This is a genomic window from Nostoc sp., assembly GCF_036917135.1.
Classification (GTDB): domain Bacteria; phylum Cyanobacteriota; class Cyanobacteriia; order Cyanobacteriales; family Nostocaceae; genus Nostoc.
In genome coordinates, this window is sequence record NZ_JBALEA010000045.1 from 1 (window position 1) to 81,967 (window position 81,967).

General features: G+C 42.3%; 60 protein-coding genes and 1 pseudogene. 23 read left to right on the forward strand and 38 right to left on the reverse strand.

Translation table 11 applies throughout. The annotated features are described in order from the left end of the window. Nucleotides 1-180 precede the first annotated feature (180 nt). From V7K50_RS13610 to V7K50_RS13625, 4 genes are all read right to left on the reverse strand, one after another. Nucleotides 181-447, reverse strand: coding sequence for a hypothetical protein (locus V7K50_RS13610; protein WP_334960754.1), 267 nt, complete (start codon nucleotides 445-447; stop codon nucleotides 181-183). Next, a complete protein-coding gene (locus tag V7K50_RS13615) occupies nucleotides 444-1,430 on the reverse strand; it encodes a protein rep (RefSeq protein WP_334960756.1) in 987 nt (328 codons plus the stop codon). Before V7K50_RS13615 ends, V7K50_RS13610 begins: the two co-directional genes overlap by 4 nt. Before the next feature lie 227 nt (nucleotides 1,431-1,657). Beyond that, complete coding sequence (locus tag V7K50_RS13620) at nucleotides 1,658-2,377, reverse strand: response regulator transcription factor (RefSeq protein WP_334960866.1); 720 nt, start codon at nucleotides 2,375-2,377, stop codon at nucleotides 1,658-1,660. 609 nt (nucleotides 2,378-2,986) lie between these two features. Next, nucleotides 2,987-3,163, reverse strand: a complete 177-nt coding sequence (locus V7K50_RS13625; RefSeq protein ID WP_334960758.1) for a hypothetical protein — start codon at nucleotides 3,161-3,163, stop codon at nucleotides 2,987-2,989. A 298-nt stretch (nucleotides 3,164-3,461) separates the two neighbouring features. On the opposite strand from V7K50_RS13625, the pseudogene V7K50_RS13630 reads away from it, so the two are divergent. Beyond that, nucleotides 3,462-3,908: pseudogene (locus V7K50_RS13630) on the forward strand (rhodanese-like domain-containing protein); the annotation flags it as partial. Nucleotides 3,909-4,281: 373 nt separating this feature from the next. On the opposite strand, the gene V7K50_RS13635 reads toward V7K50_RS13630, so the two are convergent. The 4 genes from V7K50_RS13635 to trpB all read right to left on the reverse strand — a co-directional run bounded on the left by V7K50_RS13635 (nucleotide 4,282) and on the right by trpB (nucleotide 8,573). Continuing rightward, a complete protein-coding gene (locus V7K50_RS13635) occupies nucleotides 4,282-4,911 on the reverse strand; it encodes a ribonuclease D (protein ID WP_334960760.1) in 630 nt (209 codons plus the stop codon). Between the two features lie 89 nt (nucleotides 4,912-5,000). Then, nucleotides 5,001-5,549: a CAP domain-containing protein gene (locus tag V7K50_RS13640; RefSeq protein ID WP_334960762.1), complete on the reverse strand. Its 549-nt coding sequence runs from the start codon at nucleotides 5,547-5,549 to the stop codon at nucleotides 5,001-5,003. A gap of 431 nt (nucleotides 5,550-5,980) precedes the next feature. Beyond that, nucleotides 5,981-6,511 (reverse strand): CAP domain-containing protein, encoded by a 531-nt coding sequence (locus V7K50_RS13645; RefSeq protein WP_334960764.1) that lies wholly within the window; start codon nucleotides 6,509-6,511, stop codon nucleotides 5,981-5,983. Between the two features lie 826 nt (nucleotides 6,512-7,337). Continuing rightward, the gene (gene trpB / locus V7K50_RS13650) at nucleotides 7,338-8,573 is read right to left on the reverse strand and encodes a tryptophan synthase subunit beta (protein ID WP_334960766.1); all 1,236 of its coding nucleotides are present in this window, start codon (nucleotides 8,571-8,573) and stop codon (nucleotides 7,338-7,340) included. Nucleotides 8,574-8,867: 294 nt separating this feature from the next. Here trpB and V7K50_RS13655 point away from each other — a divergent pair, with 294 nt between their 5' ends. Together V7K50_RS13655 and V7K50_RS13660 are read left to right on the forward strand one after the other, a co-directional pair. Further along, on the forward strand, nucleotides 8,868-9,215 hold the full coding sequence (locus V7K50_RS13655; protein WP_334960768.1) for a translation initiation factor: 348 nt from the start codon (nucleotides 8,868-8,870) through the stop codon (nucleotides 9,213-9,215). Between the two features lie 141 nt (nucleotides 9,216-9,356). Then, the gene (locus tag V7K50_RS13660) at nucleotides 9,357-9,515 is read left to right on the forward strand and encodes a YqaE/Pmp3 family membrane protein (RefSeq protein WP_334960770.1); all 159 of its coding nucleotides are present in this window, start codon (nucleotides 9,357-9,359) and stop codon (nucleotides 9,513-9,515) included. A 313-nt stretch (nucleotides 9,516-9,828) separates the two neighbouring features. Here the strand turns inward: V7K50_RS13660 and V7K50_RS13665 are convergent, their stop codons facing one another. The 4 genes from V7K50_RS13665 to lpdA form a co-directional block, all read right to left on the reverse strand. Further along, nucleotides 9,829-10,497: a carbonic anhydrase gene (locus V7K50_RS13665; protein ID WP_334960772.1), complete on the reverse strand. Its 669-nt coding sequence runs from the start codon at nucleotides 10,495-10,497 to the stop codon at nucleotides 9,829-9,831. A 641-nt stretch (nucleotides 10,498-11,138) separates the two neighbouring features. Continuing rightward, nucleotides 11,139-11,390, reverse strand: coding sequence for a DUF5340 domain-containing protein (locus V7K50_RS13670; protein WP_334802081.1), 252 nt, complete (start codon nucleotides 11,388-11,390; stop codon nucleotides 11,139-11,141). 243 nt (nucleotides 11,391-11,633) lie between these two features. After that, a complete protein-coding gene (gene trpC / locus V7K50_RS13675) occupies nucleotides 11,634-12,524 on the reverse strand; it encodes an indole-3-glycerol phosphate synthase TrpC (protein WP_334960774.1) in 891 nt (296 codons plus the stop codon). 113 nt (nucleotides 12,525-12,637) lie between these two features. Then, nucleotides 12,638-14,068 carry a dihydrolipoyl dehydrogenase gene (gene lpdA, locus V7K50_RS13680; RefSeq protein ID WP_334960776.1) on the reverse strand — a complete coding sequence of 477 codons (1,431 nt, stop codon included), beginning with the start codon at nucleotides 14,066-14,068 and terminating at the stop codon, nucleotides 12,638-12,640. A 581-nt stretch (nucleotides 14,069-14,649) separates the two neighbouring features. On the opposite strand from lpdA, the gene V7K50_RS13685 reads away from it, so the two are divergent. Then, nucleotides 14,650-16,425, forward strand: a complete 1,776-nt coding sequence (locus V7K50_RS13685; protein ID WP_334960868.1) for an SWIM zinc finger family protein — start codon at nucleotides 14,650-14,652, stop codon at nucleotides 16,423-16,425. Between the two features lie 928 nt (nucleotides 16,426-17,353). Here V7K50_RS13685 and V7K50_RS13690 read toward each other — a convergent pair. Continuing rightward, a complete protein-coding gene (locus tag V7K50_RS13690; protein ID WP_334960778.1) occupies nucleotides 17,354-17,695 on the reverse strand; it encodes a hypothetical protein in 342 nt (113 codons plus the stop codon). Nucleotides 17,696-17,946: 251 nt separating this feature from the next. Then, nucleotides 17,947-18,720, reverse strand: a complete 774-nt coding sequence (locus tag V7K50_RS13695) for a hypothetical protein (protein WP_334960780.1) — start codon at nucleotides 18,718-18,720, stop codon at nucleotides 17,947-17,949. A 611-nt stretch (nucleotides 18,721-19,331) separates the two neighbouring features. Here V7K50_RS13695 and V7K50_RS13700 point away from each other — a divergent pair. After that, a complete protein-coding gene (locus tag V7K50_RS13700) occupies nucleotides 19,332-19,547 on the forward strand; it encodes a hypothetical protein (RefSeq protein ID WP_334960782.1) in 216 nt (71 codons plus the stop codon). Nucleotides 19,548-19,557: 10 nt separating this feature from the next. Here V7K50_RS13700 and V7K50_RS13705 read toward each other — a convergent pair whose 3' ends face one another. Further along, nucleotides 19,558-19,707 carry a hypothetical protein gene (locus V7K50_RS13705; RefSeq protein ID WP_334960784.1) on the reverse strand — a complete coding sequence of 50 codons (150 nt, stop codon included), beginning with the start codon at nucleotides 19,705-19,707 and terminating at the stop codon, nucleotides 19,558-19,560. A gap of 7 nt (nucleotides 19,708-19,714) precedes the next feature. After that, nucleotides 19,715-20,122, reverse strand: coding sequence for a hypothetical protein (locus tag V7K50_RS13710; protein ID WP_334960786.1), 408 nt, complete (start codon nucleotides 20,120-20,122; stop codon nucleotides 19,715-19,717). A 67-nt stretch (nucleotides 20,123-20,189) separates the two neighbouring features. Between V7K50_RS13710 and V7K50_RS13715 the strand changes: the two genes are divergently transcribed. Then, complete coding sequence (locus tag V7K50_RS13715; RefSeq protein WP_334960788.1) at nucleotides 20,190-20,855, forward strand: class I SAM-dependent methyltransferase; 666 nt, start codon at nucleotides 20,190-20,192, stop codon at nucleotides 20,853-20,855. Nucleotides 20,856-21,109: 254 nt separating this feature from the next. Here V7K50_RS13715 and V7K50_RS13720 read toward each other — a convergent pair whose 3' ends face one another. The 5 genes from V7K50_RS13720 to V7K50_RS13740 form a co-directional block, all read right to left on the reverse strand. Then, a complete protein-coding gene (locus tag V7K50_RS13720; protein WP_334960790.1) occupies nucleotides 21,110-22,783 on the reverse strand; it encodes a fasciclin domain-containing protein in 1,674 nt (557 codons plus the stop codon). Between the two features lie 836 nt (nucleotides 22,784-23,619). Continuing rightward, nucleotides 23,620-23,823: a GNAT family N-acetyltransferase gene (locus tag V7K50_RS13725; RefSeq protein WP_334960792.1), complete on the reverse strand. Its 204-nt coding sequence runs from the start codon at nucleotides 23,821-23,823 to the stop codon at nucleotides 23,620-23,622. Nucleotides 23,824-24,100: 277 nt separating this feature from the next. After that, nucleotides 24,101-25,786, reverse strand: a complete 1,686-nt coding sequence (locus tag V7K50_RS13730; RefSeq protein WP_334960794.1) for a M14 family metallopeptidase — start codon at nucleotides 25,784-25,786, stop codon at nucleotides 24,101-24,103. 539 nt (nucleotides 25,787-26,325) lie between these two features. Then, a complete protein-coding gene (locus tag V7K50_RS13735) occupies nucleotides 26,326-30,195 on the reverse strand; it encodes a CHAT domain-containing protein (protein ID WP_334960796.1) in 3,870 nt (1,289 codons plus the stop codon). Nucleotides 30,196-30,392: 197 nt separating this feature from the next. Continuing rightward, nucleotides 30,393-31,097, reverse strand: coding sequence for a hypothetical protein (locus V7K50_RS13740; protein WP_334960799.1), 705 nt, complete (start codon nucleotides 31,095-31,097; stop codon nucleotides 30,393-30,395). A gap of 537 nt (nucleotides 31,098-31,634) precedes the next feature. Here V7K50_RS13740 and V7K50_RS13745 point away from each other — a divergent pair. Beyond that, complete coding sequence (locus V7K50_RS13745) at nucleotides 31,635-33,716, forward strand: DNA polymerase III subunit gamma/tau (protein WP_334960801.1); 2,082 nt, start codon at nucleotides 31,635-31,637, stop codon at nucleotides 33,714-33,716. 288 nt (nucleotides 33,717-34,004) lie between these two features. Here the strand turns inward: V7K50_RS13745 and V7K50_RS13750 are convergent, their stop codons facing one another. The 3 genes from V7K50_RS13750 to V7K50_RS13760 all read right to left on the reverse strand — a co-directional run bounded on the left by V7K50_RS13750 (nucleotide 34,005) and on the right by V7K50_RS13760 (nucleotide 36,514). Beyond that, nucleotides 34,005-34,364 (reverse strand): hypothetical protein, encoded by a 360-nt coding sequence (locus V7K50_RS13750; RefSeq protein ID WP_334960803.1) that lies wholly within the window; start codon nucleotides 34,362-34,364, stop codon nucleotides 34,005-34,007. A 235-nt stretch (nucleotides 34,365-34,599) separates the two neighbouring features. Further along, nucleotides 34,600-36,006, reverse strand: a complete 1,407-nt coding sequence (locus V7K50_RS13755) for a glycosyltransferase (protein WP_334960805.1) — start codon at nucleotides 36,004-36,006, stop codon at nucleotides 34,600-34,602. Between the two features lie 202 nt (nucleotides 36,007-36,208). Continuing rightward, nucleotides 36,209-36,514 carry a hypothetical protein gene (locus V7K50_RS13760; RefSeq protein ID WP_334960807.1) on the reverse strand — a complete coding sequence of 102 codons (306 nt, stop codon included), beginning with the start codon at nucleotides 36,512-36,514 and terminating at the stop codon, nucleotides 36,209-36,211. A 376-nt stretch (nucleotides 36,515-36,890) separates the two neighbouring features. Between V7K50_RS13760 and ebsA the strand changes: the two genes are divergently transcribed. After that, nucleotides 36,891-37,265, forward strand: coding sequence for a type IV pilus biogenesis protein EbsA (gene ebsA / locus V7K50_RS13765; RefSeq protein WP_334960809.1), 375 nt, complete (start codon nucleotides 36,891-36,893; stop codon nucleotides 37,263-37,265). A gap of 96 nt (nucleotides 37,266-37,361) precedes the next feature. On the opposite strand, the gene V7K50_RS13770 is transcribed toward ebsA, so the two are convergent. Next, the gene (locus V7K50_RS13770; RefSeq protein ID WP_334960811.1) at nucleotides 37,362-39,077 is read right to left on the reverse strand and encodes an alpha/beta hydrolase; all 1,716 of its coding nucleotides are present in this window, start codon (nucleotides 39,075-39,077) and stop codon (nucleotides 37,362-37,364) included. Between the two features lie 506 nt (nucleotides 39,078-39,583). Beyond that, nucleotides 39,584-40,507 (reverse strand): DMT family transporter, encoded by a 924-nt coding sequence (locus V7K50_RS13775; RefSeq protein WP_334960813.1) that lies wholly within the window; start codon nucleotides 40,505-40,507, stop codon nucleotides 39,584-39,586. Between the two features lie 402 nt (nucleotides 40,508-40,909). On the opposite strand from V7K50_RS13775, the gene V7K50_RS13780 reads away from it, so the two are divergent. After that, nucleotides 40,910-43,039, forward strand: coding sequence for a cytochrome-c peroxidase (locus V7K50_RS13780; protein WP_334960815.1), 2,130 nt, complete (start codon nucleotides 40,910-40,912; stop codon nucleotides 43,037-43,039). 214 nt (nucleotides 43,040-43,253) lie between these two features. Here the strand turns inward: V7K50_RS13780 and V7K50_RS13785 are convergent, their stop codons facing one another. Then, nucleotides 43,254-44,576, reverse strand: a complete 1,323-nt coding sequence (locus V7K50_RS13785) for a serine hydrolase (RefSeq protein ID WP_334960817.1) — start codon at nucleotides 44,574-44,576, stop codon at nucleotides 43,254-43,256. Between the two features lie 622 nt (nucleotides 44,577-45,198). Further along, a complete protein-coding gene (locus V7K50_RS13790) occupies nucleotides 45,199-46,377 on the reverse strand; it encodes a GNAT family N-acetyltransferase (protein ID WP_334960820.1) in 1,179 nt (392 codons plus the stop codon). A 210-nt stretch (nucleotides 46,378-46,587) separates the two neighbouring features. Between V7K50_RS13790 and V7K50_RS13795 the strand changes: the two genes are divergently transcribed. Beyond that, the gene (locus tag V7K50_RS13795) at nucleotides 46,588-46,908 is read left to right on the forward strand and encodes a DMT family transporter (protein WP_334960822.1); all 321 of its coding nucleotides are present in this window, start codon (nucleotides 46,588-46,590) and stop codon (nucleotides 46,906-46,908) included. Between the two features lie 151 nt (nucleotides 46,909-47,059). Here V7K50_RS13795 and V7K50_RS13800 read toward each other — a convergent pair whose 3' ends face one another. Next, on the reverse strand, nucleotides 47,060-48,073 hold the full coding sequence (locus tag V7K50_RS13800; protein WP_334960824.1) for a FecCD family ABC transporter permease: 1,014 nt from the start codon (nucleotides 48,071-48,073) through the stop codon (nucleotides 47,060-47,062). Nucleotides 48,074-48,690: 617 nt separating this feature from the next. On the opposite strand from V7K50_RS13800, the gene V7K50_RS13805 reads away from it, so the two are divergent. Next, a complete protein-coding gene (locus tag V7K50_RS13805) occupies nucleotides 48,691-52,914 on the forward strand; it encodes a chemotaxis protein CheB (RefSeq protein ID WP_334960826.1) in 4,224 nt (1,407 codons plus the stop codon). Between the two features lie 100 nt (nucleotides 52,915-53,014). Continuing rightward, complete coding sequence (locus V7K50_RS13810; RefSeq protein ID WP_334960828.1) at nucleotides 53,015-53,386, forward strand: four helix bundle protein; 372 nt, start codon at nucleotides 53,015-53,017, stop codon at nucleotides 53,384-53,386. A 508-nt stretch (nucleotides 53,387-53,894) separates the two neighbouring features. Here the strand turns inward: V7K50_RS13810 and V7K50_RS13815 are convergent. The 4 genes from V7K50_RS13815 to V7K50_RS13830 form a co-directional block, all read right to left on the reverse strand. Then, nucleotides 53,895-55,895, reverse strand: a complete 2,001-nt coding sequence (locus tag V7K50_RS13815; protein ID WP_334960830.1) for an NACHT domain-containing protein — start codon at nucleotides 55,893-55,895, stop codon at nucleotides 53,895-53,897. A 358-nt stretch (nucleotides 55,896-56,253) separates the two neighbouring features. Further along, nucleotides 56,254-59,958, reverse strand: coding sequence for a magnesium chelatase subunit H (gene bchH / locus V7K50_RS13820; protein ID WP_334960832.1), 3,705 nt, complete (start codon nucleotides 59,956-59,958; stop codon nucleotides 56,254-56,256). Nucleotides 59,959-60,120: 162 nt separating this feature from the next. Beyond that, nucleotides 60,121-62,049, reverse strand: coding sequence for an alpha-amylase family glycosyl hydrolase (locus V7K50_RS13825; RefSeq protein ID WP_334960834.1), 1,929 nt, complete (start codon nucleotides 62,047-62,049; stop codon nucleotides 60,121-60,123). A gap of 215 nt (nucleotides 62,050-62,264) precedes the next feature. Further along, entirely contained in the window at nucleotides 62,265-63,095 is an 831-nt protein-coding gene (locus tag V7K50_RS13830) for a DODA-type extradiol aromatic ring-opening family dioxygenase (protein ID WP_334960836.1), read from the reverse strand. Between the two features lie 383 nt (nucleotides 63,096-63,478). Here V7K50_RS13830 and V7K50_RS13835 point away from each other — a divergent pair, with 383 nt between their 5' ends. From V7K50_RS13835 to V7K50_RS13855, 5 genes are all read left to right on the forward strand, one after another. Further along, nucleotides 63,479-64,534: a hypothetical protein gene (locus V7K50_RS13835; RefSeq protein ID WP_334960838.1), complete on the forward strand. Its 1,056-nt coding sequence runs from the start codon at nucleotides 63,479-63,481 to the stop codon at nucleotides 64,532-64,534. Nucleotides 64,535-65,393: 859 nt separating this feature from the next. Beyond that, complete coding sequence (locus V7K50_RS13840; protein ID WP_334960840.1) at nucleotides 65,394-66,878, forward strand: galactose oxidase-like domain-containing protein; 1,485 nt, start codon at nucleotides 65,394-65,396, stop codon at nucleotides 66,876-66,878. Nucleotides 66,879-66,942: 64 nt separating this feature from the next. After that, on the forward strand, nucleotides 66,943-67,875 hold the full coding sequence (locus V7K50_RS13845) for a hypothetical protein (RefSeq protein ID WP_334960842.1): 933 nt from the start codon (nucleotides 66,943-66,945) through the stop codon (nucleotides 67,873-67,875). A gap of 201 nt (nucleotides 67,876-68,076) precedes the next feature. Continuing rightward, nucleotides 68,077-69,915, forward strand: coding sequence for a protein kinase domain-containing protein (locus V7K50_RS13850; protein WP_334960844.1), 1,839 nt, complete (start codon nucleotides 68,077-68,079; stop codon nucleotides 69,913-69,915). Nucleotides 69,916-70,301: 386 nt separating this feature from the next. Continuing rightward, entirely contained in the window at nucleotides 70,302-70,517 is a 216-nt protein-coding gene (locus V7K50_RS13855; protein ID WP_334960846.1) for a hypothetical protein, read from the forward strand. A gap of 34 nt (nucleotides 70,518-70,551) precedes the next feature. On the opposite strand, the gene ribD is transcribed toward V7K50_RS13855, so the two are convergent. The 4 genes from ribD to V7K50_RS13875 all read right to left on the reverse strand — a co-directional run bounded on the left by ribD (nucleotide 70,552) and on the right by V7K50_RS13875 (nucleotide 75,669). Then, nucleotides 70,552-71,724, reverse strand: coding sequence for a bifunctional diaminohydroxyphosphoribosylaminopyrimidine deaminase/5-amino-6-(5-phosphoribosylamino)uracil reductase RibD (gene ribD, locus V7K50_RS13860; protein ID WP_334960848.1), 1,173 nt, complete (start codon nucleotides 71,722-71,724; stop codon nucleotides 70,552-70,554). Between the two features lie 161 nt (nucleotides 71,725-71,885). After that, entirely contained in the window at nucleotides 71,886-72,341 is a 456-nt protein-coding gene (locus V7K50_RS13865) for a response regulator (RefSeq protein ID WP_334960850.1), read from the reverse strand. A gap of 602 nt (nucleotides 72,342-72,943) precedes the next feature. Continuing rightward, nucleotides 72,944-73,177, reverse strand: coding sequence for a DUF7219 family protein (locus V7K50_RS13870; RefSeq protein ID WP_334960852.1), 234 nt, complete (start codon nucleotides 73,175-73,177; stop codon nucleotides 72,944-72,946). Nucleotides 73,178-73,359: 182 nt separating this feature from the next. Further along, a complete protein-coding gene (locus tag V7K50_RS13875) occupies nucleotides 73,360-75,669 on the reverse strand; it encodes an NACHT domain-containing protein (protein ID WP_334960870.1) in 2,310 nt (769 codons plus the stop codon). 392 nt (nucleotides 75,670-76,061) lie between these two features. Here V7K50_RS13875 and V7K50_RS13880 point away from each other — a divergent pair, with 392 nt between their 5' ends. After that, complete coding sequence (locus V7K50_RS13880; protein ID WP_334960854.1) at nucleotides 76,062-76,457, forward strand: DUF3775 domain-containing protein; 396 nt, start codon at nucleotides 76,062-76,064, stop codon at nucleotides 76,455-76,457. Here V7K50_RS13880 and V7K50_RS13885 read toward each other — a convergent pair. Next, the gene (locus V7K50_RS13885; RefSeq protein ID WP_334960856.1) at nucleotides 76,421-76,669 is read right to left on the reverse strand and encodes a DUF1816 domain-containing protein; all 249 of its coding nucleotides are present in this window, start codon (nucleotides 76,667-76,669) and stop codon (nucleotides 76,421-76,423) included. The genes V7K50_RS13880 and V7K50_RS13885 overlap by 37 nt on opposite strands. A 1,059-nt stretch (nucleotides 76,670-77,728) precedes the next feature. On the opposite strand from V7K50_RS13885, the gene V7K50_RS13890 reads away from it, so the two are divergent. The 5 genes from V7K50_RS13890 to V7K50_RS13910 all read left to right on the forward strand — a co-directional run bounded on the left by V7K50_RS13890 (nucleotide 77,729) and on the right by V7K50_RS13910 (nucleotide 81,775). Continuing rightward, a complete protein-coding gene (locus V7K50_RS13890; RefSeq protein ID WP_334798801.1) occupies nucleotides 77,729-78,460 on the forward strand; it encodes an ABC transporter ATP-binding protein in 732 nt (243 codons plus the stop codon). 33 nt (nucleotides 78,461-78,493) lie between these two features. Further along, nucleotides 78,494-79,057, forward strand: a complete 564-nt coding sequence (locus V7K50_RS13895; RefSeq protein ID WP_334960858.1) for a Uma2 family endonuclease — start codon at nucleotides 78,494-78,496, stop codon at nucleotides 79,055-79,057. Between the two features lie 313 nt (nucleotides 79,058-79,370). Continuing rightward, entirely contained in the window at nucleotides 79,371-80,018 is a 648-nt protein-coding gene (locus tag V7K50_RS13900) for a histidine phosphatase family protein (protein WP_334960860.1), read from the forward strand. A gap of 83 nt (nucleotides 80,019-80,101) precedes the next feature. Further along, nucleotides 80,102-81,127 (forward strand): glucokinase, encoded by a 1,026-nt coding sequence (locus tag V7K50_RS13905; protein WP_334960862.1) that lies wholly within the window; start codon nucleotides 80,102-80,104, stop codon nucleotides 81,125-81,127. 45 nt (nucleotides 81,128-81,172) lie between these two features. Next, entirely contained in the window at nucleotides 81,173-81,775 is a 603-nt protein-coding gene (locus V7K50_RS13910) for a hypothetical protein (protein WP_334960864.1), read from the forward strand. The last annotated feature ends 192 nt before the right edge of the window (nucleotides 81,776-81,967 follow it).

Consider the following 81,967-nt stretch of genomic DNA (forward strand, 5'->3'; position numbering starts at 1 on the left):
CTAGCTATAGATAACAGAAAACTATCTCTATTCATGCTTGAATAACTGGTCAACCCTTGAAATTGCTTTTTTATGACTTTTTCAGCAACCCCTAGCTAGTTAAAATTTAATTATTCGTTTCAATAACTCTAAAATCTATTTCAAAAAGTAGCTGTTCTTCATCACCAAAGCTGCCTTGAATCATATTGTGCCAGCTATTCCTGTTTCATTAATCCGAAATATAAACACCGGAGTATTCGGGTGATGCTGGCGAGACTTATTTATAGCAGCTAATTCATCTGTATCAATGAAATAATCTCCACTTTCAGGCTCAACAGCCATATACCAGTTGTAGTGAGTTTTGATTAACTCTGGTTTAACTCGGTCAAAAATAACTTTACAGCGTTGGTAAAATGCCTCTTGTTCAGCTTTCCATTGAGCTTTTTTTTCTTCTATCGCTGATGTCACTCTATATTAAATCTTTGTAACTTGCGCTCCCATCGGAAATACAAACTTTCCCCATCCACCTCATCTGTCTCTTCACTTTCATCAATGAGGTCTTGGTTTTTCTCCTCTAATTCGCGCATATACTGCCTGAGTATACCCCCAACAGCGATCGCTCTACTTTTATGTAGCTGACGGGTTAACTCTAAAAACCATTCTCTATCACCCACTAAATCTGACTCTTTTACCTGATACTTGAGAATTTCAGGGATAAGTAGTGACGGGTTATGATGTTTAGCGATCGCGCTAGTATGAACAACAGGCTTGTAATCAATCCGTAAGCACTGCTGCCATAACGCTACCCATTTGGCATGAGAAAGATAGCCATGACTGAAATACGAAGGCGGCACCATTGCCAAAATATGTAAATGCGGGTGTGCTGAGACTCCATTTTTACCTTTAGTTACTTCTGTGGATTTTACCCAACCTTTCGCAGGCCATGTTTTCAATTCAGTAAATCGCTTAAAAGCTTTATTTATCGAATCCAAGTTTTCCCTGAGTTCCTTAATCTGGCAATTCCTGAGAGTCAAAGTAACAAATAGCCAACGGTGCTTGGGGTAATCAGTGACAACCTGTGGGAGAATTTTGTAAGCTCTTGCTTTCCACATTAGCGATCGCCGCCACTGACAAACCGGACAATGACGAACTCTACAGAATCGGGCATCTGATAGCTTTAACTTGAGAATACCTTCCGATTCCTCTGGTACTAATTGAAATTTCAGCAACTCGGAACATATTTTCATCCGCCAAGCATACTGCTGCAAATAATCTTCGTCTGCTTTGGCGTAATAATGTAAGACTTTATCAGTATTAGCTCTGTGTTTATCCCAAATTTTACCAATAGGTGAAACTTCGGTTAAGCTTTGTACATTTTGATTTTGTTGGAACTTATCTTGAGACGATAGATTAAAAGCAATAAAGTTACTGTCTGAGGCTTGAGCAGACACGAAATTACCAAATCAGTTTGTATCAACGTCCCAAATTAACGCAAGTTATACGGTCAAGCCTCAGTAAAAGTATTTAAGTAAATCAGATGTGATGACAATTTATAATTATTACTCCATGCATAAATGCGCTTTTTTGTCTCCATTAATAAACAATGGTGCAAGTACTCATTAATTACGAACTTGTGCCGAGCGACTTGTACTGAGCGTAGTCGAAGTAAGTCGAGGTATTACGAATTAGTATTCTCATCGGGCGCTTCAAACTTATAACCATAGCCCCGCACAGTTTTAATAAACTCCGGTAAGCTGGCATCAACTTCCATCTTCTTACGCAACTGACCAATATGCACATCAACCACCCGTCCATCTCCTGCGTAGTCGCAACCCCAAATTTTTTGGATTAGCTGTGGGCGACTCCAAGCCTGATTAGGATGACTTGCCAAAAAATGTAAGATATTAAATTCCAGCGCTGTTAAGGCGAGAGGTTTATCGTTAAGTGTTACCTCTCGACTCTCTGGGTTAATTGCTAGGTGCTTGAAAACGATACGTTGGGTTGGGGAGGCGTTGATGTAGCGTATCCGCCTTAAAAGAGCTTCTACTCTAACTTCAACTTCTGCAAGACTAAATGGTTTACTCATGAAATCATCAGCACCTGCGCTTAGGATTTTAATTTTATCAGCTTCGTCAGTCCTACTAGTCAGTATCAGCACTAAAACATTAGTACGACTCTGCATTTGTTGGCAGAGGCTATAACCAGTCACATCCGGCAAATTCCAATCCAGAATTACTAAAGCCGGGTTGAATTGTTCAAACAACGATAAGGCAGTCTTACCATCTGCTGCCGACTCTATTTGATATTTCCGACTTAAAAAACGATAGACGAGATTTCGCACACCGAAATCGTCATCGACGATCAGAATTTTGGGAGTAGTAGGGGGAATCATAACCATAATGCTGCCTATTGTTGATTGGGCGATTCGCTGTTGCGCCAGTTTTGCCTTACGTGTTTCTGTTGAGAGTGTATTCACGCGCGTCTCTGGTGAGTGCGATCGCTACTGTAGTACTTGTACACAACTAATTTGCCATGAAGTTTATGAAAACTTCAGCCATCGGAATGCTTGTAAAATGTATAATTATCTTATGTTTTTTGTATGATTTTGAATTTGCATTGGATATTTTTAACTTTCATACTTAAAAAAAGTGTAATTTAAGACCATTTTCATAATCGCAAATAGTCCACATAAACACCAAACGCCACGAAAATTGCTACAACTTTGGAAGATCAACGCACTGCCTGATTGATTAGATATCTACAAATGCTCACAAACCAAGCTATAAGCCAATCTAGATTTTAAACTCCTACTTACCCAACTGGTATGTCTTCTTCAAGAGAATCTACGAAAATTTACTCTGATGCATTTACACGTAGCTAGACTCTTAAGCATATACTATACTACAAGTTTCATGACAAGCCAAGATTGAGGACGATAGATTACAGAATTTTCTAAGCTGGCTGAATCAAAAATCTAGTTCAGTCTCTACGCACTACAAAGCAGCAGCTATTCGTGGCTTTTACCTCCTTTGCGTTGAGCGAAGTTCTGACAATATGCGTCACGCCTTTGTCTATACTTCTGGTTATGACCTTGAGTATGTCCTTGTTGGTAACATAGCTTTTGACCCTGACCTTGCTCTTGATGAGTTTCTGTAGCGATCGCTGATATTGCAAAGGTACGCAATTCTTATATTAATAACTGAATATTTTTCATTTTCAACTAATGTTTTTTATCAACTCATTGTTTTGACGTAGCAGTGCTACCTCTCTACAAGGGTTCTGGGTAACGCATATTTAATTTCACCAGATGTCTATTAGGCAGCTTAGATCCCCGACTTCTTGAAGAAGTCGGGGATCTAACTAACTCCTACACAGATTGCTATATCTGAGGAGAGAGTTAGAGGAGATTCATACCAGCGAAAGAGCAATTAAATACATTCAGTTCGCTAAATTGCTATTAATATCGTCAGCAAGGAATAATTATGGCTAATAATTTAGTAGGCGGCATCATTCCCCCACAGCCACCAATAGAAGCACAATCTGATGTTCAGGTCTTGAAGACTCGTCTGGAATGGGGCGAACCAGCTTTTACAATCTTGGATGTGCGCGATCGCACTACCTTCAATCAAGGGCACATTATGGGAGCAATGCCAATGCCAGTAGATGAATTGGTAGAGCGTGCAGTACCTTCCTTGAATAAGAGCCGTGATATTTACGTTTACGGTGCCAATGAAGAAGAAACGGCTCAAGCTGCACAACAACTGCGTTCTAATGGATTTGAGCGTGTCTCTCAACTCAAAGGTGGTCTTGCTGCATGGAAGGAGATCGGTGGACCAACAGAAGGCATTATTGAATCAAAAACTCCCCCTGGTGCAGATGACTACAACGTTGTAGATCGGCTAAAAAATCACCAAGAAAATCTGCAAAAGGGAGGAAGTAGCGCCACAGAAGCCGTTAAGAAGGGAGTTAGTAATCTCAAGGAAGGCATTCAAGAAGGAGCAAGCAACCTGAAGGAAGGCATTCAAGAAGGAGCAAGCAACTTGAAGGAAGGCATTCAAGAAGGAGTTAGTAATATCAAGGAAGGTGTTAGTGAATCTAAAAACCCTAGAAACACTGATGATTCCAATGTTTGATATTAGGCGAAAATAACTTAGTTTTGAGGGTTTTTAGTAAGGACTTAAGTGCTTAGGAAACAAAGACCAAAGTCCTTACTACGAACTAGTTATCTATCAATTTCAACTTGAAAGATTACTAAATTGGGTTGTTGAGAAATGAAAGTTTTTTGTCCCCATTCCCCTTTGATCAATGTTCAAACAAATCTTTAAATTGCAACAAATCTAATGAAACTATTGTTGGCAGAAATTCAAAACATTCTTGAGCAATTTGCCAACGTTCTTCCCGTTTGAGCATTTCTATTAGCTTCTGCTGCACACTAAGTAAGTAGCGCACATCATTGGCAGCATAACTTAGTTGAGTTTCAGATAAGCTACCGGCGTTACCCCAATCAGAACTTTGAGAACTTTTATCCAGTTCCACTTGTTCTAACTCTTGCACCACATCTTTGAGTCCGTGGCGATTTGTGTAAGTGCGGGCTAATTTACTGGCAATTTTGGTGCAAAAAACAGGCTTAACCTGAATCCCCAGATTGGCTCGCAAAGTGGCAAGGTCAAATCGAGCAAAGTGAAACACTTTCACAATATTGACTGCTTCCAAGAGTTTTTTTAAGTTGGGGGCATCAACTTGTCCTTTAGCGATGCGAATTGCAGTCACTTTCCCTTCTGGGTTGCACAGTTGCACCAGACACAAGCGATCGCGCAGGGGCAATAATCCCATCGTTTCGGTATCAACTGCGATCGCGGTAGATTCTAAATACTGGCTAAGGGCTGCGTCACTAAGATCGCGATCGCTCACCTGAAAATCTTGTAATGTCATGAAATGTTCAAAAATAATAGCAGTGTCCAGCAAACAAAAGTCTTGTCAGACACTACATTATTATTGGGCAAAAAAACCAGAAATTAAATCTATCTAGTGCGAAAAAACATTTGTGTCAGGTAGACTTCGCCTTGATTATTAGTAGCAACCCCAATTCCAGTCAGGTTGTAATTTCCTTTAAGATTCTTTAGATGTCCAGGACTGTTGATCCAACCAGTAACAGCTTCCTCCACGGGGTTGCTATATCCCCGATTGAAAGCAACATTTTCCGCCGCACTGTTGTAACGAATAGGGATAGCTTTGACTCGCGCTTCAAACCCGTGATGGCTAAAAGGGGTTTTGCCTTTAGCCATATTTTGACTATGAATTCTAGCCTGTCGAGTCATACTTACATTTAAGGTCAACTTTGGCAGTCCTTTAGAAGCTCGATATCGATTAATTTCGTCAAATACTGATTTTTCTAACTCAGTAGTTTTAAAAGTAGGAGTCGATATTGCAACCTGACTAGAAAAAAGCGACAACAGCTTATTACGGGTGGATGTATTCGTAGAAGTATGATTTGGTATCGGAACAGTCGTTAATCCACTAGCAAGGACAAGCGCACTTAAAGCGATGCCAAAAGCAGTTTGTCGGAACATGGAGAATTGCGTAATGTGTAGAGATATAAGACTTATACTCTAGCTCATTGTTCCGAAGATATATACCACGAAACTATTAAGTGTTGATGAATTTTGGCAGTTTGGCTACATCCTTTACAAGGGACATAAATAATCATTTCCAATGGTCAATCTTTTAATAGGTCAGCTTCATGGAAATCACGGTTAACTTTGCTGAGAATTTAAGATTTTCATGAACTAATATAGTATTCAATAGACAAATGTCATTGAAACTACATTATAGACATCTGGTGAAATTAAATGTGCGTTATCCAGAATCCTTGTAGAGACGTAGCATTGCTACATATCTACACTGATTTTTAACAAAATGTCTAATAGGGAATTGGGAGAATTCAAAGCCTCTCTTCTGGAAAGAAGGAGATCAGAATATTAAGTTGCACATCGCGTCAAACCTATGAGCGAATGAACATTTGTGTGAAGTAAATTTCGCCTTGACTATTCTTGGCGACACCAATCCCCGTCTTATTATAATTACCTCTGATATTAGCAAGATGCCCTGGACTTTTGAGCCAGCCCTGAACAGCTACTGTGGCAGGATCGCTATATCCCTGATTGAAAGCAACATTTTCACCAGCTGCTTTGTAAGAAATACCGGTTGCTATAACACGCTGTGCAAATCCATTATGTCCGAAGGGAACTGTACGATTAGCCATGTTCTGACTGTGAATCCTAACTTGATTATCTATGGCAGAATTACGAGTCAGCGCTGGTAGCCCTTGGGAAGCTCTATAGTTATTAATTTGGTTGAAAATCGACTGTTCTAGAGTAGCAGTGTCGATGTTGGATGCCGCAATTTTAACAGTACTATTTGATACAGGTAAAGAAGTCGGCGTAAAAGTTGGATTTGTTATGGGAGTAGCGATCGCACCACTACTGAGAACAAGAGTTCCTAAAAATACACTGTAAAATATTGTCTTGATCATTTACTCGAAGTAAAGTTTTAGACAATCTAACCAACTAATATCAATGTGACAAATTGCTTATAGGTCTGTATAGCTCTATTTATGCCGTTTTAGGTTCAAAAACTACCAACAAACGTTTAGATTCACAATCTTACGAAAAAATAGTGCTGTTTAATAAGTAATTGTCTTCTACCATTAGTATGATTGTTTTTATCCCAGATTCGACACCGAGGTTATCACATAGTGTAATTACTAGATTTCTTTTGCTTTTTTAGTTCTAGCTTATGATTATTTATCTCTAACATTAAGTTATTTTACTGATATTAAGTATACTTAATAGCCTTTAATGCGTCTAAGCGTCAGTAAAAACCGATTGTCAGAGTTTAAGATGCGGAATATATAATATAAATTGCATGGATTTATTCAGCAAAATTTCTGCGTGATTTCAACTAGCTTTGTTTGAGAGCTATTTTTACTCCACTGCTGGAGAAGTTTCGGCAGATGTAATTAAGATATATATCGAAGACCCTCATCATAATTAACGCTCTTCTATAACTCTGGAGAGAGAATAATCCAGAGGATTGGAAATCGCGTTGCATAATCAAGGCGCTCATGTTGCCCACCCCACAGGATGTTGAGAAAATTTTAATATGCAAATTAGATGTGTTTTAACTTAAAAGAGCCTTAATATTGAATGCGAATAAATTCGCCGTTGGTACTTCCTCCACTGCCTTAAGTCAAGTGGAGGAAGTGCCGTTCGGGGTTCTTCATGTAAGTACGTTACGGTAGCATCACGTGTTGGAATTATTGATCCAATATGGCTTTTTCCCCAATATTTTACGTAGGTTTACGCTGGATCTAATAACTTTACTACCGTCTGTACATCCTTATCACCGCGTCCAGAGCAGTTAATTACAATTCGAGGACTGTCGGTTAGCTGGGGACAGAGGGTTTCGAGGTAGGCGATCGCATGGGCTGTTTCCAATGCTGGGATAATTCCCTCCAATTTGGATAATCGCTGGAATGCTGCCAAAGCCTCTGCATCTGTCACACTATAGTATTCGGCACGACCAATATCCTTCAAATAGCTATGTTCTGGTCCCACACCGGGATAATCTAACCCGGCACTAATTGAGTGTGCCTCAATGATTTGCCCATCTTCATCTTGCAGCAGGTAGCTCATGGCTCCGTGCAATACACCAACTCGTCCTTTTGTCAAGGTTGCTGCGTGTTTTTCCGTATTGACACCTTCTCCAGCTGCCTCAACTCCAATGAACCGTATAGAAGACTCATTCATAAACTCATAAAATAGTCCCATCGCATTGGAACCACCACCCACACAAGCCAAGAGAATATCAGGCAATACACCCCACTTTTCCATTGCTTGAGCGCGGGTTTCTTGGCCGATTACTGCATGGAAATCACGTACCATCATCGGGTAAGGATGAGGACCGGCTACCGAACCCAAGATGTAGTGAGTCGTTTCTACATTTGTCACCCAATCCCGGATTGCTTCAGAAGTAGCATCCTTCAAAGTTCCCGTTCCCGCTTCCACCGGACGCACTTCTGCCCCCATCAGCCGCATTCTGAACACATTCAACGCTTGGCGTTCCATATCATGAACGCCCATATAAATGACGCATTCCAACCCAAAACGAGCGCAAACTGTGGCTGTAGCAACTCCATGTTGTCCAGCCCCCGTTTCGGCAATAATTCGTTGCTTACCCATACGTTTCGCCAACAATACCTGACCAAGGGCATTATTGATTTTGTGAGCGCCAGTATGATTTAAATCTTCACGTTTTAAGTAAATTTGCGGTCCCGTGCGATCGGGTCGAGCATAATGAGCAGTTAGGCGTTCAGCGAAATATAATGGTGTCGCACGTCCCACATAGTCTCGTAACAGTTGCTGTAGTTCTGCTTGAAAACCAGGGTCATTGCGGTATTGCTGATAAGCTGTTTCTAATTCAGCAAGGGCAGGCATGAGCGTTTCAGGTACATACTTACCGCCAAAGCGTCCAAAGCGGCCTAGCGTATCTGGAACCTGAGCAGTTGAACTTGGAGATAGGGGAGTGGTAGTCACAGGCTGTTTTCGATGACGGGAATGACTTAATTATTATAGAAAGTCTGGGGCATATATGGGGACTGGGGACTGGGGACTGGGGACTGGGAACTGGGAACTGGGAACTAAATTGTTCGTTGATATTCAATGCCTAATGCCCAATACTTCGGCTACGCTCAGTACAAGTGCCCAGTGCCCAATTACTTTAAATCCCTTGCAATGGATTTGTGATGTTAGTCTAGAAATTGATATGCCAGCAGAATGGTTGCGTAGAAGTTTCCACTGCCTTTGAAATTTTTCTTAAACATTCATTTTATGTCTTCTTCAAATCCCAAATCTTCCGATAAAGGCTTTGTCTACCGCGAATTTGGCAACGACAATTCTGCCGCCACAGAAAGACCAGTGCCAGAACTGCCCCCACAACAACAAAATCTCAAAGTACAAGCTTCCCGTAAAGGACGCAAAGGGAAAACCGTCACAGTGATTAGCGGTTTTCAAGCCAAACCGGAAACCTTGGCAGATTTGGTGAAGCAGTTGAAAAACCAGTGTGGGACAGGTGGGACAATTAAAGATGATGAGATTGAAATTCAGGGTGAACACAAGCAAAAAATTGTCGAGATTTTGATCAAGTTAGGTTATAAGGCCAAAATTAGCGGTGGCTAATCTTGAGTGCGGTTTACCGCATCTTAACCGTGACCTACATTGAGAGAGGAAATGTTATCTTTGAAAGGTACAAATATGCTTGAGCAGTGGTGAATCAGTTCGCCAACAAGCTATTTTTTCTGAGATTAATAGGAGGTTTAAATGGATTTAGTTCGGATTTTGTGTGCCATTTTCCTGCCACCTTTGGGAGTTTTTTTACAAGTAGGTTTTGGTATAGACTTTTGGATTAATATAGTTTTGACGCTTTTAGGTTACATTCCTGGGATTATTCATGCAGTGTGGATAATTGCTAAGAAATAATTCTTTTTGGGGTAGATTGGAGGCTCTGCATCCAGTGACAAATTGAGTCGGAGCCTCAATTAATGCATTTGCATACAGAGCATGGAAATGAAGAAAAAAGCCAATATTTCCAGGGCTTTGTTGGGTTGCGATTTGCTGAACCTAACCTACAATTTTAATTTTTCACAAAGCCAAGGGTATTGGTTTATAACTTTGACTTAGCTATGAAAATATTGTAGGAAAAATAACTATCTATTCTACTTTAAATAAAAATTTTAAAGACCAGATTTATTAAGTCTATAGTGTGGGCTTTTGTGTGACTAGTAATACCGAATTAGCTCTCATTTTTTAACATCGCATAGAGTCTAAACTCCAAAAGTAAGGGGCAGATGTGCAATTGCCATTGCACAGTTGAGACGTTCAAATCTTTGATTAACCCAGTGCGTATATCTAGTACCCAGCCATGAACTATAGGCGCTTTTCGCTGATGGAGTACCTGACGCATGATGGAAGTTTGATAAAGATTTTTCACTTGCGCTACAACATTGATTTCTGCCAAACGATTTAGACGTTCTTCTCTTGTTGGTAAGGTATCAATTTCTGCTTGTTTCTCTAAATACAGTTCCCGAATCGGATTTACCCAGTTATCAAGAATTCCGATGGTTCTACCTTCTAAAGCTGCCTTAATTCCTCCGCAATCGTAGTGACCACAAACAATAATGTGTTCCACTTTCAGATGTAAAATTGCGTATTCTAAAACAGCTAAAAAGTTTATATCCGTTAGAGAAACCTGATTGGCAATATTACGATGTACAAATAACTCTCCTGGTTCTGTACGGGTAAAACTTGTTAATGCCAGACGACTATCAGAACACCCAATGTATAGAAAAGGTGGTGTTTGTCCGCTAGATAATTCTTCAAAGTAAGTTGGGTCTATAGCTAGCTTTTCGGCAACCCAAGCCTGATTATTTCTGAAGAGTTCATCAATGTTGTTATATTTCATTTTTCGTCAAATTTGAGACAGAATATCGCGGTTATCGTACCCTGCGGGAAGCTGCTACGCGTCTATGGATGCAATGCACTCTGAACTCACTTCCATTCCTCTCTCCTAAAAGGAAAGAGGCTTGGAATCTTACTCCCGAACGCTAGTAGGCAAGGGGTTGGAGGTTAGGTCTGTATTGAACTCAGTTGAGAACTGCTATATGATCAATATTTTAGCTGATCTAAAGTTTGCTCTAAATCAAGATGAACTTTTTCAGAGCTATAATTTTATAAAGATGACAATTTTTCCTACAAGATTAATATAACTTTTGTATAAATTGTAAAAATCTAAGTTAGTAATTAGAGATAGAATAACTATGTATAACTTGAGTAAACTAGCTAAATAAACTAAAATCTGAGCGTTGTGACTGCGAATTTTAAATCTTTATCTAGTTTAGATGTTTTTGCAAAGCAGAGAAAGTTTTGTAACCATAATCTATGTAAATCTTTTGAAATCACACCCCAAACTGTGCATTTGAGTCAAGCAATTGTGGCGGAAGTTTTGAGTACTGTCCCTTTCAATAGACAAATACCCTTTCTGATGATGGGAAGCTAACTTAACAAAGATGCCAAATTTGAGGTTGAGATATTAATTGATCAGCTTCAATCGGGGGCGACAACTTTGCTCTCGTGATGATGGTTGATTGACCAACGGTGATCAATACTGACAGAGGAAAATTCGCAAATTTCTTCTAGTCGCTTTTGCTGGACAGCAGCTTTACGGAGAGTAATAATTAGCTGATTCACCTGATACCGTAAATCGGGATTATCATTTACTGCTAACATGGTTTGTCTTTCTAAGAGTTGAAGTATAAGTTCGTAGTGAATAGGTGAAGGTAGAGGAATTTGCTCCATAAAGTTAAATTTTGATTTCATATTTGGGATTTTGTATTAGTCACACTTTCTCTCTTGTAAATAAATTGTTACATAATAAAGAACTAGTTACTTATGGCTTTGATTTGATAGCAATGAAGATTTGGCAAAGATATTGATGATATTTGACAGCAAAGTGCTGCGTGTCTACGCATAGTATGCCCGATTACCCAATTATTGGGTGCAGTTGTCCTGCGCCCGTTAGGGCATGAGAGGTATAACTTTTCAGAAATTCCCTGGTAATATACGTGCGATCGCAGCGCCGGGATCTGGTTGTTTTACCAAAGATTCTCCAATGAGTACAGCAGATGCACCTGCTGTCATCACCAAATTCAAATCCTCTGGATTGTGTAGTCCTGACTCGCTGACAACAAGGATGTTTTTCTCCTGCAATTGGCTACCCCTTGCAGCTAAAAGTTTGCAAGTAGTTTGCAGATCAACAGAGAAATCTTCTAAATTGCGATTATTGATTCCAACCAACGAGACGCCATCCAAGGCTAACACACGGTCAAGTTCTGCCAAGCTATGGACTTCAATCAAGGCTGCCATTTTCAGGTTGTTAGCGATTTTCAGGAAGTATTTCAAATCTTGATCGCCCAGGATAGCTGCAATCAAGAGAATTGCATCTGCACCTTGAACCCGCGCCAAGTATATCTGGTAAGCATAAATGATAAACTCTTTGCATAGTAGGGGCAAATCTACGGCAGCCCGAACCTTGGCTAAGTTGTCAAAACTACCTTGAAAGAACTTGACATCAGTCAGCACAGAAAGACAACTTGCTTTGCCTTGCTGATAAGATAGGGCGATCGCTACTGGGTCAAAATCTTCTCTTAAAACGCCTTTGCTTGGTGAAGCTTTTTTGACTTCGGCAATCAATGCTGGCTTAGTCTTACCTTGGCGCAAGGCGGCGACAAAATCACGGGTTGGCGGCGCAGTCAGTACCTGTTTCACCAATTGTTGCAAAGGAACTTTTTCCCGCATTTGGTCATATTCTACTTCTTTTTGCCAGACAATTTCCTCCAAAATGTTGTTTGGCGCTGCATCAGGCACGACAGCCTGATAACGCAATATCGATACATCAATAGCTGGGTTAGGTGAACGGCGACGGATTTGCATGATTGGGGACTGGGGATTGGGGACTGGGGATTGGGGACTGGGGATTGGGGACTTGTACTTCGGCTTACCTCGGCTCCGCTCGGCACAAGTCGCTCAGTACAAGTCGCCAATCCCTAAATAGCGATCGCTCGTTTATAAGCTTCGTCCAAGACTTCCGAGAGTGTCGGGTGGGCGTGAACTAGATGTGCGAGGCTTTGAACTGATTGACGGTTGGCGATCGCGGCTGACGCTTCATGAATTAAGTCTGAGGCGTGCAGTCCAAAAATGTGAACGCCTAAGACTTCTCCGGTGTCTTTGCGATATATCACTTTGGCAATACCGTCAGCTTCGTTTTCTGCTAACGCTTTGGAATTCCCTTTGAAGTAACTCCGACTTGTGGCGATTTCAAACCCTTCGGTTTGTCCCAATTCCTTTGCTGCGGTTTCTGTTAAGCCTACATAGCTGACTTCGGGGTGGGTAAATGCTGCTGCGGGGATGCTGCGATAGTCTACTATTCTTTCCCTCCCAACTATGTTTTCTACCGCAATGACACCTTGAGCAGAAGCCGCATGTGCTAACATCATCTTTCCATTAGCATCACCAATTGCCCACAAATGCGGCACGACTTCACCTGCTGATAGTACTGCCATGCGATCGTCAACTGGGATAAAATTCCGCCGATCGACTTCCACACCCACAGACTCTAAACCGAGATTTTTGGTCACTGGGATGCGTCCCGTAGCCACCAAGCAAGCATCTACTTCGATGACATCTACATCCTCTTTGGTTTTGAAATCTGCTAATTCAATCACCACAGGTGAGCCTGGGGTGACTTTTTTGGCGTATATCCCCACTTTCGTTTCAATATCGCGCGGAGTAATTAGCACCCGTTCGGCAAGTTTGGCAATATCGCGGTCAAATCCTGGCATTAACTGATCTAGGGCTTCAATCATGGTGATTTCGCAACCCAAAGCGGAGTAAATATCCGAAAATTCCAAGCCGATATAACCACTGCCAATAATCGCCACCCAGTCTGGTAACGACTCTAATTTGACACCTTGATCGCTGGTAAAGACAGTTTTGCCGTCTACTTCAATCCCTGGAGGTATAAAAGGAATTGAACCAGGTGAAAGGATGATGTCTTTGGCTGTAATGGTTTTTTCACCGCCGTCTCCAGCGATCGAGACTTTTTGCGCCCCAGCGATTTTTCCCCAACCCCTGATGATATCGACTCCTAGACGTTTCAGGCTGTTGGTTAAGTCGCCTTGAATTTTCGAGACGAGATTAGCAGCATGATTAGCGATCGCTTGGCGATCGAATTCCACGCTACCAACTTGAATTCCCAGTGACTTGAGGTGGTGGGCATTGCGTAACTCCCGCACACGTCCAGATGCTGCCAGCAGCGCTTTAGAAGGAATACAGCCCCGATTAACACAGGTTCCTCCCATATCAGCAGCTTCAATAATCGCTGTTTTCAAACCACAACTTACGGCGTGTAAGGCTGCGCCATGTCCGCCTACACCAGCGCCGATAATTACTAAATCGTAATCATATCCTTGAGTCACGTTAGTTTCCCCGTCTGCTTCGCCTATTTATTCTCAACTTGACCGACAATCAGCGCAACCCTTTTAACAGTTATCAGTTATCAGTTTTATCGCTGAACTCTAAATCCCTCACCTTACACTACCCTGACTGTTTACTGTTGACTGTTCACTGATTTCAGGTTCGGGTGTTGTTAACTCAAATTATGATTCGCTCACTTCTGGCGAAAATATGGATGTTTTCATTATATGGGTTGGTTTTCCTAGAAAAGCGACAATAAATTAGGTGAGTATTTGCAGGGTAATCTACCTGATTCCTAGTTTTGAGCTAGTTAATCAATAAAAATTGCAGTCTCATCCAGACTCCCAATGCCCAATACAACTCTTGGAAAGGCTGCGCCAACGGTTTCTCTACGAGACGCTACGCTCAGTACAAGTCCCCAATCCCTAATCCCCAATACTTCGGCTTACCTCGGCTCCGCTCGGCACAAGTCGCTCAGTACAAGTCCCCAATGCCCATAAATTTGAATTTCTTTACAGTGCGTTAGCCTAACACTAAGCTGGATTTAGGATTGATCCAGAGGATTTACACAGGCGATCGCTCGATGTCTATTCCCCAAATTAGTGAATTTACTATCCGCCGTCATGCCAACGCCAAATCTTTCCAGCGAGGCGAGGCATACTATGAAGTTGGTGCTGTCAATGCTATTACCTTACGTGGTCATCTGCTTCAGGCAGATGTTGCAGGCAGTCAAGCTAGACCTTATCATGTCAATTTGAGTTTCGATAGCAGTGGGTTAACTTCAGTCAACTGCACGTGTGCCTACGACCTTGATGGGTGGTGCAAACACATTGTAGCGACCATGCTCGTCTGTGCGCGTAACTCAGAATGTATTGAGCAGCGCCCGACTTTAGAAGAATTACTCGATCGCCTAGATTATATCCAAACCCAAAGACTGCTGCAAGAGTTGGTAGCAGAATACCCACCATTGATTGAGGCGATTGATCGCCATGTTAGTTGGATGACGAATCCTGCTGACAAGCAAATAACGATAAAATCTCTGCGCCGCAGTACTCTTGATCCGGCTCCCTTTCGGCGGCAAGTCCGGCAGATTCTCAAGGATACTGTGCGCTACTTTGAGGAGGGGTATGAAGAAGACCCGATTGCCGAAGACTTGCTGAGTGTGGTGCAAACGGCGGTAGATTTTAGCGAACGGGGAGAAGGTGAAAATGCGATCGCTATTTTGTCAGCGATTACTTCTACCTGTGCGGAAAATTGGGATGATGTTGCCGAATACGGTGCTGAAAACGATGAAATTGTCGGGGAATTGAATAATGCTTGGTGTGAAGCAATTCTCAGTGTGGAACTCACCCCAGAGGAAAAAGTTGATATCCAAATAAATTTAGAAGCTTGGCAAGATCAGTGGAATGCTGATTTTGGCCTAGTTATGGAAGCTTTACGCCAAGGTTGGGATTATCCACCATTGTTACAAGTTCTTCAAGGTAATATCACTGAAAGAGGAGCTTGGGAAGAAGACGTGCCAGATTATGCAGATGATTTGGCATTAATTCGCCTGAAAATTCTCGAAGGTCAGGAACGTTATCAAGAATACCTATACTTAGCACAAGCAGAAGGGCAAACCCAGCAATATCTCACAATGTTGGGGCGTTTAGGTAGGGTAGAAGAAGCGATTGATGCTGCTCAAACCCAGATGAACTCAATGGAAGAAGCCTTTGCCCTAGGGAAAACACTCAGTAAACAAGGGGCATTAGAGCAAGCACTAGATATAGCCCAGAGTGGATTAAATTTACCGGGTAATTGTCAGTACGAGTTGGGAATTTGGACAAGTGATTTGGCTGTGGAGTTGGGTAATCGTGAAGCTGCTTTATTAGCAATCAAGGCGGCTTTTCAAATCAAGCCTTCCTTGGTTGACTACCAAAAGATGGCAGAATTGGCTGGTGAAAACTGGGAAAGTGTCAAAACAGACCTGCTGACAATTGTCCGTACTTATAGTGGTTGGGGAATAGAATCAGCCAAGGTGAATATATTTTTGCATGAAGGGCTAATTGATGATGCAATTGCGATCGCTAATGAACTCAGTTCTAATTATTCAGAGTTGATTCACCAAGTCATGAATGCTGCCATCTCTCACAATCCTAGTTGGGTGATTGCTAATGCTTGTCGCCGTGCTGAAAAAATTATGGATGCAGGTAAAGCCGAATACTACTGCTACGCGGTTGAATGGTTAAAAAAAGCGCGTAATGCCTACTTGGAATCTGGGAAGAAAGCTGACTGGTTAAGCTATCGAGAAAACTTGATGCAAACCCACGCTCGTAAACGTAAATTAATGGGAATGTTTAAGCAAAGGGCTATGGAATAAGGATTATTGTGATTAAAAAATGAATTAGAGGCTGAAGAAACTCGATCATGTTCCCCCAGGCGCAGATAATTTCAACAGATATCCTTGCTGATGCAGCTCGAACACTATCGATACTTGGACTTACGCAAGTGTCACAAAAAAATCGGATTTGTAGTTTGTAGTAAGCGGCTCTAGCCCTTATTTTGAGGACTTTAGTCCTCACTACAAACTGAAAATAATATGCCAGTTGCGTAAGTCCTGGATACTTTGAAGTCTGCATTGACCGAAAAATCAAACGATACAGAGCAACTAAATTTTGTCTCGTTGTCTCGTTCCTAAATTTTCACGTTACAGCACTTTGCAAGTAAATGAAGTACACATCTTAATCTGATCAATCTTGTGGGGTGGGCATCCTGCCCGCCCTTGTGTATTTCATTCAGATCAAATGTGCTGTATGTAGAAAAGCCACAAAAAACCTAACCCACTCTCAATACGGTTCGGTTAAGCTTTAAGGCGTATTACAGCGATTTTCAGGTAAATGAACCACAAATAGACCTCATATCATGTCCCCTTGAATACTTACTAAACCCGAAGAACCCCACCCCGCCAAAGCTGTGCTTTGTCTCCCCTCCCGAAGAACTCTTAGGGGCTGGGGGTGTGGTGCAATGACTGTGGGAATCATCACTAATTATCTGGACTTGATATCACTTCCATTCCTCTCTCCTACGTTCGCGTAGAGGCACTTCTCTACGAGACGCTACGCGAACGTCTGAAATGTCTTTAATTTTGAATTTTGAATTTTGAATTGTTAACTGGTTTTTGGTTTAACCGAACTGTATTGGGAGAGTACATGATAATTGTTGTTTTGAGCGATGAATCGCTCACTACGAATTAGGATTTTATTTGGAAATCTCTTATATCTATGCAATTCGTGACGAGGAATTATGAATTATTCGGTTAAATAATATGAAATACTAAATACAAATATTGCTAAGAGAACAGGAATCATTTTACTAAAGTCTATTCGCTTTTTTTGAACCATTTCTAAACAAGACATCACAATCATCAGAGGCCAGAAGATAGTTGTTATGAAAAACATCACAACCGATAAAAATCTATCTTCTGGAGTGGAAGTAGGATGATGTCGGGAAAATATTAACCAATCACTTAAAAAATAGCATGACATTAATAAATAACCAATAGTTAAAGTCATCTGTATCTGATTCACCGTGAGTACTCCTGAAATTATGTGAGGTTGACCAAATATCATCCGTACCAAGTTATAACACATTTGGTTTTATACCTTGCCCTGATAATTTCTAATGTCTTTATAGCGGTTCTCAATTGCAATAGCTAAAAGGGCGGTTGGAAACCGCGTCTACACAGGCAAAACCCGCCTGCGCGGGTTAAAAGACCTTAATTTTCTCTTGGCGTGCTGGAGGCATCATTCTATTCGTCGAGGCTTAAGTTGGCACCAATGAGCATTGCTGTGCCTAGATGTTGTCATCCAAAGGAGAACTACTATATACTTCTGCAATATAATTAAGCGGTCTTAAAAAATCGAATAATTTCGCGGACATGATCGAGAAATTGCCCGTCGGTGGAAAGTTGCGCGATCGCATTTCTGGCTTCTCTGGCCAAACGCTCATGTTCTGTTTGATTTGTCGCCCGTAATTCTTCCAAGTTAGCCGCAATCCGGGCTAAATCTCTACGAGTCTCTTCAGCAAAGCGTTGTTGTGTTGCGGTTAATGAATAGGGTTGTTCTGGGTTGAGTTGATCTTCTAATGACTGGATTTTTTGTTCCAATATAGAGAAGCGATCGCGCAGTTCAAAAATATCTTCGCGGGGATACTTCCATTCTTGGCGAATCATCGCTAACCGTGCATATAAATACTCATAAGCGCGAATCGCTGGACGCAGTATTGTTAATAACAAAGCTGCACCAGAACTTATATACCCAACCGTACTAATCCCAGTGGCAGCAAGGGTATAAAGACCAACGGCTGAGAATAAGTGTAAAGCAATTGCAACCCAGAGCGATCGCTTGGCCAAAACTGTGACATACTTCACTTGTTTCTGATCGACTGCAATTCCTTTCTCAGTTGATTGTGCTGCTTCTGCTAAGACTTCTTTGGCTTGAAAATGCACATTCCACGGTACGGTAACAATTACCAACAGCCACCAAAAACTTGCACCACCAATCACCCAGTCAAGAAAGTTACCAGCAGGGATGTGCAACCATTGCAGTAAGCCAAAAGCCGCCAGCACCACAATCACAATTCCAGCAATGGAACTGATAAAAAAGTTAATATACATCTTGCCCCTGTCTTTGTTGAAATTATCACTTCGATCATGAATGTGCGATCGCAGTTATACGTAAATCCTTGTGATGGTTTTTCTAGTTGCACACACCACATTTTCGATATGGCAAAAATATTGCTGTAAAAATATTTTTGAAATTTGCATAAGTTTCTGTTCCAACTCAGATATGTATCTAGAGTAAGTGGTTTGGTGTAGAAAAATATGGTTCTTCAGTAGGTGTTATGCTGAAATTTTAATTAAATCCCAAAATTTCCCTTTAAAATCAAGGCTTACAGGCGATTATAAACTCGATTTCAGCACTAAGACTCAAATGGTAATCATAATGCCTGTTATTATTGCCCAATAAGGGTTTAAAACTTATTTACAGACATTTTTAGCATAACAGGTACGGAAGAGCCTTAATATTTTCAAATCTCAGATTGATTTAGATAAGTCTGGAATTTGCTTTTTCAAACCTAAAAATAATTCATTAGCAATTAGATATTTATCGAAAAATAGTTAATTATCAATCCTATTACGTCGAGAGAATATATAAGTATGAGGTTCAAAAAAACTGAACCTGATGTTCAACAAAACTCAATTTCTCAAAATTTAGGAGAACTGTCATGAATACTACAAAGATTCAAAATTTTCAAGGAACCTCAAAAGAAGGGGATTTTCAATCTGCCCTTTTGTCAGCTACCAATAAAGCGTTAGAGGCTTTAAGCAAAGGCATTTCAGATCAACGCATTGAATGGAAAATCATTGAAACATCAGGTAGCAAAGGTGGATTGTTAGGAGAGGAAACGATTACCGTGACTATAGAAGCCCAACCACATTAGTGCGATCACTCTATCTTGTAGGGACTGTGTAAAAAGTCAAGCGATCGCTCATGAAGGAAGGTCGATTTAGTGCGATCGCGCCATTATTTGCTGTCCCTTCTGCCCTCTGCCCTCTGCCCTCTGCCTTTCTTGTTAAATGATATGGTTTTTCTATTTGCACATATCAACTATTGGATGAGATAGCTACGCCAAATTGATTGAGTATTTTTACTACCTTTTTCTGGAATTAGCGATCGCCAAGTTTTACCTTCTTGCTGAATTTGCAAGTAAACGTCAAAGGGTTTTTGTGGTTGTGTCAAGCGCCGTTTTGGTAACTTAATAATCAAGTCGTAGGTTCCCCGAACGCGGAAAGCTGGTAAATTTTCAATAGTTAGGGGTTGTTCTTGGGTAATTGATAGCCCCTTGATTTCAAATCCTTGAAAATCTAGATCCAACTGTTGGCTCAGTTTTTGTTGAGTTTGTTCTAGCCCAAGTGCGATCGCTTTTTGCACTAACTCGCTAGTGGGTAGCAGCCCAATACTGCCACAAGCTGTCACTAACACTAGCAATATTGCTGTCAAAACTAACCGCACCATGTTATTCCTGAGATTCCACTTATGAGCGATAGTATAACTGTAGATTCTCTTAATTCTCTTATCTACCATGCCAAAACAGTCTATAGGTCTTGATAACCAACTCTACAATTATCTTTTATCCGTTTCGCTACGAGAGCCAGAGATTCTTAGGAAGTTGCGCCAAGAAACCGCCAGTCATCCCCGGGGTGGAATGCAGATTTCACCAGAACAAGGGCAGTTTATGAGCCTTCTGGTACAGTTAATTGGAGCGAAGAAAACCCTAGAAGTTGGAGTGTTTACGGGTTATAGCTCCCTTTCTGTAGCTTTGGCACTACCGGCTGATGGGAAAATTATCGCTTGTGATGTGAGTGAAGAATTTACTGCGATCGCCCGGCGATATTGGCAAGAAGCCGGGGTTGCTGAGAAAATCGATCTCCGATTGGCACCAGCTTTAGAAACTTTAGATCAGCTATTGGCAGATGGGCAAGGCGAGGCCTTTGATTTTGCCTTTATTGATGCTGATAAAGAAAATTATGATGGATATTACGAGCGATCGCTGCAATTAGTGCGTCCAGGTGGATTGATTGCGATCGATAATGTTTTATGGTCAGGACAAGTTGCCCAGGAGCAAATTCAAGATGAAAGCACCCAAGCAATCCGGGCGCTCAACAAAAAGTTACATCATGACGAACGTGTAACACTCTCCCTTGTCCCCATCGCCGATGGACTGACTCTAGCCATCAAGCGACCTTAGTATAGTTTTAACTCAATTTACTCACAAATTATCTAAATAACGCGATGTGCAACTTATTCTTGAAACCCCACTTCCATTCCTCTCCCCGAAGCGGAGAGAGGCTTTAAGTCTTGCTCCCCTTCCCTTGTAGGGAAGGGGCTGGGGGTTAGGTTTGAGAGCAAGTTGCACACCGCGTTAAATAAGAGCCGAAACTCTAATTTATACGTAGGGGCAATTCATGAATTGCCTCTACTCCGTGTTTTACTTCTGTTGACTTAGAAGTTGTAGCCAACTCCGAATTGTAGTCCGACATCAGTATCATTCAAAAAAGCAGCATTTACACCACCCGTCAGTGTAAATTTAGAACCAAGAGGAACATCTACACCACCAGTTAGCAGTAATCCAAAATCAGTATCGTTATTAGCTGCAATGGCTACACCAGCACCCACATAAGGAGATATAGAGAACGTTTCATTATCCACCGAACCTCCTCTGCGGGGAGACCAATCTAAAGTCAAGGGAACTAGAAACAGTGTATTATCCCCAAATATTACCGATGGTCGTACTGATATATTGCGTGTCAGACCAACTTTGCTGATGACTGCAAAGTTGCCGTCGCTCAGAGCTCTATCATTGCCGAGCAAACCAATGTTACCAGCAACTCCGATATAGCTTCTGCCACCACGAGTAGCTCTACCTACTGTTACATCAGGTGTTGTACCTGTACTTCCTGTTGGTGGCTGATTTAACTTACTGATATTAACATCAGGCGGAATCAAGACTTGGTTAATTGCATGGATAATACCATTGCTAGCTTTAACGTCCGCCTGGATAACTCTGGCATTATTCACCGAGACTTGATTGTTAGCGCGATCGATTTGAATATTTACAGGTTTATCTTCAACGGTTTTCAGTTCCCCAGAAGAGAGTTGACTAGCAGTTACCGCACCAGGAAGCACATGATATCTCAAAATCTTAATCAATGCTTCTCTGTTTTCTGGTTGCTGCAACTCTTGTAAGGTAGCAGCAGGTAAAGCAGCAAATGCTTGATCGGTGGGAGCGAAGACTGTATAAGGGCCAGCTTGTTGAAGAACATCAGCTAAACCTGATGTCTTTAATAAAGAAGTCAGAGTTGTAAAAGAACTACTGGATGCAGCAAGAGCAACAATATCACTACTGGTTGGAGTTCCAGCGACAACATACTGACTAGCCGGAAGGTTGCTAGCAATGGGTTGTACCCGTCCCTGCTTAACTAAAGCTTGATATAATAGTGCCGCAGCTTCAGCACGAGTTAAAGACTGTTGCGGATTGAGTTGTTTTACATCCGGGTAATTCACAACAAGATTACCTACTGTGGCAGCAGCGACACTATTAACAGCATAGTTAGGGATAGCTGAAGCGTCGTTGTAGAAACTACTGAGAGTATTCGCATCGCCACCAGACAAACCCAAGCCATTACTTAAAGAAACAATCCCCTGCACTCTAGGAATTTCTTGATTTGGTTTAAATACGTTCCCAGGATAGCCTGCCAAGAATCCAGTTTCGTAGGCGTTTTGAATTGCAGAAGCCGCCCAATAGTTAGCAGGAACATCACTAAATCCACCAGAACTTAATTGCCGAACTCGGCTTTGGCTACTGAAGGCTTTTTGAATCAAGGCGGCAAATTCAGCACGAGTCACAGGTTGATTCGGTCTGAAAGTACCATCAGGAAAGCCAGCAATTACGTTATTGTCGGCTAGGGCTTGAATGAAGGGACGCGCCCAATAATCTGAGGAAACATCAGACAGGTTAGCTGTTGAAGTTGGTGATGGTGTAGCCGATGGTGTAGATGGAACAGTATTTTGAGATAAAGCTGGTGCAGAAATTACAATGGGAGCGATTGTGGCAGTTGTCATTCCCAGAACTAGGAAAGCAATCTTTGTTGATGACCAACGAGACAAACTAGACATGGAAATATCCTCTTTTCAATTTCTTGGGTTGAGTATTAGAAAATACACGATGCAGGGTTAAGTGAATACAAATATCCAGATCATTGGTTGGTTGCCTCGATATGGAAACCAGAAATGAAACCCGTTAACTCTGGAAAATTAAAATGTGGGACATTATGAGTAGCTGCTCTAACATCTCATAACATCAAGACTTACGCAAACAATAGCCGAAACCCTGATTTCCATCGGGGGCAATTCAGGAATTGCCCCTGAGTGCGTGTAGTTTTGCGTAATTCCTATTTTTTTTTTAAGAACCGCAGATCACACTAAATATAAGCAGCGACACCGTGGCGATCTGATCTGTTGCAATAATAAAGATAATTAATGCAAGGAGGCGATTTTATTAGTTCTAAAATTGCAGTCAAGCAGTAAAATAATTGGCCTTTCATAGCCGTCTCTTTATAATTGCCGAGGAGGGTTAGTGCCGTCAAACTTAATGTATCATGATCTTTAGTAGCATTTAATAAATAAAATGTTCCCTTGGTTATATAATTATTATTAATCACTTAATCGAGATTATACAACTAACTCAGGGCTGGATTTTGAGTAAAAACTTTCACTCTTTAGATAGTTGTCAGTGATGGGCAATTTGAAAATGCTAGACTGGGAATTAGCGATCGCAATCAAAATTTTCGAGCCTGACTGCGCCCAGATTTTTGGCTAAGAATTATTTTTTGACAAAAGACAATTTTATGAAAAGGAACCCAAAGATAAACTAGGATTTTTGGAAGGTGTCTAATCTATATCAATCTTGCTCACAACTCCTCTGGAGGTAGGGCAACAAATCCGGTTTTGACTCAACGCTTGAACCCTGCTTTTTCATAGAAGTGCAACGTCTCCTCGCGTTTTGAGCCACTCAGAAGCATCACTTTATAACAGTGTTGCTGCCATGCTAAAGCCAAGGCATAATGCAGTACTTGCGTACCTAATCCTTGTTGTCGATAATCGGGGTGAGTAACAACATTTTCAATAATCCCGTATGGACGTGCGCCACGCGTCAAGTTGGGAACAATGCTTAAGTTACAGGTTTGCTACTAACTGGTTAGCAAGATCAGCCACAATGTAATACAAACGGGGATCATGTAAAATAGCATCCCAGATGGATTGTAAAATATCGTCAGCAGGCAGAGGCGCATCGACTGGATTTAGGTGGTGATACAAAGCCAGAAGTTGAGGAAGTTCGTCGCGTGTAATCAGGCAACGGTAATTATAGATTTAGACAAAACTGTATTAGGGTAATTATGCCAGGAAGTATGTTTGACAATTTCAAATGTCAAATCATGGGAATGTCAATTCAGTGCGAACAACTCCAGCACGTTCATGACGGGCTAGGAGTTTAACTGTGCTACCTTGGGGTACACGCACCACCCATTCCACCTTCCCTCGATCCTTGGTAGGATCACTGTGCCGTCTAATGGGAGTTGAAGGCTTGTAAGCTCGTCCTTCTAATTGACCTAACTCTTCACGGGGCTTACCCGTTACTAAAGTTCCCCCAGGAGGCAGTTCAATTTCACAAATACAGCCTCGCACCAGCTTTTTTTCTAAGGCTTTTTGGGTGACGTTGGTGGGTAACCAGCCTGTATTCTGCACAACCAATCGCACCCGATAAGTATCATCACCCAAGCTGTAGATACTGGCCTCATAAATCTCTAAACGAGGAGATATTAACAGATGCCAAACTAGCCATTCGGGGAAGAGGGCTATCTCTTTCTCCAGAAACTCAGGGGGGGGATTTGTCCAAGCGTACATGGTATCCCAGCCGCCTAGTTCAATCTGTCCGAGTTGGGGATGCTCAAAGGGATACCAATCTACGTAGCCCTTACCTGCAAGTTTTTCATCGTTCCAGCGCAGCATCTTCAAGTCATCTTCTACAGGGTGTTCTCGCTGCCAATCGATGTATTTATAATCATTAATTCCAGCTTGGCGCTGCGGACTCCACACTTCTACTGTCCAGGCAAATAGACCTTGATATTCATAAGCCCAGTCGTCGAATATACCTGTAATTACGTCTTTGGGGTCATAGCGGAAATCATGAAAGGCGGATATGGCTGGGTATTGAGTAAGTTCAGTACCTTTAGCGCCAATGCGTTGGTAGGTGCGGAGGTCATTAACAGGGAATTCGTCATCGCTGAGGTGGGTGTAGGGACGGATGAGAACACCGCTAAAAGTGTGAAATGCGATCGCTCCTGTAATATTAGGATGTGTGGTGATAAACTCAACGAGCGATCGCACTTCTGTTTCAGATGTCGGATAGGGACCAGACCCCGATTGCTCAGATTCTTGCCGCCACAAAAATGGAAAATTCCGGTTTAAGTCTAGCCCTTCCCTAGAACGCTGAATTTGAATCTGAACTCCGTCGTAATTTTCGATATTTCCCTCTGGTAGTACGCGATAATATTGACCACCTGTTTCTGTTGGTTCGCGTCGCACCAGCAGGCGTGGTTCACTAGGGCAGACCTTCCAAGCCCCATTAGCGTCGGGGATTCGCATCAGTAAAATCCGCCCATCGCCATCGATATCTTCCATCACTAACCCGTCGTTGCCTTCCTCATCATGGGGATAGGGACGAGTACCGGAGCGAATAAATTTTGGTTTGTCAGCCAATGCCAACTCAGCCCCATCAGGGTTAACACGGGGGCAAATGTAGAAGGTACGGGTATCTAAACAACGGGTGATTTCTGAGTGAGTTCCGTAAGCTGTAACTAATGTTTGCAAGAGGTATAGGCAAACACTTGACGGTGCTAATTCAGTGGCGTGGATGTTGCCATCAACCCAGAGGGCAGGTTTTTCTTGATGTGCGCCGGTGGCAAAGTTGGTAACTGTCAATAGCCAAATATCACGTCCTTCGTAACTTTTGCCAATGCTTTCTATACGTACTACTTGGGGAAATTCTTCAGCGTAACTATGCAGAATGCTTGTCAGGTCTTCATAACGATAGTATTTATCAAACCTAACATCTGGCATAACAAACCTCCCCATTAGGAATTATTTTAAACCTATTGCCGTTTCAATTCTTGTATCAATAACTGACAACGCTTACTAGCTTCCCTAGCTTGTTGTCTGAACTGTTTAGCTTGTTCCCGGCCTGTCAAACAAACTTAAGTTGCTTTTTTACTAAATTTTACAGCTTGACTACTGAGTTCTTTGATCCGAGTCCTTAATTCTTCAATTGTTTTCATTTCTACTCCAATTCTGAGATGACGATTTCCAAATTTTCGACTTCTTCATAAAGTCTATCTGCTCGACTAGCCAACAAACTATAGCAATCCGATTTGATTTTTGAAACAATCTAAGTGTATGTAGGGTGTGTTATCGCGTAGCGTAACGCACCCAAACCTTTAGATGGTGCGTTAGCCAAAGGCATAACGCAACGCCAGTTCGCTCAAGTCGGGAAACCCGCCCACACGACTGGCTCCCCTACGTGTATTTCAAAAATCAAATATGAGTCCTATAGCATCGTCAAAATCATTGTTCTCTGAACTAGTGTAAGTGTGGGGTTTTGATTAATTCGGCTTACCCGTAATTGTGAATGCTGCCCAGTAGTAAGGATGATTATAAAGATTTTTATCTGATGCCATTTTACTATTTCTATATAGTTGTGTTGCTAAATAAGTTTGAATTCTTATTTCCTCTGGATGCAGATTATTCAAAATATCTTCATACCATTTGGTCAGTTCTCCAGCCGTTAATTCTTTCAGCCATCGTGTTGCTTCAGCTAAGGCAGTAACTGCTGATTTATTGGGCTGTAATCGTCGGTAAAACTCGATCATTACCAAAGCACTAGCCGAAGATTCTACACTCCAGAGAGTACTCACTACATGAGGTACGCCCTGACTCACAAAACCACTGACTAAACTCACATATTCGCTGCTGATAGTCTGGTTGCTGGTACTTAAATTTTCACAGGCAGAGAGGGTAATCAGGTTGTAACTTGCGAGATTTTGTTGGCAGATTTCATCGAGAGTAAGTCTGTCTTCACCTGCTAATGCTAATTCTGACTTTTTAGGCTCAACCAAATTATTAGTTACATGACCCGTAAAATGCAAGATATTATAATTATCAGATAAGGCATTTTCAACAAGATTTTTTGTAGCTTCTGCCCCCTGAATTCGTTGGGTATTATTGAACATCTGGCTCACAACTTCAGACTCAAGTTTGGCAAATTTAAGTGTGGGATAACCTGTACTTTCAGGATGTTCAACACTGAGCAATAACTTATTTTGCCACTGCCAAATATCCTCAGTTCTTATTGATAAACCTATTTGGGCACTCGGCAGATAGGTGACTGTGAAATTTGACTCCACATTTGGCAACTCTTCCGGCGATGGTGAAGAGAGATGGAAAAGTGTATGAATGGGCAATCTATACAAGTCACGGTGAGGAATTAAAACTAGTTGGGTGATGCCTTCGAGTTCCTGAGCAATTGTGGAAATATTTAGTATTTCATACAGTTGCAATAGCTTTGCTTCCATATCAACTCGCCAAGAATGCTGGCTTTTACTTTCTTTGTCTTGGGCTGTGCGGCGATATTCTTGGTATTGCTGATGCCAATCTTCTAGCCAATTTTCAAATTCAATTAGGCGTTGCACTGCTTCGGGTAGGGGCAATTCATTTAGACGGATGGCGTCTTCTCCTAAAGTTATTGCCCCAGTATCTTGCATGGGTGTAAATAGGAGAATCGGTGATGGCGCTTGGTCTTTGAGAATAAATGTGTGTAGGGCGACTGGACTAATATGCCAGTAAATAATTGCTGTTGTGGGATTAAATAGTTGTTGAATTGCGCCATAATAAGGCGAATAAATCTGATCATTCCAGCCATAAAGCAGCCAGTTTAAACAAGTATTTTTCCCTTGTTCGGCAATTTCCCACGCTTCTACTAAATCACCAGACTCTACGGCTAAATCAACAGCCAATTGATCAAAGCCTGCAAATTTCAGGGCTAGTTGTTTTTTACTTTCGTCTGAGCGAGTTTCTTCACTTAATAATTGTCGCAATAAATCTGTACCGCGTTGCAGCAATTCTTGAACTTGTGTTGTTTGTCCCAAACCCATCAGCACTTTGCTTAGAGATTGCAAAACCTCTAGGTGCAACTGGGGAAAATATTCTAATGTCAGGGTTAACAACGCCTGATGATATTCAGATGCGGCTTTGCGCCAATAATCGCGGGTATTGGTATGTTTTTTGCCTTCTTCGTAGTAAGTATTAGCGATCGCAAAATGCAATCTACCCCAACCTTCTGGGTGGGTATCTGTTCGTAGATGTTTTAACCCTTCTTCGTAGCTGGCTAGTTTTCCTTCGTAGCCGCCCTGTTGTAAGGCGGGATTTGTTGCTGTGATACTACTCGACAAATTCCGCAATGGGTCAGAATCTACTAAATGACCGATCGCAGTTCCTCGACCAATCCAAGCTTCCCAATAATCTTGTTTAATTTGTAAAGCGTTGTCATAACAAGCGATCGCTTCGGCAAATTGTTCTAAATAAAACAATGCTACTGCCTGATTATACCAAGCTAGGTGAAAGTCGGGTTTAATGGCGATCGTTTGCCGATAGGAGGCGATGGCTTCTTGTCTACGTCCTAAGTTGTCTAAGGCTATACCCCGGTTGTACCAAGCTAAGTAGAAGTCGGCTTGAACTGAAAGGGCTTTATCCCAGGAAGCGATCGCTTCTGACCACTTTCCTAAATTAAACAGCACTACACCCCGGTCTATCCAAACCTCGTGATACTCTGGGTCAATTTCGATCGCTCTGTCGTAAGATATAATCGCCTCGGCAAATTGTTCGCCGACAGCTAGGGCTATGCCTCGGTGATACCAGTTTTCCTGGTCTTCTGGTTCCAAATACAGGGCTTGGTCATAACTAGATATCGCTTCGGGTAGCCAACCTAATTTCAGCAGTGCCAAACCTTTACTAGACCACGCTTCTTGGTAGTCTGCTTTAATTTCTATGGCTTTGTCAAAAGAAGCGATCGCTTCTTCAAAATATCCTAATTCTCCGAGAGTTCCACCCCGGTTGTACCAAGCTTTGTAGAAGTCGGGTTTTAATTGTGTGGCGGTTTCGTAAGATGCGATCGCTTCTTCAAAACGTTCTAAATGGAAAAGTGTCAAGCCTCGGTTAAACCAATATTCTGAGAATTCGGGTTGAAGTTCAATGGCTTGATCGTAAGAGGCGATCGCGCCTAACAAATCACCGGTTTTCGCTTGGCTTAGACCTTGGTAAAACCACCCTTGAGCGTGGGTAATGGGATTATCGTTATGTCGCTCAATAATACCAGCAGAATTACTGCTTTGAACTGCCAAATTAGAAGCAAGTTGCTGGACTAAATTGGTACTTTGATCCAATCTCACCCACAACTCATCTAGGGCAGAAGCCACATTTGGCTCTAAATTGGTCAAAGTGTTATCCCAGCTTTCCTCTGAGGAAGACGTTGCTAATTCGCTTCTTTCTCTAGTAAAAAGCAGATTTGCTGGTGTTTTAGTTGGAGTAACTTCTTCATCGTCAAACCTCAGTTCGGCTAATGAGGTGATTGAATCTTGGGCTGCGGGTAGAGGGATATTTTCTCTGATTGTGGTTTGAGCATCTTCTGGTTCATACTCAAATACCACTTCCGCTAAATTCTCAGTCAATCTTTCCTCAGAAGGCAGATTTTGGGGTGCTGACGTAATTGGTTCAACATCTGGCAGATCATATTCCCATAACTTTTCACCTAAGCTACGGATTAGCTCTTGTCCAGGAGAAGTTGGGAGAATTTCTTCGTCGGTTGTGATTTCTACGACATCAGGCTGATCATACTCCCATAACTCCTCGCCCAAATCGCGGATTAGTTCTTGCCCAGGAGTAGTTTCTACGACATCAGGCTGATCATACTCCCATAACTCCTCGCCCAAATCGCGGATTAGTTCTTGCCCAGGAGTGATTTCTACGACATCTTGCGCCTGATTGTCGTCATACTCTATGGGTGTGGGTGAGTTTTGTATGGGTGAGTTTTGCATCAGCCGGATGCCAATGTTATATGCAATATCTCCAATTCTGCCAACATCAAGTTCCCCCAATTGCACCATCTGTGATGCTAAAAGAGGATTCGGGGCGGGTGAAGCTAGCAATCTTTCGCCAAACATCACCAACCAATCTATCCAGCGTTCAGCCGAAACGCGATTTTCCAGCCGTTGCAGATACCTCAATGCCCACTGTCGTCCTCGTGCTTGATGCACGCCTTCTAACAATTGGATAAACAATTGTTCCAGTTCAGCATTGGTTAGTTCTGGTAGTATCTCCACCAGATTGTTTCCTCTCGCACCCTTGAGAGAACTAGTCTGTTTACGTGCAATGAGTCGCTTTAAAAACCTTTTAAGCGACTGCGATATCCGCCTGAGCATCTGCCACACACTTGGATTTTATTTTTCTAGATTGTAGCCATCGTTGTGTTAAAAAAATCATGAATTACGTAAAAATCCATTAGATTCTGACAGCGCTTCCGTAGAAGGATAGCAAAAAATATACAAAGCTTCAAGAGTATAGCATTACAACGTTACAATTCTCAGATTTAACTCTTGAGTTTTGTCGTGCCAAGCAGTTAATTTTCTGTTTGCTCTGTAGTCGATTGACCAGATAATTGACTAATTAACGCCTGGACAAGCACTTGCGGATCATCTGTTTCAACGGCAAGCTGTTGAGCAATCTGTTGGCGTAAGTTTTCATCCTCTTGCAACATCACAAATAACTCTTCTATGGTGACAGTTTGGTATTCTCCCTCTGGGGGATTCTCTGAGGGATTCTCTGAGGGATTCTCTGGTGAGTCTGTTGACTCTAATATTGGATCAGTTAGTTCAGGTGGCAAAGTTGTGTTAAGAACATCTGGCCCTTCATATTCCCAAATTGGTTCGCCTTGATTGCGTGTCAACAACTGCATCCCGATACTATAGGCAACATCTCCGATTTCTGGGATGTCCAACTCACCCAGTTGCACTAACCGCGCAGCCATTTCATTATTGGGTGTCGGTGATGCTAGTAATCTATCGCCAAAGCGCCCTAACCACTCAACCCAGTCTTCAGTTGGAATGCGATGCTCAATATTATGCAGCCATTTCCGTGCCCATGCTTCCCCTCGTGCTTGATGTACTCCTTGCAAGAGTTCGTTGAAGAGAAATTCCAGATCCGTATCGCTTAAGGGGGGTGCTGGTTCTTTTTCCACATTCTCCCTAGATTTTGAGGCAGTCTGTTTTCCACCAAACAAGCTCTGAAAAAGCTTTTTGAGCCATTGAAATAGCTGCTTGAGCATCTGCTACACCATCGAGTATTGCTTATCTATAAAATTGTAGCGATCGCACCGGACTAACGTATAGTCATTGGGCATGGGGCATTGGGCACTTGTACTGAGTTTCGACTACGCTCAACTACCGCGACTTGTGCCGAGCCTGTCCTGAGCGTAGCCGTTCGCGCAGCGTCTCCGATAGGAGAAGGGCGAAGCCGAGGTAAGCCGAAGTATTGGGCATTGGGCATTGGGTATCTTCTTTGTCTCCTTATCTCACTTAATTTTTAATTTTTAATTTTTAATTGATTTTTCCTCACTGGTTAATTAGAACAAATGTACTAAATGGTATGCTATAATTCCAATACCATTGATCTTGAAATCATAGTAGAGGATAAGCTCTGGTTGCTTGCGTTCCTGAGTGCCAAAATATACGGCATTAGTTGAGTGCAGTGGCTCTAGCAATATCAATAAACAAAGCAGGTACCAGAGTTTAAAATAATTGAATCCTAAACTCGACTCGGTGCTACTAATTAAACGTTGAAAGGCATTGAAGTCTATTTTTCCATGTCTTACGAACCCCTGCACCACAAATATCGCCCAAAGAGTTTTGCTGAACTGGTGGGTCAAGAAGCGATCGCTACCACCCTCACGAACGCGATCGGCACATCCAAAATCGCCCCCGCCTATTTATTCACTGGCCCCAGAGGTACGGGGAAAACTTCTAGTGCCCGGATTTTAGCCAAATCCCTCAATTGTCTTAAAGGCGATCAGCCCACTGCTGAACCCTGCGGCGTGTGTGAGGTTTGTCAGGGAATTACCAAGGGCTACGCCCTAGACATAATTGAAATCGATGCCGCCAGTAATACTGGTGTCGATAATATCCGCGAGTTGATTGAAAAAGCCCAGTTTGCTCCTGTGCAGTGTCGCTACAAGGTTTATGTTATTGATGAATGCCACATGCTCAGTACTCAGGCATTCAACGCCCTACTAAAAACATTAGAAGAACCACCGAGACACGTAGTTTTTATATTGGCAACAACAGATCCGCAACGGGTGTTACCAACGATTATTTCGCGCTGTCAAAGGTTTGATTTTAGACGCATTCAGTTAGAGGCGATGGTGAAGCATTTAAGTGCGATCGCATCTTATGAAAACATTCATATTTCACCCGATGCTGTCACCCTGGTAGCCCAACTTGCTCAAGGAGGGTTACGGGATGCCGAAAGCTTACTTGATCAATTGGGTTTATTAGCGGGTGAAGTGACACCAGATAGAGTTTGGGATTTGGTGGGGACGGTAAGCGAACAGGACTTGCTGGGGCTGTTAAAGGCGATCGCTCAAGATAAACCGGAAGCAGTTCTAGACTGTACTCACTACATCCTAGATCGTGGTCGAGAACCCCTAACTCTTCTGCAAAATCTCGCCGCCTTCTACCGCGATTTACTCATAGCTAAAACCGCACCCAATCGCCACGATTTGGTTGCTTGTACTCAACAAACTTGGACAGCGCTGGTTGAATTTGCTCAATACTTTGATATAAGCGTGATTTTAGCAGGACAGCAACACCTGCGAACATCAGAAGTGCAAATTAAAAATACCACTCAGCCGCGTTTGTGGTTGGAGGTAACATTACTAGGATTGTTACCCAGTGCGACGAATATTCAGCCACAAGCCCCAAGTGTTGCGCCGCGAGTTAACATACCTGCTGTATCTCCAAGCTATCCTTCAGCAGTTGTCCAAAATCACCTAGTCTCTTCTGTACCTTTAGCTGAACCGCAAACAAATCATAATTCTGCATCTTCCAATCATCTCGCGACTGCCCAAAATCAGCCCGTCACTTCATCTCCCCCAGTTGAACAGCAAACAAATCACAATTCTGCTGCTAACTCAGTTTCACCACCAACCCCTGAACCAGTATCTGTACCTGTGTCACCTGCGAACACTGAACCAGTAACTTCAGAAGTTGTTGGGGAAGCGCAATATGATTTAACTCAGGTTTGGCAACAAGTGCGTGCTAATTTTCCGATGCCTTCGAGACAAGCTTTACTGGGGCAAATGTGCCAACTAATAGAGTTTAACGGTAGTATGGCGCGTGTGGCTGTCAAAGGGTCTAAATGGTATGAAACACTTAAATCGGATCTCCCGATGATCAAGGCAGCTTTTCAGAAGACTTTTGGGCATGAAATTCAGGTAAATCTGGAACAGGTAAGCTCTATAACTCCTACCTCAGCCAAAAAAAATCCTCCCCCAAAAGACTCTACTCGCGTTCAGCAACCACCAACTCCCAGTTACAACCAGCAAACTTCGTCTCCAGCGTCAGTACCACAGCCAACTAATCCACCACCAGCACCGACAGCAGCAAAAAATGGAAATGGCATAAATGGAAATGGCGTAAATGGAAACGGTGGAAATGGAAATGGGGTAAATGGAAATGGTGGAAATAGAAATGGGGCGCAAACTTTGCCTCCACCGCCACAGCGAACACCTGCACCTGATTGGGAAGTTGATGAAGTAGCGATCGCAGCTCAACGCCTAGCCGAATTTTTCAACGGGCAAATTATCCGCTTTGCAGATGATTCCACAGAATTCTCCGATTCCATGACTACACCTGAATGGGTAGAAGAAGCAGATGTGGATGATGAATAATGCTCTTATATTGAATTAAAAGCTGGGAAATGAATAAAATTTATTTGATGTGGAAAAATAATCAAAACTGATGTTACTAATTATATCTTACTCATGATTTTAGTTTCAATAAAATACTACAAAGCTATATCAAACTTAGATTTTTATTTTTACTACTAGTTAAGTTTATTTTGTTTAATTTAATTCGTTAGTTGTTTGTACCATAAAATATGCAATATAACCGATTTTTGTTAAGTAATTTATTCTTTGGAAGTTCCATATAGTTGCTTCTAAAGTGAGGGATAATCGCTATGCTTCAGGTCTAAACTGACTGGTTTCCCCCAGCCAACGTAAGCTAAGTTGTCCATTCTTGTTGTCGTGTTCTTCTCGAGAATAACAAACCATACAATAAATATACGTGCCTTCTTGAGGCCACTGAGCATAATCTAGGGGTAGTGGTTTACATTCCTCTTTGTAGTAAAAAATAGGCCCAATATGAATTAAACCTATATACCTATAGGAATCCTTTGGAAAATCATCGACTTCTATAAATATGCCAAAAGGTCTAATTTTTCCTACTTTTGCCCAAAATTTACGACCAATGGGAAATTGCTGCTTAAGCAGTAACCAGTGTTCTTTCCTAAGTAGCCGCCATTGTTCTTCATTCATTTTCATCAGGAAGCTAATCGGCATTTAACTTGCATCATTAGGGCGGGCAAGATGCCCACCCCACAAGATATTGATAAAATTTTAATCTGCAAATTAAATGTGTTTTAGCTTAGTCTAGCTTTTTCAGAAGAAAAAACGAACTGTGAATATTATGCTCTACAGTGAAAAAGGCAGGAGGCAGAGGGCATTATTCCTCCTGACTCCTGCCTCTGTTATTTTTAATTCTCCAAAAGGGCTATTCCCCGTTCCCAGTATGCAAAGTTTTCACCCATTTTAGCCGTTTTGGTCTTACCGACATCCGGGCGGTTGTACTGCTCATAACGACAAACCAGTGCAACATATATAAAAATCCGCGCAGGGTTTGCAGCAGCATCAGAAAATATGTAGAAGGTGGTAATTTTTGATCTTGACGTATTCGCCTCAGTCCTGTGTACATCCCTACCATCGACATACTCAGGGACAAGCCTGTGATGGTAGTTAACATTGGTGGACGATGACGAGCGATCGCCATTAATAAATCTGGGACTGATGCTGTTGGCAAAATATACATAATCAGCATAAAAATCAGCAAATCCCAGCTTTTGCGCCATCCCATGCGGTTTTTGAGAATTAAATCCCAATAATCCAAATAGCGCTGATATCCGCCTTCTGCCCAACGGCTGCGCTGATGCCAAAGTGCGATCGCACTTGTCACTCCTTCTTCTTGCACGGCTGGATGGAAAACACACTCAATATCCCATTTATCCAAATGTAAGCGGATTGTCAAATCCAAATCATCGGTAATGGTTTCCTCATTCCAGCCACCGCAGCTTTCCAAGGCTGAACGCCGGACAAATTGACCATTGCCTCGCAGTTCGCCAATCCCACCAAGGGCACTGCGCTGTTGCTGAAACCAGGTATCAAGCGCCATTTCGGCCATTTGCCCCTTAGTCCAAAAATTTTCTTTAGCGTTGGCGATCGCTTTTCGCACCTGCACCGCCCCCACCTTTTCTCTTTGAAATAAAGGTATTACCTGTTGCAGCAAGTCTGGTGTCACTTGGGCATCAGCATCAAATACTGCAATAATATCGCCCTTTGTGAGCGGCAATACCTGATTCAACGCCCCCGATTTGCCGCCACTCGCTTCTGCTGAACGCCTTAATACTTTCAGTTGATCGTGTTTCTGTCCAAGTTCTGCTAATAAATCTGGCGTGCTATCACTGCTATGATCGTCAATTATCCATACTTCGTACTGCCCACCTGGATATTCCAGATTACAAAGATTTTTGACTAATTTAGCAATTACCGCTTCTTCATTTTTCGCAGCCACTAGCACAGATACAAAGGGCAAATCCCCCTGTATTTCTTTTGGATAGCGACGGGATTTAGTAAACACCACCACCAAAGCATGAAATCCTAGAATGGTGGCCAATCCTAGAATAAATATAGAAGCCCAAGAAACTAAATGTAGAGCGATCGTGCCACTCCAGACGATAGTCAAGACTAGAGCGGCTTTGCCTCTACGACCTTGAAACCGGGGTGTTAGAGACACAGGATTTGTTTCTAACACAGACTCCTCATCTACTGATAGGTCAGACAACAAGGAGTTGAGCGGATCAAGCTCTTGATAAGAATCTTCTTCGGGCCAGGAATTCGCTGGCATAGGTTAGGTTGCTTGATTCCAAAATCAGTATTTGTCTACAGTTAGTAATTTTACGGACAAATATCCCTAAGCTACTTTTCCCGACATTAATCGGAATGGGCAAACTGCAATACCCGCTATCCTTAAACCAAAAGCTACTGGGATTACCTTTGTTGTCACCGCCACTCTGCGTAATTACCCGCGTTAACCACCTTTAATACTCTTAGACAGAGGCTTGACTCCTTTGATACCCACTTGGGCAGGAAGCTTGTAGAGTTGGACTTTCTCTAATGAGAACTCCGGTTTGGACAAAGTAATAACAAGGTAGCAGCAGCTTGTTGTTGGGAGAAACTGCAATAACTGCATCCATCACTTTACAGTCAGGATTTTTAATGTTATCGTTCCCAGCTTCGATAAAAGTTAATGCAGCATCATTGTAACCGAGATTTTTATATTTCTTAGCAGTAACTTCATTTATTGGGCATTGGGCATAAGAGATGAGTCTTTGATAGTTGCTAAGGGACTTCAAGAAATAAATTATCCAAATAAACGAACCACAGAGACAAGGCAGCGCGGTCTTGGGGTCTCCCCAAGTGGAGCATCTGGCGTGGTTTACCCCATGAGCGACTGCCGCACAGAGAAGCCAGTGCGTTGGGCGGGTTCCCCGACTTGTTCGCGTAGCGTCTCCCCCTGGGAGAAGCAACTGGCGCAACACAGAGAAAGGAGAAATAGAGAGGGTTTTTGGGTCAGTTTTGGGACATTTTTTTATTTGGAAGTCCCTAACGAGTCTTTGAACTCCACTCCCCAGTCCCCACTCCCCCATGTGCTTTAGACACATCTTTTGGGAATACTACTAACAGCCACTAATATCCCCTGCTGTCAACTAGTTTGAGGAATATTTAACAATGTCTATCGATCAAATTCAGCCTGCGACTCAACAGCAAGCCAGTGTTTACTTACCTTACGTTCAGGGCGCTAGGCGCAATTTCTTACCTTATGCCATCAGCCTTTATCAAAAAGGCGTTTTGGAGGGACATCGGAAGATAGAAGCTAGTGAACACGTCCCCTTTGTCGCCTCCTGGAATGTTGCTACCCTACCCTCAGACTTAACCCGTTGCCGAATCCAGTTCGATGGCAACGCTGATATGAGTTATGAACTGATGATGGCTAGTTTCGAGTTTATTAATTTTTTAATTGAACTTATGGACAACTATAAACGTTATCGCGTAACCGATTTTTCCCAACCGTTTTACCGCAAGCTACTGCGTATAGACGATTAATGAAACTCAGCCGGACTTTTACAAGTTCGGCTCAAATAAAAATCATCACATGCAACAATGCAACACCAATATCCAACATCCAAAATCCGAAGCTGACTATGGTGTTGGGGACTTTTTTTTTACGGTATTGCCTCCTTTAATATCCAGCAGTTGTACCAATTCGGTTGTACTCAATGATTTGACGAGACTCAAACCAAGTGACTTACTAGAAATACTTTGAGCGTAGGCGGCGTTCAGGTAGGGGGTGTATTGTGACTTTCCTACAATGTATGTTTGGAAGAAAGGTAAACTCAAAACATTCATGTAACGACGCGCTTGGGAAGCATCACCAATCATATCCGCAGGTAATGCTACTTGTTGATTTGCGGGGTTTCCATTGCCAATGGTGGAAAAGTGGGTACCACCGACAAGGATGACGAGATACTTTTGGGAATTTGCCAACCAGGAAAAAGGTAAAATTTGCTCGGATAAAGCTGGTGCAACTGCATCATCACTACTGCTGACAATCATTACTGGAGTTTTGATTTGACTTAAGCCAGCTTTGCCGAAAATCGAACTAGTAACGGGATTAACTGCGATCGCCGCTTTCACTCTCTCATCCCGCAGGTTATAATCCTTGTCAGACTTGCTGATGCTCAATTCCAAAGCCCGACACTGGAGCAGTAAAGACATATTCCACGTATTTTGGAGTGCTGCTGGTTTACAGTCTTGTTTTAGCTGCTCAAAGTTAATTTTAGCCCCTGCCAAGGCCAAGGCTGTGTAGCCTCCCAAAGATTGACCAAATACTCCAACTTGTTGCAGATTTAACCGACCTTTAAACCGGGAATCAGATTGATTACCTTTTTCCAACTGATTCAGTATATATGTTACATCCAAAGGACGGTCTTGAAATTCACTTGGTTCGGCTATTTCAATGGCATGTCCATTTAGCAGAGAATGCAATTGTTTAGCATCACTACCAGGATGATTGGGAACGACGACGGCGAATCCGTAGGAAGCTAGATGGGTGGCTAAATATTGAAAGTTGCTGCTGTCTAAACCCAAGCCGTGAGAAATCACAATTACAGGTGCCGGACTTTGGACGTTGGGAATGTAAACATCAGTCAATAAAAGCCGATTGCGCCTTGAGTCGAAAAACTTCAGGATGTATTTTTGCGACTTAAACTTTCCCGGAACCTGTAAATCGGGCAATTGTGATAAATTGGGTTGCGAAATACTAGCAGCTTCTATTTTAGACTTTTGGGAAACAGCTGCGATCGCGCGATGGGTTTGGCTAACAAGTTTATCTAATTCCGTAGCTATTTCCAAAGTCTGCGCTACATCAAGGTGAATGCTGCTGCTGGGATATTTACGCAACACATTCAAAAGCGTCAAGCCTCCCGATTCACCAGAGGCTAAAATTAGCGCCGAACGCAAAGTACTCAATCCTGTTTCTGGCTGAGGGGATTTGGCTGTAATCACTTGCGCCAACCGATGCAGCAAAAATTCTCCTTGGGGTGTCTGGAGAAGTTGTGAAACTACTACCGGAGTAACTTTCACACGATTAAGTAAAATCCGCCGCAATTCTTGAAGCTGTTGTAGAGGCAGATATTGCTGATAGGCTGCCAAGTCTTCGTTAATTACACCTGTTTCGGCGTAGTTTTCTAAAGTTTTAACTGAAATTGAAAGCTCTAAAGCTGAATAAGATGCATAAATCCGCTCTGCTGCCAAAACAGAATTACTAATCCCAAAAGTTGGCAGCACCATTGAAAGAACCAGCAATAGAGAATTTTTTCTGAGGGTGCTGGCCCAATTACCAAACAAACTATTCATCGCTCAACTTTTTCGGTGGTCTGGTTTTATCAGGTGTTGGCTTTGGTAGTTATTCGGACACCCTGCTTGGTTTACTTAAAGTTATTAGCCTCAATTTTATCAAAACAGAATTTAGGAGTCAGCAGTTATAATTCACGATGAATTATGTATAACCTGCGAATGTAGCTTGCTAAAAATAATAGGTATAAACTGGTTTACAATTCCCACCAAATCTAGAATGTGGTAGTCAAAAAAAGTAGTGATTCCCAATCCCCTAGTAATTTATTCTGACTCCTGAATTCTGATTTTGAATTCTTTTTCAAGGATTTTTCGGCTATAAAGTCAACAATCAAATACTCTAGAGTCACACAGATGGGTAAAGTATCCGGCTGACCCTAGTAGTTTGCCTTCACTATTAAATCATAGCAAATAAAAAATACTCCGCCTCAGTATTTATGTTGTAGCTTTGAAGATGGCACGAATTCACTAGATGAAAAACCTAGTAAAAATCCTGAAAAGCATTCCGATTAATCAGATTTTCCCAACGCGATCGCTACTGAACCAGTGACGACTAAACCCGCTCCTAATATTGCTATGAAAGTAAAGTGTTCTGGTGGTGTCCAATCAGGTGCAATCACTGATACAACTGCGACTGATATTAATGTCACAATAGGAGCTAAAGCTAATACTGCACTTACTCGTGATGCTTCCCAATGTTCTAATGATTCGGCAAAAGCACCGTAAGCGATTAAAGTATTCAAAGCACAAAAAACCAACATACCTAAATGGAAAGTATCAAGTATAAAAAGTGATTTTACTCTGGCTAAAGGAGTTAATAATAAAGCACAGCCGCCATAAATAGTTAGCATGATACTAGGGGAAGATAAAGATTGTAATAACTGCTTTTGTGCCAAAGCATAAATAGCCCATGCTGTTGATCCTAGTGCAATCAAGACACTACCTAGTATATATGTGCCATGCGCTGTAATCAAATTCGTTAGTTGTTCCCGAAAAAATAAAAGATAACCGCAAGTCATTACACTTACACCAATCCATTGATACAGCCGGTAACGTTCTTTAAAAATCACTAGCCCTCCTAAACCTAATAAAAGGGTAGATAATTGAATCAGAACTTCAGCGTTAGCAGGGGATGTTAATGCTAAACCTTGCATGAATAGAAAGTAATTAATCCCTAAGAAAAGTGTAGCGATCGCTAATAACTTCCAAGAAGCAGAACGCAATTTTTCTAACTTTGGTAATTTCCCCCGTATTCCTAAATACACAGCAAGCATTACAAATGATCCTAAAAAGCGGAACCAAATAACGGTATAGACATCAAGTACTTGTAGAGTTACAGCAAGAGCAATAGGTAAAATTCCCCACAAGAAGACCGTCAATAGTGATAACGTTAGCCCTAAGCGCCAATGGCCAGAAGTTTGATGGAGTGACATTGAAATATCCTACTAAAAGTAGGGCTGATAATAAGCTAAAAAATATCTAATTTGCACATCTAAATAGGAGCATCTCAATGAGTCTAAAAATACCCCTGCCCTGGCAATGGAATGATGTCTCCGGCACGCCTGCCGTAGGATGCTCAAAGGGCTGTAGGGCGAACGTGGCTATACAGACAAAACTCACCGACCTGGGTTTCAAATTCTTTGAGTCCGCGTAGGCGGCCTACCCTTCGGGAACGCCAAGGGCGAACGTTTGTATAGCCGCAATTTCTAATCGCAAGAGTTTTTTTTTGTTCACAGGAAATTCGTAAATTACGTAATTACTTTACATGAATATTAAATTTCAAACTTGATCGTAAATGTATACTTTATGTCGATGTTATTTTTTTACAAAAAACTATGGGGATTATACCCATAATCAGCTTAGTAGTATTTATTACTAGCTTATCAAGCTACTTGCTACTGACCTCAAGAGGTCGATTTTTGCTCAAATCTTTGGTGACAAAAATACAGCGCCAAGATTGGAGATTTAGATATGGTAAGCATAACTACCTGAGATCAAAATTTTCAAGAACTATAACAATTGCTGCCATTATTACGGCAACAGTAATAGCTGGAAATACTGTATCAGCACAGGTTTCGGCATCACCTCAAGTTTCACTCAAGAGCGTATCGGTTCCAGAGCCTAGCAATCTTGGAGACTTCGTAAAAGACAAACGATCTGCAATCAAGTTAGGAAAGGCTCTTTTTTGGGATATGCAGGTTGGAAGCGATGGAAACACTTCCTGTGCTAGTTGTCACTTCCATGCTGGAGCCGACAATAGATCCAAAAATCAGATTAATCCTGGGCTTTTGCGGATCAATGCCAATGGGACAGCGAATCCAGATACAATTTTTGATGTAGGTGGACTAGCAAACTACCAGCTCAAGCCGGGAGATTTTCCCTTCCACAAGCTGTCAAACCCAAATGATCCTACTACTCTTGTATCTGACCGTAACGATATCACTTCCTCTCAGGGGGTCTTCAATACGAAGTTTGTTGATGTTATACCTGGTAGTGCGGAAGACAAAGTAACAAACGAGCCAGATCCGGTGTTTAATGTGGGTGGTATAAATGTGCGCCACGTTCAGGGGCGTAACACGCCAACTGTAATTAATGCAGCATTCAACTTCCGCAACTTCTGGGACGGAAGGGCACAAAATATCTTTAATGGGGTGAATCCCTTCGGTTTAAGAGATCCTAACGCCTCTGTTGTCAAAGCCGAAAGCCCAAATAAGCTCGAATTTGTCAAAATCAGCCTGAATAATTCGTCTTTGGCTTCCCAAGCGCTCGGACCGCCACTCAGTTCTACCGAGTTATCCGCCAATGGTCGCACCTTTCAAGAAATTGGTGATAAGTTCGGACGAACTAATAAGGGTAAAAAGCTCCCCCGAAAACTTGGGAAAAAGTTATTTACCCTCAGACCGCTAGGTAAACAGGTGGTGCATCCACAAGACAGTGTTTTAGGCGAGGATAGTAGATGGCCTAAACTCGGACTCAAAAATAGAACCTACGATCAGCTCATTCAAGATGCCTTCAAGTCGGAGTGGTGGAAGTCTAATCGACTCATTCAAGTCGATGCTCAAGGTCAACGAACCTTTGTCAAGAAGCCCGATCGCTCCTTGGAGACTAATGAGTATACATTGATGGAGTACAACTTCTCGCTATTCTTTGGGCTTGCAATTCAGTTGTACGAGTCTACACTCATTGCCAACGATACGCCCTACGATCGCTTCTTGGAAGGAAACACCACCGCCCTAACCCCGCAGCAGCAACTAGGGAAAGGACTGTTTGAGGGCAAAGCCCTATGTATTGCTTGCCACACTGGATTAGAATTAACATCTGCTTCAGTGAGCAGCGTCACTCAAAACGGACGAATCAAACGTGTGCCCTTTGGGGCAAAATCCCCCGAAGACACTGGCTTTTTCAATATCGGTGTCAGACCGACCACAGACGACCCGAGTTTGGGTGGGAATGACGGTTTGCAGGGTAACGGTCAAGGTAATCCCCTTTCAGAGGCACGATTGGCTCAACTGGGTAAATTTCAGGATCTCCTTGGTGAAAACCCCCCCATCCTTACTCCACCGTTGAATCCCAGTGAAGCAGTAGTTGCAGATGGAGCCTTCAAAGCACCTGGACTTCGCAATGTGGAACTTACTGCTCCCTACTTCCACAATGGAGGTCAGGCGACCTTAGAGCAATTGGTTGATTTTTACAATCGGGGTGGTGATTTTGGACTTCTTCCCCCACTGAATCTCTCACCAGAAGAAAAACAGGAATTGGTCGCCTTTTTAAAGGGACTGACTGATGAGCGAGTTCGGTATGATAGAGCGCCTTTTGACCACCCGCAACTGTTTGTCCCCAATGGACATCCGGGTGACTCTACACACGTTACCGATGACGGTACTGGCAAAGCTACAGATAGCTTACTGGAAATTCCTGCTGTTGGTAGAAATGGTGGTAGTCCTACACCAAATTTCCTGAATTAATCCCATTTCACGAAATACCTGAGATAGATATGTAGCAATACAGTTCAGTTAAGCTTCTCTTCCTTCTCTTTCTTTGCGTACTTTGCGTACTTTGCGGTTCGTTAAAAAAAATCACTTTGACAAAGAGTAAAGCCTTAACCCAAGCGTATTGAGATATGTAGGGGCGTACAACTAACTGTACGCCCCTATTTTTGCGATCGCAACTATGGCTTGACTACCGAGTGCGTAGGCGTAGCCCGCCGGAGGCATCGCCAACTATCGGTTCTATATTGCTAACTTTGGTATTGTCTAGGTAATTATAAACTCTTCTCGAAACTTCACGGACAAAATCCCCAGCTTTGGGATCGTAGTTTGGTCTTTGCACCAAAACACCTGCTAAATAGCTTTTGCCGTTGGGCATTTGAATAATACCCGCATCACCAATGATAAATCTCAATGTACCAGTTTTGTGAGCGATGGTAGCTCCTTGACCGATACCAGCTGGTAGTAAACTATTAGTTTTGACATGGCGCATAATGCCTAAAACTTGATTGCGGCTATTTGGGGATAACAAACGATTATTAGAAACTAACGCCGCCAATCTGACCAAATCTTTAGAACTAGTTGTATTTGTGCCAGCGATGTCTGGAAGTAAATTCCGAAGTGCTGTATTTTGCAATCCCCAGCTACGAAAACGTTGACTAACTTTTGCTGCACCACCCAAGCGATCGAGTACCAGATTTGTGGCGGTATTGTCGCTGATTGTCATCATCAAGGTAGCAGTTTCCAGCACACTAAATTTAGTTCCGATGGGTTTGTATTGCATAATTCCCGATTCACCAACCCTTAAATCGCGCCGCATCACTAATTTATCGGTGAGTTTAATTCTACCTGCATCTATTTCTTGGAAAAGAGCCACTAATAAGGGAAATTTGATTGTACTGGCAGCAGCAAATCTTTTTTCGCCATTAATATCTATATAGTTTCCTGTAGATAAATCTAAGAAAAATATTCCCGGATTCAATGATTTATAACTTGCTAATAATCCGCGAATTTGAGAAGTGATGCCAACCATTTCTTGACCAAGATTTACAACTCCAGCAAATGTAGATGCATCTGTAGATTTGATGGCAATATCTTCTCTATTTTCCCCAATAATGGGATTACTTCGGCGGTTAAATGAATTGAATTTGAAAATCCAATGAGAAGGAGAATCTCCTTTAATTGATATATTTTGGGAAGTAACATCATAACCAGGAGCTAACTCTACGACAAAACGAGTGGTTTGAGAGTCTGATTTTCCAATGCGAATTTCTTTCACCGCCTTACCAAAACTTTGTTTGACACTATCAGAATTAAAATTAGTTCCAGGTAAGTCAATCACCAATCGGCTAGGATTATCTAATAAAAAGGCTTTTGGTTCTATTCCCGAAGTGGTAGTTAAGTCTAATTGGTTTTGGCTAGAATCATAGTACCAAGACTGTAATTGTGAGGCTTTTGCTTGTCCTGCGACTATAAGCAAACTGCTTAAACCAATCGCCAGTAGATGTGATTTCATGTTGTGATTGTGGGTGTGCAAGTATGGAGCAACTAATCAGTTTTACCTGAGATTCTTTTCTGATGACTGTGCTTAAATTCCGGAGAAAAAGTCATAAATCCCATTGAGTTATTTTTTGAGCTGATATTTGGGATTAGATAAGCACGATAAATCATCATTACTTATTAAAAGTAAATCGCTGACAGTTTTATTTGTGGTGTGAGTTGACAACAACAGAAATTGTTAATCTAGCGTCAGGACGAGGGTCGGATTAATTATGTTTCCAACTCATAGCATAATTCTGAATTCAGGAGCCAGAATTCAGAAGTCAAACACAATACCGTTCAGTTAAGCCCAAAACCCTTAGTAGAGAAGCGTTAGCGTAGCGGGACGAAGTACAATTTCGCGTCTCTACAGGTCTAAAATCAGCACCAAAAATCCTTAACTGAACCGTATTGAAGTAAAACAGGCTTTTTTTATACCTGGCTTTAAAACGAATCTTTGTGTACTTCACTTTCCTTGAACTTCCTTATATTTAGTGCAGAGAGAAAATAAACACTATTGACACGTAGCCTGAAGTTTCAAAGGAATGGTGTTATGAGTCGCCAAGCCAGAAATTTTCAACCAGGATTTTCTGACCATGTTAAAAAAAATCAGCCATCCAAGGAGAACTACCCGCAAATATTTGCGTAGCTGCTAAGATAGCTGTTTCTGTCCCATAGAGTTTTCCGGCTATTTGCAAATGGTAGGGCGTGAATAAACTTGTATACAATGATGCCAATTCCCGAATATCTAGCTGCAACTCACCCTTTCCACCTCTTGTGACTTCACCGCGTCCATTGGCAACAGAAAGAATGAATTTACCATTATTTTCAGTTAGCAAATTATCTTGAATTTCTAAGTGCAGTTCCGCTTGAATTCCTAATGGATAACCCCGCATCTCCAACGCCTTGACTACATCTATTACCCGCAGCAGCCAACGACTCTCACGCCATATCTTAGCAGTTTGCTCAGGTAGCAGCAATGTCAGGGAATCAATTACAGAACTCTTCCATCGTACCCGATGAATTTGGGAGCGATGATTTGCCAGAAAAGACCAGAAAGTTTGTGCAGCAGCAACGGTGTGGAGTACCCAATCTTTCACCCAGAGAATTTCACCATCTTCTGTTCGTTCTTGAGTGAAGATGATGTAGCCTTGAGGTTGGTCTTTAGTGCCAATAAAATAGGCATAGACTGTTTCCTGATCATCTGGTTGGATTAAACGCTCCCAGATTGCTGGATGTCGGTCTAAATATCCCTGCGTTAGTCTCGCCTGTTGCTGATATAGTTCATGAAATACTTGATGATTGATGTTTACTATTGGTTCTAAAGCTAGGGGTTGCTCCCGCACCTGGATATTCCTGGTAGCAACTTCCCAAATACACCAGCTACCACCCTGCTCATACCCGACTTTTCGGTACAAACTTTGAACGGCGGGATAAAGAGCGGAAATCGGAACTCCTCTGGCATAAAGTTCTTTGAGGGTGTGTTGCATGAGAGCGATCGCAGCTCCCGAACCACGATACTCTGGAGCTATGCCCACTGCGGCAATTCCTGTCATTGCTACACGCACACCACCCCACCACTGACCCATATCGAGAGTTGCCAATCCACCAACTAATTGCTCCAATCCCCGAATAATACGGAAATTTTCGACACCAATGAGGTTGATGTAAACTTTCTCGCCACTAACTGTGCTGATAAAACACTGCTCAAGGATATACCCAAACTGCTGAATATCTTCTGGATGGGCAAGAGTGCTGTATTCAAATTGAGCGGTCATCTTTCATACCATTAGTAAGATAAAACCACAATTATGCTACAGCAGACGTTGCCCCAATGCTTCACCGAATTTTAGATTTCGGATTTGAAATTTTGGATTTATAAATTGTATATTCAAAATTTAATCTGTTAGCTTCATGACTGTTTCTTCCATTTATAGCGCATGGTGTGCCACCCGTTTATTGTTCTTAACAAACCACTTACAAAAAATATGTCAATAAGTTGGATTTACCTCATCCTCGCAATCCTCTTTGAGGTTTCAGGTACAACTTGCATGAAGTTATCCGAGGGATTTACTAAAATAGTTCCTTCGGTATTAATATTTGTCTTCTATGGACTTTGTTTTACTTTTTTGACCTTTGCTCTCAAGAGACTTGAAGTGAGTGTGGCTTATTCTGTCTGGGCTGGATTGGGAACTATCCTAATCGCGATCATTGGTATTATCTGGTTTCGTGAATCTGCCACATTTCTCAAACTTTTGTCGATTGCCTTAATAATCATCGGGGTAATTGGCATAAATGCAAGTCAATAGCTCAAAATTTATCGTAAATTCAAGGGTTTAAGACCCCAACCATTACACGTAGTATCAGTTGAGTTGGAGTTTAAACCTTGAGTAATAAGTAATGAGTAATAAGTAAGAAATTTTACTTATTACTCATTACTCATTACTCATTACTTATTACTCATTTATTAAACCCAGCAGAACGACGATAAAGTAACCAAATAAACAAGGGTGAACCCAGCAAGGCGGTGACGGAACCGACTGGTAGTTCTACTGTTCCTAGTCTAGAGAGTAAATCTGCAAAAGTCAGTAACCATGCACCGGCCAGGGCGGAAAGTGGTAAAACAAAGCGATGATCTGTACCAACGATAAGGCGGACACCATGAGGGACAACAAGACCAACAAATCCAATCAAGCCACCAATGCTGACTGCACCTGCGGCTAATAGAGTGGCGACACCACCAATTAACAGGCGCGATCGCGTCAACGAAACCCCCAAACCCACAGCCAAATCATCTCCCAAAGCCAGCACATTTACCGATCGCGCCAGCAAGCATCCCCCGATCAATGCAACAATGATGTAAGGTCCAGCCGTAGCAATTTCTTGCCATCCCCGTCCATTGAGACTACCAACCAGCCAACTGAGCGCAATTTGAATTTGACCGTCTTCAGCTAACAGCAGCAATGTACTTTGTACGGCACCAAATAAAGAACTTATCGCCACTCCACCTAAAATCAACCGCTCAACCGAAATTCCCGATCCCGCACGACCGAGCAAAATCACGATCGCAGAAGTCAAAATTGCACCCATCCACGCTGCTAGAGGAATTGCGATCGGGAATATTTGCCACACGATCATCATAATCACAATTAATCCTGCACCTGCTGAAATACCCAAAATAAATGGATCGGCAAGACTATTGCGTAACATTCCTTGCAGCAGCGCTCCTGACATTCCCAAGGCTGCGCCGACAATGAGAGCAGCCGTAATGCGTGGGAGACGCAAATCCCAGAGAATTGTCTGTTTAACTGGATCGCCTTTGCGGAGAATGGCTTGCCAAAATTCCGACATATTTAAAGGTACTGCTCCTTGAGACAGCGACAGTGCTAGCGTTACCACCAGTGCTGTAACAAGGAGTGAAACAGCCCAAAATACCCGGTGTTCACTAAAAATTGTTTGAAATGGTTTAGTCAAATTTAGATATGTATTTTTTTCAAGGTAACTGAAACTTTGAGAGATTTAAAAATCCTTCATTTGGATGAAGGGCGATCGCATCAGGTCAGAGGAATTATTTTACACAATTCCTGCAACAGTAGGTTTACTACTTTACTCATCAGCTTTCCCTGGATGTGCTTACCATCTAACAACTTTTCACCAGTTAATAGACACCTCCAGAAATTAAATATGCGTTACCCAGAACCCCTGTAGAGACGTAGCAGTGCTACGTCAAAACAATTCTTTTTCACTCATATCTCTAAGCTCGACTTTATCCAAAATTAAGAACTCGGTTTCTTTATCTGGCAAAAATCGTGGCTTTTTGGCAAATACTTTTTCTACGTCACAAAGCATAGATCAACTTCAAGAAGTAAAACTACTATCCCACATAGATTTCAGCGATAGCGATCGCCTTGCTAAAAAAATGGATAAAGTCGAGCTTAATGATCACGGGGGAAGGTGAACTACTCCCAATGCCAGTCTCCAATTCAACCTTAAGAGCCTTGTTTTAAAGTTTCAGTTGTTACTTAAATTCTTATAAGTGACAGACCAATTAAATCAACTTACCAAACTATTAGGATGCTAAACTTTATTCTATGACTTATGATCAATCCTCTGAACAATCTATACCTGAATCCCCCATTAATCAAGTGTTCGACGTAGAGCAGCAAGAGAATATAGATGCTTTATTTCCCATCGTTGGGATTGCCGCCTCTGCGGGGGGATTAGAGGCATTTACGCAGTTACTCAGGCATTTGCTTACTGATACAGGTATGGCATTTGTACTGATTCAACACTTAGACCCTAACCACAAGAGTCTGTTGAGCGAGATTCTGGCAAGAGCAACTCAAATGCCTGTCAGTGAAGTGCTAGATGGGGTGATTGTAGAACCTAACCAAGTTTACATCATTCCGCCTAACACTAAAATGATCTTGTCTGGAGGGGTGTTGCAACTCATGCCGCGAGAGAAAGTTCAGGGGAAATATATGCCTGCTGATGCGTTTTTTACTTCATTGGCGACGGATCGAGGGCGCAAAGCGATCGCAGTGGTTTTATCTGGATCGGATGGAGATGGTTCAGTGGGTCTGAAGGCAATCAAAGCAGCCGGAGGCGTGACTTTTGCTCAGTGTGAAGACACAGCCAAATTCGATAGTATGCCCAATACTGCTGTTGCCACAGGAAATGTCGATTTTATCCTCCCACCTCAAAAAATTGCCGAAGAACTGGTAAACCTCAGTCGCAATCCTTCTCTTTCTAACTTGTTGCCCTTAATAAACCTGGAGAAATTGCCCCAACAAAGAGATGCGCTGGGAAGTATTTTTGTGTTGTTGCGATCGCTAACTGGTGTTGACTTCAGCCACTACAAACCCAACACCCTAGAGCGGCGAATTCAAAGGCGAATGCTGTTGTACAAACTAGATCGGCTGGAAGATTATGCCCAGTATTTGCAAGAACATCCAACTGAAGTTAAGGCGCTCTCTGAAGAAATTCTGATCCACGTCACCTATTTTTTCCGCGATGCTGGAGCATTTCAACTGTTGAAAGAACAAGTCTTTCCCAACATCATCCAAAACAAGTTGGCAGAGTTACCGATTCGGATTTGGGTGGCGGGGTGTTCGACGGGCGAAGAGGTCTATTCCATCGGCATCACCTTGCTAGAGTTTTTGTCAAATAAAGTAACCCAGCCGCCAATCCAGATTTTTGCCACAGACATCAGCGAAATGGCCATTGACAAAGCCAGGTTGGGAATTTATGCCGAAAATCAAATCGTGGAGGTTTCACCAGAGCGCCGCCGTCGATTCTTTAATACCATTGAGGGTGGTAGATATCAAATTAGCAAAGCTGTCCGTGAACTGTGTGTATTTGCCCGCCAAGACTTGGGCAGCGATCCCCCTTTTTCTAACTTAGATTTAATTAGTTGTCGGAATGTACTGATTTATTTGGACGCAACGTTGCAAAAACGGATATTGCCGATCTTTCATTACAGTCTCAACCAGACAGGCTTTCTGCTGCTAGGGACTTCAGAAAGCACAGGTAATTATTCCGATTTGTTTACTCTAATTGACGGAAAGTATAAAATCTATACCAAAAGGCTAACCACAATTCGTCCAACTTTTTCCTTCGTTGCCAGCAATTATCCGATGGCAAAAGTGGACGAACATCGGCCAATAAATGACAATCCATCTGATGGCTTTGACTTAGAGAGAACAACTGACCAACTGATCTTAAATCGCTATGCCCCAGTGGGTGTAGTCATCAACGACAAAATGGACGTGCTGCAATTTCGGGGAGACATCGATCTCTACCTCAAACTTGCACCAGGGAAACCGAGTCTGAACTTATTTAAAATGGTGCGTCAGGGCTTGCTCATCGAGCTACGTGCCACAATTTATCAGTCACAACGGCAAAAAATTCTAGTTAGAAAGGAAGGGTTACGGATTGAATCCGGCGATGTTTCCAGAATCGTCAATCTTGAGGTGATTCCATTCAAACCTGCAACTGGCTCAGAACTCTACTTTCTGGTTTTATTTGAACAAGCCCCACCCACGGTTAGTCACCTCAGCCCGATGAATCCTGAGAGCCACCAGCCGGGAGACCTAGAACGTGAGATTATTCGGCTCCAGCAGGAACTCGCAACCGCAAAAGTTGAACAGGCTGCAACTCAAGAATATCTGCAAGCCGTGATCCAAGAGCAAGAAGACATCAATCAAGACTTAAAAGTTGCCAATGAAGAAATCCTGTCGAGTAATGAAGAGTTGCAAAGCACCAATGAGGAGCTAGAAACTGCCAAAGAAGAGATTCAAGCAACTAACGAAGAACTCAACACAACTAATGAAGAACTTCGCTCTCGAAATCGGGAATTACACCAAGTTAATAACGATTTGACGAATTTGCTTGCCAGTATCAATATTCCCATTTTGATGTTGACAAATGACTTACGGATTCGACGTTTCACGCCAATGGCGCAACGGCTTTTCAATTTCATTGCTAGCGATGCGGGACGACCTTTAAGCGATATCAGAGCGAATCTAAATATTCCTGAGTTAGAAGCTCTAATTTTGGAGGTACTTGAAACACTCAGCATCAAAGAATTAGAAGTCCAAACTCTGGGGGGACATTGGTATAATCTCCGCATCCGTCCTTATCGCACCACAGAAAACCAGATTGACGGTGTAGTTTTAGTATTAATTGATATTGATGTGCTCAAACGCAGTGCAGCAAGCTTAGAACAAGCCCGAAATTACGCCGAAGGGATTGTGGAGACGGTACAAGTGCCGTTAATCGTACTTGATGCTAATTTCCGGGTGAGCCAAGCTAATCGCTCATTTTATGAAACATTTCAGGTTTCACCATCAGAGACAGCGCAATCTCTGATTTTTGAGCTAGGCAATGGTCAGTGGAACTTACCTGGACTGCGATCGCTCTTAGAAGATATTATCGCCAACGATACCACTATTCACAACTTTGAGATAAAGCAGCATTTTGAGCAGATTGGGCAGAAAACCATGCTGCTCAATGGTTGGAAAATTATTCAAGAGGGAAATACTCAAAGGATCTTACTGGCGATTGAAGATATTAGCGATCGCAAGGAGTTTGAGTTGGAGCGATCGCAACTTCTAGCACAGGAGCAGTCAGCCCGTCAACAAGCCCAAATCGCCAACCGAGCTAAAGATGAATTCCTGTCAAACCTCTCCTATCAACTTCGTAACCCCCTTAATACCATACTTGGTTGGGCGCAACTCTCCCGCAGCCGCGATCTAGATCAAGCAGCAGTCGCTAATGCTTTGGAAGTGATAGAGCGGAATGCTAGGGTGCAAGTTCATTTAATTGATGATTTACTGGATGTTTCACGGATTACCAGTGGCAAGCTGAATTTAAACACTCGTCTAATTGATCTAGTTTCAGTCATAGATAGTGCGATTGAGTCGATCAAATTGTCCGCAGAGGCGAAAACCATTGAAATTGTTGCACACTTGAACTCGGCAAGGGTTGTTGGAGATTTTGATCGTTTACAGCAGGTGATGTGTAATTTACTTTCTAACGCCATTAAGTTCACTCCAGCCGGTGGGCGAGTAGAAATCATCCTCCAACCTCTATCGACTCACGCCGAGATTCGAGTCAGCGACACCGGAATTGGCATTCGGGCAGACTTGTTACCACATATCTTTGATCGTTTCCGCCAAGGTGATTCTACCACCAGCAAAGTGACTCCAGGACTGGGATTAGGTTTGTCCATCGTCCGTCATCTTGTAGAACTTCACGGTGGAACAGTTGAAATCCAGAGTCCAGGCGAAGAACAAGGAACCACCATTACTGTCAGGCTGCTGTTGCACACAATGCTACTGGAGATGACTGCACCAAATTATTTAGAGCCGAGCCTTTTGTCAAAGACTGTGGATACACTAGATCGTAATATTGCATCCCTGACTCTAGAAAACCTGTGCATCCTGGCTGTAGACGATCAAGACGATAGCGGCGACTTAATCAAGTGGATCTTAGAAGACTTCGGGGCCCAAGTAGTAGTTGTGACATCGGCAGGGGAAGCGATCGCGGCTCTAACTGCATCTCCTGGCAGATATAATGTGCTACTAGCAGATATTGTCATGTCAGAATCAGACGGTTTATCCCTGATTCGTCAGGTGAGAGCGCTTGACGCTGAAACGGGGGGACAAATTCCAGCCGCCGCCATCACGACCTATGTCAGCGAAGCAGAGCAACAAATGGCAATTGATGCTGGCTTTCAAATGCATCTGGCTAAACCAATTGACCCAAATCAATTGGCCTTGATGGTTGCAAACTTAAGTGGACGAAGTTTTTAAGGCTACGGTATACACACAAGTCGAATTACCTGACTTTTCACGGGATGTGGAAAAGTCAGAGGGTGTAGGGTGTAGGGTGTAGGGATAACTTGAAAAACCTATGGGAGACTCAAAAATTCAATCTTACCGGGATTTAAAGGTTTGGCAGGAGGCGGTAAATTTAGCTGAAAGTTGTTATCGTTTTACCAAAACCTTTCCCAAAGAAGAACTGTATGGGATGACAACTCAGATACGGCGAGCGTCCGTATCGATAGCGGCAAACATTGCCGAGGGGTATGGACGTAAAACCAGGGGAGAATATATCCAATTTTTATACATCGCTCAAGGTTCTCTTAAAGAATTAGAAACTCATTTGTTAATTTCTCAAAGAGTTGAATTAGCTTCTTATGAGAGTATTAACCCTATTCTTAATCAATGTGAATCAGTTGGCAGACTTCTACTAGCTTTGATTCGTGCGCTTGAAAGTAAATAAATCCCCACACCCCACACCCCACACCCTACACCCAGCCCTAACCAGAGATGCCGTGAAAAGTCAGGTCGAATTACCCCCCTTAATCCCCCCGATATATTGGCTACGGTGTACACACAAGTCTTATAACCTAGCCCCACAACGTTTTGATCCCCCCTAACCCCCCTTAAAAAAGGGGGGAAAAGAATCAAAGTCCCCCAATTTATCGGGGGATTTAGGGGGATCAAGCCACATTTTGCACTTAGCACAAAGATGTGTATAGCGGTTCCCATTCAGATGCAGTACAACGTTACATCACGAGGTGTAGGGGCACGGCATTGCCGTGCCCCTACGGGTGTACCTCACGTAAACGATAACTGCTATATACACCGTAGCCTTTTAGGAGAGAGATTTAGAGAGAGGTTTTCCAGCCGTAAAAAGTCAGGTGTGTACATCGTAGCTGGGAGAAGCAAGTGGTCTTTGAGGAACGAAACCCCGCAAAATCTGGGGTTTGTTGGGCAACGCTTGAGCTTCAAGCCAACCTACAAATATTCTTAACCGAGGAGCAGTATCCCAAACAAAGTTGTTCTGTAGGCAACAACAAACTGTCTTCAATCTTCTGACGCACAACCTCTGTTACTTGACAGTTGCTATTCAGACAATCGATTAGCAACTGATTGGCATAGTAATATTGTTGCAATAGTTGCTGTTGTTCAGGGCTGAAGTGCCAGTGATGCTGAATGTTTTGATGCTTGGAGATCATTTCTTTTAACGGGGAGGGAGTCGGAAGGAAATTTTGGCTAGCACAAGTTAAACATTTTTGCAAAGATGGCTCTTGAGCCACTAGCGCATCAATTCTTTGCTTCATCAACTGCACTAATAAATCTGCATTCCGCAGCATGGGAACCGTTAACAAAAAGATTTCCCGCCATCTGGGTTCAGTAAGATGACTAACCAGACCTTCTAAAGGTTCTTCTAATCCTTGTAAATCATAACTGGCAACAATTTTTCGAGCAGTCAGATATTCTTGAAACGTCAAATAAGAAAAGGAGAAAATCCCCCGCGATCGTTCTGTCAGTAATCCATGTTGCAACTCTATTGCCTTCAGTATCCTTTCACTATCTAATTGCAATTCATCTGATTCCGTTGAAGCATTCGGTAAATCACGGAGATAGTCGCCAATGTATTGCTCAACAAGGCGTTGTTCAAAAAAGTAATTACCCTGCTCAAATGTCTCGCTAGCAAGCTGAGTCAACAGCTTCAGCTTTTGTGGTAAGAAAAAACCTTGGTACACTTCATCGCGCTCAATTGCTTTACTTTCGTCCCATTTGTAAAGCAGAAGGTCTAAACATTGCTTATAAAACGCAGCTTTTTGGGTTGGAAATTCGTTATTGTGACGAAAAACCCAGCAGGTGAGGTGCAAAAATAAAGGGACAACGGCAAGTCTCCGAAATTGTACGTTTTCAGGCAAATCTAGTTTTTCAATGAATTGAATTGCCTGTTCCTGGTGGACATTGGTTTTTGTGAGTGCTGTAAACCACTTTTGAGCAAAGGCAACAATTTGGTTTTGACTAAAGGGGGCAATTTCAACATCTGTGAAGCGTGTGAGGTTGAAAACTTGAGCCGCAGTTCGGCAGGTCACGACAAACATATTGTTGTGATACTTTTCAGAGAGTCTGCGAATCTCGTTGATGATAGCCTTAGTCTCTTGATGGTAGACTTCATCTAATCCATCCAGTAACAACAAAACTCTGCCCTCCAACAGCAAAGTTTCCAGCACAGATGGATCTGAAATGCCACAGATCAAGAATTCCTTGCGAATATAGTTGAGTAAATCGAATTCCTGTGATTCTCTTTCTTCGTCTGCAAAATCTCTTAAGGTGACAAAAATGGGAACTCGATTAGCTGCAAATATACCTCGCTGACATTGAATTCCCAGATGTTGCAAAAAGGTAGTTTTACCTACTCCTGCTTTACCCAACACCCGCAGCTTTGAGTAAGTTTGAACTGCCTTGATACCCGTAATTTGCGTCTGGGATACTTCACCTAAGCTAAAGCGATCAAGTTCTTTTGACGTGAAGCTTTGCAGGTCAGCAAACTCCAACCACTGAAAGCTCGTAATCTCCTCCGAAATGTTGATATCGATGTAAATATCGTCAATGCTAACGGGGTGGCTAACATCTAAGAACTGCAAGATGCCGCACTGATTTTTAATTTTCTCAAAGCGTTGCGATCGCACCTCTTTCACTAGGTTATCAATATCCACGACAGCAGCTTGGGCAACTTCTCCAAATTCCAAAAATTCTGCCGGAGGATCGATAGCAATCTCTCGCCAATCCAATTCCAACACAACACAAACTTCGATAAATGTGTAACGTTCAATCCTCTGTCCAGAGAAAAAACGCCAAATGGGTTGTCGAGTCTTTAAGTTAACTTCTGCCGCTAGATTATCTTGCGTCCAACCTTTGCGGGTAAAGGCTCTTTTTGCTTGTTCAATTCCTTTTGGTGATGCTTGGAGCGATCGCTTGGCCATAATACAAAACCATGCTCCTAATATCAGGTTACTTGAACTTTTATCAATAACTGTGATTGTATAGTTTTTGATGTTATATCACAATTCTGCCCGTTGAAAACTTATACAAAATCCAGCACGATACTATGAACTTGTTTAATTTCTGTGACAAACTCAAACCCAACTTTATACACTCATATTATACATCTAAAACCTTCAGTAATACTTGATATCAAGCAGATATCAAGTCTTAGTAAAGAATTTCATCATATCATATTGATTGGTATCTTCTTCGGGTAATTCTTTAATCTCCACCAATAGTCAAAATGTCTTTCCTTAATCCCTCTTCAGACAGAAACTTCATAATTTCTCCCTATTTCTAAACCGTCACACCTTCCAACTCTTCATCTGTCAACTCATACAACTGACGCAATTTATCTAATTTATCACCATCAGCTTCCCAGAAACCCCGCCCATGTGCCTCTAACATTCGCCCTAAAATATTGCGAAAAGCTTCAGGATTTGCCTTACGTAATTTATCCGCCATCTCTGCATCTAACGCATAAGTATCAGCCGCTTGGTCATAAACCCAATCATCGGTAAAATCGGCAGTACCACCCCAACCAATCAACGCCGTCATCCGTTGAGAAATTTCAAAAGCACCACCAGAACCTTGATTCGCCATTGCTTGCGCCCATTTAGGATTTACCAACTTAGTGCGATACTCCATCCGCAGCAAATCATCTAAATTGCGGGGTGTAGTATCCTTCGAGAAACTTTCCACAAAGCTGGTTGTCACCTTCTTACCGCCTTGTTTTTCTGCTGCCCTTTTCAAACCGCCGGTATTAGCGTAGTATTCTTGAATATCAGTTAAACCATATTCTACCGAATCAATTTCTTGGACAATGCGATCGCTAGTTTTTAACAAAGTATTTAAAACTTCCGGTCTAGCTTGACCTTTATCTTCTCTCCCGTAGCTAAATACATTGCGGCTTTGCCAAGTATTCCCCAACTCCTCACCAGATTCCCAATTACCATCAACCACCCGATCATTCACCAAAGAACCAAAATCACCCGCCGGATTAGAAAACAATCTCGCCGATGCATTTTCCACACCTTGGGCTTTTAAAGCTAAAGCGTGTCTTCTAATAAAATTCTGATCTTCCGATTCATCAGCATCAGCCGCCCGTTGAAACAAATCATCCAACAATTCGATGATATTTACAAAACTATCCCGGAAAATCCCAGACAAATTAGCCAACACATCAATGCGGGGATGTCCAACCTCCGCCAAAGGTTTCAACTCATAACGAACAACTCTACCAGTTCCTTCCTTAACAGGTTCAGCCCCCACCAATTCCAACAAAATCCCCAAAGATTCACCCTTAGTTTTAATCGCATCCAATCCCCAAAGCATCACCGCCACCGTCTCAGGATACTTCCCACACTCATCCAAATGCTGGGCGATAATTTTTTGAGCAATTTCTCGTCCCCGTTGGTATGCAGCAGGTGAAGGCATCCGATAAGGATCTAAAGCATGAATATTCCTCCCTGTCGGCAAAACACCAGCCCCATCCCTTAACAAATCCCCCCCAGGCGCAGGCGGAATATACTCCCCATTCAACCCCCTCAACAAATTCGTCAACTCATCCGTAGATTGCATCAACAAATCCCTTATTTCCTTCTCCTCCTCTCTGCGTTCTCCGCGCCTCTGCGGTTCGTCTCCAAAATAAGCCTCCAAATACCCCTCCAACTCCTCCTCACTCGGCTTTTCCCCCAAAGTATGCAACCCCGAAGAAAACAACCGATTTTCTAAAACCTGCAAATATCCATACAACTCCACCAAATAACCATCAAAAGCATGACCACTAAACATCCGCACATTTTCAGGAGTAAAGGCAATCCCCAACTGTTTAGCATCTGCAAACGGACAATCTGCATCCAAACCAGAGTCCACAATTTTTTTACAAATCCCTTCCTTTAAGACATAATTCTTTTGGGGATCTTCCCGATACTCCGAAATCAAATCCCGCAACGCCACCAATTCCTTATACAAACCTGCACGACCATAAGGCGGTACATTATGAGAAATTAACACACCATAACCGCGACGTTTTGCCAACATCGATTCCGAAGGATTATTCGCCGCATATATATATAAATTAGGCAAATTTCCTAACAGAATATCCGACCAAGAATAACCCGTATTACCTAAAGGAGAACCAGGTAGCCATTCCACCGTTCCATGCATGCCAAAGTGAACTAAAGCATCAGCTTGAAACTCATTTTGCAACCATTTATAATAAGCGGCATATTGGGGATGAGGCGTTAAATCTCGTTCAAACATTAACCGCATCGGGTCGCCTTGTATCCCCAAAGGTGGTTGTACACCTATCCAAATATTCCCTAATTGCACACCACCAATTTGGAATTCATCGCCATAAGTTTTAATACCAGTCCCCGTGAGAGATTTCCATTGTTTTTCGATGCGAGATGTTTGCAGATATCCCAGCCATTTTTCTAGGGTACGGACATTGACACTACTTGTGGGGTGGGCAACATCAGCGCCATTATCTAGGGGCAGGCGAGACGACTGCCCCACAAGAGGATTAGCTTCATCCGCTTCTTTCACCCAGCGAATCAATTCTTCTCCATCTTCTGGCAAATCCCCGACGGTATAACCTTGTTCTTTGAGTGCGTGGAGAAACTTCAGCAAACTACGCGGTACATTTAATAATGCAGCTGTCCCCACAGCACCATAACCGGGAGGAAACCCATATAAAATAATCGCAATCTTGCGTTCCGATGCAGGTTTTTGCCGCAAAGCCACCCAACTTTTTACCCTACCAATTAATCGCTGCACCCGTTCGGGAACCAGATAAATATTTTCGCCCACCAAACCACCGAGAGGAACGGTATCAATAGCCCCATCTAACTCTGGTAAAGCGTACAACACTACACTTTGCAATCCGCCGATACCTTGGCGCGTCCACGAAGAAATATCTTGAATTAATAGTGGTGCGGCAACAATATAAGGTACATTTTTAGCAGTGAGGATGCGCTTTGCTACTTCCACCTGACGCCCTGCTTCCATTGAACCAGCCGGCCCACCCACGAGAGGAAAGCCAATTGTCGAAACGATCGCATCGACTTTAACTGCTTCACTAGATAGTGAGGGAGTTTCGATATTACCTAGTTGTCGTTGCTGAATTTCATCGTCGCTTGTCATCAAATCTCGTACCGCAACGTGTCCTTCCACGCCGTTGATAAAAATGGGTAAAGGAGTTAACCCAGCTTTTTCAAAACTGCGAATTAGTTGAGGAATGTAGGGTTGTTTGGTAATAACGTGTTTACGGTAGAGTAAAATTCCTACAACTGGGGAGTAAGACTTGGGCATATTTCCCATGCCCTTCTTGTGATACCATTCCAGGTATGCTTTTGGCGATTCAAAAAATCCTGGATAGTCGGGATGGAGTAATCCGATATTGGGGGTTTCCACTAGCGGGGGAATGTCGCCGACTTTTAAACCCAAGTATTTTTCTGCTAGTGTCCAGAATAATGAAGCGACGTTTTCTGAACCGCCAGCATTCCAGTAACCATAAATAATTAACCAGTTGCGTAAGTCTTGGACTTTCTGCACTGGGACATATTTCAGTAGTTTGGGGCCAATTTTTAAGAAGCTGATGTAACCAGCGAGTTTGTCTTCTTCTCGTCCGTTGCTAAATTTGTCGAGGATGAATTTAACTGGTTTGGGCATTCCTTTGGGATTGTCGCCAATGGCAAAAATACCCAGCTTGGTTAAACTCATCAATTCCAAGGCTGACTCAAACACCAGACGGATGGGAATTTGGGAAATGCGATCGCGCAGCCACACAACTTGGTCATAATCAAATAGGAGGCTACCGAAAAACACATCAGCGTCATCAAGTGCTGCTTCTACCTCGGTGCGTTTATTGGTAAGATCGCGATCGCTAAATACCCGAATATCCAACTCAGGACAGCGAGAGTTAGCCAAAAAAGCTGCTTTTCTATACAAGTCCGCGTTGAACGATTCAAACCCAGCAACCAAGACGATGCGTTTCATGCCTGTAAGCTACGAAATATTTCTTTACTTAAATTTTAAGCTGGCTCACAGGCTGATTGTTAAATATCTAAAAGTCTACATGGGTTTGGCTTCGTTAACTGACTTTTTACGGTATCTGGAAAATCTCTCTCCTACAAGGAGAGAGACTTGGAATTTTCCCCTCTATGATTCTCTTCCCGATGCCCAGGTATCACGCCATTTAACGGTACCTTCTTTGGCAATCACCCAACGGCGAGTTACCAGATTTTCGCGCAGAGGCGATCGCCCTTCCCGCCACATGGCATATTTATAAGTAATCAGCTTACCAGCACTCTCATCAAAGGGAATCTCGGCAGACCAGGTATTGGAGTTGATGTACTCTAAAGGATAGGCTTTGCTGATATCCCAGTTACCCAACTCTGGGCAATCTCCTGTCACCACTATGATTTCACCGGGTTGGGTATCCACGCCATTTAGTTGGACGCGGACAATTGTCTGGGCTTTGATTCGTTCGCCAACGTGGCTGAAAACCAGCACTCCCCGTTCTTCTAATACCAGATTATAAATTTTGCCGTCTTTGACTTCATATTTATTGCGAGTCACCACGCAAGTATGTTCGCCATCGGGTAATTCTGTTTCTACTTCTGGGAGAGTAACTTCTCCTCCCCGATTTAAAGCGACAAAACACAAAGAGTCACGATAGCGGCGGACATAGCAGTAAACATCGGGTGTTAAGTATTTTTGCCAGTGGCTACCCATTGATACGGCTGGATTCAGTCGCCGTAAGCCGGACAGCAGCCGGATGCAGCGATAAATCTCACTCTCAGTATCCCAATTTTCCATCATTGGGCGGTTGTATGGGTCGTTACCGCCGTCGGTATCGTTGTGCAGATATTGTTCTGTGCCGTAATAGATGCAGGGAATGCCGCGAGATGTCATAATTAAGGCGATCGCTACTTTCAACATCGCTGGATCGGGGTTCAGCGATTGGAAGCGGCACATATCGTGGTTATCGATGAAGGTAACTAGCTCTGTTGAGCCGTTGTAGCGATAATCCTGATCAAAAATGTATTGAATTGTCTGGAATCCCATTTCTGAACCTTGTCCCAGTGCAGCTCGAATTGCCACACACAACCCAAAGTCTAGAAGTGTCATCCCTGAGTGGTTAACAAATTCCACCGAGCGATCGTCACTCGGATTACTGTAAATCCATTCACCAAAAATAAATACATCTGGTTTGTGATTGCTCATATCGCCAGTGAATTCTTGCCAAAACCAGATCGGCATGTGCTTGACAGTATCCACCCGCAGTGCATCTACACCCCGGTCTAGCCATTGTTTAATGGCTGACTTGATATACTGCCGATATTCTGTATTGTTTTCGTTAAAGGTTGCTAGACCAGATAGTTCACAGTTTTGTACTTGCCAATCGTCTTCCCAGTTTTGCACTTCGCCATAGTGGTGATACCAATTATTGACATCATCATTGAAGTCAGCAATTTTCACCCCATCATCAAACAATTCGCCTTTGCTACCACTGGTATCAGGGCTACTATGGTTGCAGACAATATCTAGCACCAGCTTCATATTCCGCTTGTGCAGTTCTGTAACTAACCGATCAAAGGTCGTATTTTTTTCTTCTTGAGTAGCATTTAAAGAAGGATTTTCTCCATCAGCAATGTAGCGGGGATTAATCCGTTTAAAGTCTTTTGTCCAATAGCCATGCATCGCTGCATTGCTAATAAATAACTCTTCTACCTGCTCGAATAGTGGAGTTAGCCAAAGGGCAGTAACTCCCATGTTTTTAAGATAGTCTAACTTATCGATGACACCTTGCAAGTCGCCACCCCAGTACTTACCCCACTCTTGTCTAGTTGGATCGTATAATTCTGAATTTGCACCTTCACTGTTATCTTGATCGCCATCATAAAAGCGATCAACTACCAGAAAATAAATGGTTTCTTGACGAAATTCAATATCTCTGGTGTAAAGAAACTCTAAATCAATCTCAGTTTCCGATGGTGGGGTTTCTATAATAGCGTCTACTTTTTCTTGTACAGAATCAACTTTGTATTGATCTCGTGAAAACTGGGATGGAGGGGTTGTTACCATAAAAAAACTCAAAATCTCATGTAATGTCACATTTGTAGAACCAACACTACAACATTTTGACTATTGTGTGTTGCTACAAACTTCGGTATTGTGACATCCTGCCCACGGCATAGGTATCTATCGCTAGCTAGTTTATAATTCTATCCATAGATATAATTCATCTGCTAGAGGGTAAAAACAACGGAATATACCAGTTATTAAGGATAATTGCTCCATCACCAAAATTTACCAAAGCGAAAACTGGAAACAGCTACCCCACCCATAAATGCATCCTCATGATAAAAGCGATCGCCTGGCTCTGTTTCTGCCGCACCAACAGCCACTAAGAGCGGGATTAAATGATCCTCCCTGGGATGGGCTAGGCGAGCTGAGGGCGCGTTGCTCCAGTTGAGTAGTTTCAGGTTTCTTTCCTCCGACTTCAATCCGCAAACAGCATCAGTCAGCCACTCGTCAAACTCATGGGAGGGCACACTTGCCTGTGGTCCCATCTGTCTCAAGTTGTGATAGCTAAGTCCACTGCCAACGATCAGCACTCCCTCCTTTCTTAGAGGAGCAAGTGCCCTACCAGCTGCCAGATGAGCTGCTGGATCATAGTCTCTGCGAAGCGATAGCTGAAGCACTGGGACATTTGCTTCTGGGTAAGCTACTACCAGAGGGGCAAAGACACCATGATCAAACCCACGAGAGTTGTCGGAACGCGTCTGAAATCCCGCTTTCTCCAACAATTCTTGCACTTGGTGGGCTATTTGCGGCGACCCTGGTGCAGAATATTTGATGTGATATGTGTGTTCGGGGAATCCAGAGTAGTCGTAGAGCATCCCAGGGGCAGCACTCGTCATCACTGTAAAGTCACGTTCTTCCCAATGACCAGAGATCATGAGGATTGCCTTGGGGGTTATGCCGATCTCCCTCGACATTTCTTGCAAAGACGCTTCAAGTTGATCAAATCCCGGCATCTCCGACTTTAACCACGGCCAGGGTCCGCCCCCGTGGGAAATAAAGTAAGTTGGGAGGGAAATTTCATGGTGAGTTTTGTTTGTCGTCATGAGTACTTATCCTTAACTTCTTGAGTTCTCAATTTCTTTTTGATTGTATGACTTACGCAACACTATACGGTGTCGGGGCAATTCATCAATTGCCCCTACCGTCAAGTCGCTTCTCTACGAGACGCTGCGCGATCGCTCCAATTAAAAATTAAAAATTATAAGTTAAAAATTGCAAGACGCTTGCCAGCGAAGGTGAGGTGCTTTCGTGATTTTAGGTGCGATCGCATTGCTACAATCAGTTCCGAAGTTTGATTGCAACATTGCTTCTCAATTTTTAACGTATTAACCAACTTTTTCTCTAGAAGATTCGCTCCATTGGTAAACTGACCATTGTCACCTTCAATCTGTTATTAGTATCAAGGAATTAAATTTAGGTAGCAATTATGACTAAATATGACAAGGTTTTTAACTCACCAAAGACATCAGAGGAATCACTAAGTCCAGAAGAAGCGGTGGCGGCGATCGCAACTGTCACTGCGATCGCTGATTCATTGATTGAAGATGTAGATGCAGAAAGTTTGGCGGGTATCCTCTGGGAATTCGAGGTTTTCGAGGAATACTCAGAAGATGAAATCACCGAAATAGTTGATCGACTCATCTTGATTGCCGAACAAGAGGGAATTGGGCCTCTGTTTAATGTCGCTAAAGTATCTCTCTCAGATGAGTTAGTGCTGGATGGTTTTGCTGCTGGGGTAATAGTGCTTTTGGACGATGATCTTGCCATCCCCAAATCAAAACAAGTCTACCTTAAAAAACTACAAGCAGCTTTAGAACTGGAGGATGAAGAAGCAGAGGAAATTATTAAGGAGGTAATTGCAGCCTTTAAAGAAGCAGAGAATGAAGAATATACAGACGACGAAGATGATGATGAAACCGTAATCATAGAAGATTTTACCGAACAGACATATCAATCTCCCTTAAATAATTTTTCAGTGCCGATTCCGGTTGATCCGCAGCAGGGCGGTAGAATTCAGAGTCAGGAAGGAGTAGTTGGCTTTTCTGATGACATCGGTACTTTGCTGAGAATCGATTATTATCCTTTCCCCTTAGAACAGTTAGAAGAATTAGAATCTATTGGACAGGAAGAATATTTACAAACAATCTTAGTAAACAAGTATATACCCCAAGCGATTTTTGCCAATGTCCCAGAGGCTTCTGTAGAGTATACCGAATATCTAGAAAATACTTTGCGAGGCGCTTACTACGTGTTAATTGATATGCCCAAAGGTTCCACGATTTCTAAACAAGAAAATAATGGAACTGCAATCAGATTAGATGCATATCGGGGGCTGCTCACCTTTATCAATGGTGAATTTTTGTATATAGTTAGTAGTCAGCACAGCTTTCTTGACGGCGAAACTCCCGATTCTGTTGAAGAAGAAGCCGAAGATATCAAGGAGAGTATTTTAGAGTTTGTTGAGACTATAGAGTTCAGTTAATTAAGTGAAGTGAAGTAATGTAAAAATCTTGAGATTAGTTCGTAGTCTACCCCTTCGGGGATCTTGCTACGCGTAGCGTCTCGTAGAGAGGATTTTAGCCCTTAAGCGAAGACTGGAGCCGCTCACTACAAACCTTTAATTATTTACTAGGACTTACGCCTTGACAGGAAAGAGCAAATATGGCTGATTTGAAAAACCACATTTGTCGTAGGGGCAATTCATGAATTGCCCCTACCGTGGGAGTCTACTTACCATCAAAGGGACTTGCAAGTAATAAAAGATCCTAATATTTCTTGTGGGATGGGTGTCTCGCCCGTCCTATAAATTGGGCGCTCATATTGCCCACCCCACAAGATTGGATAATTTATTTGTTGGAGTTCCCAACAGAATGATTCATAAAAACCTGAAACGACGTATTTACGTTGATAGACAACATAATTCTTTTGTACAGTGCGTAAGTCCTATTTATACCGCTCTACTTAGTACAACTTTGCATTAATCTCGTAGCGAATTAAATTTGGCAAGCCAATGCATTGTTAAGCTAATCGGCGTTCAAGTTGCATAATCAGGGCGGGCAAGATGCCCACCCCACAAGATATTGAGAAAATTTTAATATGCAAATTAGATGTGTTTTAGCTTAATGCGTTGGCTGGCATTGTTAATGCATTGGCTTGCATTGTTAATGTCACCGCAAAAAAAGGATCGGAAATAAAAAACACCTGAGTTTACATTATCTTGTTGTAAAAACATTACTTCTTTATATTAAGTCAACCTAAAAAGGTATATATCTAGACTTGGAAAAAAATTACTGAAAGAAAGAACAAAAAAGAAAATTCACGTAGGAATTATTGTAAATAAAGTGATTCAAACTAAGAACACAAGGAACCTTCAAGAGGAAACGGATTTAGGGACTTTTATCGCTCAGGCTACTACCACAGACAAATGGGAAGTATTGCCGTACCAAGCCCCAATCCTACCTATACATGCTGCTCTACTTCATACTGGTAAAATACTATTTTTCTGTGGCTCAGGTAATGATCCCAGTCGCTTAAATACTCCCTATGACAGTGTGGTTTGGGATGTAAACAAGGGAACCTTTTCCCATCAAGCGCCTCCATTGGATAGTAATAATCAACCTATTGACCTTTTTTGCGCCGGTCACTCCTTCACCCCTGATGGGATGTTAATGGTTGCGGGTGGAACTCTGCACTACGATCCATTCTATGGTTCACCCTTTGCTCTAATGTTTGATCCCATTACCGAGAAATGGATCAACAAGCCATCAATGAATAATGGCCGCTGGTATCCGACTGTGTTAACACTAAGCAATGGTCGGATATTAGCAGTGTCTGGGTATGATATACATGGCAAGCTCAACATACAACCAGAAATTTATTCTTCTACATTTGCAAATGGTTGGAATGCTTTTCCAGCAACTAGTGCCTTCAAGTCATACCCACAATTGTTTCTACTAAGTAATGGAAACATCTTTTATTCAGGTGCCCAGATGGGCAGTGGAGTGAGTGCGCCGAGGATATTAACCCTGCCAGGGACATTTACACAATCCATTAAAGAAAAAATGGTGCCAGGGTTGCAAAACCCAGATTTCGGTAATCAAGCTGCCAGTGTGCTTTTACCACCTGCACAAGACCAAGTAGTAATGATTATGGGTGGGGGTAATGCGACTACGGCAACAAACAGGGTGAATCTTGTAAATCTAAAAGCTACTAACCCAACTTACGTACCATCAAGGTATCTCAAATATTCTCGGATGCATCTGAGTGCAGTTTTGTTACCCGATCGCACAGTGTTTGTTTGCAATGGTAGCAAAATGAATGAGGACACAACACAATCAATGCTGCCAGCAGAAATCTTCAATCCACCCACATATACTTGGACACCAGTAGCTAAACAAAGTGTCCCCCGTGTATATCACTCCATAGCTTTACTTCTGCCAGATGGTAGGGTAGTTACAGCTGGGGGTAATCCTCAACGGACTGTCAATGAACTGCGATTAGAAATCTACAGTCCCGCCTATATGTCGCGGTCACGGCCAATTATTCGGAGCGCTCCTCAAACATTGAGCTACGGGCTGCAATTTACGATTCAGACACCCCAGGCTGGAAATATTAAATGGGTTAGTCTGATTAGACCAATGGCAACCACCCACTCCTGCGATACAGAACAAAGGTTAGTGGATCTACCAATTAATTTTAGGAACGCTACTTCTCTCAATGTCACGGTAACAACCAATCGAAACATCGCACCACCAGGCTGGTACATGCTTTTTATTAGTGACAACAATGGGACACCCTCAGTAGCAACCTGGACGCAAATATCTTAGCCTTACCCGTTTATGTTCAATACACTGCTACTTAATAAAAGTCATTAATTCTAGGAGTAGAAATATGAGTTACAAACTCTCACGTCGGAAATTTGGCCAGTTGGTACTTGCTGGAAGTGTAGTATCTGGGCTTAGTTATGTAACCAACAAAGCTTTAGGCCAAACACCAAGTTTAAATATTGTCGGTATCGGTTCTAGCTCTATCATCACCACTGACCAAAAGGTGATTCCAGAGGGAAACACCACTGAGTTTAATAGCACTGCCTCAAAGAGTGTACCCAGAGATATTAAGCCTCTAGGACTTGTTTTGCAATCCTTAATGACAGGAAAGGCTCAGGTACTTGTGGATAAAAGTACACCTTTAGTAGAGCCTAATGAGATATTGAGTGGCTTTACTTCTTTAAGCGATGGCACACTTGTTGTAGCCATTACTCCTCTTAGCATTAGCAGGAGAGAAGCGACACCTACTCGCATTACATTTTTGGGTACGCCTGTAAAAACTTTGATCGTCTCAGGACTTAAAGAGAATCAACAGCTTGGGAGCTTGCTAGGCACTAATGATGGGCGACTTATCGCTCTAGTAGGTAACAAGAACGGTACACCACCGATCAGATTGGTAGATATTAACCTTCAAACAGGAGAGATAAGTTCTATTAGTAAGGTTAAATTCCCGAACGATGAGCGGGTTAGCAATCTAGCTGAGTGCCCAGATGGAAAACTCTATACCTCTTTACTTGGATTCGATGGTGATACAACTCTGGTGCAGCTAGATTCAAATCAAAAAAAGCCAATCAGACTGGCACAATTGAAATTTGATGGTAAAGCATGGAATAATGGCTTACAAAGCTTAGTTTGCTCTGCAACAGGTCAACTCCTCGCCTTTGGAGCGATGAGATATGAGTCACCTAATGCTGTGTATAGCGTAGATAAGAACAGTGGAAACATGACTCGGCTACAAGACTTTGACACTGCTCAGATTACCCTTGTTCGTGGCTAGAAGGAATTGACTTAGGGACTGACAACAAATTAGGCACTCCCCTGTGATTACAGAAGCTCCTAGTTCAGCCGAAGGCAACTAGGAGTAGTTCACTTCATCAACTAACTTATCTGATGTACATTTGGAAAGGGTGATGTCTGACGACAAGCCCAGAGAAGAGAGGAAATCTCCGGCTCCGCACTGGGTCGCTTATAATTTGTCATGACAATAACCCTGCTGAACAATCGCTATCAAGTTATCCAGGTAATTGGCGCTGGTGGGTTTGGCGAAACCTTTCTCGCAGAAGATGTCCATCTGCCTTCTCGCCGTCGCTGTGTGATCAAGCAACTCAAACCGATAACCAGTAATGATCCGCAAACTTACCTACTTATCCAACAGCGCTTTGAACGAGAAGCAGCAACCTTAGAGTATTTGGGTGAAAGTTGTAACCAAATTCCTAAACTTTACGCCTACTTTTCTGAGAATGGGCAATTTTACCTCGTCCAAGAATGGATTCACGGCCAAACCCTGACAAAAATTGTCGAAGCCAAAGGATTTGAGAGTGAAACTGCTGTTCGGCAAATTCTCTTGAGTTTGCTTTCAGTTTTAGATTATGTCCACAGCAAAGGGATTATTCACCGCGATATCAAGGCAGATAACATCATTCTCCGTTCTGCTGATGGTAAGCCTGTTTTGATTGATTTTGGTGCAGTCAAAGAAACAATCCGTTCGGTGGTGAGTTCTCCAGGATACCCGACGCGATCGCTCGTTATTGGTACGCCTGGATATATGCCTAGCGAACAAGCTGTTGGCCGCCCAGTTTACGCCACTGATATCTACAGCTTAGGTTTAACGGCGATTTATCTGTTAACTGGCAAACACCCCCAAGAATTGCAAACTGATCTAAAAACTGGCGAAATACTTTGGCAAGATCACGCCCCTGATGTTTCTTCCCAATTAGCATTGGTACTTAATCAGGCAATTAAGCCTCATGCTGGCGATCGCTACAGCACTGCTAGTAAAATGCTGTATGCCTTGCAGTCTGCTCAGAATATACCTCCTGAGTCAACTGCAAATACTTCTACAGTCAACTTTTCTCCCACCGCTACACCGACTCGACAAACCCAGCCATTATATTCACCGCAAAAAAACTCTGTGATTTCAGGGTATTCCTCTGGTAGAAATTGGCAAAAACCTGCTGTGATTGTTGGTAGTTTGCTTATAGGTGGTTTGATTGGTGCAGTAGCATTTTCTAGCATGACTCGTCAGCAACAACCAGAAACAACTATTGCCACAAGTCCCGCCCCATCGCCCGAATCTTTGCCTTCCACTCCTCCATCTCCCGAACCGCCTGTTTCTTCCCAAACTTCTCCAGTTTCAGTTATACCGATATCGCCACCACAGCAGCCAGTAATTGCCGATCCTTTGCCCACCTATAAGCCCCCAGTTATATCGATCCCACAGCCCAAAAAAGAGCCTGTAATTTTAGATACTCCATCGCCAGAAGCAGTATCTACACCACAGCCAGAACCAAAGAATGAGGTAAGGGCAGTTCCTACACCCGAAGCGCGTTCCACCCCACAAAACAAACCGCGCAGTAAATTAGCTGCCACTATGAGTAAAGAAAGCGTTCCCGCATTTCCTACAGGTACAGGAAGAAACATTGTAGAAGCTAGCCTCGGCAAACCAAATCAAGATTTGCGAGGCGCATGGGGTAAGACTCGGGCTGTGGTTTACAAACTTGTGCCAAACAAAATTGACCTTGGCTATTTATTTGATCGTAACTCTAAAGTGCTGCGTCAAACTGAGGTATCTTTTGCCCAATCGGTAGATCCGCAGGTAATGGAGACTACCTTAAATGGAATGTTAAATGGGCAAGCCACTGAAGAAATTAAGCAGGGACTTAAACAGGTACAACAGCGTCAGTCTGATAATTTTAGTTTTGAAAATGGCTCAGTCAAGGGTCAGATTATCCGCCAAGAATGTGATTTTATTTACATTAGCATTTGGGATGTAGATTTACATGATTTTGTGAGTCCATCTACAGCCAAGCAGTGTTAATTTACTGGAAAAAGTTGTTTTAAAAAGTTAAATTTTTGTATCCTAAAAGACAGATTCCGTATTCAATATAGTGCTTACAAAACTTTCTTTATTGGGCTACAATCAAGATAATTTCAGTCTTCCCAAGCACAAAAACCCAGTTTTTAGAATTGGTGCATTCGTTTTCTAGGTTTTGTAACTAAACTAATGAAAATCTATCTTTCCCATGCCCATTCCCCAATCCCCATTCCCCATTCCCTAATTTAATTCTTAATCTTCATAAAGTTATAAATAGCATTATTAAGTTTTTAATAATACTTGTCTCAGCTTCTACATTTATGTCGTCAATTGCGATCGCAATTGTGTAATCTAAAGACAGCAAAGCTAAATTATTCAATTGAGGTCTGATGACTCCTACAATCATGCGTCAGCTTTGGTCAGTGGTTGAAACCGCTCAAGCCAAGCTCCTCTTACAACTGGATGATGCTAGCTTAGTGCAGTGGTTAGTGAAACAAACCGAAACGCAAGTCTTGTTAGATTCTAACGAAACTGATTATCTGTGCCACTACATTCAATCTCGGCTAGCCCTGATACGCGATCTTGCCCATGAACGTCAGTGTTGATGATCGCTAAATTCAGAATTCAGAATCTTTCTCGTTATTGACTATTGGCTTTTTGGGGAAAATAACCTTCCACTAAGCAGTCAGAGCCGACTAAACGCCAACGAACACGTTCTAAAGACAACGCCTCAGTCATGGTAGTCAAACCTAAATCGCCCACTGGTGTGGGAGCAATGCTACCACCAATGATTTTCGGGGCAATAAATGCTAAAACTTTTTGCACAGCTCCTTGAGCGATCGCACTAGCAGCTAAGGTACCACCACATTCCCATAACACGCTGCAAAACCCCCGTTCATATAAGTACGCCATCGCCTTATCTGGTGTCAGTGATATTAATTCCACCACCTCCACACCAAGTTTTCGCAACAGTTCTTGAAAATCGGGGTTAGCCCCTTTCTGTGTCAACACCAAAGTTGCAGTATCGGCAGTTTGCCACAGATGGGCACTTTCCGGTAAGTTGAGATGGCGACTCATCACCACCCGCAGGGGATTATGTGCCCCCACTTGATGGCTAGTTAAGTAAGGATTATCTTGGCGGACTGTATTACCGCCGACAATTATGGCATCACAAGCCGCCCGCAGTTGATGTACTTCCTTGCGGGCATCTTGGCTTGTTACCCAAGCGCTATTACCAGAGGTAGTAGCGATTTTGCCATCTAAAGTCATGGCATATTTTAAAATTCCCAAAGGTCGCTTGTAGAGAATGCGATGCACAAAAGCTTCATTTAGCTGATAACAAGCTGCTTCTTCTACACCAACTAGCACTTCGATCCCCGCCGCCCGTAAACGAGCAACACCACTTCCAGCTACCAATGGATTGGGATCAACCATACCCACTACGACTTTTGCCACCCCTGCTTCAATCAATCCTTCCGAACAAGGGGGAGTACGCCCGTAGTGATTGCAAGGTTCAAGTGACACATAGATTGTTGCACCACGAGAATGATCCCCTGCTGCTTTCAAAGCAAACACTTCTGCATGAGGCTCACCTGCGCGAGGATGAAACCCTTCGCCTACAATCTCGCCATCCTTGACAATCACCGCTCCCACTAGGGGATTTGGCGAAGTCTGTCCTAAAGCGCGGCGAGCAAGTTCTAAACACCGTAACATCATGCGAGAGTCAAAGTCAGTTCCTACCTTTTCCTTTGGTAGTGAATTCGAGCCAACTAAGGATGCGTCTGCTTGAGCGAACACTGGGGAATTATCCATAATTTTAGGCAATGTAAATATTCTGCACGCGATCGCGCCGCCTCTCCACAAGAGAATCGCGCTTTTATCCTGATAATTAAACAGTAATATTTACATTACAGTTCAGGGTAACTGAAACTTTAGCAGATTTCAAAATTAATAATTTATTTACGCCCACCTACTTATTGTAAAACTACTAAATCATGGTGAAAAATTTCTGCCACATTTTTCTGTACTAGATTTGTAATCATGGAAACAAATTTGTCAAGGTCTAATGGCTTAAGTAAATATTCTTCAAACTCTACGTCTGGAATTTGGTGATATGTACCTATGGTAGAGGTTGAAGTCACAATGATTGGGATATGATTGCCATTGTCAGCTTCCATAGCATTCAATGTCTTTAGCAATGTATAAATACTTTCACCTAAAAACCTAATTTCACTGACAATGACGTTGGGTGTAAAACAACTCAGGATTTCTAAAGCTTCTTTTACTGAACCAGCAGTAACCACATTTGCGCCCAAGTCTTTCAGTAAAAATGCGTACAAATCTCTACTATCGCCATCGTTGTCTACAACGAGTACTTGTACACCTTTGAGTATCCCAACTGCCAAGCAAAAGTCATTGATTAAATTCATAATAAGACCTACGATTAGGACTTTAAGTGCAAAGTGATCTGAAAAATCCGTAGCCTTAAAGAGACGAGATAACCGGAAAGGTCAATTGAAGAAGAATTCAGGAATCAGAATCAAGACGCTCGTTGCGCTAAGGTGATTTCTGATTAAAAAAATACCATGTTTACGAGTTTCGACTTACCTCGGCTCCGCCCTTCGGCTACGCTCAGGACAGGCTCGGCACAAGTCGCTCAACTCTCGGCCACTCAGTTGGTTGAGCGAACTTGTACTGAGCGAAGTCGAAGTAGTCGAAACCAACGGCTATGGTAAATTTATTACTAGAATTCACCTAAAGCGTCTCCCCTTCTCCCAAAGAGAGAGGCTAGCGGCAAGGGAGAAGACTCGCTGGCCGCCCGCGCTATCCGCTTTTTCGGTCAGAAAACATTGCTGAATTCTGACGACTGGCACCTTTATTCTGTTCGATAAAAGTTAGCAGAGAACCACTTAATGGTTACAACTATTAGGTTTTGTTCTTGTACTATGAGCGGGTGTTGTTTGATTTGCTAAATGATTTGATTAACTACGACACAAAACGTAGCAAAACTTTTTAAAGGATCGCGGGGTAATTATTCACTTTCTAGTGCCTTAAAGCTCTGTGTTAACTGCTGCCAGAGTAACTCAATTTCCTCGTAGCACTCCTGTGAAGAAAGTTTTTCTTCATTGTGTAAATTGGAGATGTAATCGACTCTTTGAGAAAATTCCTGAAGATTAGCATTGAATAGAAAGCTCTGGGGTGTGAATTTACCCAGATATACGTGGTAGATAAAATTGTTTTCATCTCCCTGATTGTAGTCATCCATATAAAAATCTTGATAGTGAAAATCTATATCTTTGAGAGTACGTTGTCAGGTTGATTAACCAAGGTTTTACCCCACCCTAACCCTGCCCTTAGAAAGGGGAGGGAACTAGATTTCTTGTTTCCCCCAAACGGGGGGATTAAGGGGAGTAATTTTACACCTCTTTGAGGAATTAACCAAAATAACTATTGCCATTCCCTATCCTCAAGTTCCTTTTGAGGCAACAATAAGGTGGCTTCAATTTCTTGCCTGATAGCAGCAGTTACTTCACAATTGCTATGCAGGCAATCGAGTAGTAACTGATTAGCATCATAGTAGCGTTGCAGTACTTGCTGTTGCTCAGGGCTAAACTGCCACTCGTGGTTAATATTGCGATAATTAATCACCGTCTTCTTTAACTGTTCAGCCCAAGCTGAATAGTTAGTTTGTGACCATAACTCAAACCGTTGTTGACTTTGAGCCGAATTTGGCAATTGGTGAGAGAGTTTTTCCAGAGATTTATGGAGTCCAACATCTAGAACAATACCCAAAATGTTGCTCATCGCTTCTCCGCAGGCGTGGATGTGGGCAAAATCCTGACTCCCATCAATTGCACACTTTGTCAGCAAGTCATCTAATGCCGCATCTAGAAACATCCCCTGGTCGAGGCTACTGGCTAGGGCAAAGTGCGAAGCTATGTGAGGAGTCCGACTCAAAGCTAGGTAAAATGCTCGAACTGTCGCATCTTTTGGGGTAGGAATACTGCGAGATTTTTGGCTAGCCCAGGTCAAAAACTCTTGTAAATAAGCATCTTCGGCAACCAGTGTATCAATCTGTTGCTTCATCAACTGTACTAGAGAGTCTGCACTCCTGAGCATGGTAGCGGTTAATAAGAAGATTTCGCGCCAGTGCGGGTCGGTGATGTGACTCACCAGACCGGATAGCGCTTGCCCAAATGCTTCTAGGTTATAGCTGGCAACGATTTTCCTGGCTGTGAAGTATTCTTGAAAGGCCAGATAGGAGAAGGAAAAAATTCCCCGCGCCCGTTCTGCCAGTAGCCCATGTTGAGCTTCGATTGACTTCAGCGCTGCTTCGCTTTCGATTTGCAGTTCTTCTGCATCCATTGGCACATTGCTGAGATTCTGAATATAGTCACCAATGTATTGCTCAACGACGCGCTGCTCAAAAAAGTACTGGCCTTGCTCAAATGTCGCTGCGGCAATCTGACTCAATAACTTCAGCTTTTGTGGTAATAAAAACCCTCGGTAAACCTGATCCCGTTCAACACCTCTGGCTTCATCCCATTTACCCAATAGAAGGTCTAAACCTTGCTTATAAAAGTCAGTCCGCTTAGTCGGAAATTTATCTTGACCGTGAAACACCCAGCAGGCAAGATGCAGAAATAGGGGGGTGACGACAACTTGCCGAAATTCCCAATTTTCAGCTAATTCCAACTTCTGAATAAACTCAACGGACTCGGCTAGACCATCTTCAATGTTGGTCTTGGTAAAGACCACAAACCATTTTTGAGCAAAGGCTCGGATTTGTTCTAAGGTAAATGGGGCAATTTCAACATCGGTAAAGCCTCGGAGTCTGAGTTTTTGAGCTGCTGTTCGACAGGTGGCCACGAACCGATTTGTGTGATATTTTTCTGAAAACCTCCGAATTTCGCTTAAAACAGCATTGCTTTGTTGCTTAAGAACTTCATCCATGCCATCAAGCAACAGTAATACCCTACCTGCATTCAGCAAGGTTTCGATGACTGAGGCATCGGAAATTCCAGATGTGAGAAATTCCTGGTGGATGTACCTTAATAAGCTGAACTCATTGCTAATCTTAGACTCTTGGGCAAAACTTCTGAGTGTGATGAATATTGGCACCTGATTTGCCGCAAATGCGTTTCGGTTACACTGAATGGCGAGATGTTGCAAAAAAGTGGTTTTACCTACTCCTGGTTTGCCTAGCACCCTGAGATGGGAGTAGATTTCAACTGCCTGTGTACCAGGTATTTGTTTTTCGTCAACGTCACCTAAGCCAAAACGGTCAAAATCTTTGGGATCAAGGCTTTGCAAATCGGTAATTTCTAAATGCTGAAGGCTGGCAATCTCCTCCAGAATATTCACATCTATATATATATCATCGATCGCAACGAGACGGCTGATATCTAATAACTGCAAAATACCACACTGGTATTGAATTTTGTCGAAGCGTTGCGATCGCACTTGTTGCACTAATTTATCAATATTCACCACAGGAGACCGGAGGTATTCTTCTAGTTCTAAGAATTCTATCGGGGGATTGATTGCAACCTCTCGCCAATTCAGTGACAATACCAAACAAATTTCAATAAAAGTATGACGCTCTACTGGACGACCACTAAAAAAACGCCAAATAGGTTGTCTAGTCTTGAGGTTAACTTGTGCTGCTAGATTGTCTTGTGTCCACCCCTTGCGGGCAAATGATCTTTTTGCCTCTTGTATCCCATTGAATGATGCTTGGAGCGATCGCTTGACCATAGACAAAAACTCTGCTCCTCAAATCATAGACTTTAACTTTTATTAACATCTGCGATTCTATAGCTTTTTCTGTGATACCAACATTCTACTCACTTAAAGTTATACAAAATTCCCGAGCCGCTCTCAATTTTTTAAATTTTTGTATTGAAATCAAACGTTATACCTTCATTTTATACATTTCAACCTTTTGACATACCTTAATTCAAGCACTTATCTGTAATGTTTAAGTAGAGGCTGAAGGGTTACTTGGTAGATTATAAATCTCTAGTAATGGAACTAGAGATTTATAATCTCAATGTATCTTTCTATTTAACAGCTTTTAGTCATTTAAATGGCTAAGTTATTTATATTCTTTGACTTGTGTTTACTGACTCCAAATTTAATATAAAAATATGGGTCTATTATCAATTAACAAAATATATAATGTTATTAAAATTGCTGAATTAGTTTATGGTTCTGAAAGAACACAACGACCAGAAACATTTGTAGATAAATTGTCTAATTATTTAGCAGGTTTCAACATGACCGGAGGATGTTCAGTTAACATATTATATAAATATATTGACGAATTTTCCCAGGAAGAAAAAGCAGAGGTAATAGCTTTGATCTGGCTTGGTCGAGGTATATCACATGGACAGTTAGAAGACTTTCCCCATTTCGTTAAAAAAGTAGTGGAAATCATCCCTGAAAATCATGCAACAAGTTATATTCTCGAAAGACCTCTTTTAGCAAAATATCTGCGAGAGGGGCTTCAAAAAGTAGATATTTCGACTTTTGCTTCATCCTGAAAAATCGTCAGGACATCAGGCTGACATTGCTTGACTACTGCAATGATATCTCTGGCTTCTTCGTGATATAAGTCTTCCACGTAGCCACTTCTATAAAGTTGTGCCTCTTTTTCACTATCAAAAGGGCCAAAGTAATATGTACATAGGGGAACGGCGGTGTTAATTTCTACCCACCAAGCAAACTCTGACTCGTTAGATTGAAATAAATTCATAACGGATACCAATGATTAATTGAACTTGATTAATCTAGTTTTGAGGGTTTGTAGTCAGCACTTTAGTGCTTAAAAATTTATGAAGTAAAAAGAAAATTAATGTCGGGTGCGTTAGAGGTTGTTTGAAAAGTCCTCTTCTTGGTAGCAAAATGTTCTAGATCCCCCTAAATCCACGCCACGTGCTTCTCCCAAGGGGAGACGCTGCGCGAACAAGTCGGGGAACCGCAAGGGCGCAGTGGCTACCCGATAAATTGGGGGACTTTGATTCCGGTTCCCCCCTTTTTTAAGGGGGGTTAGGGGGGATCGATAAGTTCCTAAAATCACAACCAATTACTTTTCAAACATCCTCTTAGGCTAAAGCTATAACGCACCTTACTTCAGGTTTACTTGATAAGAGAACTCTAAGTTATTGATTAAGTGAAACAAACTTAAAAAACATAAAATATACCTAACCTCCCAGCCCCTCTTGCCGTTTCGGTAAGGGAGAGTCAAAGCCTCTCTCCTTTTAGGAGAAAATTGTCATATTTTTTATACTCCACAGATATTATTCGCTATCTATATATTTATCGAGGAATTGCTAATTATTCATAGCATGACATCCTAGTGTTAGAAATCGCGTTTGAGCAAGGGATTGAATAGCGTATAAGTTGTATTATATGAGCTAAAAAAAATTAAATAATTAAAATTTAGCAGAATTTAGGAGTTAGGACTCAATGGAAACATCTTGTGAGCGACAATCTAAAATTTTTTATTCGGTTTGTGGTGTATTGCCGAATCCTTGAAGTATTTTACACTATATTTAGTTATTTGCGCCTAAGAGGTTGTTTGAAAAGTGGTTAGCTGTGATTTTCAGCACCTCTTGATCCCCCCTAACCCCCCTTTTTAAGGGGGGAACCGGAACCAAAGTCCCCCTTTTTAAGGGGGATTTAGGGGGATCTAAAACTTTTTGCTACCAACAACAGGACTTTTCAAACATCCTCTACACAGTAGTTTGAAACTGGATATTGATGTATATTAAATTGTGAATCAGCATTCAAAATTTATGGATATAAACCACAGATGAAAGCCGATAGTAAACCAAACTATACAATTTTGGAAGTTCAAGAACTTGATGTTAATTATGGCGGTATCCAAGCTCTGAAAAAGATTAATTTAATTATTCAAAAAGGCGAGGTAGTTACTCTAATTGGTGCTAATGGTGCTGGTAAAACTACTACACTCCGCGCCATATCTAAAGTAGTTAATCCTCAGAGTGGGGCGATTATCTATAATGGACATCATATTACCCGCCGCCAAACTCACGAAGTTGTACAACTTGGTATCGCTCATTGTCCTGAAGGACGTAGAGTATTAGCGCGGCAAACAGTATTTGATAACTTACTTTTGGGTGCTTATATTCGCTCCAATCAAGCCGAGATCAAAGCAGATATTCAGCGCCAATTTGAGCTATTTCCCCGCTTGTCACAAAGACGCAATCAACTAGCAGGAACCCTTAGCGGTGGTGAACAACAAATGTTAGCGATCGCTCGCGCTGTTATGAGTAAACCACAACTTTTACTTTTAGACGAGCCTAGCTTAGGTTTAGCACCTGCGATCGTTCGGGAAATTTTCTCAATTATTGAAAATCTCCGGGCTACAGGGGTTACTATTCTATTAGTTGAACAAAACGCTAATCTGGCGCTACAAATTGCCGATCGCGGTTATGTTTTGGAAGCTGGTTCTATTACCTTAACAGGTGCGGCATCAGAATTAATTAGTGATGAACGAGTTAAAAAAGCTTATTTAGGATAATTAATTAAATGAAAGTTTTGGAGGTACAAGCAGATGGTAAAATCACCAACTAAACCTCTAACCTTAGAGGAGTTTTTAAAACTACCAGAAACCAAACCTAGCTCAGAATATATCAACGGTCAAATTATTGAAAAGCCAATGCCACAGGGAAAACATAGTATTCTTCAGGGTGAACTAGTCAGTAATATCAATTATGTGGTAAAACCTCAAAGAGTTGCCCTTGCATTTCCAAAATTGCGGTGTACTTTTGGCGGACGTTCAATTGTGCCAGATGTAGCTGTGTTTGCTTGGAAACGGATTCCTTTAGATGAATGGGGAGATGTCGCTAATGTCTTCCAGACTTATCCAGATTGGACAATTGAGATTCTTTCGCCAGATCAAAGCCAGACTAAAGTAACCGGAAATATTCTACATTGTTTAAAGCATGGTAGTCGCTTCGGTTGGCTAATTGATCCAGATGAGCGTTCTGTTTTAGTCTATCCACCAAAGCAGCAACCAGAACTTTTACAAGAAGAACAAGAAAAATTACCAGTTCCAGATTTAGTTAGTGATTTTCAATTAACTGTAGGGCAACTATTTGGATGGTTGAAGTTATAGTTTTTCCTAATCAGAGCAAGCTTCTCGCTTGCTCTCCGAAACGGAAAGGGAGGAGCAAGAAAAATTCCGCTTTTTGCTCCCCTCTCCGCGTCGGAGAGGGGCTGGGGGAGAGGTCAAATAAGACTTGTCGAACTCACTTTAATTTATTTACGCCTAGTTACTTAACACTAACGCCACTGATAACTTTTCCTAATCATTAGTATTATTAATAATTATTACGATTTTGTCATAATATATTAATATTTATAGCCCTCCTTGCAGATATCTATTATTTGTTTAGCGGCGAATTCTATTCACCGGAATAATTAAACCCATGAGTCAAATTGTCTGGATAGCAAGACACGCTAACCGCCTCGATTTCGTAAACCCGGATTGGTTTCTCACTGCCGAAAGACGCTACGATCCACCATTGTCTGATGATGGGATGGTGCAGGCACAGCAGTTAGCTAGACGTTTGAAAAAAGAAAATATTGGCCATATTTTTGCTTCTCCTTTCCTGCGAACCGTGCAAACGGCAAACGCAGTTGCAGAAGTTCTCAAGTTACCGATCAAATTGGAAATAGGTTTGAGTGAATGGCTAAATCCAGCTTGGATGACAGAAGAACCCGAAAGACTTTCAACTCCAGCGTTAGCAAAATTATTCCCCAGAATTGACACCAGCTATACTTCGCGCATCGCCGCCAAATATCCTGAAACTCACGAAAAAGTGCGAGAACGTTCTGGGCAAACTGCGAGATGTTTAGCTACTGAATTCTTTCCAGAGGATATCCTGCTAGTGGCACATGGTGCATCTGTGTTGGGCGGAGCAATGGGGCTAGTGGGGGAAATTGCCAAAACTGAAGTCAAGGCTTCTCTATGTTCCCTGGTGAAAGTCGTGCGCGAAGATCCAGAATGGTTATTAGAACTAAAGGGAGATACTTCCCATTTAACCCACATAGAAGAAGTTATTCGATTTGCTTAAACCTCTGATAGATATTTGGGTTCATGACTTCTGATACCTTGGGTATATTCTACAAAAAAGTAAGTAATTCGCGAATAAGTTCTATGACTTTGTTACTAGCAGGAGACATCGGCGGTACGAAAACTATTTTACGATTGGTTGAAACATCAGATTCACCAAGTTTGCATACTATTTATCAGGAAAGTTACCACAGTGCTGATTTTCCCGATTTAGTACCCATAGTGCAGCAGTTTTTGGTGAAAGCGAATACACCGATACCAGAAAAGGCTTGTTTTGCGATCGCAGGGCCTGTTGTCAAAAATACTGCCAAACTCACCAATTTGGCTTGGTTCTTGGATACCGAACGTCTAGAAGAAGAATTGGGCATCCCGCACATTTCTTTGATTAACGACTTCGCCGCCGTTGGCTACGGCATTTTAGGTTTAGAAAAACAAGACTTGCTGAGGTTGCAAGTTGGCAAATCTCAACCGGAAGCCCCCATTGGAATTATTGGTGCTGGTACAGGTTTAGGACAAGGATTTTTAATTAAACAGGGAAACAACTATCAAGTCTTTCCCTCAGAAGGTGGACACGCTGATTTCGCCCCTCGGAACGAAATCGAGTTTCAACTGTTGAAATATCTGCTGGGTAAACATGATATCCAGCGCGTTTCTGTGGAACGGGTGGTTTCTGGACTGGGAATTGTGGCAATTTATCAATTTTTGCGCGATCGCAAATTTGCCACTGAATCACCAGATATTGCCCAAATCGTCAGAACTTGGGAACAAGAAGCAGGACAAGAAGAGAAAAGCGTTGATCCCGGTGCGGCTATTGGTACTGCTGCACTAGAAGGTAGCGATCGCCTCTGTGAACAAACTTTGCAATTATTTATCGACGCTTACGGTGCAGAAGCCGGCAATCTCGCCCTGAAACTCCTACCTTACGGTGGCTTATACATCGCTGGGGGAATTGCGCCCAAAATCTTGCCCTTAATCCAAAATAGCGGTTTCTTATTAAATTTCACCCAAAAAGGTAGAATGCGCCGCCTCCTCGAAGAGATCCCCGTGTATATTATCCTCAACACCCAAGTGGGGCTAATTGGTGCTGCTTTATGTGCTGCTAGGTTATAACAGCTGGCATCATCAGTGAGATCAGCATCTCAAAAGGCAAAATTTATGACAATTAAAAGTCTGTTGCCATTCATCGCTGCCACCTTTGTCTGTGGTGGCTCTATTCTTGTGGAAGCGCGTCAAGCTAAACCGCCAGTGGCTGTTGTTAAACCAACTGTTTCTCAACCCGTGCAGTCCCAATGGAAGTTATTCACCGCTCCAGATGGGCGCTTTAGTATTTTGATGCCGGGAAACCCCAACAGAAATACCGAATACCAAAAAACTTACATGGGGGAAATTACCTTAGAAATATTTGTCGCTCAACCACCAAAACAGCAAATAGCATATCTAGTTGCTTACAATGATTTTCCTTATAGTTATGGTCAAATCACAGACCCACAGGCTGTACTTAATAATGCACGAGATATGGCTTTAAAGACTACGAAAAGTAATTTAATTAGTCAACGAAACATTCGTAGTTCCAATAATCATCCTGGCAAAGAAATTAAATACATCAATTCGGGAGGGAAAATCACTATAAGTAGAATGTATGTTGCCGAAGGAAGACTATATCAAGTAATGGCAATAACTACAAAAAAACAGCAGAAGACATTAGCTAAAACCATTACTGGGTATTTAAATTCCTTCTATGTAGTTTTGAAAAAGTGAAATAAACTTCTACATAATATTAGCGCTTGTAATAAATTGCTTGGCTCACCTAGCTTGATCAGGCTTAAGGGACTGACAAATAAAAAGAGTAATGAGTAATAAGTAATGAGTAATGAGTAATGAGTAATGAGTAATGAGTAATGAGTAATGAGTAATGAGTAATGAGTAATGAGTAATGAGTAATGAGTAATG

Bases quoted from the DNA above. Each gene is read 5' to 3' on its own strand.
- V7K50_RS13850 (WP_334960844.1), top strand. From the start codon at position 68,077: ATGACAATAACCCTGCTGAACAATCGCTATCAAGTTATCCAGGTAATT.
- V7K50_RS13790 (WP_334960820.1), bottom strand. From the start codon at position 46,377: ATGACCGCTCAATTTGAATACAGCACTCTTGCCCATCCAGAAGATATT.
- V7K50_RS13900 (WP_334960860.1), top strand. From the start codon at position 79,371: ATGAGTCAAATTGTCTGGATAGCAAGACACGCTAACCGCCTCGATTTC.
- V7K50_RS13685 (WP_334960868.1), top strand. From the start codon at position 14,650: ATGTCTATTCCCCAAATTAGTGAATTTACTATCCGCCGTCATGCCAAC.
- V7K50_RS13910 (WP_334960864.1), top strand. From the start codon at position 81,173: ATGACAATTAAAAGTCTGTTGCCATTCATCGCTGCCACCTTTGTCTGT.
- ebsA (WP_334960809.1), top strand. From the start codon at position 36,891: ATGTCTATCGATCAAATTCAGCCTGCGACTCAACAGCAAGCCAGTGTT.
- V7K50_RS13690 (WP_334960778.1), bottom strand. From the start codon at position 17,695: ATGTGTTATAACTTGGTACGGATGATATTTGGTCAACCTCACATAATT.
- V7K50_RS13655 (WP_334960768.1), top strand. From the start codon at position 8,868: ATGTCTTCTTCAAATCCCAAATCTTCCGATAAAGGCTTTGTCTACCGC.
- V7K50_RS13785 (WP_334960817.1), bottom strand. From the start codon at position 44,576: ATGAAATCACATCTACTGGCGATTGGTTTAAGCAGTTTGCTTATAGTC.
- V7K50_RS13835 (WP_334960838.1), top strand. From the start codon at position 63,479: ATGACTAAATATGACAAGGTTTTTAACTCACCAAAGACATCAGAGGAA.
- trpC (WP_334960774.1), bottom strand. From the start codon at position 12,524: ATGCAAATCCGTCGCCGTTCACCTAACCCAGCTATTGATGTATCGATA.
- V7K50_RS13795 (WP_334960822.1), top strand. From the start codon at position 46,588: ATGTCAATAAGTTGGATTTACCTCATCCTCGCAATCCTCTTTGAGGTT.
- V7K50_RS13865 (WP_334960850.1), bottom strand. From the start codon at position 72,341: ATGAATTTAATCAATGACTTTTGCTTGGCAGTTGGGATACTCAAAGGT.
- V7K50_RS13755 (WP_334960805.1), bottom strand. From the start codon at position 36,006: ATGCCAGCGAATTCCTGGCCCGAAGAAGATTCTTATCAAGAGCTTGAT.
- V7K50_RS13745 (WP_334960801.1), top strand. From the start codon at position 31,635: ATGTCTTACGAACCCCTGCACCACAAATATCGCCCAAAGAGTTTTGCT.
- V7K50_RS13640 (WP_334960762.1), bottom strand. From the start codon at position 5,549: ATGTTCCGACAAACTGCTTTTGGCATCGCTTTAAGTGCGCTTGTCCTT.
- V7K50_RS13735 (WP_334960796.1), bottom strand. From the start codon at position 30,195: ATGCTCAGGCGGATATCGCAGTCGCTTAAAAGGTTTTTAAAGCGACTC.
- V7K50_RS13620 (WP_334960866.1), bottom strand. From the start codon at position 2,377: ATGGTTATGATTCCCCCTACTACTCCCAAAATTCTGATCGTCGATGAC.
- V7K50_RS13695 (WP_334960780.1), bottom strand. From the start codon at position 18,720: ATGTATATTAACTTTTTTATCAGTTCCATTGCTGGAATTGTGATTGTG.
- V7K50_RS13870 (WP_334960852.1), bottom strand. From the start codon at position 73,177: ATGGATGACTACAATCAGGGAGATGAAAACAATTTTATCTACCACGTA.
- V7K50_RS13775 (WP_334960813.1), bottom strand. From the start codon at position 40,507: ATGTCACTCCATCAAACTTCTGGCCATTGGCGCTTAGGGCTAACGTTA.
- V7K50_RS13895 (WP_334960858.1), top strand. From the start codon at position 78,494: ATGGTAAAATCACCAACTAAACCTCTAACCTTAGAGGAGTTTTTAAAA.
- V7K50_RS13715 (WP_334960788.1), top strand. From the start codon at position 20,190: ATGCCAAAACAGTCTATAGGTCTTGATAACCAACTCTACAATTATCTT.
- V7K50_RS13855 (WP_334960846.1), top strand. From the start codon at position 70,302: ATGACTCCTACAATCATGCGTCAGCTTTGGTCAGTGGTTGAAACCGCT.
- V7K50_RS13830 (WP_334960836.1), bottom strand. From the start codon at position 63,095: ATGACGACAAACAAAACTCACCATGAAATTTCCCTCCCAACTTACTTT.
- V7K50_RS13885 (WP_334960856.1), bottom strand. From the start codon at position 76,669: ATGAATTTATTTCAATCTAACGAGTCAGAGTTTGCTTGGTGGGTAGAA.
- V7K50_RS13825 (WP_334960834.1), bottom strand. From the start codon at position 62,049: ATGGTAACAACCCCTCCATCCCAGTTTTCACGAGATCAATACAAAGTT.
- V7K50_RS13635 (WP_334960760.1), bottom strand. From the start codon at position 4,911: ATGACATTACAAGATTTTCAGGTGAGCGATCGCGATCTTAGTGACGCA.
- V7K50_RS13875 (WP_334960870.1), bottom strand. From the start codon at position 75,669: ATGGTCAAGCGATCGCTCCAAGCATCATTCAATGGGATACAAGAGGCA.
- V7K50_RS13845 (WP_334960842.1), top strand. From the start codon at position 66,943: ATGAGTTACAAACTCTCACGTCGGAAATTTGGCCAGTTGGTACTTGCT.
- V7K50_RS13645 (WP_334960764.1), bottom strand. From the start codon at position 6,511: ATGATCAAGACAATATTTTACAGTGTATTTTTAGGAACTCTTGTTCTC.
- V7K50_RS13770 (WP_334960811.1), bottom strand. From the start codon at position 39,077: ATGAATAGTTTGTTTGGTAATTGGGCCAGCACCCTCAGAAAAAATTCT.
- V7K50_RS13810 (WP_334960828.1), top strand. From the start codon at position 53,015: ATGGGAGACTCAAAAATTCAATCTTACCGGGATTTAAAGGTTTGGCAG.
- V7K50_RS13710 (WP_334960786.1), bottom strand. From the start codon at position 20,122: ATGGTGCGGTTAGTTTTGACAGCAATATTGCTAGTGTTAGTGACAGCT.
- V7K50_RS13700 (WP_334960782.1), top strand. From the start codon at position 19,332: ATGAATACTACAAAGATTCAAAATTTTCAAGGAACCTCAAAAGAAGGG.
- V7K50_RS13780 (WP_334960815.1), top strand. From the start codon at position 40,910: ATGGGGATTATACCCATAATCAGCTTAGTAGTATTTATTACTAGCTTA.
- ribD (WP_334960848.1), bottom strand. From the start codon at position 71,724: ATGGATAATTCCCCAGTGTTCGCTCAAGCAGACGCATCCTTAGTTGGC.
- V7K50_RS13750 (WP_334960803.1), bottom strand. From the start codon at position 34,364: ATGAATGAAGAACAATGGCGGCTACTTAGGAAAGAACACTGGTTACTG.
- bchH (WP_334960832.1), bottom strand. From the start codon at position 59,958: ATGAAACGCATCGTCTTGGTTGCTGGGTTTGAATCGTTCAACGCGGAC.
- V7K50_RS13665 (WP_334960772.1), bottom strand. From the start codon at position 10,497: ATGAAATATAACAACATTGATGAACTCTTCAGAAATAATCAGGCTTGG.
- V7K50_RS13805 (WP_334960826.1), top strand. From the start codon at position 48,691: ATGACTTATGATCAATCCTCTGAACAATCTATACCTGAATCCCCCATT.
- V7K50_RS13880 (WP_334960854.1), top strand. From the start codon at position 76,062: ATGGGTCTATTATCAATTAACAAAATATATAATGTTATTAAAATTGCT.
- V7K50_RS13720 (WP_334960790.1), bottom strand. From the start codon at position 22,783: ATGTCTAGTTTGTCTCGTTGGTCATCAACAAAGATTGCTTTCCTAGTT.
- V7K50_RS13730 (WP_334960794.1), bottom strand. From the start codon at position 25,786: ATGCCAGATGTTAGGTTTGATAAATACTATCGTTATGAAGACCTGACA.
- V7K50_RS13890 (WP_334798801.1), top strand. From the start codon at position 77,729: ATGAAAGCCGATAGTAAACCAAACTATACAATTTTGGAAGTTCAAGAA.
- V7K50_RS13905 (WP_334960862.1), top strand. From the start codon at position 80,102: ATGACTTTGTTACTAGCAGGAGACATCGGCGGTACGAAAACTATTTTA.
- V7K50_RS13815 (WP_334960830.1), bottom strand. From the start codon at position 55,895: ATGGCCAAGCGATCGCTCCAAGCATCACCAAAAGGAATTGAACAAGCA.
- V7K50_RS13660 (WP_334960770.1), top strand. From the start codon at position 9,357: ATGGATTTAGTTCGGATTTTGTGTGCCATTTTCCTGCCACCTTTGGGA.
- V7K50_RS13740 (WP_334960799.1), bottom strand. From the start codon at position 31,097: ATGCTCAAGCAGCTATTTCAATGGCTCAAAAAGCTTTTTCAGAGCTTG.
- V7K50_RS13670 (WP_334802081.1), bottom strand. From the start codon at position 11,390: ATGGAGCAAATTCCTCTACCTTCACCTATTCACTACGAACTTATACTT.